The organism is Pseudomonas salicis (genome assembly GCF_057128705.1).
The window spans coordinates 5,071-120,413 of record NZ_JBSKHU010000010.1 but is presented as its reverse complement, the minus strand read 5'-3'; the positions used below and the strand labels follow the sequence as shown (position 1 = coordinate 120,413).

Annotated in this window: 85 protein-coding genes and 1 pseudogene (1 of these 86 running past the window's edge); 38 read left to right on the top strand and 48 right to left on the bottom strand. The window is 58.1% G+C overall.

Annotated elements, in window-relative coordinates; all coding sequences use genetic code 11:
* Positions 1-1,190: the 5' portion of a bifunctional DedA family/phosphatase PAP2 family protein gene (locus ACWKWE_RS28375; protein ID WP_483852418.1), read on the bottom strand. The gene continues 127 nt to the left of window position 1, outside the view; 1,190 of the gene's 1,317 nt are visible here — the first part of the coding sequence; the start codon lies at positions 1,188-1,190; its stop codon lies off the left edge, out of view.
* Positions 1,191-1,193: 3 nt separating this feature from the next.
* Positions 1,194-1,877: a DNA-3-methyladenine glycosylase gene (locus ACWKWE_RS28370; RefSeq protein WP_483852417.1), complete on the bottom strand. Its 684-nt coding sequence runs from the start codon at positions 1,875-1,877 to the stop codon at positions 1,194-1,196.
* 232 nt (positions 1,878-2,109) lie between these two features.
* Here ACWKWE_RS28370 and ACWKWE_RS28365 point away from each other — a divergent pair, with 232 nt between their 5' ends.
* The 12 genes from ACWKWE_RS28365 (at position 2,110) to lipA (ending at position 13,581) form a co-directional block, all read left to right on the top strand.
* Complete coding sequence (locus ACWKWE_RS28365; protein ID WP_166597474.1) at positions 2,110-3,384, top strand: glutamate-5-semialdehyde dehydrogenase; 1,275 nt, start codon at positions 2,110-2,112, stop codon at positions 3,382-3,384.
* A gap of 43 nt (positions 3,385-3,427) precedes the next feature.
* The gene (gene nadD / locus ACWKWE_RS28360) at positions 3,428-4,111 is read left to right on the top strand and encodes a nicotinate-nucleotide adenylyltransferase (protein WP_371928602.1); all 684 of its coding nucleotides are present in this window, start codon (positions 3,428-3,430) and stop codon (positions 4,109-4,111) included.
* Positions 4,112-4,128: 17 nt separating this feature from the next.
* The gene (gene rsfS / locus ACWKWE_RS28355) at positions 4,129-4,557 is read left to right on the top strand and encodes a ribosome silencing factor (protein ID WP_166597475.1); all 429 of its coding nucleotides are present in this window, start codon (positions 4,129-4,131) and stop codon (positions 4,555-4,557) included.
* 9 nt (positions 4,558-4,566) lie between these two features.
* The gene (gene rlmH / locus ACWKWE_RS28350; RefSeq protein WP_166597476.1) at positions 4,567-5,034 is read left to right on the top strand and encodes a 23S rRNA (pseudouridine(1915)-N(3))-methyltransferase RlmH; all 468 of its coding nucleotides are present in this window, start codon (positions 4,567-4,569) and stop codon (positions 5,032-5,034) included.
* Positions 5,035-5,065: 31 nt separating this feature from the next.
* On the top strand, positions 5,066-6,967 hold the full coding sequence (gene mrdA / locus ACWKWE_RS28345) for a penicillin-binding protein 2 (protein ID WP_166597477.1): 1,902 nt from the start codon (positions 5,066-5,068) through the stop codon (positions 6,965-6,967).
* A 31-nt stretch (positions 6,968-6,998) separates the two neighbouring features.
* Positions 6,999-8,102, top strand: coding sequence for a rod shape-determining protein RodA (rodA, locus tag ACWKWE_RS28340; RefSeq protein WP_166597533.1), 1,104 nt, complete (start codon positions 6,999-7,001; stop codon positions 8,100-8,102).
* A 17-nt stretch (positions 8,103-8,119) separates the two neighbouring features.
* On the top strand, positions 8,120-9,130 hold the full coding sequence (mltB, locus tag ACWKWE_RS28335) for a lytic murein transglycosylase B (protein WP_341961742.1): 1,011 nt from the start codon (positions 8,120-8,122) through the stop codon (positions 9,128-9,130).
* Positions 9,130-10,161 (top strand): septal ring lytic transglycosylase RlpA family protein, encoded by a 1,032-nt coding sequence (locus ACWKWE_RS28330; RefSeq protein ID WP_166597479.1) that lies wholly within the window; start codon positions 9,130-9,132, stop codon positions 10,159-10,161. Before mltB ends, ACWKWE_RS28330 begins: the two co-directional genes overlap by 1 nt.
* 197 nt (positions 10,162-10,358) lie before the next feature.
* On the top strand, positions 10,359-11,519 hold the full coding sequence (locus ACWKWE_RS28325) for a D-alanyl-D-alanine carboxypeptidase family protein (RefSeq protein ID WP_166597480.1): 1,161 nt from the start codon (positions 10,359-10,361) through the stop codon (positions 11,517-11,519).
* A 97-nt stretch (positions 11,520-11,616) separates the two neighbouring features.
* The gene (locus tag ACWKWE_RS28320; RefSeq protein ID WP_483852416.1) at positions 11,617-11,892 is read left to right on the top strand and encodes a DUF493 domain-containing protein; all 276 of its coding nucleotides are present in this window, start codon (positions 11,617-11,619) and stop codon (positions 11,890-11,892) included.
* A complete protein-coding gene (lipB, locus tag ACWKWE_RS28315; protein WP_166597482.1) occupies positions 11,892-12,539 on the top strand; it encodes a lipoyl(octanoyl) transferase LipB in 648 nt (215 codons plus the stop codon). The genes ACWKWE_RS28320 and lipB overlap by 1 nt, the downstream gene beginning before the upstream one ends.
* 1 nt (position 12,540) lies before the next feature.
* Positions 12,541-13,581: a lipoyl synthase gene (gene lipA, locus ACWKWE_RS28310; protein ID WP_341961746.1), complete on the top strand. Its 1,041-nt coding sequence runs from the start codon at positions 12,541-12,543 to the stop codon at positions 13,579-13,581.
* A 239-nt stretch (positions 13,582-13,820) separates the two neighbouring features.
* Here lipA and ACWKWE_RS28305 read toward each other — a convergent pair whose 3' ends face one another.
* The 5 genes from ACWKWE_RS28305 to leuS all read right to left on the bottom strand — a co-directional run bounded on the left by ACWKWE_RS28305 (position 13,821) and on the right by leuS (position 20,008).
* On the bottom strand, positions 13,821-15,155 hold the full coding sequence (locus ACWKWE_RS28305; RefSeq protein ID WP_166597483.1) for a lytic murein transglycosylase: 1,335 nt from the start codon (positions 15,153-15,155) through the stop codon (positions 13,821-13,823).
* A gap of 87 nt (positions 15,156-15,242) precedes the next feature.
* Complete coding sequence (gene arfA, locus ACWKWE_RS28300; RefSeq protein WP_483852415.1) at positions 15,243-15,401, bottom strand: alternative ribosome rescue factor ArfA; 159 nt, start codon at positions 15,399-15,401, stop codon at positions 15,243-15,245.
* Positions 15,402-15,627: 226 nt separating this feature from the next.
* The gene (gene holA, locus ACWKWE_RS28295; RefSeq protein ID WP_166597485.1) at positions 15,628-16,665 is read right to left on the bottom strand and encodes a DNA polymerase III subunit delta; all 1,038 of its coding nucleotides are present in this window, start codon (positions 16,663-16,665) and stop codon (positions 15,628-15,630) included.
* A 42-nt stretch (positions 16,666-16,707) separates the two neighbouring features.
* Positions 16,708-17,313, bottom strand: coding sequence for an LPS-assembly lipoprotein LptE (locus ACWKWE_RS28290; RefSeq protein ID WP_166597486.1), 606 nt, complete (start codon positions 17,311-17,313; stop codon positions 16,708-16,710).
* An 88-nt stretch (positions 17,314-17,401) separates the two neighbouring features.
* Complete coding sequence (gene leuS / locus ACWKWE_RS28285; RefSeq protein WP_483852414.1) at positions 17,402-20,008, bottom strand: leucine--tRNA ligase; 2,607 nt, start codon at positions 20,006-20,008, stop codon at positions 17,402-17,404.
* 303 nt (positions 20,009-20,311) lie between these two features.
* Between leuS and ACWKWE_RS28280 the strand changes: the two genes are divergently transcribed.
* Positions 20,312-20,683, top strand: a complete 372-nt coding sequence (locus ACWKWE_RS28280) for a hypothetical protein (RefSeq protein ID WP_341961756.1) — start codon at positions 20,312-20,314, stop codon at positions 20,681-20,683.
* An 86-nt stretch (positions 20,684-20,769) separates the two neighbouring features.
* On the top strand, positions 20,770-21,531 hold the full coding sequence (locus ACWKWE_RS28275) for a YdcF family protein (RefSeq protein WP_483852413.1): 762 nt from the start codon (positions 20,770-20,772) through the stop codon (positions 21,529-21,531).
* 138 nt (positions 21,532-21,669) lie between these two features.
* Here the strand turns inward: ACWKWE_RS28275 and lnt are convergent, their stop codons facing one another.
* From lnt to miaB, 5 genes are all read right to left on the bottom strand, one after another.
* Positions 21,670-23,190, bottom strand: a complete 1,521-nt coding sequence (gene lnt, locus ACWKWE_RS28270) for an apolipoprotein N-acyltransferase (protein WP_401150491.1) — start codon at positions 23,188-23,190, stop codon at positions 21,670-21,672.
* A 30-nt stretch (positions 23,191-23,220) separates the two neighbouring features.
* Complete coding sequence (locus ACWKWE_RS28265; RefSeq protein ID WP_166597491.1) at positions 23,221-24,063, bottom strand: CorC family transporter; 843 nt, start codon at positions 24,061-24,063, stop codon at positions 23,221-23,223.
* A 5-nt stretch (positions 24,064-24,068) separates the two neighbouring features.
* A complete protein-coding gene (gene ybeY, locus ACWKWE_RS28260; protein ID WP_401150603.1) occupies positions 24,069-24,569 on the bottom strand; it encodes an rRNA maturation RNase YbeY in 501 nt (166 codons plus the stop codon).
* Positions 24,562-25,566, bottom strand: coding sequence for a PhoH family protein (locus tag ACWKWE_RS28255; RefSeq protein ID WP_483852412.1), 1,005 nt, complete (start codon positions 25,564-25,566; stop codon positions 24,562-24,564). The genes ybeY and ACWKWE_RS28255 overlap by 8 nt, the downstream gene beginning before the upstream one ends.
* A 325-nt stretch (positions 25,567-25,891) precedes the next feature.
* Positions 25,892-27,220: a tRNA (N6-isopentenyl adenosine(37)-C2)-methylthiotransferase MiaB gene (miaB, locus tag ACWKWE_RS28250; RefSeq protein ID WP_166597494.1), complete on the bottom strand. Its 1,329-nt coding sequence runs from the start codon at positions 27,218-27,220 to the stop codon at positions 25,892-25,894.
* 135 nt (positions 27,221-27,355) lie between these two features.
* Between miaB and ACWKWE_RS28245 the strand changes: the two genes are divergently transcribed.
* The gene (locus ACWKWE_RS28245) at positions 27,356-27,682 is read left to right on the top strand and encodes a DUF1820 family protein (protein WP_166597495.1); all 327 of its coding nucleotides are present in this window, start codon (positions 27,356-27,358) and stop codon (positions 27,680-27,682) included.
* A gap of 15 nt (positions 27,683-27,697) precedes the next feature.
* Here the strand turns inward: ACWKWE_RS28245 and ACWKWE_RS28240 are convergent, their stop codons facing one another.
* The 4 genes from ACWKWE_RS28240 to ACWKWE_RS28225 all read right to left on the bottom strand — a co-directional run bounded on the left by ACWKWE_RS28240 (position 27,698) and on the right by ACWKWE_RS28225 (position 31,290).
* Entirely contained in the window at positions 27,698-28,261 is a 564-nt protein-coding gene (locus ACWKWE_RS28240; RefSeq protein WP_341961764.1) for a tetratricopeptide repeat protein, read from the bottom strand.
* 245 nt (positions 28,262-28,506) lie between these two features.
* On the bottom strand, positions 28,507-29,790 hold the full coding sequence (hemL, locus tag ACWKWE_RS28235; RefSeq protein ID WP_483852411.1) for a glutamate-1-semialdehyde 2,1-aminomutase: 1,284 nt from the start codon (positions 29,788-29,790) through the stop codon (positions 28,507-28,509).
* A gap of 51 nt (positions 29,791-29,841) precedes the next feature.
* Positions 29,842-30,468: a thiamine phosphate synthase gene (gene thiE, locus ACWKWE_RS28230; protein WP_483852410.1), complete on the bottom strand. Its 627-nt coding sequence runs from the start codon at positions 30,466-30,468 to the stop codon at positions 29,842-29,844.
* A gap of 24 nt (positions 30,469-30,492) precedes the next feature.
* On the bottom strand, positions 30,493-31,290 hold the full coding sequence (locus ACWKWE_RS28225; protein ID WP_166597499.1) for a hydroxymethylpyrimidine/phosphomethylpyrimidine kinase: 798 nt from the start codon (positions 31,288-31,290) through the stop codon (positions 30,493-30,495).
* Between the two features lie 329 nt (positions 31,291-31,619).
* Between ACWKWE_RS28225 and ACWKWE_RS28220 the strand changes: the two are divergent.
* The 4 genes and pseudogenes from ACWKWE_RS28220 to ACWKWE_RS28205 form a co-directional block, all read left to right on the top strand.
* A pseudogene (locus ACWKWE_RS28220) lies at positions 31,620-33,551 on the top strand (sensor histidine kinase); the annotation flags it as partial.
* A 138-nt stretch (positions 33,552-33,689) separates the two neighbouring features.
* Positions 33,690-35,339: an acyl-CoA dehydrogenase family protein gene (locus ACWKWE_RS28215; RefSeq protein WP_483852409.1), complete on the top strand. Its 1,650-nt coding sequence runs from the start codon at positions 33,690-33,692 to the stop codon at positions 35,337-35,339.
* Between the two features lie 187 nt (positions 35,340-35,526).
* Entirely contained in the window at positions 35,527-37,023 is a 1,497-nt protein-coding gene (gene amn, locus ACWKWE_RS28210; protein WP_178115759.1) for an AMP nucleosidase, read from the top strand.
* Between the two features lie 63 nt (positions 37,024-37,086).
* A complete protein-coding gene (locus tag ACWKWE_RS28205; RefSeq protein WP_483852408.1) occupies positions 37,087-37,719 on the top strand; it encodes a pseudouridine synthase in 633 nt (210 codons plus the stop codon).
* A gap of 154 nt (positions 37,720-37,873) precedes the next feature.
* Here ACWKWE_RS28205 and ACWKWE_RS28200 read toward each other — a convergent pair whose 3' ends face one another.
* The 3 genes from ACWKWE_RS28200 to ACWKWE_RS28190 all read right to left on the bottom strand — a co-directional run bounded on the left by ACWKWE_RS28200 (position 37,874) and on the right by ACWKWE_RS28190 (position 39,391).
* A complete protein-coding gene (locus ACWKWE_RS28200) occupies positions 37,874-38,080 on the bottom strand; it encodes a DUF2788 domain-containing protein (RefSeq protein WP_166597504.1) in 207 nt (68 codons plus the stop codon).
* Positions 38,081-38,125: 45 nt separating this feature from the next.
* A complete protein-coding gene (locus ACWKWE_RS28195) occupies positions 38,126-38,605 on the bottom strand; it encodes an Lrp/AsnC family transcriptional regulator (RefSeq protein WP_166597505.1) in 480 nt (159 codons plus the stop codon).
* A 216-nt stretch (positions 38,606-38,821) separates the two neighbouring features.
* Positions 38,822-39,391, bottom strand: a complete 570-nt coding sequence (locus ACWKWE_RS28190) for a hypothetical protein (RefSeq protein ID WP_483852407.1) — start codon at positions 39,389-39,391, stop codon at positions 38,822-38,824.
* On the opposite strand from ACWKWE_RS28190, the gene ACWKWE_RS28185 reads away from it, so the two are divergent.
* The gene (locus tag ACWKWE_RS28185) at positions 39,371-40,195 is read left to right on the top strand and encodes a DUF6515 family protein (protein WP_483852406.1); all 825 of its coding nucleotides are present in this window, start codon (positions 39,371-39,373) and stop codon (positions 40,193-40,195) included. The two genes, ACWKWE_RS28190 and ACWKWE_RS28185, sit on opposite strands and share 21 nt — an antisense overlap.
* A 168-nt stretch (positions 40,196-40,363) precedes the next feature.
* On the opposite strand, the gene ACWKWE_RS28180 is transcribed toward ACWKWE_RS28185, so the two are convergent.
* Both ACWKWE_RS28180 and ACWKWE_RS28175 read right to left on the bottom strand, forming a co-directional pair.
* Positions 40,364-41,269 carry a cation diffusion facilitator family transporter gene (locus tag ACWKWE_RS28180; RefSeq protein WP_483852405.1) on the bottom strand — a complete coding sequence of 302 codons (906 nt, stop codon included), beginning with the start codon at positions 41,267-41,269 and terminating at the stop codon, positions 40,364-40,366.
* 30 nt (positions 41,270-41,299) lie between these two features.
* Positions 41,300-41,725, bottom strand: a complete 426-nt coding sequence (locus tag ACWKWE_RS28175; protein ID WP_401150507.1) for a polyribonucleotide nucleotidyltransferase — start codon at positions 41,723-41,725, stop codon at positions 41,300-41,302.
* Between the two features lie 143 nt (positions 41,726-41,868).
* Here ACWKWE_RS28175 and hrpB point away from each other — a divergent pair, with 143 nt between their 5' ends.
* Entirely contained in the window at positions 41,869-44,400 is a 2,532-nt protein-coding gene (hrpB, locus tag ACWKWE_RS28170) for an ATP-dependent helicase HrpB (protein ID WP_483852404.1), read from the top strand.
* A gap of 110 nt (positions 44,401-44,510) precedes the next feature.
* On the opposite strand, the gene ACWKWE_RS28165 is transcribed toward hrpB, so the two are convergent.
* Both ACWKWE_RS28165 and ACWKWE_RS28160 read right to left on the bottom strand, forming a co-directional pair.
* Positions 44,511-45,602: an endonuclease/exonuclease/phosphatase family protein gene (locus tag ACWKWE_RS28165; protein ID WP_166597510.1), complete on the bottom strand. Its 1,092-nt coding sequence runs from the start codon at positions 45,600-45,602 to the stop codon at positions 44,511-44,513.
* A 9-nt stretch (positions 45,603-45,611) separates the two neighbouring features.
* The gene (locus ACWKWE_RS28160) at positions 45,612-46,274 is read right to left on the bottom strand and encodes a DUF7847 domain-containing protein (protein ID WP_341961878.1); all 663 of its coding nucleotides are present in this window, start codon (positions 46,272-46,274) and stop codon (positions 45,612-45,614) included.
* A gap of 192 nt (positions 46,275-46,466) precedes the next feature.
* On the opposite strand from ACWKWE_RS28160, the gene ACWKWE_RS28155 reads away from it, so the two are divergent.
* The 4 genes from ACWKWE_RS28155 to yedA all read left to right on the top strand — a co-directional run bounded on the left by ACWKWE_RS28155 (position 46,467) and on the right by yedA (position 49,741).
* On the top strand, positions 46,467-47,273 hold the full coding sequence (locus ACWKWE_RS28155; protein WP_483852403.1) for a DUF2076 domain-containing protein: 807 nt from the start codon (positions 46,467-46,469) through the stop codon (positions 47,271-47,273).
* A gap of 186 nt (positions 47,274-47,459) precedes the next feature.
* Positions 47,460-47,939, top strand: a complete 480-nt coding sequence (locus ACWKWE_RS28150; protein ID WP_166597513.1) for an NYN domain-containing protein — start codon at positions 47,460-47,462, stop codon at positions 47,937-47,939.
* A 132-nt stretch (positions 47,940-48,071) separates the two neighbouring features.
* Entirely contained in the window at positions 48,072-48,686 is a 615-nt protein-coding gene (locus tag ACWKWE_RS28145) for a 3'-5' exonuclease (protein ID WP_341961880.1), read from the top strand.
* A gap of 155 nt (positions 48,687-48,841) precedes the next feature.
* Entirely contained in the window at positions 48,842-49,741 is a 900-nt protein-coding gene (gene yedA / locus ACWKWE_RS28140) for a drug/metabolite exporter YedA (RefSeq protein WP_483852402.1), read from the top strand.
* A 31-nt stretch (positions 49,742-49,772) separates the two neighbouring features.
* Here the strand turns inward: yedA and ACWKWE_RS28135 are convergent, their stop codons facing one another.
* The 4 genes from ACWKWE_RS28135 to ACWKWE_RS28120 form a co-directional block, all read right to left on the bottom strand.
* Entirely contained in the window at positions 49,773-50,732 is a 960-nt protein-coding gene (locus tag ACWKWE_RS28135) for a glycosyltransferase (RefSeq protein ID WP_483852401.1), read from the bottom strand.
* Between the two features lie 171 nt (positions 50,733-50,903).
* On the bottom strand, positions 50,904-54,239 hold the full coding sequence (locus ACWKWE_RS28130; RefSeq protein ID WP_483852400.1) for a glycosyltransferase: 3,336 nt from the start codon (positions 54,237-54,239) through the stop codon (positions 50,904-50,906).
* A 3-nt stretch (positions 54,240-54,242) separates the two neighbouring features.
* A complete protein-coding gene (locus tag ACWKWE_RS28125; RefSeq protein ID WP_483852399.1) occupies positions 54,243-55,502 on the bottom strand; it encodes an ABC transporter ATP-binding protein in 1,260 nt (419 codons plus the stop codon).
* Positions 55,502-56,290, bottom strand: a complete 789-nt coding sequence (locus tag ACWKWE_RS28120) for an ABC transporter permease (protein ID WP_483852398.1) — start codon at positions 56,288-56,290, stop codon at positions 55,502-55,504. The genes ACWKWE_RS28125 and ACWKWE_RS28120 overlap by 1 nt, the downstream gene beginning before the upstream one ends.
* Before the next feature lie 357 nt (positions 56,291-56,647).
* On the opposite strand from ACWKWE_RS28120, the gene rhlE1 reads away from it, so the two are divergent.
* Entirely contained in the window at positions 56,648-57,979 is a 1,332-nt protein-coding gene (gene rhlE1, locus ACWKWE_RS28115) for an RNA helicase RhlE1 (RefSeq protein WP_483852397.1), read from the top strand.
* A gap of 238 nt (positions 57,980-58,217) precedes the next feature.
* Here rhlE1 and ACWKWE_RS28110 read toward each other — a convergent pair whose 3' ends face one another.
* From ACWKWE_RS28110 to ACWKWE_RS28080, 7 genes are all read right to left on the bottom strand, one after another.
* Positions 58,218-59,339, bottom strand: coding sequence for a glycosyltransferase family 4 protein (locus tag ACWKWE_RS28110; protein ID WP_483852396.1), 1,122 nt, complete (start codon positions 59,337-59,339; stop codon positions 58,218-58,220).
* 179 nt (positions 59,340-59,518) lie between these two features.
* On the bottom strand, positions 59,519-60,958 hold the full coding sequence (locus tag ACWKWE_RS28105; protein ID WP_483852395.1) for a mannose-1-phosphate guanylyltransferase/mannose-6-phosphate isomerase: 1,440 nt from the start codon (positions 60,956-60,958) through the stop codon (positions 59,519-59,521).
* A 194-nt stretch (positions 60,959-61,152) separates the two neighbouring features.
* Positions 61,153-62,265 carry an acyltransferase family protein gene (locus ACWKWE_RS28100; RefSeq protein WP_166597521.1) on the bottom strand — a complete coding sequence of 371 codons (1,113 nt, stop codon included), beginning with the start codon at positions 62,263-62,265 and terminating at the stop codon, positions 61,153-61,155.
* 117 nt (positions 62,266-62,382) lie between these two features.
* A complete protein-coding gene (locus tag ACWKWE_RS28095; protein WP_483852394.1) occupies positions 62,383-63,582 on the bottom strand; it encodes a glycosyltransferase family protein in 1,200 nt (399 codons plus the stop codon).
* Between the two features lie 5 nt (positions 63,583-63,587).
* On the bottom strand, positions 63,588-64,304 hold the full coding sequence (locus ACWKWE_RS28090; protein WP_483852393.1) for an ABC transporter ATP-binding protein: 717 nt from the start codon (positions 64,302-64,304) through the stop codon (positions 63,588-63,590).
* A gap of 2 nt (positions 64,305-64,306) precedes the next feature.
* Positions 64,307-65,095, bottom strand: a complete 789-nt coding sequence (locus ACWKWE_RS28085) for an ABC transporter permease (RefSeq protein WP_483852392.1) — start codon at positions 65,093-65,095, stop codon at positions 64,307-64,309.
* A 424-nt stretch (positions 65,096-65,519) separates the two neighbouring features.
* A complete protein-coding gene (locus ACWKWE_RS28080; RefSeq protein WP_483852391.1) occupies positions 65,520-66,671 on the bottom strand; it encodes a glycosyltransferase family 4 protein in 1,152 nt (383 codons plus the stop codon).
* A 172-nt stretch (positions 66,672-66,843) separates the two neighbouring features.
* Here ACWKWE_RS28080 and lapG point away from each other — a divergent pair, with 172 nt between their 5' ends.
* Both lapG and lapD read left to right on the top strand, forming a co-directional pair.
* A complete protein-coding gene (gene lapG / locus ACWKWE_RS28075; RefSeq protein ID WP_371928601.1) occupies positions 66,844-67,539 on the top strand; it encodes a cysteine protease LapG in 696 nt (231 codons plus the stop codon).
* An 8-nt stretch (positions 67,540-67,547) separates the two neighbouring features.
* Complete coding sequence (lapD, locus tag ACWKWE_RS28070; protein WP_483852390.1) at positions 67,548-69,506, top strand: cyclic di-GMP receptor LapD; 1,959 nt, start codon at positions 67,548-67,550, stop codon at positions 69,504-69,506.
* A gap of 41 nt (positions 69,507-69,547) precedes the next feature.
* Here lapD and ACWKWE_RS28065 read toward each other — a convergent pair whose 3' ends face one another.
* The 5 genes from ACWKWE_RS28065 to ACWKWE_RS28045 form a co-directional block, all read right to left on the bottom strand.
* Positions 69,548-71,677: a DUF6311 domain-containing protein gene (locus ACWKWE_RS28065; RefSeq protein ID WP_483852389.1), complete on the bottom strand. Its 2,130-nt coding sequence runs from the start codon at positions 71,675-71,677 to the stop codon at positions 69,548-69,550.
* Positions 71,674-72,063 carry a GtrA family protein gene (locus tag ACWKWE_RS28060; RefSeq protein WP_483852388.1) on the bottom strand — a complete coding sequence of 130 codons (390 nt, stop codon included), beginning with the start codon at positions 72,061-72,063 and terminating at the stop codon, positions 71,674-71,676. The genes ACWKWE_RS28065 and ACWKWE_RS28060 overlap by 4 nt, the downstream gene beginning before the upstream one ends.
* A gap of 119 nt (positions 72,064-72,182) precedes the next feature.
* Positions 72,183-74,300: a DUF6311 domain-containing protein gene (locus ACWKWE_RS28055; protein WP_483852387.1), complete on the bottom strand. Its 2,118-nt coding sequence runs from the start codon at positions 74,298-74,300 to the stop codon at positions 72,183-72,185.
* A 108-nt stretch (positions 74,301-74,408) separates the two neighbouring features.
* The gene (locus tag ACWKWE_RS28050) at positions 74,409-75,131 is read right to left on the bottom strand and encodes a class I SAM-dependent methyltransferase (protein WP_483852386.1); all 723 of its coding nucleotides are present in this window, start codon (positions 75,129-75,131) and stop codon (positions 74,409-74,411) included.
* Positions 75,132-75,134: 3 nt separating this feature from the next.
* Positions 75,135-76,115 carry a glycosyltransferase family 2 protein gene (locus tag ACWKWE_RS28045; protein ID WP_483852385.1) on the bottom strand — a complete coding sequence of 327 codons (981 nt, stop codon included), beginning with the start codon at positions 76,113-76,115 and terminating at the stop codon, positions 75,135-75,137.
* Positions 76,116-76,765: 650 nt separating this feature from the next.
* Here ACWKWE_RS28045 and ACWKWE_RS28040 point away from each other — a divergent pair.
* From ACWKWE_RS28040 to ACWKWE_RS28000, 9 genes are all read left to right on the top strand, one after another.
* Positions 76,766-78,505 carry a type I secretion system permease/ATPase gene (locus tag ACWKWE_RS28040; RefSeq protein WP_483852384.1) on the top strand — a complete coding sequence of 580 codons (1,740 nt, stop codon included), beginning with the start codon at positions 76,766-76,768 and terminating at the stop codon, positions 78,503-78,505.
* A 15-nt stretch (positions 78,506-78,520) separates the two neighbouring features.
* The gene (locus ACWKWE_RS28035; RefSeq protein WP_483852383.1) at positions 78,521-79,846 is read left to right on the top strand and encodes an HlyD family type I secretion periplasmic adaptor subunit; all 1,326 of its coding nucleotides are present in this window, start codon (positions 78,521-78,523) and stop codon (positions 79,844-79,846) included.
* 23 nt (positions 79,847-79,869) lie between these two features.
* Positions 79,870-81,255 (top strand): TolC family outer membrane protein, encoded by a 1,386-nt coding sequence (locus ACWKWE_RS28030; RefSeq protein WP_483852451.1) that lies wholly within the window; start codon positions 79,870-79,872, stop codon positions 81,253-81,255.
* Entirely contained in the window at positions 81,252-82,298 is a 1,047-nt protein-coding gene (gmd, locus tag ACWKWE_RS28025) for a GDP-mannose 4,6-dehydratase (protein ID WP_483852382.1), read from the top strand. Before ACWKWE_RS28030 ends, gmd begins: the two co-directional genes overlap by 4 nt.
* A 158-nt stretch (positions 82,299-82,456) precedes the next feature.
* Positions 82,457-83,251: an ABC transporter permease gene (locus ACWKWE_RS28020; RefSeq protein ID WP_483852381.1), complete on the top strand. Its 795-nt coding sequence runs from the start codon at positions 82,457-82,459 to the stop codon at positions 83,249-83,251.
* Positions 83,248-84,471, top strand: a complete 1,224-nt coding sequence (locus ACWKWE_RS28015) for an ABC transporter ATP-binding protein (RefSeq protein WP_483852380.1) — start codon at positions 83,248-83,250, stop codon at positions 84,469-84,471. Before ACWKWE_RS28020 ends, ACWKWE_RS28015 begins: the two co-directional genes overlap by 4 nt.
* Positions 84,464-88,285, top strand: a complete 3,822-nt coding sequence (locus tag ACWKWE_RS28010; RefSeq protein WP_483852379.1) for a glycosyltransferase — start codon at positions 84,464-84,466, stop codon at positions 88,283-88,285. The genes ACWKWE_RS28015 and ACWKWE_RS28010 overlap by 8 nt, the downstream gene beginning before the upstream one ends.
* Before the next feature lie 208 nt (positions 88,286-88,493).
* Complete coding sequence (locus ACWKWE_RS28005; RefSeq protein WP_483852378.1) at positions 88,494-90,602, top strand: acyltransferase family protein; 2,109 nt, start codon at positions 88,494-88,496, stop codon at positions 90,600-90,602.
* A 245-nt stretch (positions 90,603-90,847) separates the two neighbouring features.
* On the top strand, positions 90,848-92,596 hold the full coding sequence (locus ACWKWE_RS28000) for a DUF4214 domain-containing protein (RefSeq protein WP_483852377.1): 1,749 nt from the start codon (positions 90,848-90,850) through the stop codon (positions 92,594-92,596).
* Positions 92,597-92,995: 399 nt separating this feature from the next.
* Here the strand turns inward: ACWKWE_RS28000 and ACWKWE_RS27995 are convergent, their stop codons facing one another.
* Positions 92,996-95,893, bottom strand: coding sequence for a DUF4214 domain-containing protein (locus ACWKWE_RS27995; protein WP_483852376.1), 2,898 nt, complete (start codon positions 95,891-95,893; stop codon positions 92,996-92,998).
* A 679-nt stretch (positions 95,894-96,572) separates the two neighbouring features.
* On the opposite strand from ACWKWE_RS27995, the gene ACWKWE_RS27990 reads away from it, so the two are divergent.
* Entirely contained in the window at positions 96,573-99,830 is a 3,258-nt protein-coding gene (locus tag ACWKWE_RS27990; RefSeq protein WP_483852375.1) for a DUF4214 domain-containing protein, read from the top strand.
* Between the two features lie 168 nt (positions 99,831-99,998).
* Here ACWKWE_RS27990 and ACWKWE_RS27985 read toward each other — a convergent pair whose 3' ends face one another.
* The 8 genes from ACWKWE_RS27985 to ACWKWE_RS27950 all read right to left on the bottom strand — a co-directional run.
* Positions 99,999-102,737, bottom strand: a complete 2,739-nt coding sequence (locus ACWKWE_RS27985) for an Ig-like domain-containing protein (protein WP_483852374.1) — start codon at positions 102,735-102,737, stop codon at positions 99,999-100,001.
* A 381-nt stretch (positions 102,738-103,118) separates the two neighbouring features.
* A complete protein-coding gene (locus tag ACWKWE_RS27980) occupies positions 103,119-104,378 on the bottom strand; it encodes a DUF4214 domain-containing protein (protein WP_483852373.1) in 1,260 nt (419 codons plus the stop codon).
* 92 nt (positions 104,379-104,470) lie between these two features.
* Positions 104,471-106,408: an FG-GAP-like repeat-containing protein gene (locus ACWKWE_RS27975; protein ID WP_483852372.1), complete on the bottom strand. Its 1,938-nt coding sequence runs from the start codon at positions 106,406-106,408 to the stop codon at positions 104,471-104,473.
* 282 nt (positions 106,409-106,690) lie between these two features.
* Complete coding sequence (locus ACWKWE_RS27970; protein WP_483852371.1) at positions 106,691-107,650, bottom strand: GDP-mannose 4,6-dehydratase; 960 nt, start codon at positions 107,648-107,650, stop codon at positions 106,691-106,693.
* Positions 107,651-107,774: 124 nt separating this feature from the next.
* Positions 107,775-108,737, bottom strand: coding sequence for a DUF4214 domain-containing protein (locus ACWKWE_RS27965; protein WP_483852370.1), 963 nt, complete (start codon positions 108,735-108,737; stop codon positions 107,775-107,777).
* A gap of 383 nt (positions 108,738-109,120) precedes the next feature.
* On the bottom strand, positions 109,121-110,041 hold the full coding sequence (locus ACWKWE_RS27960; protein ID WP_483852369.1) for a DUF4214 domain-containing protein: 921 nt from the start codon (positions 110,039-110,041) through the stop codon (positions 109,121-109,123).
* Between the two features lie 81 nt (positions 110,042-110,122).
* The gene (locus ACWKWE_RS27955) at positions 110,123-110,461 is read right to left on the bottom strand and encodes a tryptophan synthase subunit beta (protein ID WP_166598602.1); all 339 of its coding nucleotides are present in this window, start codon (positions 110,459-110,461) and stop codon (positions 110,123-110,125) included.
* Positions 110,462-110,519: 58 nt separating this feature from the next.
* Positions 110,520-115,343 (bottom strand): beta strand repeat-containing protein (locus ACWKWE_RS27950; protein WP_483852368.1); only part of this gene is annotated, 4,824 nt, incomplete at its 5' end.

Here is a 115,343-nt window from a genome sequence, read left to right as displayed (position 1 = left end):
TGCACGAACGCCAGGCTCGTCGCGCAGGTGAAAAACGCCAGCAGCATCCCCGCCAGCACATCCGTAGGCCAGTGCACGCCCAGATAAACCCGCGACACGCAAATCGACGCCGCCGGGATCACCCCCAGCGCCAGCCACGTCAATCGCAATCGCGCCGGTTGCCCGCGACCCGCCAGCACTGCCAGCGTCATGAACAGCGCAAACGAAGCCGAGGCATGTCCGCTGGGCATGCTGTACGTCACCAGTGGCTCGGCCAGGACCTCGGGGCGGGCACGAGCGAAGGTGTTTTTCATGGTCTGGTTGAGGATGGCCGCACCCAGCGTCGTCGAGCAGGCGAAGATCGCATGACGCCACTGGCGGGTGGCCACCAGAATGAGCAGCAGCACGGCAGCTGCACAAAACTGGGTTCTGAAATCCCCCAAGCCAGTCACCAGCACCACGAAGTTTTCCGCGGCGGCGCTGCGATGCTCCTGCACCAATGTCATGACGCCTTGGTCGAGGTGCGCCAGATACGGCCAGCCGAGAAACACCGCGATCAGCAGGATCAAGCTGAGCACGGCGATCAGCCGGATGGCGTAGGGCTTGCCTTGCACGCTGGCATGAATGGCGACGCCCAGGGACACCGCCAGCGCGGCAGCGATAACGCCGGCCTCGGGCCAGAAGCCTTCCGGCAGCGGCAAGCGAAAGGCTGCCCCGGTCGCCCAGCCGGGCAGGATGTACGCCACCGACCAGCCCGCCGCCGCGATGACGCTGACGGCCGCGAAGCGCACGAACGGCATGTCGCACATCCCGGCCACCATCGGCAGCATGGGGCGCAATGGACCAATGAAGCGACCGACCAGAAGGCTTGCGATGCCGTAGCGCTGAAAGTAGGTCTCCGCCCCCGCGATCCATTCGGGGTGGTGCCTCAATCCAGGAAGCCGTCGAATGTTCTGGTGGAAACGTCGCCCCAGAAAGTAAGAAATGAAGTCACCCAGCAAACCGCCGAGGAACCCCAGCAGCAGCGCTTCGCTCAGGGGCAGGATGCCACCGCCCGCCAACGCGGCGATCGCGAACAGCGCGACGGTGCCGGGCACGATGATTCCGGCAATGGCCATGCATTCGAGAAACGACACGAGAAAGACCGCTGCGCCCAGCCAGGAGGGGTTGGCGCTCAGCCATGAGGTAATGCCGTCGAGCCATGAGCCCATGGGTCAGTTTCCTTGCTCGATGATCAAGTAGTCGCGGCCTTCGACTTGGCCACGTCGTAACGGGTTCCGCGTGCAGAAACGCGCGTACGCGGCATCCACGAAGCGGTACATCAGGTGTTCGTCTCGACCGGAGGGAATCCCGAGGCGAGTGGCATGGATGATGCGCTCAGGCGGCTGGCCCACGTCTTCCACGAAAATCTGCTCGTGATCGAAGCGCTTGCCGTCCCACATCGGTACTTTCAGACCCAGTGCCTTGCACAGCAGCGTCTGCCCCGCGCACAGCCGCTCAGGTGCTCGCAGATTGCCGCTGGCGTCGGGATTGTTCAGCTGCATCTGCGCGAGGCTGTTTTCATCGGAGAAGGCGTCGACCCACGGATAGGCCGATTTGATCAGCACGGCGTTGCCTGGCCCCCCGGCGCTGAAGTTCAGCGAATCGCCACCCCTGGCGTAATACATATAGATGTGGCCGCCATCCAGAAACAAAGCCTTACGTTTTTCTGTGTAGCCCAAGGACGCATGGCTGCCTTTTTCCTCCAGGTAATAGGCCTCTGTCTCTATGATGCGTGCCGACAGCCATAATTCGCCGACCTTGTGCCGAACAACCTTGCCCAGCAAATCGCGGGCGAGGGTCTGGGCATCGCGGTTGAAGAAACTGTCGGGCAAGGCGCGGTGGGCGTGATCGGGCATGGGCGGGCAACGTGAAGGTGTGGCTGGCGATGATAGCAACCCCGGCCTTAATTGCAGCTGAATGGCTGCACGCCGTTCTCGCACATTGATCGTTCCCACAGAAGCTCCGGAAACCGAGTGCATTCCTTCGACAAAACCGGCCTATTTCGACCATCCGCCTGTCGCCGCTGTCGTTCGTCACGCCCGACAGCTATAATCGGCCGCTTTCTTCTCTGCCAAGACCTCTGAGACCATGACTGAGTCCGTTCTTGACTACATGACCCGTCTGGGTCGCGCCGCCCGCGAAGCTTCGCGCGTGATCGGCCGCGCCAGCACCGCGCAGAAAAACCGCGCCCTGGCCGCCACCGCCGCCGCGCTGGATGCTGCACGCGACGAACTGACCGCTGCCAATGAGCAGGATCTGGCGGCTGGTCGCGCCAACGGTCTGGAACCCGCACTGCTTGAACGTCTCGCCCTGACCCCGGCTCGCATCGACAGCATGATCGCCGGTTTGCGTCAGGTCGCCAGTCTGCCGGACCCGATCGGCACTATTCGTGACATGAACTTTCAGCCTTCGGGCATTCAGGTCGGCAAGATGCGCGTTCCACTGGGCGTGGTCGGCATCATCTATGAGTCGCGTCCGAACGTGACCATCGACGCCGCCAGCCTGTGCCTCAAGTCCGGCAACGCCACCATCCTGCGCGGCGGCTCCGAAGCCATTCACTCCAACCGTGCCATTGCCGCCTGCATCCAGCGCGGTCTCGATGAAGCCGGTCTGCCTGCCGCCGTCGTGCAAGTCGTCGAGACCACCGACCGCGCTGCCGTGGGCGCCTTGATCACCATGCCGGAATACGTGGACGTCATCGTTCCCCGTGGCGGCAAGGGTTTGATCGAGCGCGTCAGTCGCGATGCCAAAGTACCGGTCATCAAACACCTGGATGGCATCTGCCACGTCTACGTCAGTGCCCACGCAGACCTCGCGGCCGCCCAGCGCATTGCATTCAACGCCAAGACCTATCGCTACGGCATCTGCGGTGCGATGGAAACGCTGCTGGTCGATCAGGCCATCGCCGCTGATTTCCTGCCGCAAATGGCTGCCCAGTTCCGCGAGAAAGGCGTCGAACTGCGCGGTTGCGAGCGCACCCGTGAGCTGATTGAAGCCATCCCCGCAACCGAAGAAGACTGGCACACCGAATACCTGGCCCCGATCCTCTCGATCCGCATCGTGACCGGGCTGGATCAGGCCATCGAACACATCAACCACTACGGCTCGCACCACAGCGACGCAATCATCTCCGACTCTCAGGCTCAGACCCGTCGTTTCATGGCCGAAGTCGATTCCAGTTCGGTGATGATCAACGCGCCGACCAGTTTTGCGGACGGCTTCGAATACGGCCTTGGTGCTGAAATCGGGATTTCCACCGACAAGATTCACGCGCGTGGCCCGGTCGGTCTTGAAGGCCTGACGTGCGAGAAGTACATCGTGGTGGGCGACGGTCGTCAGCTGCGCGGGCAGGGGCCTGCCTGACTTGGCCGACGTTCGGCAGCACGCAGGCAATGATGCGAACGCTGTGGCCGAGCCTGCCGGAGAAGGGGTTTCTGTCCCACGCACGCCGAGACGTATCGGGATGCTGGGCGGGACGTTCGATCCTGTGCACATCGGTCATTTGCGCGGCGCACTGGAAGTGGCCGCGTTGCTTGAACTCGATGAGTTACGCCTGACGCCCAGCGCCAGGCCGCCTCATCGCGACACGCCCAGTGTGTCGGCGCAGGACCGTCTCGCGATGGTCCAGAGTGCTGTCCAGGGCGTTTCGCCATTGACGGTGGATGACCGCGAACTGTTGCGGGACAAGCCGTCGTACACCATCGACACGCTGGAATCGATGCGCGCTGAACTGGCCGTCGATGATCAGCTGTTTTTGTTGCTGGGATGGGATGCCTTTTGCGGGCTGCCCACCTGGCATCGTTGGGAAGAGTTGCTGGAGCACTGCCATATCGTGGTGCTGCAACGCCCGGACGCCGACAGCGAGTCGCCGGACGCCATGCGTAACCTGCTGGCGGCGCGCGCAGTCAGTGACCCGAAAGCCCTGAAAGGGCCTGGCGGACACATTACATTCGTCTGGCAGACACCGCTTTCGGTGTCTGCCACCCAGATCCGCCACCTGCTGGCCAGCGGGAAGTCGGTACGTTTTCTGGTGCCAGACGCAGTACTGGCCTACATCGAGGCACACGGGCTGTACCGTGCGCCCAATTGAAACTGAATGAGTTTTTTATGACACAGCAAAAAATCACCCTTTCCGGCGAAACGCTGGTTGAACTGGCCAAGGCTGCGCTCGAAGACGTCAAGGCCCTGGACATCCTGGTCATCGACGTTAAGGACAAGCACAGCCTGACCGACTACATGGTGATCGCCACCGGTACGTCGAACCGTCAGATCAATGCGATGCTCGACAAGGTTCGCGAGAACGTCAAAGCCAAGGGCGCGCAGCCTCTGGGCGAAGAAGGCAAAGGCGAGAGTGACTGGGTGCTGCTCGACCTGGGCGACGTGATCGTACACATGATGACTGCCGCCGCTCGTCAGTTCTACGACCTGGAACGTCTATGGCAGGGTGCCGAGCAGAGCCGTGCCGCCAGCGCTGCACACCACAGCCCGGAGACGCCGCACGAGCACTTCGACAAGCTCAGCAAAGACCAGAATTAAGGGTTCGTTGTGCGCCTGCGTCTGATTGCTGTCGGTTCACGCATGCCCAAGTGGGTGGAAGAGGGTTGGCACGAATATGCCAAGCGTCTGCCATCCGAGCTGGCCCTTGAACTGGTAGAGATTCCGCTCAACACCCGAGGCAAGAACGCCGACGTGGCACGCCTGATCCGACAGGAAGGCGAGGCCATGCTGGCGAAGGTGCAACCGGGCGAGCGGATCGTCACGCTTGAGGTTCACGGCAAGCCGTGGAGCACCGAGCAGCTGGCAACGGAGCTTGATCGCTGGCGACTGGATTCGCGCACGGTCAACCTTATGGTGGGCGGTCCGGAAGGACTGGCGCCAGAGGTGTGCGCCCGCGCCGAGCAGCGTTGGTCGTTGTCGCCGTTGACGTTGCCGCACCCGTTGGTGCGCATCCTCATCGGTGAGCAGATTTATCGTGCCTGGACGGTATTGTCCGGTCACCCTTATCACAAGTAGCGCTGCTGCCTTCACTGTGAACACGCCCTAAATGTCTCAGCCGATTCGCCTGAAAGACCACGAAAAGGACGCACGCCTTGTGCGCAACCGGGTCGTGGTCGGTGCCGTGATCGTGATCGTGCTGATCTGCGTGCTGGTGGCGCGTCTGTATTTTCTGCAGGTCATTCAGTACGAGTACCACTCGACGCTGTCGGAAAACAACCGGGTGCATGTGCAGCCGATCCCGCCAAGCCGCGGGCTGATTTTCGACCGCAACGGCGTGGTCATCGCCGACAACCGGCCCAGCTTCAACCTGAGCATGACCCGCGAACGCTCTGGTGGTGAATGGGCCAAGGTGCTCGACACCATCGTTGAGGTGCTGGAGCTGACGCCGGATGACCGGATCATCTTCGAGAAACGCATGAAGCAGGGGCGTCGGCCGTTCGAGCCGGTGCCGATTCTGTTTGAGTTGACTGAAGAGCAGATCGCCCGCATCGCCGTGAATCAGTTCCGCCTGCCAGGCGTCGAGGTGGTGGCGCAATTGATGCGCCACTACCCACAGGGCGCGCACTTCGCGCATTCGGTCGGCTACATGGGCCGGATCAACGAGAAAGAGCTGAAAAGCCTCGATTCGGTGAATTACAGCGGCACCCACCACATGGGTAAGACCGGCATCGAACGTTTCTACGAGCCGGAGCTGCACGGTCAGGTCGGTTACGAGGAAGTCGAAACCAACGCCCGTGGCCGCGTGCTGCGCGTGCTGAAACGTACCGACCCGGTGCCAGGCAAAGACATCGTCCTGAGCCTCGACATTCAACTGCAGGAAGCCGCCGAAGCCGCATTGGCCGGACGTCGCGGTGCGGTCGTGGCGCTGGACCCGAACACTGGTGAAGTGCTGGCAATGGTCAGTCAGCCGAGTTTCGACCCGAATCTGTTCGTCACAGGCATCAGTTTCAAGGCCTATTCCGAACTGCGGGACTCGGTGGACCGTCCGCTGTTCAACCGTATCTTGCGCGGCCTGTACCCACCGGGTTCGACCATCAAGCCCGCCGTGGCGATTGCTGGCCTGGACTCCGGCGTCGTCACCGCCAGCACCCGGGTGTTCGACCCCGGCTACTACATGCTGCCGAACTACGATCACAAATACCGTAACTGGAACCGCACCGGTGACGGCTGGGTCGATCTGGACACCGCGATCATGCGGTCCAACGACACCTATTTTTATGACCTCGCCCACAAGGTCGGTATCGATCGGCTGTCTACTTACCTGAACAAGTTCGGCATCGGGCAAAAGGTCTCGCTGGACATGTTCGAGGAATCGCCGGGCCTGATGCCGTCCCGCGACTGGAAACGCATCACCCGTCGCCAGGCCTGGTTCCCGGGCGAGACGCTGATTCTCGGGATCGGTCAGGGCTACATGCAGGCCACCCCACTGCAACTGGCGCAGGCGACCGCACTGGTGGCGAACAAGGGCAAGTGGAACCGTCCACATTTGGCCAGGACCATTGAAGGCCAGAAGCCAGTGGATGAAAACCCGATGCCTGACATCGTGCTGCGCGACCCGTCCGACTGGGCGAAGGTCAATCACGGCATGCAACAGGTCATGCACGGTGCGCGCGGCACCGCACGCAAAGCTGCGATTGGTGCGCAATACCGCATTGCGGGCAAGAGCGGTACGGCCCAGGTCGTGGCCATTCGTCAGGGCGAAAAATACGACCGCTCGAAAGTGCAGGAGCGTCACCGCGACCACGCCTTGTTCGTGGGCTTTGCGCCTGCCGACAACCCGAAAATCGTTGTGGCGGTCATGATTGAAAACGGTGAATCCGGCTCCGGCGCCGCGGCTCCCGTGGTGCGACAGGTCATGGATGCCTGGCTGCTGGACCCGCAAGGTCGTCTGAAACCTGAATACGCCGCCAACACACAGCCTCCGGAGACCGCGGCCCGTGAAGAGTAATTTCGACCGCATCCTCTCCAGCGAAGACGTGATGCGCCGACGCGCCACGTTCTTGCAGAAAATCCATGTCGATGGCCCGCTGCTGATCCTGTTGCTCACGCTGGCGGCTGGCAGCCTGTTCGTCCTGTATTCCGCCAGCGGCAAGAGCTGGGACCTGTTGATCAAACAGACCACGTCGTTTGGTATCGGGCTGGTGTCGATGTTTGTCATTGCCCAACTAGAGCCGCGTTTCATGGCGCGCTGGGTGCCGATTGCCTACGTCCTCGGCGTGCTGTTGCTGGTGGCGGTGGACGTGATGGGCCACAACGCGATGGGCGCGACCCGCTGGATCAACATTCCGGGGGTGATTCGCTTCCAGCCGTCGGAATTCATGAAGATCATCATGCCGGCGACCATCGCCTGGTACCTCTCCAAGCGCACGCTGCCGCCGCACTTGAAGCACGTCGCCGTGAGCCTTGCGCTGATCGGCCTGCCGTTCATTCTGATCGTGCGCCAACCGGACCTCGGCACGTCGCTGCTGATTCTGGCGTCCGGGACGTTCGTGTTGTTCATGGCGGGCCTGCGCTGGCGCTGGATCATCGGCGTGATCGCGGCCGCCGTGCCAGTGGCCGTGGCGATGTGGTTCTTCTTCATGCACGACTACCAGAAGCAGCGAATCCTCACGTTCCTCGACCCGGAAAGCGACCCGCTGGGCACCGGCTGGAACATTATTCAGTCCAAAGCCGCCATCGGTTCGGGCGGCGTGTTCGGTAAAGGCTGGCTGCTCGGCACCCAGTCGCACCTGGACTTCCTGCCTGAAAGCCACACCGACTTCATCATCGCGGTACTGGGTGAAGAGTTCGGCCTGGTGGGGATCTGCGCGCTGCTGCTGATCTATCTGTTGCTGATCGGTCGCGGGCTGGTGATCACTGCGCAAGCGCAGACGCTCTACGGCAAGTTGCTCGCGGGCAGCTTGACCATGACGTTTTTTGTTTACGTTTTCGTCAACATCGGTATGGTCAGCGGTCTGCTGCCGGTCGTGGGGGTGCCGTTGCCCTTCATTAGTTACGGCGGAACTTCGCTGGTGACGCTGCTGTCAGCGTTTGGGGTTTTGATGTCGATCCATACCCACCGCAAGTGGATCGCTCAGGTTTGATTAAGGTGAACAACTCAATGCAAGTAGTGCGTGGCTGGGCTGCTCGATATGCGCCGCTGGTCGGTCTGATGGGCATCCTCGGGTCCGTGCAGGAATCGCTTGCCGGTGATTATGAAGGCTCGCCTCAGGTCGCCCAGTTCGTCAGCGACATGACCCGGGATTACGGGTTCGCGGGCGAGCAGTTGATCGAGGTGTTTCGCAACGTCGAACGTAAACAGTCGATTCTCGACGCGATCTCTCGGCCCGCCGAACGGGTGAAGCCGTGGAAGGATTACCGCCCGATGTTCCTCACCGAGGCGCGCATCGCACGGGGTGTGGATTTCTGGCGGCAGCATGAGGCGACCCTTGCACGCGCCGAGCAGGAATACGGCGTGCCAGCGCAGGTGATCGTGGCGATCATCGGTGTTGAAACGTTTTTTGGACGCAATACCGGAAATTATCGGGTGATCGATGCATTATCGACCCTGAGTTTCGATTACCCTCCGCGTGCTGACTTCTTTCGCAAAGAGCTGCGCGAGTACCTGTTGCTGTCGCGTGAGGAGCAGGTTGACCCGCTGACGCTCAAGGGCTCGTATGCCGGGGCAATGGGGTTGCCGCAGTTCATGCCAAGCAGTTTCCGGGCCTATGCGGTGGACTTCGACGGCGACGGCCATATAAACATCTGGAACGATCCGGATGATGCAATCGGCAGCGTCGCGAGTTACTTCAAGCGTCACGGCTGGGTCGCGGGTGAGCCGGTGGTCAGTCTGGCGACCGTGCGTGGTGACCGTGCCGATGAGGGGCTGAGCCCCGGAATCGAGCCGGTAAAGACCGTCGGGGAGTTGCGAGCCTTGGGGTGGGCGAGTCATGATGCGCTGCGCGATGATATGCCGGTCACGGCGTTTCGCCTCGAAGGCGACAAAGGCCCTGAATACTGGATGGGTTTGAAGAATTTTTACGCAATCACGCGTTACAACCGCAGCGTGATGTACGCCATGGCCGTGCATCAGCTGTCTGAACTGCTTGTTCAAGCTCGGGGCGTCAAGTAATGCGGTCATTGCCGATCAAACAACCATTGAAGCTGATGGCCTTCACGGCGCTGACATTGCTCGTCGTCAGTTGCTCCACCAGTCGACCGACGCAGCAAGGCAACATCATCCGCTCGCAGCCGGGACTGGACATCAACCGGGCACACAAAGATGGCGCTCCGTGGTGGGACGTCGACGTTTCGCGCATCCCCGATGCCGTGCCGACCCTGCACACTGGCCCTTATAAAGCCAACCCATACACCGTGCTCGGCAAAACGTATTTCCCGCTGACCGATTCCGCGAGCTACAGCCAGACCGGCACCGCGTCGTGGTATGGCACCAAGTTCCATGGCCAGAACACCGCCAACGGCGAAGTGTATGACCTGTACGGCATGAGCGCGGCGCACAAGACCTTGCCGCTGCCGAGCTACGTTCGCGTGACCAACCTGGACAACAATCGCACGGTGATCCTGCGGGTCAACGACCGTGGGCCGTTCTATTCAGACCGGATCATCGACCTGTCCTACGCCGCCGCCAAGAAACTCGGGTATGCCGAAATCGGCACGGCGCGCGTGAAAGTCGAAGGCATCGACCCCGCTCAATATTGGGCCCAGCGTGGCAAGCCTGCGCCGTTAATGCTGGATCAGCCGCAAGTTGCGATCAGCGGTCCGACCGCGAGGCCACAACCTGCTGCGCCGGTGATCACGGCATCGGCGGGTACCATCGAGCAATGGACGCCACCCCCGCAGCAGCACGCCGCACCCGTATCGCCTGTACCGATCGACGCAAAAAAAAACGCTTCCGGACAAGTGTCTGGGCTGTTTCTCCAAGTGGGAGCCTTCGCCAACCCGGACGCTGCGGAACTCCTGAGGTCGAAACTGAGCGGGATGGTTCGGGCCCCGGTTTTCGTGAGCTCGATAGCGCGCAATCAACAGACGCTCTATCGCGTGCGGATGGGACCGGTCGACACGCCGGGTGAAGCCCAGCAACTGCAGAACAGCGTCAGGTCGGCGAACCTGGGGTCGCCGAGTGTCGTGACGTCCGATCAGTAAAAAAAGATCGATGATTCGAACCTTGGCAATGAGGCCGGATCAGAACTTGCCCGACGGACGACTGGGCGTCGGAGAGAGCGTTGTCAGCAGCATTTCACGGGGGCATCTGTAGAATGTCACCTCGTTCGCCAGGGTAGCCTGGCATTACCGCTTTGCCCGCGAGGGCATGTTTGCCCATTAGCAATTTCGAGAGACGGATGAACATCACCACCTTTGCAAAACGCCTTTGCCTTTTAATCCCGCTTTTCACCGCGCCTGCCGTGTTTGCGGCAGAGCAGATGACGCCATCGGCACCGCAACTGGCGGCCAAGGCGTACGTGCTGATGGACGCCAACAGCGGTAACGTTCTGGTCGAGAACAACGGCGACCAGCGCCTGCCACCGGCCAGCCTGACCAAGCTGATGACCGCCTACATCGCGACTCTGGAAATCCGTCGCGGGCAAATCGGCGAAAACGATCCAGTGACCGTCAGCGAAAACGCCTGGCGCACCGGCGGTTCGCGGATGTTCATCAAGGTGGGTAGCCAGGTGACCGTCAGCGACCTGCTGCACGGCATCATCATCCAATCCGGTAACGACGCCAGCGTGGCCCTGTCCGAGCACATCGCGGGCAGCGAAGACGCGTTCGCCGACATGATGAACAAGACCGCTGGCGACCTGGGCATGGTCAACAGTCACTTCATGAACCCGACCGGCCTGCCGAACCCTGATCACTACGCCACCGCCCACGACATGGCGCTGCTGGCCCGTGCGATCATCCACGAAGACCCGGCTCACTATGCGATCTACTCACAGAAAGAGTTCTTCTGGAACGGCATCAAACAGCCAAACCGTAACTTGCTGCTGTGGCGCGACAAGACCGTTGACGGTCTGAAAACCGGCCACACCGAAGAAGCGGGCTACTGCATGGTGTCCTCGGCCGTTCGTGATGGTATGCGCCTGATCGCCGTGGTCTTCGGCACCAACAGCGAACAAGCCCGTGCCGCCGAAACCCAGAAGCTGCTGACCTACGGTTTCCGTTTCTTCGAAACCCAGACCTTCTACCAGAAGGGCACCGAACTGGCTCAAGCGCCGGTCTGGAAAGGCACCGAGCGTCAGATCAAGGCCGGCCTGGCTGACGATCTGTCCATGACCATGCCTAAAGGCGAGATGAAGAAACTCACCGCCAGCATGAGCATCAACCCGAAACTGGTTGCGCCTATCGCCAAGGGCGACGTGATCGGCCAGGTTGAAGTGAAACTGGAAGACAAGGTCGTGCGCACCGCTAATCTCATCGCCATGGACTCCGTTGAGGAAGGTGGTATCTTCCGCCGCCTGTGGGACAGCATTCGCATGTTCTTCTACAGTCTGTTCAACTGATCACGGGTTACTCACCGACTGACCGTTGACCCTATGCCCCCGCCGCTGATCGCGGTGGGGGACTGTCCGTTTTCCGGCTTACGAGGCCGTTACTGCCATGACAGATTCCGACGTTAAAGCACCAAAAATCGAATTTCCGTGTGCCGATTATCCGATCAAGATCATCTGCGATACCGGCGCGGGCAACAAAGACAAAGCCATCGAGATCGTTGGCAAACACGCCAACATCAACGATGAGCGTGTGGATGAGCGCCAGAGCAGCAACGGCAAGTACACCACCGTGCAGCTGCATATCCTCGCCACCGACCAGGATCAGCTCTACAACATCAACAGCGAGCTGCGGGCCACAGGTTTCGTGCACATGGTGCTGTGATGGGCGAGCGTCTGGGCTTTCGCGATCTCGGATTGATCGACTACGAGCCTACCTGGCAAGCCATGCAACGCTTCACGGACGGCCGCACTCGCGAGACGCCCGATGAAGTGTGGCTGGTCCAGCATCCCCCGGTTTTCACCCAGGGACAGTCTGGCAAGCCCGAGCATCTCCTCCTTCCGGGTGATATTCCGGTGGTACAGGTCGATCGCGGTGGCCAAGTGACTTATCATGGGCCCGGTCAACTGGTGGCGTATCTGCTGCTGGATGTGCGTCGCCTTGGGTTCGGCGTGCGCGAACTGGTCACCCGGATCGAGCACAGCCTGATCGAGCTGCTGGCCAGTTATGGCGTCACGGCAGCCGCCAAACCCGAAGCGCCGGGGGTCTATGTCGACGGGGCGAAGATTGCCTCTCTGGGCCTTCGTATCCGCAACGGTTGTTCCTTCCATGGTCTGGCGCTCAACGTCGACATGGATCTGGACCCGTTTAAACGGATTAATCCCTGCGGGTATGCGGGGCTGGCGATGACCCAGCTGCGTGAACAGGCAGGCCCGATTGAATTTGCCGAGGTTAGTGCCCGGCTGCGTGCGCAGCTCGTCAAACACCTCGACTACGCTGAGCAGACGACCCTAACGGGCGGAATCGATTGATATGACTACTGCGCATGAGACGGCCGATGCCGTGCAAACCCTGATCCCCACTGTGAACGTGGTCACACCTGAGCGTGCGGCGCGTCCGAAAGTTGAAGCGGGTGTAAAGCTGCGTGGCGCGGAAAAAGTGGCGCGCATCCCGGTGAAGATCATTCCTACGGTTGATCTGCCGAAGAAACCGGACTGGATTCGCGTCCGCATCCCGGTTTCTCCCGAGGTTGATCGCATCAAGGCCCTGCTGCGCAAACACAAGCTGCACAGCGTGTGCGAAGAGGCGTCCTGCCCGAACCTGGGCGAGTGCTTCTCCGGTGGCACCGCCACCTTCATGATCATGGGCGACATCTGCACCCGTCGCTGCCCGTTCTGCGACGTCGGCCATGGTCGTCCGAAAGCACTGGACGTGGACGAGCCGAAGAACCTGGCTGTTGCCATCGCTGACCTGAAACTCAAGTACGTCGTGATCACTTCGGTGGACCGTGATGACCTGCGTGACGGCGGCGCCCAGCACTTCGCCGACTGCATCCGTGAAATCCGCGAACTGTCGCCGAACGTGCAGTTGGAAACCCTGGTTCCGGATTACCGTGGTCGTATGGACATCGCGCTGGAAATCACCGCAGCGACGCCGCCAGACGTGTTCAACCACAACCTGGAAACCGTGCCGCGTCTTTACAAGGCCGCGCGTCCGGGTTCGGACTACCAATGGTCGCTGACCCTGCTCAAGCGCTTCAAGGAAATGGTCCCGCACGTTCCGACCAAATCCGGCCTGATGCTGGGCCTGGGCGAAACCGACGAAGAAGTGATCGAAGTGATGCAGCGCATGCGCGAGCACAACATCGACATGCTGACTCTGGGCCAGTACTTGCAACCGTCCCGTAACCACCTGCCGGTTCAGCGCTTCGTCCACCCGGACACCTTCGCCTGGTTCGCCGAGGAAGGTTACAAGATGGGCTTCAAGAATGTCGCTTCGGGGCCGCTGGTGCGTTCCTCGTACCACGCTGACGAACAGGCCAAGCTGACCAAGTCGTTGCTGACCGCGGGCTGATTTTTCTCGGTATTGCACGCAATAGAAAAGGGCCGGATATCGCTATCCGGCCCTTTTTTTGCGCGTGTTGTATGGAACGCCGCTGCCATCTTGTAGGAGCGTGGCTTGTCCCGCGATCTGACGCGAAGCAGCAGTGAATCCGCTTGACGCGCGATATCAGGAAAACCGAGTGATCGATGCTTCGACGACTCCGTCGCCGATCGCGGGACAAGCCGCGCTCCTACAGGCCCATGCTTTCCTTATGGCTTACGCAAACTCTCCAACAACTCCTGCGTCGGGTAACCGTCCGCTGGCCAGCCAAATGACTGCTGGGCGCTACGAATGGCTTTGCGGGTATTGGCGCCAATGATGCCGTCCGGCGCGCCTGCGTCGTATTGGCGGGCCGAGAGCAGGGTTTGCAGTTCAATGCGCTCAGTGCGGCTCAGAGGACGATCTCCGCGCGGCCACTGGCCAATCACATAACCGCCGCCCGTGAATCGCTCAGACAACAGCCCAATGCCCAGCCCGTAGGACGACGAGTTGTTGTACTTGAGGATCGCCCGAAAGTTATCCATCACCAGAAATGCCGGGCCTTTATAGCCCGCAGGCAGCAAGAGTGCCGCCTGCTGTTGCAGCAGGTTGGCGGGGAGGGGGGCGCCGTTGGGCAGCTTCAGACCCAACTGCTGCCACTCGGCGATGGTTTTGCGGGTAGACGCATCGGCCATGGCGTAGTCGAAGCCTTGCCGCAGTTGCACCTCGAAACCCCAAGGCTGGCCTTTCTGCCAACCTGAGCTTTGCAGATAGTGCGCAGTAGAGGCCAAGGCATCGGCGGGCGAATTCCAGATGTCGCGTCGGCCATCGCCGTCGAAGTCCACGGCATGGGTGTTGTACGTCGTGGGAATGAACTGCGTCTGCCCCATCGCCCCGGCCCAGGAGCCGAGCATGTTTGGTGCATCGATGTCGCCGTGCTGAATGATTTGCAGCGCGGCGATCAGTTGATCCTGCGCGAACTGAGGACGGCGTCCTTCATAGGCCAGCGTCGCCAGCGAGCGGATCACCGATTGGGTGCCCTGGAACTGGCCGAAGCTGCTTTCCATGCCCCATACGGCGATCAGTGCCTGACGATCAACGCCATAACGCTGCTCGATGGCGCTCAGCACGTCAGCGTACTGCGCGAGCAAGGCCTGGCCCTTGCGCACACGCACAGCCGATATGGCGCCGTCGAGGTATTCCCAGACCGGGCGCGTGAATTCAGGTTGGCTGCGATCGGCTTTGACCACGCTCATGTCCGGCGTCACGCCCGCGAAGGCACTGTCGAAGACGTCCGGGCGAATGCCCGCGCTCAACGCCTGATTGCGAAACATGGATTGCCATTCGGCGAAGCTCATGGCCGGCTGGATTTCAAAATTGGTGTCGTCGGGAGCGGCCACAGCGCTGGAAGGCGTGGGCGCGGCTTTCGCGACGTTCAGAGGGGCGGCTTGAAGCGGGGTGGCGACGGCAGCGGTGGGTTGCTCCGCACAGGCGACCAGTACGAAGAGGCTGGAGGCGGCGATCAATTGGCGGACATGCCAACGACGGGGAAAACTAAAGGGCATTCTGGGGTCCACAGGGATAAACCGTAAGGTGCAGACCTTACCATGTCGGCCCTGTCGGCGGGGCGCCGGTCAGTCACCTGAAATGTTTCAAGCTGCCATAACGGAAGAAGCCTCCCAATCTCTCGACTGGAAGGCTTCGCGGCGGTAGCTGCCTTTGCCCTTGGTGGGTTGTTCCTGACGGCTGCGGAACAGGGGCTGGGCAATGATGGATTTGGCCTTGTTCGGCCGCTTTTTGGCTTTTCTCATGGCGATACTCTCTTTGAGTGGTGGGTGGAGCGGCGGGGATGATCGGGCAGATTGGCGCACAGGTCTAATTGATCTGTCCTATGAATGCTTAGTCCCGAGCTATGGAAATCCCCGTGGGAGCGAATTCATTCGCGAAAAATCCGACGGCCGACAGAAATGCGTGGGTGGTAACGACGTCTCGCGATTGAGTTCGCTCCCACAGCTCGTCGGTGTTGCCCTGTGAGATCTATTCCGACGGCAACGCCAATCGCTGGCCTGCCATCTGGATCGACAATCGGCTGAGGCTGTTCCACACCGAACCCTGTGCCTGACCCTTGATCTGCGCGTCGATGTGTTGAGCGTCCATCAACAGCTGTGCCCAGCGTCGGGCGGAGTGGCGTTGCAGAGCTTTGCTCATCAGCGGTTTGCGCTTGTCCCAAATAGGCGGGCGGGCCTGGCTGAAGGCTTTGTCCAGCGGCACGCCCTGGCTGAACTGCAACGCCAGATTCGCCAGCACCCGCAGCTCCCGAGACAATGCCCAGAGAATCACCGGCGGCTCCACGCCTTCCCCGCGCAGGCCTTCCAGCATGCGCAGCGCGTGAGACGCTTCGCCATTGAGGATCGCGTCGGTCAGCCCAAACACGTCGAAACGCGCACTGTCCGCCACGGCTGCCTGCACGGTTTCGACGGTAATCTGGCCTTGCTCGGCCATCAGTTTGAGCTTTTCGATTTCTTGAGCGGCCGCCAGAAGGTTGCCTTCCACGCGAGCAGCGATCAGCTCCACCGCGTCGGGGCTGGCGGCCAGCCCGGCCTGCGCCAGACGCTGTCGAATCCATTGTGGCAACTGGCTGGCGTCCACCGGCCAGATTTGCACGAACTGGGTTTGCGGTCCCTCGACCAGCGCTTTGCCCCATTTGGTCTTCTGCGCAGCACCGTCCAGCTTGGGGAGGCTGATCAGCAGCAAGGTATCTTCAGCCGGACGACCGCAGTATTCCAGCAACGCGGCGGCGCCTTTGTCCCCCGGTTTACCGGATGGCAGGCGCAGCTCCAGCAGACGACGTTCGGCGAACAGCGACATGCTGGCCCCGGCTTGCAGCAGGGTGCCCCAATCGAAGCTTGAGTCGGCACTGAAAACCTGACGCTCATCAAAACCCTGCTGACGGGCAGCGGATCGGATGGCGTCGCACGCTTCCTGACATTGCAGCGGGTCATCGCCGCTGACGATGTAGACAGGCGATAACGCACCTTGAAGGTGTTTGGAGAGCTGGGCGGGGGCGAGTTTCATGGGTCAGAAAAGATCAGGGCCGGCGAACCGGCCCTGATGCCATCACTTGGACGGGATTTCGATCGGAGACTGTTGAGGCGTCTCGTCGCGAACACGTTGAGCGGCGGCTTCGGCATCGGCCTGGGCACGAGCGGCGGCGTCAGCCTTGGCTTGCAGTTCGTCCAGACGCTGCGGCGACAGCTGCTGCAGGCGGGCAATCAACTTCTGCACCAGGTCGCTGCGCATTTCCTTGCGGATCTGCTCGGCTTCCTGGTCGGAACCGATCAGGTTGTTGCCGTCATGCACGTAGGTCTTGGTGGACTGTACGTTGTCATCGAGCAGCAGCACGTTCTTGGTGCCGTGGATTTCGTATTTCACCACGGTGGTCAGCTCATACTCGGCCGAGTTGCCGGAACCTGCGTAACTCGCGGTGCGCTGAGTCTCGTCTTCACGGGCCAGGAACAGCTTGTATTGAGCACCGGTGTAAACGTGCACGCCGCTGTTGGTCAGGGTGTTTTTCAACTCAGTGACAACCTGGCCGTAGACGTCGCGGGCGCTAACGTCCAGCTCCTTGATCGACAAGGCGTTGGTGCCAGTGCCGCGCAGCTGGAAACCGCAGGCGCTCAGCAATACCGCGAGGCCCATTACCAGCAGATTGCGTTTGATCATCTTGTTGCTCCCCTTGAATCCGTTTGAGCCCGAAGTGCGGGCTCTGGAAGTGTGTTGGGCGCCTGACCGTGTCAGGCGCCTGATCCAATCAGCTGGCGACGATGTTCACCAGTTTGCCGGGTACGACGATCACTTTGCGAATCGTCAGACCGTCGATGAAGCGCAGCACGTTTTCGTTGGTCCGTGCAGCGGCTTCGACGTCCTCGCGACTGGCACTGGCAGGCATTTCGATCTGACCGCGCAGCTTGCCGTTGACCTGTACCACCAGTTGCAGCGTGTCCTGCACCAGAGCGGACTCATCCACCACTGGCCAGCCCGCGTCGATCACAGGATCAGCGTGACCCAGCGCGTTCCACAGTTCATGGCTGATGTGCGGCGTGATCGGGGCGAGCAACAGGGCGACGGTTTCCAGACCCTCCTGCAACAGCGCACGATCCTGTTCCGACGCCTGCGGTGCTTTTTCCAGCACGTTCATCAGCGTCATTACCTGAGCAATGGCGGTGTTGAATTTGTGGTGCTGACCAACATCCTGACCGGCTTGCTTGATGGCCAGGTGGATGGCACGGCGCACGGCTTTTTGATCGTCGCTCAGTGTTGTTTTGTCCAGCGCGCCCGGCAGGCCAGCGGTGACGTGGGCCTGGCCCAGACGCCATACGCGCTTGAGGAAACGGTGCGAACCTTCGACGCCGGAGTCGGACCATTCCAGGCTCATGTCAGGCGGCGAGGCGAACATCATGAACAGACGGCAGGTGTCGGCGCCGTACTGATCGATCATCGATTGCGGGTCAACGCCGTTGTTCTTCGACTTGGCCATTTTTTCGATGCCGCCGATTTCCACCGGCAGGCCATCGGCGATCAGCTTGGCGCCGATGATCTTGGCCTTGGTGTCGCGTTCGAATTCGACGTCAGCCGGGTTGAACCAGGTTTTGCTGCCGTTGGCTTCGAGACGGTAGAACGTCTCGGCAACGACCATGCCCTGGGTCAGCAGATTCTTGAACGGTTCGTTGGAACTGACCAGACCTTCGTCGCGCATCAGTTTGTGGAAGAAGCGCGCGTACAGCAGGTGCAGGATCGCGTGTTCGATACCGCCGATGTATTGATCGACCGGCAGCCAGTGGTTCGCGGCTTTCGGATCGACCATGCCGCCTTCGTAGTGAGGGGAGGCGTAGCGGGCGAAGTACCACGACGACTCTACGAAGGTGTCCATGGTGTCGGTTTCACGCTTGGCCGGTGCGCCGCATTTCGGGCAGATGCACTCGTAGAATTCAGGCATGCGCGCCAGTGGCGAACCTGCGCCATCCGGTACGACGTCTTCTGGCAACTTGACGGGCAACTGGTCTTCAGGGACCGGCACGTCGCCGCAGGTGTCGCAGTGGATGATCGGGATCGGGCAGCCCCAATAGCGCTGACGGCTGATACCCCAGTCGCGCAAGCGGAACTGAGTGCGCGACTTGCCGAGTTCTTTCTTGGCGAGGGCGGCTTCGATGGCGTCGAAGGCGCCGGCGAAGTCCAGACCGTCGAACTCGCCGGAATTGATCAGCACGCCGTGCTCGTTGTACGCGTCCTGCCAAGGCGCCGGGGTTTGATCACCCGCGCTGGTGCGCACCACCGGTTTGACCGGCAGGTTGTATTTGGTGGCGAATTCGAAATCGCGCTCGTCGTGAGCCGGAACAGCCATGACCGCGCCGTCGCCGTAGTGCATCAGCACGTAGTTGGCGACCCACACTGGCAGCTTCTCGCCGGTCAGTGGGTGCTCGACGAACAGAGAAGTCGGCAGGCCTTTCTTTTCCTGCGTGGCGACGTCAGCTTCCGCGACGCTGCCGCTTTTGCATTCGTGGATGAAGGCTTGCAGCTCAGGATTGTTCTGCGAAGCCAGGGTCGCCAGCGGGTGCTCGGCGGCCACGGCCACGTAGGTCGCGCCCATCAGGGTGTCGGCGCGGGTGGTGAAGACTTTCAGGGCACCGGCTTCGCCGATGGAGGCCTGGTCGTACGGGAACTGCACTTCCATGCCGCGGGATTTGCCGATCCAGTTGCGCTGCATGGTCTTGACCTGTTCAGGCCAGCCCGGCAACTCGTCGAGGCTCTCCAGCAGTTCATCGGCGTAGGCCGTGATCTTGAAGTAGTACATTGGGATTTCGCGCTTTTCGATCACCGCGCCCGAACGCCAGCCGCGGCCGTCGATCACTTGCTCGTTGGCCAGAACGGTCTGATCGACCGGGTCCCAGTTCACGGTGCCGTTCTTGCGGTAGATCACGCCTTTTTCGAACAGGCGCGTGAACAGCCATTGTTCCCAGCGGTAGTAATCAGGCTTGCAGGTGGTGACTTCGCGGGACCAGTCGATCGCCAGACCGAGGCTCTTGAGCTGGGTCTTCATGTAGGCGATGTTTTCGTAGGTCCACTTGGCCGGTGCGACGTTGTTCTTCATCGCGGCGTTTTCTGCCGGCATGCCGAACGCATCCCAACCCATCGGCTGCAGCACGTTCTTGCCCTGCATGCGCTGATAGCGGGCGATCACGTCACCGATGGTGTAGTTGCGCACGTGCCCCATGTGTAGCTTGCCGCTAGGGTAAGGGAACATCGACAGGCAGTAGTACGTGTCCTTGCCTGGCTGTTCACTGACTTCAAAAGACTTTTGCTCTTCCCAGAAGGTCTGGGCGGCGGCTTCGATTTCGCGGGGCTGATAGAGTTCGTGCATGGCTACTTTTGACTAGAGATTGGTGACCCTTGACCGCTTCGCTGCCGTCCCGGACTGGAGGGGCGTCACGTGTCAGGCTGTGCCTTTGCCAACGCGACGGGTTCGAACCCGGAGGAGCGGAAGTGGAATAACAGGAAGCGCCGTAGCATACATGAGGGCAGACTATCGAGGGAAACCTTTGATTGCATGCGCGAGGCCCTCCAACCCCCGTCATTCGCCGTTGGTCGCGGCATCGCGCCGGTTTTTGCAGTGCCGCTAAGCTCATTGTCGAGGGTATGTGTTTATCTTCAGTGAGGTGAACGGATGGCAGAGCTGCGGCACCAAGTAGAGAAACCTGATCTGTATGACCGTTTGATTGATCGTCTGGGGCTGGCCCTGGACATGGCGAAAACAGCAGTCCGGCTTCGCAACGAGTACCCCACCGAACTGGAACTCCGTGGTTTGAGTCAGGCTGAGTTTCAGTTGATCGAGGCCTATCTGGATCGCAAGGACGTCGTTGTAAGAGAGGAATCACCGAACATCAAGAAAGGGAGTCTCAGCAGTTCCCGGGAGCCTTCGGAGTCGGCCCGCGGCCCGCAACTTTCAACCAATGTCATCTGGTTGAAGGACCAGCGTCGCGCCAAGGTGTCGGCAAAGTTGAGTCGCTACAGTTCCAGCAAACATTTCAAGCGGTAACGTTTACGGGTCCCAATCCCGTCTGATTAAGCATTGTTGCTTAGCGTCAATCCTTCTAGGCTTCGGGCATCTTCTGGAGATGCCCGATGCCTTTTCGTTACGCCATCAAGAACCTGCTCCTGCCGCCCGGCATCTTTCTGCTGCTCCTCTTATTCGCCTGGTGGTTGAGAACGGCTCGACCGCGTCTGGCACGAGCGCTGTTTGTGATCGGCTTCGTTGGACTGCTGTTGACCAGTCTCCCGGTGGTAGTGGAGTGGTCGGCCAAAGGCATCGAACGCATTCCGCCCCTGCAACAGGACCAGTGGGCAACCCTCGCCCAGCACGCCGACGCTATCGTGGTGCTCGGTTCCGGCCGTGAGCGCAACGACCCCAGTTGGGGCAGTGACATCCCGACGGGAACGGCCCTTGAACGGATGCGGTATGCGGCGCGTTTGTCCAAGGCCTCTGGCCTGCCGATTTTGACCACGGGCGGGTTGCATTACGGCGAGCCGCCAAGTGAAGCGGCGATCATGGCCGATTCGTTGCGCGACGATTTTGGAGTGACCGTCCGCTGGCAAGAAGGCGAAAGTCGGACCACTTGGGAAAACGCGACGATGACGGCGGCCGTGTTGCAGCCCTTGGGGATCAAACGAGTGGTCGTGGTGACGCAGGCCTGGCACATGCCGCGTTCGGTCTGGAGCTTTGAAAAGGCCGGTTTTGCGGTCGTGCCCGCGCCTGTCGGCTTTTTGAGCACGGACAACGCCAGACCGTTTGCTGGCTGGCTGCCGGAGTCCAAAGCCGTGTGGCAGATGGGGCAGTTGATCAATGAAGCGGCGGGGTTGGTGGGGTATCGGGTGTTTTATCGGTGATTTGGCGGGCTCTGCATTTCCCTGTGGGAGCGAATTCATTCGCGAGAGGCCGGTAAATCCAACATATCTCCATTGGATGTACCACCGCATCGCGAATGAATTCGCTCCCACAGGGGGCGTGTTTCAGCAGATCCTGCATCAAACCGTCTTGGAAATCCGGCTCGCGAGCAGTGCCCAGCCAATCAACAACACCGACAAAATGATCAGTGGCCACGAACGCCAGTGCAGGTACGGCGTCAGGTTGTGCATCGGCGTGACTTCGCCGTACATCACCGCCCGTTCGAACTGCGGCACGGTGGTGGTGATCTTGCCGAACGGGTCGATCAGTGCGCTTTTGCCATTGTTGGTGGCGCGGATCATCCAGCGACCGGCCTCCAGCGCGCGCATCTGCGCCATTTGCAAATGCTGCAGCGGACCGATGGACGTGCCGAACCACGTGTCGTTGCTCACCGTCAGCAGCAGATCGCTCTGGGCGGAAAGGCTGGCTGCGAATTCGGGGTAGACGACCTCGTAACAAATGAACGGCGCGATCTGGTAACCCTTGGCCTGCAACAATGCCTGTTCGGCCGGGCCGCGTGCAAAGTCGGACATCGGCAGGTCGAAGAACGTGATCAGCCCGCGCAGCAGGTCTTGCAATGGCACGTACTCACCGAACGGCACCAGTTTCTGTTTCAGGTAGGTGCCGTCGCCTTCGCCGGTGACGGTGATGGCGTTGTAATAACGGAATTCACCACGCCCGCCTTTCTGCCGCAGCGGCACGCCTGTGATCAGTGCTGAGTCCCGATCTGCAGCAAACTTGCCCATCATCGTCAGGTAGCCCTCGACGGACTCCTTGAGCACCGGCACAGCGGTTTCCGGCCAAACGATCAGGTCGGCTTTTTGGGACGTGAACGTCATGTCGCGGTAAAGGGCCAACTGAGCGTTCAGCGCAGCCGGGTCCCATTTCATGCTTTGTTCGACGTTCCCCTGCATCGCGGCAACTTTCAACGGCGCGCCTGAAGGTTCGGTCCAGGCATGGCTTTTCAGCGCCAGACCCACCACCCAAGGCGCCAGCAGCAGAGCGATGCCAGCAGCGAAGAAGCTTTTGCGTGCACGCAGTCGAGGCAGGTTGCACAGCAGGGCAGCGGTCAGCGCGAGGCTGAACGAAATCAGCCACATGCCCCCCAATGGCGCCAGACCTTTCAGCGGGCCATCGAGCTGGCTGTAACCGGAGTAAAGCCAAGGAAAGCCTGTGAGGAACCAGCCGCGAAACATTTCCTGACCGAACCACAGCGCAGCGAACGCCAGCGCATCGGCCAAAGGCGCTTCGTTGCGGCGAATCCAGCGAGCCCAGAGCCAGGCGGGCAGGGCGAAGAAGAAGGCGACAGAAGCGCAGAACAGCACCATCAGGAACCCGGCAAGCCAGACCGGCGCTTCGCCGTACGTATGAATGCTGACGTAGATCCAGCTGGTGCCGCCGCCAAACAGGCCAAACCCGTACGACCAGCCCCGCCACAACGCTTGGCGAGGTGTCAGGTCGCGCAACCCGAGGTAGAAAACCACCAGCGCGACAATCGCCAGCGGCCAGATATCGAACGGCGCCAGGGCCAGGGTGACAAGTGCGCCAGCAGCCACGGCCAGCAGGTTACCGGGCCAGCCGGGGCGGGTGATCCAGCGCATTTACATTCCTTATGACAAACGGATACGACGTTACGAGCGCGAAATCGGACTCAGGCGCAGCAGGTGAATCCGGCGGCTGTCCGCATTCAGGATGCGGAAACGATACGCGCCGATTTCGGTGATTTCATTACGCTTTGGCAGGTGCCCGAACGCGTTCATCACCAGACCGCCGACCGTGTCGAATTCATCGTCAGAGAACTCGCTGTCGAAAAACTCGTTAAAGCTGTCGATGGGAGTGAGCGCCTTGACCAGGAAGTCGCCGCTGGGCAGCGGTTTGATGTAGCTGTCTTCCTCGACGTCGTGCTCGTCTTCGATGTCGCCGACGATCTGTTCCAGCACGTCTTCGATGGTCACCAGACCCGCCACGCCGCCGTATTCGTCGATGACGATGGCCATGTGGTTGTGGTTGGCGCGGAATTCACGCAGCAGCACGTTGAGGCGCTTGGATTCCGGCACGAAGGTCGCCGGACGCAGCAGGCTCTTGATGTCGCCGACGTCGCCGTTTTCCTTGAGGATCAAGGGCAGCAGGTCTTTCGCCAGCAATACGCCGAGGACGTCGTCGTGGCTTTCGCCAATCACCGGGTAGCGAGAGTGGGCGGAATCGATCACTGCCGGGAGCAGCTCGCGAAGGCTCTGGCTGGCCTTGATGCTGACCATCTGAGAGCGCGGGACCATGATGTCCCGGACCTGGAGGTCAGCCACCTGAATGGCGCCTTCGGCGATGGCCAGCGCTTCGCTGTCCAGCAATTTGTTCTGATGGGCTTCGCGCAGCAGCTCTAACAGCTCCTGGCGGTTCTTCGGCTCATGGGCAAATGCCTGGGTCAGTTTGCCCAACCATGACTTTTGCCCGTTGCTCGATCGGTCTTCGCTCATAGCCCTTACTCGTGGTCCTTGCCTGGTGTTTCTGTAGGTGGTGTGTCGACGATTTCGTCGTCGGCGTAGGGATCGGGATAGCCCAACTCTGCAAGCAACTCCCGTTCCAGTGCTTCCATTTCTTCGGCTTCGTCATCGTCGATGTGATCGTAGCCCAACAAATGCAGACAACCATGAATGGTGAGGTGCGCCCAGTGTGCGTCCAGCGCCTTGCCCTGTTCGGCAGCCTCGCGCGTCACGACCGGCACGCAGATCACCAGGTCACCCAGCAATGGAATGTCGAGGAGTTCGTCAGGCACGTCCGCAGGAAAGGACAGCACGTTGGTGGCGTAGTCTTTGTGACGCCAGGTATGGTTCAGTTCCCGCCCTTCAGCCTCGTCGACCAGGCGAATGGTCATTTCCGAGTCGGCGACGCGCTGGCGCAGGCCCATCTCACACCAAAGGCGGAACTGGGCTTCGCTGGGGGCGCTGGCTTCACTCGCGACTTGCAGATCCAGCTCAAGCATCGCGGCGGTATTCCCGAGGGGCATTTTGCTCGTTGCGCTCTTCGAAGCGCTCGTAGGCTTCGACGATGCGCTGCACCAATGGATGGCGCACGACGTCCTTGGGCTTGAAGTGGGTGAAGCTGATGCCCGGCACGTCCTTGAGCACTTCAATGACGTGATTCAGCCCGGATTTCGTGCCTTTCGGCAGGTCGATCTGGGTGATGTCACCGGTGATCACGGCGGTGGAGCCAAAGCCAATACGGGTCAGGAACATCTTCATCTGCTCGACGGTGGTGTTCTGACTCTCGTCGAGAATGATGAAGCTGTTATTAAGGGTGCGTCCGCGCATGTAGGCCAGCGGTGCAACTTCGATCACTTGCTTTTCGATCAGCTTGGCCACGTACTCAAAGCCCAGCATCTCGTAAAGCGCGTCGTAGAGCGGTCGCAGGTACGGGTCGATCTTCTGCGCCAGATCGCCGGGCAGGAAACCGAGCTTTTCGCCTGCTTCAACCGCCGGACGCACCAGCAGGATGCGGCGAATCTGCTCACGTTCCAACGCGTCGACGGCCGCAGCCACGGCAAGGTAGGTCTTGCCGGTACCGGCCGGGCCGATGCCGAAGTTGATGTCGTTGGCGAGGATTTCCTTCACGTACCGCTGCTGATTCAAGCCGCGTGGGCGAATCATGCCTTTCTTGGTACGCAGGGCTACGCCGACTTCTGCAGCAGGGTGGTTGTCCAGCTCTTCGACGCCGGATTCCTGCAGGAACAGATGAACCATGTCCGGGGACAGCTCGGTACTTTTGGTTTCCCGATACAGTCGGCGTAACAGGTTTTCTGCCGAAGTGGTCTGTTTGCGCTCGCCGATCATCTCGAACTGGCCTCCGCGATTGCGGATTTCGATGTCCAGGCGCTGTTCGATCAGGCGCAAGTGCTCGTCGAATTGCCCGCACAGATTGGCGAAGCGGTGGGCCTCGATAGGTTCGAGGCTGAAACGATGTGGTTCGATAGGTGCGTTCAAAGTGGTTTTTAGCCGCCCGACGGCAATAAAGGTGAAATGAAGGATAACCCCTGTGGGCAGTGTCCGAAAGGGCTCACTTACTAATGGTTGAGTCGGCAGCCGCCATAACCTCGGTAGGAGTGAGCTTGCTCGCGATTGCCGGCTGTCAGACACGGGCATGGTGGCTGAAGAAACGCAATCGCGAGCAAGCTCACTCCTACAGGGTTCGTGCGTCGGTTCTGTAGCAGTCCGGCTTGCCGGCGGTGGCGGATTCAAAATCGTCACCGCCGGCAAGCCGGGCTGCTACGGAAGGGTTCGATGCAGCGTTAGATGAGGGCGTCTGGCCTTACTGCAACAACGACCCCCGCAGCGAGTGCGGTTGCGCGCTGTCGATGTAGACGTCGGCGAATTGCCCGATCAGCTTGGGGTTGTCGCAGCGGAAGTTGACGATGCGGTTGTTCTCGGTGCGCCCTTGCAGTTCGCCGGGGTCTTTCTTCGAATAGTCGGTGACCAGAATGCGCTGGACAGTGCCCGCCATTTTGCGGCTGATCTCGAAGCCCTGACGGTTGATCAGGTCCTGCAACTGCTTGAGGCGCTCTTTCTTGGTTTCTTCCGAGGTGTCATCGGCCAGATCCGCTGCCGGGGTGCCAGGGCGCGAGCTGTAGACGAACGAGTAGGAGAAGTCCATGCCGACGTCTTCTACCAGCTTCATGGTCTGCAAATGATCTTTTTCGGTCTCGCCGGGAAAGCCGACGATGAAGTCCGAGCTGATGCAGATGTCCGGCACCGCTGCACGCAGCTTGCGCAAACGGGATTTGTACTCAAGCACGGTGTGGTTGCGCTTCATCGCCGCCAGAATGCGGTCTGAACCCGACTGGACCGGCAAATGCAGATGTTTGACCAGCTCCGGCACGTCGGCGTGGGCCTGAATCAGGCTGTCGGAAAACTCCAGCGGATGCGACGTGGTGTAGCGAATGCGGTCGATGCCGTCGATGGCCGCTACCACGCGGATCAGTTCGGCGAGGTCAGCCACGCGACCGTCGTGGGTCGTGCCGCGATAGCCGTTGACGTTCTGGCCGAGCAGCGTCACTTCACGCACGCCGTTTTCGGCGAGGTGGAAGACCTCGGTGATCACGTCATCGAAGGGCCGACTGACTTCTTCACCCCGCGTGTAAGGCACCACGCAGAACGTGCAGTATTTGCTGCAGCCTTCCATGACCGAGACATAAGCGCTCGGGCCATCGACGCGAGGCTCGGGCAAATGGTCGAATTTTTCGATTTCCGGAAACGACACATCCACCTGCGGCAAGCGGGTGATGCGTGCGGCGTCGATCATGTCCGGCAGGCGGTGCAGGGTCTGGGGGCCGAACACGACATCGACGTACGGTGCCCGATCACGAATCGCCGCACCTTCCTGACTGGCGACGCAACCACCGACGGCGATCACCATCTCCGGGTTGGCAAGCTTCAGCTCGCGCCAGCGGCCAAGCTGGGAGTAGACGCGGTCCTGCGCCCGCTCGCGGATGGAGCAAGTGTTGAGCAGGATGACGTCGGCGTCTTCCGCGCGGGCGGTGACTTCCAGCGCTTGATGTTCGCCCAGCAGATCGACCATGCGCGAGCTGTCGTACTCGTTCATCTGGCAGCCGTGGGTTTCGATATAAAGCTTCTTGGCCATGCGGGTTCGGATTCATCAGGTGATTCGAAGAACCGCGCATTATAGGGACCCTGGCCTCGGGTTCCTAGCGTTGCCTAACCAGCGGCATGCTATAGTTCGCGCCCTTTTCAAAACACCGATCATTGCCTGCCTGTTATGACCAAACGCGAAGCTCCAATCTATAAGGTGATTTTTCTCAACCAGGGCCAGGTGTACGAGATGTACGCCAAGCAGATCTATCAAAGCGATCTGTGGGGGTTTCTTGAGGTTGAGGAATTCGTCTTCGGTGAGCGCACGACCGTGGTGGTAGACCCCAGCGAAGAGAAGTTGAAGCAGCAGTTCGACGGAGTGGTACGCAGCTTCGTGCCGATGCATTCGATCGTGCGTATCGATGAAGTCGAGCGGATGGGCACGGCGAAGATCAGTGAGGCGCGTCAGACTGGCAATGTCATGCCGTTCCCAATGCCGATGCCGGACAAATAAGGTCCGGCGACTCGATCAGGGTTTGCTGGTATCCGGGAAGGGCGCGAATGGCGTGCGCCCTTCGGCGGTTTGCAGCTCCAGAAGATACTTGCGGAAGATTTGCCCCAGCACTTGAGTCGCGACTTCCAGATCTTCCTTTTTCATTTGCCCCGAAACTTCGTCGGCCTGGTCGAGCGCATCTTCCGAGCCGTTGACCGCCGCCATCTTCAGGACGATATAAGCCTGAATGTTATTGGCTTGCACACCCTCACCACGGAAGAACATCAGGCCCAATTGATACTGCGCCTGCGCATGGCCCTGCAATGAGGCCTGTTCGAAGTAGTTGAGTGCCTGAGTGAGGTCGCGCGGCGTGTTCTTGCCGTCGTAATAGAACTGTCCCAACTCGTATTGCGCCTGCGCATCCCCGCCTTTGGCCGCCTGCTGACACGCCGACAAGGCGGCTGGCAGGTTGTCTGGCTGGGTATTCAGGGTGCAGCGACCCACCGCTGGTATTAACAACGAGTTGCCACCTGCATTCGCCAGCAGGGGATGAAGAAGCAACAGGCAGCCCAATGCAAGGGTGCGGCCGGTGCGATTCATGGAAGTCGACTTACCTCTGAAAAAGGTGCGGGCATGCCCGTCCAGCTAAACGTGCTGGCTGCGCATTATGAAATAAGCGGGGCCTACCTTACAAAGTCTTTACTGATTTTCTGCTGCACGGGCTTGATTCGCCTGTATTCAGGGGGCTCGAAGCGCCGCATACAACTAACGTTTAAACAAAATAGCCGAATAACACCGTCAATCAACCGTGGGAGCGGGCAAGCGCGCTCCCACAGGATGTCGTGTTACTTCAACTGCGCGAAGGCTTTTTCGGCTGCGTCGAGAGTCAGTTGCAGCTCCGCGTCGCCGTGGGCAATGGAGGTGAAGCCGGCTTCGAAGGCGCTCGGCGCCAGATACACGCCGCCTTCCAGCATCAGGTGGAAGAAGCGCTTGAAGCGGTCGGCGTCGCTGCTCATCACGTCCTGGAAGGTAACGATCTCTTTCACGTCGGTGAAATACAGGCCGAACATACCGCCCGCCTGAGTCGTCACGAACGGGATGCCCGCTGCGTCGGCACGCTGTTGCAGGCCTTCGAGGAGGCGCGTGGTGAACGCGCTCAGTTCATCGTGGAAGCCTGGGCGGCTGATCAGGCGCAGCGTGGTCAGACCGGCTGCCATGGCCAGCGGGTTGCCCGACAGCGTGCCCGCTTGATACACCGGACCCAGCGGCGCGATGTGGGACATGATCTCGCGCTTGCCGCCGAAGCAGCCCACCGGCATGCCGCCGCCAATGATCTTGCCGAAAGTGCTCAGATCAGGCTTCACGCCGTAATAAGCCTGAGCGCCGCCGAGGGCAACGCGGAAACCGGTCATCACTTCGTCGAAAATCAGCACCACGCCGTGCTTGTCGCACTCTTCACGCAAACCTTGCAGGAAACCCGGCGCTGGCGGCACGCAGTTCATGTTGCCTGCGACCGGCTCGACGATGATGCACGCCACTTCCTGGCCGACGTCCGCGAGCATTGCCTTGACCGCCTCGATGTCGTTGAACGGCAGGGTCAGTGTGTGTTTGGCGAACGCCGCCGGAACGCCCGGCGAGCTCGGCACGCCCAGGGTCAGCGCGCCGGAACCTGCCTTGACCAGCAAGCTGTCGGAGTGGCCGTGGTAGCAGCCTTCGAACTTGATGATGCTGTCGCGACCGGTGTAACCACGGGCCAGGCGAATCGCGCTCATGGTCGCTTCGGTGCCGGAGCTGACCATGCGCACCATTTCCATCGACGGCACGATCGAGCAGACCAGGTCCGCCATCTCGGTTTCCATCGCGGTCGGCGCGCCGTAAGACAGGCCGTGCTCCAGCTGCTTGCGCACGGCGTCCAGCACGTCCGGGTGGCTGTGGCCCAGAATCATCGGCCCCCACGAACCCACGTAATCCACATAGCGCTTGTCGTCTTCGTCGGTAACATAGGCGCCCGCCGCGTGTTTGAAGAACAGCGGGGTGCCGCCGACGCTCTTGAACGCACGAACCGGCGAATTGACGCCGCCGGGGATGTGTTTCTGGGCGTTGGCGAACAGGGTTTCAGAACGGGACATGATGAAGGTCTCTGCTTGAATCGAATGGGGGGACGTCGGCCCGACGCGTGATCAGGCCGATTTGAACAGGTCGTTGAAGGCGCGGGCGCGACGGGTCACTTCCTGTGTGGTCTCGGCGCCGAACAAACCCTGCACCACGGCCAGCAGGTCGGCGCCATGAGCCACCAGCGGGGCCGCGTTTTCCAGCGTGACGCCGCCGATAACGGCGATCGGCAGCGAGATACGCTTGCGCGCCTCAGCCAGCATTTCGACGCTGCATGCAGGTGCGCCGGGCTTGGTGTTGGAGTTGAAGAAACGCCCGAACGCCACATAGGTCGCGCCGTCGGCCTTGGCTTTTTCTGCCAGTTCGAGCTGGGCGTGGCAGGTGGCGCCGACGATGGCCTTGTGACCGAGCAGGGCGCGGGCGTCGGGCAGCGAGCCGTCAGTCTGGCCAAGGTGCACGCCAACGCCGAGGCGTGCAGCCACCTCGGCGTCGTCATTGATGATCAGGCGGGTCTTGTAGCGCTCGCACAATTTCAGCAGTTCCGAGGCCTCACGCAGACGGCGGGTCTCGTCACCGGATTTGTCACGGTATTGCAGCAGGGTCACGCCGCCATCAAGGGCAGCCTCGACGTAGGACAGGAATTTGCCGGCCAACAGTTGGCTGTCGGTAACGGCATACAGGCCACGCAGTTTCATCGGGGGTGCCTCTTGTTCGTGGCGTTACGAGCAGAAATCCAGCGGCAAACGACGAGGAACGAACTGGCCTTTGCCCAGTTGCTCAGCGTCGCGCAACGTGCGCCAAGTGTAGTCCAGGGCGGTTTGCACAGCGCTGATCACGTCTTGCCCGAGGGCCAGTCGACCGGCCAAGGCGCTCGCCAGCGTGCAGCCCGAACCGTGATAGCTGCCGGGTAGGCGCTGACAGGTAAAGGTGCGCGATTCGCCGTTGCGAATGTACAGCCGGTTATGGACTTCGTGCTCGTCGCCATGGCCGCCGGTGATCAACAAATGTTCGCAGAACGGCAACAGCTTCTCGGCGCACTCGTCGGCGGTGCCTTCCGGCAGCTCCGCCAGAATGCGCGCTTCGGGCAGGTTTGGCGTGGCAATGGTGGCCAGCGGCAGCAACCGCTCGCGCATCGCATAGCCGACTTCATCCTTGCCCAGTCGCCCGCCGCCACCGGCGCGCAGCACCGGGTCGCAGACCAGAGGCAGGTGCGGATTCGCTTGCAGCAGTTCGACGACGGTGTCGACCATCTCCAACGAGCCGAGCATGCCCAGCTTCACCGCCGCGACCTGCGAATCGTTGAGCACGGCATTGGCCTGAGCCAGCACCCACTCGCGATCCAGCACGCGGAAATCGGTAACGTTGACGGTGTCCTGCACGGTCAGCGCGGTGACCGCAGGGGCGGCATGACAACCCTGAGCGAGCAGGGCTTCAATATCTGCCTGCAAACCGGCGCCGCCACTGGGGTCGTGGCCGGAGAGACAGAGGACAACGGGGCGGGAGCTATAGATATTCATGGTGCGCGAGCTTACCACTAAAGCTTTTGCCGGGCCGCTGGTCGGCGGCAGATTTTTCTCCGGCAGCCCTGTACGGCCACAGGGGCAGCCCTTTCCTGCTGAATGACGATAATAATCCTAAAGAAAGTCACGAAAGTCTGACGTGTGACGATACAGATGGTATCACCCAGCTATCAGTGGCTATGCTGTCGGCTGTAAGTCTCATTTTTGTCTGAAGAGTAAATGCAAGTGCGTTGCCCGTTGCCTCCCTTTATTGCCTCAAACCTAGCGTCGTTTCCTACAGTCTGGGCGAACAGCATGGCCGCCCCCATGAATGTCGGCGGTGTTGTATGCGCGTTCTGCTGACGTTGTTGTTGATCCTGTTGCCTACGTTGGCCAGCGCGTTGGAGTTCGACGAAACCACGCGCACCTTGTCGCTGGGCCGCGCGACTCAGGTGTTCGAGGACCCGAGCGGTTCGGCGACGATTGAACAGGTAGCCTCGCCCGAAGGCCAGGCGCAGTTTCACGCGCTGGATGCCGGTGCGCTGAACGCCGGTTACTCCGAGTCCGCCTTCTGGTTAAAGGTGCAATTGACCTACAGGCCCGCGAACCCGGTGGCCTCGGCCGACTGGTTGCTCGAACTCGCCTACCCACCCATGGACCACGTCGATCTGTACATGGCCAGCGAGACCGCCGAGCCGAGCCTGACGTGGCGAACCGGCGACATGCTGCCATTCCAGAGCCGTCAGATAAAACAGAACAACTACCTGTTCGACCTGAACCTGAAGGCCAACGAGACCAAGACCGTCTACGTTCGCGTCGCCAGCCATGGCTCCGTTCAGGCGCCGCTCAATCTGTGGGCCAGTCACGCCTACATCGAAGATCAGCCGTCGCGGCTGTATATCCTCGGCATGATCTACGGCGTGTTGTTGGTGATGCTGGTCTACAACCTGTTCATTTACGTGAGCGTGCGCGACACCAGCTACCTCTATTACATCCTCTACATCAGCTGTTTCGGGCTGTATCAGGTGTCGGTCAACGGTGCCGGTATCGAATACCTGTGGCCGGACAACCCGTGGTGGGCCAACGTCTCCACGACGTTTCTGATTGCGGCGGCGATCCTGTTCGCCAGCCAATTTGCGCGTAAGTTCCTGCAAACGCCGGGGCTGGGGCGTTGGCTCGATTCCCCGCTCGTGCTGATGATGCTGTGCGCCGCCGTCATCATGATTCTGTCGTTGACCATGGATTACGGCATCGCACTGAGGCTGGTGACCGGGCTGGTTCTGTTGTTTACCCCGGTCATTCTGCTGATCGGCATCGTCGCCTGGCTGAAGGGGCGTCGGGTTGCCCGTTATTTCATCTTCGCCTGGTCGGCATTTCTGTTGGGCGGGGTGATCAACGCGACCATGTTGTTGGGGCACTTGCCGAACAATTTCTGGACCATGTACGCCAGCCAGATCGGCTCTGTCGTGGAAGTCGCACTGCTGTCGCTGGCGCTGGCGGACCGCATCAACACCATGCGCGACCGGCAGACCCAGATCATGGCGCAGTCGAGCAAGGAGCTGGAAACACTCAACCAGCAACTGGCGGTCAGCAACCGGCTCAAGGACGAGTTTCTTGCCACCCTGACCCACGAACTGCGCACCCCAATGAATGGCGTGATCGGTTCCCTGGAGCTGATGCAGATGGAGGTCTGCGATGAGGAAATCGCGCTGTACCGCCAGACTGCTGCGGATTCCGCGCAGAACATGATGGGCATCGTCAACGGCATCCTCACCCTGACCGAGCTGCAAGCGGGGCGTATCGGCGTTCAGCGCGAAGCATTCAGCCTGCGGCATTTACTGTTTCAAGTGCGCAGTACGTTCGAACCTTTGGCTCGGAACAAGGCGCTGTCCCTGAGTGTCGAGTTGGACGAAACCTTGCCGGACAGCTTGCTAGGGGACTCGCTGAAACTGCGTCAATGCCTGGATTGCCTGCTGGACAACGCCATCAAGTTCACCAAAAGCGGTGCGATCAGACTGTGCGTGAGTGGACATGCTCACGACCAGCAGGTGCGTTTGCTGCTGGACGTGATCGACACCGGTATAGGCTTCGTGAGGCTGGACGAAGACACGCTGTACGCCAACTTCTATCAGGTCGACGGCTCCATGACCCGCGAGTACGGCGGCCTCGGGATCGGTCTGGCGATCTGCCGCAAGCTGATCGAGCTGCAGGGCGGGCGCTTGAGTCACCAGTCCGAACCGGGCGTTGGCAGCCAGTTCCGGTTGAGCGTGGACGTTGAGCGAGCGACGTTGTCGGTCACGTAGGTGACAACCCCGCCGTGATTTAGTCGGCTATGGCACTTTTTTCGGCTTCTCGTGCGTGATTCACTGGCTCACATCTGCGCCATTACCGTGCACCGATCAGAACCGGAGGCCGCCATGAACCTGCATCAGTTCGCCGAAACACACGACGTCACCAACCAGCCGCCCTCGCTGGACGGGGCGAACCTTTACCGCATTGACCTGCCGTTGCAGGAGTGGTCCAGACGCTACGGCGCGGGCTGGGCGGAATCGAAGATTGACGCTTACGGTGCGCTGGCAGGCGGTCCGCTGATGGAGGCGGGTTTTCTCGCCAATCAGAACAAGCCCGAGTTCGCCAGCCATGACCGCTACGGCCATCGCATCGACCTGGTGGAATTTCACCCCGCCTATCACCAACTGATGCAAACGGCGGTCGAGCAGGGCATTCCCTCGTTGCCCTGGACCGATCCCCGGGAAGGCGCCCACGTCGCCCGCGCGTCCATGAGCTACCTGCACAGCCAGGCGGAAGCGGGGAGTGGTTGCCCGCTGACCATGACCTTCGCCAGCGTTCCCGCCTTGCGCTTGCAACCGGATCTGGCCGACATCTGGCTGCCAAAAATCCTCGCCACCCAGTACGACCCGCGCAACGTCGGCATCGCTCACAAAGCGGGAGTGACCATTGGCATGGCGATGACCGAGAAACAGGGCGGGACCGACGTGCGCGCCAACACCACTCGCGCCTATCCCGTCGGCCAGCCCGGCCCCGGTCAGGCGTATGAGCTGGTCGGCCACAAGTGGTTCTGCTCGGCACCGATGTGCGATGCCTTTCTCACGCTGGCGCAGACCGACAAAGGCCTGACCTGTTTCCTGCTGCCGCGCCATCGTCCGGACGACACCCGCAACGAGTTCTACATACAGCGCCTGAAGAACAAACTCGGCAACTGGTCGAATGCGTCCAGCGAAGTCGAATTCCGGGGCGCGCTGGCGTGGATGGTGGGCGAGGAGGGGCGCGGTGTGCCGACCATCATCGAAATGGTCGCCATGACCCGCTTCGATTGCATGACCGGTTCCAGCGCGTTGATGCGTCAGGCACTCACTCAGGCAGCCCATCATTGCGCGCACCGGGCCGTCAGCGGGCGAGTGTTGAGCGAGCAGCCGCTGATGCAGAACGTGCTGGCCGATCTGGCGCTGGAAAGCGAAGCGGCGCTGGCGCTGACCCTGCGCATGGGCCGCTCGCTGGAGCGGCTGGACGACTCCCACGAAGCACGTTTCGCAAGGCTGGTCACGGCGGTGGGCAAGTATTGGATCTGCAAACGCGCTCCGGCCATGATCAACGAAGCCGCCGAATGCATGGGTGGCGCGGGCTACGTCGAGGACACCATCCTGCCTCGTCTTTACAGAGAAGCGCCGGTCAATTCGACGTGGGAAGGCTCGGGAAACGTGCAGTGCCTGGACGTGCTGCGTGCCTTGTCGAAGGAGCCGGGTGTGCTCGACGCGTTGTTCGATGAACTGGGGGATGGCCATGGCGACGCTCGACTGGCCGCGCACATCGACCGATTGAAAACCGCATTCAAGGACACCGCCGACATCCAATACCGTGCCCGTCAACTGACCGAAGACATCGCCGTCGGTTTACAGGCCAAGCTGCTGCTGGAGGCGGGGAACTCGGTGGTCAGCGACGGGTTTATCGCCGGGCGTTTGCAGCATCCGGGACGCGTCTATGGCGCGCTGTCCCGTGGGGTGGATGTGGAAGCGCTGGTGGCGCGTTCAACCCCGCCGATTGGCTGACCAACATCTCATACGTGCCGCTGATCTACTGTAGGAGCGAATTCATTCGCGATGCGGTGGCACAGCCGATACAACTGCATCGCCAGCACCGACGTATCGCGAATGAATTCGCTCCCACAGGGGAATACCGCCTCCCGTTGGTGTTTCATCAACGCCGTTCGTGCCTTCCCCCGCCGTTGCAGGCAAGATGGAGCCTTGCAAGATCAGAAGGATGCGCATCGTGACTGAAGCTTTCATTGTCGTAAAAACTGCCGAGCAAGCTGTGGACCGGCTTGCCGAGCTGCACGGACGTGCGACCACTGCGTTGAGCCAGGCGCTCAAGCGTTACCTCAAAGACCGCGTTGAACCGGACGCCGACGAGCGTCTGCAGTTCCGCTACCCCGAATTGCGTCTGACCTACCACTGCCACGGCGAAGTGCCGCTGACCACCCGCGCATACGCCAAGGTCCAGCTGCCGGGCACCTACAGCGTCACCGTCACTCACCCGGCGGCGTTTCGCAAATACCTGATCGAACAGCTCACCCCGCTGATGAACGACTTCACCGTCACCGTCGAAGTGGGCGTCAGCGTGCAGAACATTCCGTATCCCTACGTCGTTGAGCAAGGCGATGAGCTGGCAGGCACCGGGGTGACCGCCGCGACCCTGGCTCGCGTGTTCCCGAGCACCGACCTGTCGGCCGCCACTGATGGCATCGCCGACGGTCTCTATGACTGGGCGAACACCGACCCACTGCCGCTGGCGCTGTTCGACGCCGCTCGCGTGGATTTCTCCCTGCGCCGTCTGGTGCATTACACCGGCAGCGACTGGCGCCATGTGCAGCCCTGGATTCTGCTGACCAACTACCACCGCTACGTTGACCAGTTCATCGTCCATGGCCTGGAAAAACTGCGCGACGATCCGCGCTTCGTGAAGATGGTGCTGCCGGGCAACGTCGTCGTCGACAAGAGCATGGACCACGGCGAGGCGCAGGCCATCGTGTCCAGCGTCGTCTGGCACCGCTATCAGATGCCGGCCTATCACCTCATCGCCGAAGACGGCCATGGCGTGACACTGGTCAACATCGGCGTCGGCCCGTCCAACGCGAAAAACATCACTGACCACCTGGCCGTGCTGCGTCCGCATTGCTGGCTGATGATCGGCCACTGCGGCGGCCTGCGTCAGTCGCAGACCATCGGTGACTACGTGTTGGCTCACGCTTACATGCGTCGCGACGGCATTCTCGACCGTGTGCTGCCTCCGAACATCCCGATTCCGGCGCTGGCCGAGGTTCAACTGGCGTTGCAGGAGTCGGCGGCACAAATCACTGGCGAACGTGGCGACGACCTGAAAAAGCGTCTGCGCACCGGCACCGTGCTGACCTACGACGACCGCAACTGGGAACTGCGCTGGGCGCAAGAACGCCCGCTGATCAACCTGTCCCGCGCTGTCGCCGTGGACATGGAAAGCGGCACCATCGCGGCTCAGGGCTATCGTCTTCGGGTCCCGTACGGAACGCTGCTGTGCGTGTCGGATAAACCGCTGCACAGCGAAATCAAACTGCCGGGTTCGGCCAACGCCTTCTATGAGCGCGCTGTGACCCAGCATCTGAAGATCGGCATCGCCGCGCTGGACCTGATGCGCACGCAGCTCAACTCGCTGCACTCGCGCAAACTGCGCAGTTTCGACGAACCGCCGTTCCGTTGAGGCTAGGCGTTTAGCGAAAGGGCCACTAAAGTGGCCCTTTCTGTTTCCGCGCCTTGAGTTGTCATGTCCCGTCATCAACGCCCCGTTTCCCGCCGTCCTGCGCCTGGCCCTTCCAGTGCGCCTCGTCGTGTCGCCAAGGCCCCGCCTGCCGAACCCCGTTTGATTCTGTTCAACAAGCCGTTCGACGTGCTGACTCAGTTCAGCGACGGAGAAGGGCGTGCGACCCTCAAGGACTTCATCGACATCCCCGGTATCTATCCGGCCGGGCGGCTGGACCGCGACAGCGAGGGGCTGTTGCTGCTGACCAACGACGGGCAATTGCAGGCGCGCATCGCCGACCCGAGACACAAACTGGCCAAGACCTATTGGGTGCAAGTCGAGGGCGAACCGAGCGACGAGCAATTGCAAAGGCTGCGTGACGGCGTCGAACTGAACGACGGCCCGACCTTGCCTGCGCAGGCTCGGCAGCTGGACGAGCCTGAACTGTGGCCACGCAACCCGCCCGTGCGGTTTCGCAAAAGCGTGCCGACGAGTTGGCTGGAACTGGTCATCAGAGAGGGGCGTAACCGGCAGGTGCGCCGGATGACGACGGCGGTAGGGTTGCCGACCTTGCGACTGGTGCGGGTGCGGATTGGCGACTGGAGCATTGAAGGGCTGGATCAGGGACAGTGGCGGGAAGTGCCCGCGAAGCTGTAATGCCGATTTTGGCCGTCACGCTGCTGCGATTGACATAACGCCGTCCATTGTAGGATTGAGCTTGCTCGCGATACGGTCTATCAGACACTTTTTGTGTGTCTGGTGAACAGCATCGCGAGCAAGCTCACTCCTACAGGACCTGTGTTCAGCCGACCTATTTATGCTGCTCGATGTACGCAATCACCACGCTCTTGATCACAAACGCCAGCACGCCCAACCCCAGTACACCGAACAAAATGATCGTCCCGAAGCGTCCAGCTTTCGATTTCTTGGCCAGGTCCCAGACGATGAACCCCATGAAACCGATCAGCACGGTCACCAGAATGGTCATCATCCATTCTTCGAACACCTCGGGTTCCATGGTCGTCTCCTTCGAATCGGCAGTGCGGGGTGAATGGAACGGGAATCAGCTTCTCAGGTGCACCAGCGGCAATTCAGTGCTCGCCAGCACCTGATTGAGCACGAAGCTCGAACGCACGCTGGTCACGCCGTCGATACGGGTCAGGTGGCCCAGCAGAAATTTCTGATAGTGGTCCATGTCCGGCACCACGACCTTCAATTGATAGTCGGCGTCGACGCCCGTCACGAGGCTGCACTCCAGCACTTGCGGCAGGCTGCGGATCTGCTGCTCGAAGTGTTCGAAGCGATCCGGGGTGTGACGGTCCATGCCGATCAACACATACGCCGTCAGGCTCAGCCCCAGCTTCTTGCGATCCAGCAGAGCCACCTGACGAACGATGTAGCCGTCGTCTTCCAGCTGTTTGACCCGCCGCGAGCAAGGCGATGGTGACAGACCGATGCGCTCGGCCAGCTCCTGGTTGGAAATGCGCGCGTCACGTTGCAGTTCGGCCAAAATACTCAGGTCATATCTATCGAGCTTGCTCACGACGGGTACCTTTATGAGATCAATTGCGCTGAATTATTCATCCGAAGGGAAAAATTGCGCAAGTGGTGTTTTCGTCAGCAACATTCGCAATCCTGTGTCGCATGCTCAGGCCTATTCTTTTAACCAGAATCACTGCCCGGACACAGCGTCCAGCGCGGCCCGCCGAATCAGGCCAGCCGCGGCCTCCAATCCGACAGGGTTGACCAGGCCACCGGGCTACGCACTGTCCAGAAGATGATGCGAGGTGAGCCGGCGCCAAAAGCGTCGAGCCAGGACGAAGTATTCGAAAGAGGGCTCCCCAAAGGGCCCTCTTTTTTTGTGCACGCTTATAGAGTGCTGCGAACGGCGCACCCATAATGCAGTCCTACCATCAAGTATCCGCGCCGCAGTGAGGAAAGCATGAACATGCGCATCTGGCGTTTGGCAGGTGTCAGTCTTTTGGCCTTGAGCATCAGCGCTCAGGTGTTGGCCGACGATAACAATCAACAACAGCAGCGCAATGAGCAACGCCAGCAACAGCAGCGGGGCTTCGAGCAGCGGCAGCAACAACAGCAGCAACAACAACAGAACCAACAGCGCAGCTTCAATATGGATCAGCAGCGCGAGCAGCAGCAACAACGCCAACAGCAACAGCAGCAATACCAGCAGCAGCGCCAGCAGGAACAACAGAACCAGCAGCGGCAGATTCAACAGAACCAGCAACAGCGGGCGGATCAGCAACGCCAGCAGCAGGACCGTGAGCGCAACCAGCAGCGTCAGGATCAGGTGCAGGAACAGCAGCGCCAACAACAGCGCCAGCAGGAGCTTCAGCAACAGCAACAGCAACAGCAACGTCAGCAGCAGCAACAGTTGCAGCAGCGTCAGTTGCAAGACCGCCAGGGCAATCTACCGATTCAGAGTCGCCCGGACACCGTGGTGCAGACTCAGCAGCCGCGTCAGGGTTTCTACCGTGATCAACCTCGGGACAACAATCCGTGGCGCGGCGGCGATAACCGTCCCGGCAACAACGGTCGTCCCGGTGGGCACGGCGATGGATGGGGCGGCGGGCCGCATTATCGTCCTGGCTATGAGATAGACCGGATGCCGGGCGGTTACTCCCGCGTGCCGTATCACGGCAGCGACTATTTCTACTCAGGCGGCTATTGGTATCGCCCGCAAGGTCCGCGTTATGTGGTTGTTGCGCCACCGCGAGGCGTGCGCGTGCGGTATCTGCCGGATTACGCCCAGCAAGTCTGGCTTGGCAGCGCGCTGTTTTTCGTCGCGGCGGGCACCTATTACACCTACGAGCAGAGCTCTCAGGAATACGTCGTCGCCGAACCGCCGCAGGGCGTGGAGCCGGTCTATTCGCCTGAACAGCAGGTGCAGCAACAGCAACCTGCCGATCCGTACGATGTGGTGGCCTACCCTGCGAATGGTCAGTCGCAACAGCAGGTCGAGCAGGACCGTTACGACTGTTACCGCTATGCCGTGCAGCAGAGCAACTTCGACCCGGCCGCCGCGACCTACCAGCCAGCGCCAGAGGTGGTCGGGATTTATCGTCAGGCCATGGCAGCGTGTTATGCAGGGCGGGGGTATAGCGTTCAGCAGTGAGGGCTGAAGATCGGTGATGCCCTCAGGATGCCTGCTCGGTTGCCCCTGTGGGAGCGAATTCATTCGCGAAGCGGTGGTACATCCGACACCCATGTGTCGCCCATGCCGACGTATCGCGAATGAATTCGCTCCTACAGAGAACACCCTCGGTTCGAGGGGGGTACTGCTTCAATTCATCACCGGGCTGTTCGCCCGATTCACCACTTCCTGCGGGTCGGCGTGCACCAGCACTTCGGCCTTGGGGAATTCGGCGATGATCGCCCGTTCGACCTGCTCGCACAGTTCATGCGCCACCAGCAGCGTCAACGCGCCCGGCAATTCCAAGTGCAGCTGCACAAACCAGTGATTCCCTGAAATCCGGGTGCGCAAATCATGAGCGCCCAATACACCTGGCACGCCTTGCGCCAATTCCAGCATCCGAGCGCTCACGCCCGGTTCAAGCTCGGCGTCCATCAGCACCGACACCGTTTCTCGCGCAATCGAAATCGCGCTCCACAGAATGTAGAACGCGATCGCCAGACCGAAATACGCATCCAGTTGGTCATAGCCGAAATACGCCAGCCCCAACGCGACCATGATGCTGATGTTAAGCAGCAGGTCGGAACGGTAATGCAGCGAGTCGGCACGAATCGCCGCCGACCCGGTTTCCTTCACCACCTTGTGCTGCAACATCAATAGCGCCACGGTGAGCGCGATGGACAGCAGCATGACCAGCATCCCCAGCCCCGGGGCTCCCAGCGCTTGAGGGTGCTGAATGCGCTCGATGGCCTGAAAGCCGATCAGAAACGCACTGACCGCGATGAACAACGATTGCGCCATGCCCGACAAGGCTTCGGCCTTGCCGTGCCCGTAGCGGTGGTCTTCATCTGCCGGCCGCAGCGCGTAATGCACGGCCAGCAGATTGAGGAACGACGCCGCGCCATCGAGCAACGAATCGGTCAAACCAGCGAGCAGACTGACCGACCCGCTCAGCCACCAGGCAATGGCCTTGGCGATGATCAGAATGCTTGCGACGGCCAGCGACGCGCGGGTTGCCAGGCGCAATAACCGGGCGTGTTCAGGGCTGCTGCTCATGGCGCTTCCTTCAATCTAACCTCGAAAACATCAGGCGGACGGCACCAGGCCCAAAGAGGCCAGTTGTTCAACGCTGCCCTTGTGCTGGATCAGACGCGGGTCATCCAGCGGCAGGTTGCGGCCCAGTTCGGTCTTCAGAATGGCTTGCAGTCGCAGGTTGTCCACGGTGCCATCGGTGCGCACGGCCGGTTGCAACTTCTCCGGGTCGATTTGCGCTTGCTTGCCGTCTGGCAGGTAAATCGCGCCAGTGGCGAAGTCGACGCCAAACGCGATCACGCCGGGCAGGATGTAAAACAGCAGGCCAATGGCGTCGAGGACCACGATGGCCGGGTCCATGCGACCGCTGCCTTGAATCTGGCCGCGACGTTCAGGATAGAAAATACTGCCGCACGCGGTCAGTTGGGCCAGCAGGCTGACGACCAGGGCACCGCCAATCAAACGGGAAGGAATGCGCATGAAAATCTCCTCAGAGGAAGTCGCAACTATACAAGGCAAATGCCTAAGCAATAAGACTATCCAACGACGAAGACGGTTCTGTGTTGAGAGAAACAAAGCGGCGGCGCGCGCCCGTATAATCAGCGGTCTGTTTTGGAGCCCTCATGATTTCACTGCCCATTGATGCCGTCCTGCCTGCCCTGCGCCAGGCCCTTGTCGAACGTGACGAAGCCGTCCTCGAAGCGCCACCGGGAGCGGGCAAGACCACGCGCGTGCCCCTGGCGCTGCTGCAGGAGCCGTGGCTGGCGGGGCAGACGATTCTGATGCTCGAACCCCGCCGCCTCGCGGCCCGTGCGGCGGCGGAGCGGTTGGCGTCGGAGCTGGGCGAGAAGGTCGGGGAAACAGTCGGCTACCGAATTCGTCTGGAGAGCAAAGTCGGGCCGAACACGCGCATTGAAGTGGTCACCGAAGGGATTCTCACCCGTCGTTTGCAGGAAGACCCGTCGCTGGACGGCGTCGGCCTGCTGATCTTCGACGAATACCACGAGCGCAGTCTCGACGCCGATCTCGCCCTGGCCTTGAGCCTTAATGGTCGGGCCCTGTTTCGCGATGAACAGCCGCTGAAGATTCTGCTGATGTCGGCGACGCTGGAAGGCGAGCGGCTGTCGAGCCTGCTCGACGATGCGCCGGTGATCAGCAGCGAAGGCCGCATGTTCCCGGTGACGATGCAGTGGGGGCGGCCGTTTCAACCGGGCGAGTTCATCGAGCCGCGAGTGGTGCAGACCGTACTCGACGCGCTGGGCAACGAGACTGGCAGCCTGTTGGTGTTTCTGCCGGGACAGGCGGAGATTCGTCGCGTCAATCAACAGCTCGCCGACGTTTTAGGTGAGCGCAGCGACGTGATGCTTTGTCCGCTGCATGGCGAGCTGGACCTGAGCGCCCAACGCGCGGCCATCGAACCGGCCCCGAGCGGCAAGCGCAAAGTGGTGCTGGCCACCAACATCGCCGAGACCAGCCTGACCATCGATGGTGTGCGTGTGGTGGTCGATGCCGGGTTGGCGCGGGTGCCGCGTTTCGATCCGGGCAGCGGCATGACCCGGCTCGACACCCAGCGCATCTCCCGCGCCAGCGCCACGCAACGGGCCGGTCGGGCAGGGCGTCTGGAACCGGGCGTGTGCTATCGGCTGTGGTCCGAGGCCCAGCACGATCAACTCGCCGCGTATGGCACGGCGGAGATTCTTCAGGCGGACCTCGCGGGTCTGGCGTTGCAGCTCGCTCGATGGGGCGTTGAGCCTGCGCAACTGGTCTGGCTCGACACACCGCCCGCCGCCGCATACGCACAGGCGCAGGATTTGCTCGGTCGCCTCGGCGCGCTGGCCCGTAAGCCGGGTGAAGAGTGGAAGCTTGCAACCCATGGTCAAGCGATGGCCGACGTGCCTGCTCATCCGCGCATCGCACATTTGCTGCTGCGCGGCCAGGCTTTGGGGCTTGGCGCGCTGGCCTGTGACGTCGCCGCGTTGCTGGGCGAACGCGACATTCTGCGTGGCGCAGGTGCCGATTTGCACAGTCGTCTGACATTGCTCGCAGGCACTGAAAAAGCCGGGCGCGGTGCCCAGGGTGGTGTGCAGCGGGCCAAGCAGCTGTCGCGGCAATATCGCGGCTATCTGAAAGGGGCGTCGACGCAGCCTGTTTCTAATCCCGATCACCCCCGCTGGCTGGGCGCCTTGCTCGCCTTGGCATACCCCGATCGCGTCGCGCAACAACGTAAGGCGGGTGGCGGTGAATACCGATTGGCCAACGGCCGCGCTGCGCTGTTCGCTGAGCCCGATGCGTTGATGAAAGAGCCGTGGCTGGTGATTGCCGACCTCGGCAGTCGGCAGGGGCAGCGTGAAGAACGGATTTACCTGGCAGCGGAGTTCGATCCGGCGCTGTTCGAGTCGGTCCTGTCGGAGCAAGTGACCACGTTCGATCAACTGGACTGGGACGAGCGCGAAGGCGTGTTCCGTGCTGAGCGTCAGCGCAAGGCGGGTGAGTTGATCATCAGTCGCGAGCCGCTGACAGGGCTGGATGAATCAGCACGCAGCCAGGCCTTGCTGGCGCTGGTGCGACGCAAGGGGCTGGAGTTGTTGCCTTGGACGCCGGAACTGCGCCAATGGCAGGCGCGGGTCAGCCTGTTGCGCCAACTGGACCTGCAAAAACAGAACAGCAGCGAATGGCCAGATATCAGCAACGAAGCGCTGCTTGAGCGTCTGGAGCATTGGCTGATGCCGTACCTGGGCAAGGTCACGCGGCTCAGTCATTTCGGCAATCTGGACCTCTCGTCGATCCTGCACAACCTGCTGCCATGGCCGCTGCCGCAGCGACTGGACGAACAGGCGCCGCATCATTTGAGCGTGCCGTCGGGCTCCTCTGTGCGACTGGACTACAGCGAAACACCGCCAATCCTCGCCGTGCGTCTGCAAGAGCTGTTCGGCCTGTCCGACACGCCACGCATCGCGGGCGGCCGACAGATCGTCAAACTGCACCTGCTTTCGCCTGCGCGCAGACCGGTGCAAGTCACGCAAGACCTCGCCAACTTCTGGCGCAGCACCTACGCCGAGGTGAAGAAGGATCTGAAGGGACGCTACCCCAAACATTACTGGCCAGACGATCCGTTGATTGCCGAGCCGACCGCGCGGATCAAGCCGAGGAAGTAGCGTTACCCCTGTAGGAGTGAGCTTGCTCGCGATAGCTATCTTTCTGACTGATCAATGCTAGAGGGTGTAACGCTTCGCGAGCAAGCTCACTCCTACAGGTGAAGGTTGTGTTATGGCGCACCCGGCAACAAAAACCGCCCAATCACCGGCAAATGATCCGAAATCAGCAACGTATCTTCCTGCCGAACCTGCGCGTCGATTCGCTTCAGCGCCGGGCTGTAAAACAGATAATCCAGCGTGCGATCCGGTCCATTCACCCGTGGGTCGTTGGGGAAGCGGGTGTACCACTTTCGCGGACTCTCACCGTTGACGTCGTCGTTGCTGGGGATCATTGGGTACTTTTCCCACAGCGCATGCAGCTGACTCTCTGGCGCGTATTGTTCGCGTTGTTCGGCGGGCAGTCGCTGATACTGTCCTTGTGGCAGCAGGTTGAAGTCGCCACCGCTGACCCATAGCGTCCCGTTGGCTTCGAGCGTGTCCAGCCGTTGCGTCGTTGCAGCCACCTGTCTTTGAACGGTGTCATCGCCGGGTTTGAAATCCCCCAAATGCGTGTTCACCACCGCCAGCTGCCCACCATCGCGAAGCGGCAGATAACTCACCAGTAAAGCGCGCTTGGGTTCAAATAGACGACCCAGCCAGTTGGCACTGGGTGAGGGCAATTGCAGGCGCTCGGCTGTGTCCAGTCGATAGCGACTCAATGTCGCCAGCTTGGTGCCGACGCTGCCGTAGATATGCGGGTTAGGCACGAAATCCGATTTCCAGTAAAACGCCTCGGTGCTGCACGGGTACAGATCCGTCACCCGCTCCTGCAACAGTGCCAGTTGATTGGTGTAGTCGGTGTTTTTGGCGCCGTCATCGACCTCCTGCAACAGCACGATGTCCGGCTGCTCGTCGCGAATGACCCGCGCCACTTCATCCAGGTTGTAAGCAATGTCTTCGGGAGTCGGGCGTTCATCAGGGCCGCTGCCGTCGGAGAGGTCGTACCAGAACACATAGCGTTTGCCCGCGAGGTACTGAATATTCCACGTCATGACTTTCAGCGTCTGACCGGGGACGAGGATGGGTGGCGTGGCGTCCTTGGCGTTGCAGGTGACCGGCATCTGCTCTTGTCGGGCGGGGTGCCAGGTCACGTCGTAGATCAGGCCCGCCGCCAGAACGACCAACAGCGCAAACGCGATGAGGTAGCGCAATGAACGTTGCATCGGCGCTCCTCAGGCCGGTCGGACGGGCTCGTCGATCAGCATGAACAGACGGAACATCACCACGCTAATGAACAGCTGCAAGAAGCTGGAAATGCTGTCCACTGCCAACGACAGCAGCGGGCTTTGCTGATCGGGCAGCACGTACAGGCTCAGGCCTTCAAGCACCGACAGCGGAATGTAAACGAACAGCACGCACGCCAGAATCCGTACCAGATGCCCACGTGTCATCTTGAAGCTTTCACGCATGGCGTCCAGTGGGCCCAAGCCTCGCAGCACCAGCAGGTACTCCGAGAACACCAGCTTGATCATCACCCACACGCCGGGAACGATAAACAGCGACAGACCGGCCATGATCAGCAGCGTACTCAAAGCGGTCAGGACAGCGAAGGTCGGCCAAAGGCGCAACGTGGCGGCCAGCAGGTCACGCTTGGCGGGCGTTTCGCCACGGGTCTTGGCGGCGAGGAACAGAATCAGCGCGCCGGTGTAGAGCGGGTAAAAGAGCAGGCCAATCAACAATTGCCAGCTCGCGGAACCGTCCGGCCCCACAGCGCTGGCGAGCAGTTGCTTGGTCAAGGCTTCGAGAATTACCAGCGGCAGGCACAGCGTCACGATGGTCGCGAAATGGCGGCGGAAAAAGTAAAGCGAGTCTTGAATGATCGTCAGCGGATTCATGAATGGGTCACAGGAAAAACCAGGCGGACACTTTAACGTATGAGCGGTCTTACGGGCCAATAAGGCAGGTCTGTCCCGCTTCTTAACTTTTTCTACACTCTATTGAAACGCCCTTGAAACGCCCCATTACTGTTTGTGTCTGACCATTGTGGTCACGTCACAGAATTCTTACGGCAATCTAACGAGGTCGCCATGAACAGCGAAGAGCAAACCCTGATCGACGGCTTGTTTACCAAACTCAAACAAGCGGAAACCGAGTCGGCCCCCCGAGACGCCCAGGCCGAGGCGCTGATCAAGGATCATCTGACACGGCAACCCGGTGCCCCGTATTACATGGCGCAGGCGATTCTGGTTCAGGAAGTCGCTATCAAACAGCTGGAAGCCCAAAGCCGTCAGCGCGATGAGCAGATTCAACAGCTCCAGGCTGAGCTTCAACGCGCCAAAGCCCAGACACAAGCCGCGCCGGCCCAGAGCAGCGGCGGTTTCTTGTCGAGCATCTTTGGCGGCGGCTCCCGCGATCCGCAGCCACAGCAGCCGGCGTCGTCCTTCTCGCGCCCATCGAGCCCTCCACCGGCATCGGGCAGCGGCTGGCGCGACGGCCCTGCCAGCCCACCTCCGTACAACCCGCCCCCGCAAGGCAACTACGCGCAGCCTCCACAACAGGCGCCCGCAGCCCCCATTGGCACTGGCTTTCTCGGCGGTGCGTTGAAAACTGCAGCCGGTGTGGCCGGTGGCGTGATGCTCGCTGAAGGCATCAGCAGCCTGTTCCACCACAACAGCCAGCCCCAGGAAATCGTCGAAATCATCGAGCAACAACCGGCGCAACCGGCTGCCGATCATGATCTCGGCAATGGAAACAGCGGCTGGGGCGACGACCAGCAGCGCGTGACCAGTAACGATGGCTGGGGTAATGACTCCGGTGGTTTCGCGGACACCGATTACAGCAATGATGACAGTGGTGGTTTCTTTGGGGGCGATGACGACGATTCTTACGTCTGATGACTCACCCGTAACCGCATGTAGCCTTTCCGGCTGCATGCGGTTCCTTGTTTGATTGTTCGCAGAACGTTCACGCCTCGCCCCTCAACCGGCACACAGACCTTCAATCCCCTTCTCAAACTGGCATACTGAGCGCCGATCCGGCGTTCGGGTCGAAGTCGCTTGTCAGCGCATCGAGGAGTTCCGGTGAGAAGAATCGCGGTGTTTGCCGACGTACAGAACCTGTATTACACCGTGCGTCAGGCTCATGGTTGTCACTTCAACTATGCCGCCTTGTGGGCGGACATCAGTCAGCGTGGGCAGATCGTCGAGGCGTACGCTTACGCCATTGATCGCGGCGACGCCAAACAACAGCAATTCCAGCAGATCCTCCGCAACCTCGGGTTCACCGTCAAACTCAAGCCCTACATTCAGCGCAGCGACGGCTCGGCCAAAGGCGATTGGGACGTGGGCATCACCATCGACATCATGGACGTTGCTCCCAACGTCGACGAAGTCGTGCTGGCGTCGGGCGATGGCGACTTTGATCTGCTGCTCGAACGCATCATCAGCAAGCATGGGGTCGAGGCGGTGGCCTACGGCGTACCGGGCCTGACCGCGAACTCACTGATCCGTGCCGCCAGCAGATATGTGCCGATTGAAGGCGGGTTGCTGCTTAAAAGCTGAGGACTGTAGGAGTGAGCTTGCTCGCGATTTGGGTCTGCCTGACACCACAGTGTTGAATAATCTGCCGTCATCGCGAGCAAGCTCACTCCTACAGGTGAACTGCGTCAAAACGTAATATTTAAAGGTTTTTCCATGCAAGAACGCATCGCCGTCATCGACTTCGAAACCACCGGCATTTCTCCCAACAGCAATTGTCGGGCGACCGAGATTGCCGTGGTCATCATGGAAGAGGGCGTCATCGTCGAGCGTTATCAGAGCCTGATGAACGCTGGCGTGCGGATACCGTCGTTCATCGAATCGCTCACCGGCATCAGCAACAGCATGCTTCGTACCGCGCCCCCGGCAGAGCGAGTCATGAACGAAGTGGCAGAGTTCGTCGGGTTGACGCCACTGGTCGCACACAACGCCGCGTTTGACCAGAAGTTCTGGGACTACGAACTGTCCCGTATTAAACGTAACCGCGAGCAAAGCTTTGCTTGCTCCATGCTGTTGGCGCGACGTCTACTGCCTGCCGCGCCGAATCACAAACTCGGCACGTTGACGTCCTGGGCGGGGCTGCCAGATACCGGCAAGGCTCACCGGGCCATGGCCGATGCCGAGATGGCGGCCAACCTCACGGCGCACCTGAGTCAGGAACTGCGCACCACCCACGGTCTGGCCGGGGTTTCCCACAAGTTAATGTGCACGTTGCAGAAGGTCCCCGCGAAAAAAATCGCAGAGGCCATCAGCAAGCATCGTGGGTTCTGAGGGTTGATTAGATCTGGCTGAAAAAGTGTATGGGTCGAAAAATCTTCAGTTGTTACTGATTCTGTCAGATCAATCTTCCTACAATAGTGCTCCAAAAAATCCGAGTGACTGTCTTCCCCGCAGGACCAACACTCAGAATAAAAGTCGAGCCTTTCATGCCTGCTTCCCGCCGCTTTCCCTTGCTGCTCATCGGGGCCTTCTTCGCGCTGTACGTGATCTGGGGCTCGACCTACCTCGCTATCCGGATCGGCATTGAAACCTGGCCACCCTTGATGATGGCAGGGGTTCGCTTCACCATTGCTGGCTCGATACTGTTCGCGTTCATGCGCTGGCGCGGCGCGCCGATGCCCACGTGGAAGCAATGGAAAGCCGCAGGCATGATTGGTTTTCTGCTGCTTGCCTGTGGCAACGGCGCCGTGACCCTGGCCGAACATGCGGGGGTTGCGTCGGGGGTGGCGGCGTTGGCGGTCGCCGTTGTACCGCTGTTCACCCTGTTGTTCGGGCTGATCTGGGGGCATCGCAACACCCGGCTGGAGTGGGCAGGCATCGTGCTCGGGCTGATCGGCATCGCACTGCTCAACCTCGGCTCCAACCTGCAAGCCAGCCCCATGGGCGCGGCATTGGTCATTTTCGCTGCAGCCACATGGTCATTCGGCTCCGTGTGGAGCCGCTACCTGCCACTGCCCGCTGGCCCCATGGCCAGCGCCTGCGAAATGCTCGTCGCCGGTGCGATGATGCTGATCGGCAGCTACGTCAGCGGCGAACGAATGACCCAATCCCCCGGCCTGTCCGGCTGGCTGGTCATGGCCTACCTGGTGGTGTTCGGCTCCATCGTCGCGTTCAGCTCGTACATGTACCTCCTGAAAAACGTCCGCCCCGCTGCCGCGACGAGCTACGCCTACGTCAACCCGGCCGTCGCCGTCATGCTCGGCGTCCTGTTCGCCGACGAACACATCGGCCCGGCAGAATCCGCAGCCATGGCCGTGATCATCAGCGCCGTGGTGCTGATCGGGTTGCCGCAGTGGCGCAAGCAGAGTCCGGTGCAGAGTTCGTAAACGACGAGCGATGGGCGGGCAAGCAAACATTTCAGCGCTTTCGGCTTCGTCTCGTGAGAATTTCGAGCCAGCAAATGATGGCGAATCCGATTTTGTCTCGTAGCCTGCGCCTGCACTGACCTGCATTAAGCGACAAAAGCATAAGCTGCCATCTGGAGAACAAGTCACTGGTGTTGATCAGGGGATTCGAAGGCACGCCCAAGAGCTGGGAGATAAGACGAATCTGACCAAACCACCAACCGTTCTGGATTCGTCTGTAACGTTCGACTAGCCGCCTCAACCCTGTGTTAGCTCCGAGCAGGTTGTGATCATGTTGGCGATAGTCCATTGAGGGCCTTGAGTCGATATGCCACTTGTGTCCATTTCTTCGAGCGAATGCGTAGCAATACCAATCATGAAGGGTAACCTGCTGCACAACCTCCCATTGTTTCAATACTGACTTTTTTAATTCGCACGCGAGATATTTTGTGAGCACATAGGTGCATCCGGGGCCGGCAGCTTCGAAGAAAAAATCCCACTGCACTTGTGCCTGGGCTTTATCGATCACGCATTTACGACCCGTTGGCCAAAATGCGCGAACGTTGCTGGAATACCCCGCCGCTCGCTCTTTTTTTAGTGCGCGAATTGCTCGTTTCAATTTGTCCGGGTACCAAATGTCGTCTTGGTCCGAAAAAGCTATGTAATCATAGTTTCCCAGATTGACATCCCGGATGAGACGAAAAAAGTTTTGAGACGCCCCGCCAGACGCCGAGGCTTGAGGCAGGACGATTACATTAGTGCGCGGGGCAGCGAACTGCTCGCACCACTGTTCGGTCCCATCTCCGGAAGGGTCGATGCTGATATATAAAGTAACGTCAATATCAGCTTGTCTCAGAATTGAATTGACCTGCTCTTCAATCCATTTCATGCCATTAAAGGCAGCCAAGAGAACAGCCACGCCATCATTGTGGGGGGATATGCCCAGGCTTTGTACAGTGATAGTTGAGTCCATACCTATCCCATCTCCTTATTGCAAGCGAACGGCTACCGCCTGCAGATCCAGAATGCGCATAAAAATGTTAGGGCACTACGTGTGTTGGTAGTGCACATCCTAGAACGTCTGTAATAACGCTCTAGGTGGTGGTGAGATTTTTAGCTTCCGTCGATGCCAGGTCTTATCGTATTACTCTTTCGCCATTTGGTTTTGGTGCTGTGAGTAGTTTTTGCATGACTCTATAGCCCTGTTCTTTGCAGTGAAGTAAGCATTGTGCAATTGCATCTGTCGATCTTGTCTCGTTGAAAAGTTTGCAGGCGTTCTGAAAAGTGACGTGGTTTTTGCGACGTAGGAGAAGGTATTATTGAAGCCGTACCTCAGCCACAAGTTCCAGTCTTCAAGATGGTCCATGTCGGTTTCAAATCCACCTCTGTTCAAGAACAAGCTCCTTCTGAACAGAAGTGATTGAATAGGAATAAAATTGTGATCCAGCAATATGTCGTAGTCGTACGCGTGCTTGAAGGCTTCTGGCTCGACATGGCTGACTTCCGTATATCGACCATGGTCGCCTATGTCCGTAGCCACTTCCATGGCATGAGAGTATGCGCCTACAGCTTTCGGGTTGTCTCGCAATGACGTAACCAGAACCTCTACGTGATCAGAAAACAGTAAATCGTCATCGTCGAGAAACATGCAGTATTCTCCCGTTGCCATCTCCAGTCCATAATTGCCAGTCACCGAACGGCCCACCTTTTCGAGGCCGAAATACCGAATGTCCTTTTTTCCACCCCGAGCAAATTCAGAAACGAGCGATTGCATTGTCTTCCCTCCGTCCTCGACCACCACCAATTCAACGTTCGGATAGGTCTGGTTCAATACGGAAATGATTGACTGTCTGAGGAACTCTTCTCGTTTCTTATAGGTGCGCGTTACAACGGTCACTTTCGGAAATGTGGTCAACAGCTGTCCCGTCTGCCAGAAAGCTCCGCTTCGTGTCATCTCGTAGTCAAACGCTCGAAACGGGTAGCCTTCGCTTGTCTGGGGGCCCTTACCTGCAGAAAAATGCCAAATGTTTTTTACGAACGTGAAAGCGTTTGAGATCAAGTGCCGACGAGAGTTTTTGTAGGCGCTCGGGCGAAGCCACAACAAGCCCTGCAAAATCACGCCCGCCATTCTGTCCGTCGTATCCCCATATCGCCAACGAATATAAAGGTTGGCCAACGTGCTGCCTTTGAATTGAAGGGGTTTTACCTGTTCTGCATGGTCATAGGTGTAGTGATAGACAACAGCGGACGGACAATATTTTAATCTGTATCCATGGGAGCGGAATCGATAAGACAACTCTACGTCCTCCCCGTACATGAATATCTTGGGCTCGTATCCGCCGCAGTTCACATAGGCTGATCTTCTAATCAGAATACAGGCATGTGATGACCAGTTGACCTCCAGCGTGACCGGGTCATAATATTTTGGGTGTTCATACGGGGCTTGGCGCGCCTCCCAAGATGCAACTTCATCACGTGTGTCTGCACGGGCAGAGGTGATTAATGCGTGCAGAGTTTGATCAGAAAACTCGATGTCAATATTGGTAACCAATACCCATTCAGCATCTGAGTTTTTTATCGCGCGGTCGTGCCCTCCACCAAAACCTACATTAGGGCCGTGAAGAATTGTATAGCTTGCCACAACGCCGGAGAGCTGTTCGCTCCATTGTTCTAATTGCCGCACCGTGTCATCGCTCGAGCCGTTATCAACAAAACATAATCTCAGCTTGCTCAGTGGATAAGCTTGACGCATCAGTGACGTTAAAAAACCATTGACCCATTGTGCGCTATTATACGTAACGATAGATATGTCGATTACAGGTTCGTCGTAGGGTGAAGTTCGGATAGGCATGGAGTAAGAAAAACGCCGATCCGTTAGGGCGCGCAACGCCTTGGCATTGTTTTTTGACTGAAAATTCGCAGAAATTCCAGTTTTGGTTTGCGTGATTATGCGTTCAAGTCTGATCTTCAAGATCAGCAGAAATGGCACTCGTTGGTAAAACTCACGGAGGGACATTTGAAGCGAACCGAACTTCTCGGATGTGGCGCGTAAAGGTCGAGTTACGCTCCAAGAGTTCGAGCGCTCTATTGCGGCAAGACAATGCGTCAGCCAGTTGATCTGTGCCTGAAGCTCAGCCTTATCGGCAAGCGCCGAGGCACTGAAGCGTGCAAATTCAGCGTGGTGTGCGTCATTCATTTTTTTCAAACGATTGACCAGCGTGTATTGCCTGAAATTGTCTATTTTTTCGATCTTTTTATTGTTTGATTGCCCGGGAGCTTGGCATCTCAGTTTTTCTAAATGGGCAAGGGGGTCAGCGAATTGGGTCACCGAGAGAAAATACATGCGCTCCGCGAAGTAGAGCACTCGCGCTCTCAACTCCTGATCGCCGGTAAAGCAATTCTGATACTTTTTCCAGGCTTCGGGTAACTCAGAGGGGGTAGGAACGTCTATCGTCAGCCCTAGATTCGAATAGGCCGCATCTCCCAAAACGTACACCGTTTTTCCTGCGAGCGCTGCTTCAAAGCCCGCCGACGAATTGAGAGTAAAAACGACTTCCACCGAACCAATCAGCTTCTCGATGGAGGCGGCTTTGTCGGCGACTTTCACATCGGCAGGTAGATATGGAATGTCGTCCAGCGGATGAGGTTTGACAGTGACGGGTATGCCCGATGGGGCCACGGCTTCGATCACGCAATTAACAAAGTCAGCCATCGACGCGAATGGCGACCCGGTGATTGCGTTGGAGTCGTCCCTGACCTGGAGCAAAATCAAGCATCCGGAGGGCGATATGTCATCAGGAGCGCTATATAGCTCCTCAAGCGCTTTCAATCTGGCAATGGCGCTTTCGAGATTAAGCGCTTGGCTACAGGCTGTGGAGTATGAGAATTGCGATTGAAAGCTACTGCGGGCATTGACGCCACGCGGGTCCGAAAAGTATGTCAGAGGGTTCGGCGCTCGTAGCATGCCCAGTTCGTTGAAAATCAAGCTGATATCGTACGCCGAGCACGTCGTTTCGAGAGCACTATCAAAATTCCAACAAAAGACCAGGTCCGGCTGGCAGTGTTGAATCAGTGTATCGACAAACTCTTCGTGAAATTCAGGCGATCGACCGCTCAGAATGCCGGACCAGTCGTGCAACCAATCCGAACGCATCCAGTCTGGGTACTGGCAAGACAAGGTGCTGGGGCTTATCCATTCATGAGTAAATTTCGGGTATTCGCGCTGCAATTGATCTGTGCCAACAAAGACACAGTCCCATCCGTCGACTGCGAACTGGTCAGCCAATGGCTGATAAACGTCCACAATACTACTGAACAGTGTTGGGCGTTCGCGCAGGACGAGTGGCAATGTGTAGAACATTACCTTTTTGTTTTGTGTTGCGGATTTCACTCTGGCGCGCAGAAATGTGCGATCTCGCGTCGCCGGTACCATAGTCATCGAATGGGGAAGGGCCAGTCCCTTTTTTTCCGTCAACGGCATAGCTTAGGTAACCTTGATCATGTGAACAGTGGAGGGGCAGTAAGCGGTACCGACGACCGCACGAACGCTTGAAACAGTGATTTTTCTCAAAGGCCATCGCTGGTCAAGTTCAACTCTTTCAAGTCCGAGCTGTGCCATACCGATAAATAGAAAGTAGTCGCCAGGTGCGATGTTTAGCGGAAAAACGAAGGTTAGTTTATAGCCACCTCGTTCTAGATTTAATGTATGTCCGGCCAGCAGTGTATTGTCGCCAGCCACATCCAATCCTTTAGTATTTCTAAGTGACCAGCCCACCACGACATTGTCCAACACAAATTCGGATTGTATGTAACAGTGCATCGTAATCGTGTTTGATGGTGAAAACTGATTGCAGGACGTTCCGTCTACGGCGATAAAGTCAACCGCGTTTATTTTTGCCTGCCCCGAGCCGAATCTGACTTCGGAGATATCTCCCAGCTCCGTTTCATAGCACGCATCCTTTTGCATATCTGATATGGGGGTGGGCACAGCGGTGCCATTATTTCTCGCGTGTTTTTCGTAGTTTTTCGCTGCAGTTAATACATCGTGGCTGTATTCGATGATCTTGCCGCGATCCATGACGATGACCGCTTGGCAGAACCGGATGATTGACTGGGTGTCATGTGAGACAAATAGAATGGTCGTTCCGCGAAGCTGCATATCTTGCATTTTCAACATGCACTTCAACTGAAATCCTGCGTCGCCCACACTCAAAGCTTCATCGATGATCAGTACATCTGGATCGACATTGATCGCAACAGAAAAGGCCAGTCGAGCGAACATGCCGCTGCTGTAGACCCTGACAGGTTGTTCGATAAACTCTCCGACATCAGCAAATTCCAGGATGTCAGGGAGACGTTTCGCCATTTCGGAAGCGCTATACCCCATCAACGCACCCTGGAAATAGATGTTTTCAAGCCCGGTGTAATCAGGGTTGAAGCCTGCTCCGAGTTCCAGCAGCGAAGCGATCCGTCCCGCGATCTCTACGCTTCCCTCACTGGGCGTCAACACGCCGGTCAGGATTTTCAGCAGCGTACTTTTACCCGCGCCATTTTTGCCCAATATCCCAACAGTTTGGCCCTTCAATACATTGAAACTGATATTGGACAGGGCGTGGAATGCACGGTGTCGCCGTTTGCCTGAAAACGACAATGCTTCCACAAAACGGTCAACGGGCTTTTTATATAATTTATATTGTTTGCTCACGGCATTAACGGTTATCGCCTGAGTAGGTGGGTTGTCCATCACATGACATCCGAAAAATGTGGGCTAAGTTTTTTGAATGCATAGCGGCTGATCAGGGTTAGAAGAATCAGTGCGCTCCAGAATAAAGCGGTTTGGGTCGGGTGTTCCCAAAACCACACACCTCTCACCATTGCGTCTCTAAAACCTTCGACGATATAGGTAAATGGATTCAAATAAAGGTATTGGGTGATCGAGTCTGGGAGCGCTGTAATGTCCCAAAATACAGGTGTTATCCAAAAGCCAAGCTGAGTACTCATTGCGATGATTTGGGCGAGGTCCGGGAAAAATATGACCACTGCGCTCGTCAACCAAGCCAATGTGAGCAACAATGCAGTAAGGCAAAACACATAGTAGCCAAGCTGGAGCCAGTGGATCGAAGCGGAATAACCGTAAAGGAAAAACAAGCTGAGCAGGATGCAGATAAACAGCAAGTGTACTGCTAATGCTGAAGCTATTTTGACGATAGGTAAAAGCGATACATTGAATACAATTTTTTTGACCAGAAAACTGTTGTCCTTAACTGCGTGGCATCCTGTGGTAAGTGCCTCGGCTATGAAAAACCAAGGGATCAGTCCGCAGGCAAGCCACAGTAGAAATGGATATTCATGGTGCGGAGGTACTTTGAATCCGTATTCAAAAACAAACCACAGAATGAGAGCAGTCGCACAGGGTTGAATAAGTACCCAGAGAAATCCGAGGTAGTTCGTGAGGTATCGAGCCTTCAGATCATTAAGGATAAGGCTGGACAGTATTCTTATGTATTTAGATGTCTCGGTAGATACAGGCAATTGGTGATCTCCATTGACGGAAACTAAAGTCGCGGGCGATACCATGACTTCGTTTGCGGTCGAATGATTGCGGTTTGCATTCTCAATGAGTGCGAAGTCTACAGGGTTTAAATCAGAGATGTTTCTTGAAGTTTCGTGGGATAATTCCTGCTATTTCATTCTTAGCTGAAAGTTCCTACGATGGTTGTAGATAGATACTTACCGAGCTCTTATGGAGTGAGTCACCTGACTGATGCAACTCGCGCAGAAGCGCCGTCGACGCAGCGGCGCAAGCAGAGTCCGGTGCAAGCAGGTTAAACTGCGCGCCATTGGCTCTTCACAGCCCTAACGCGCTGACCTTTTTCCAACGGTAATCCCATGACATTCGCTTCTCTCGGCCTGATCGAACCCCTGCTGCGCGCGCTTGATGCGCTTGGCTACCAGACGCCTACCCCTGTTCAGGCCAAGGCCATTCCTCCCGTGTTGGAGGGCCGTGATCTGATGGCCGCGGCGCAGACCGGCACTGGCAAGACCGCAGGTTTCGCTCTGCCGTTGTTGCAACGTCTGACAATGGAAGGCCCGAAAGTGGCGGCCAACTCGGTGCGGGCATTGGTGCTGGTGCCGACTCGCGAGCTGGCAGAGCAGGTGCATGAAGCGATTCGCCAATACGCGGAACACCTGCCGCTGGCCACCTATGCGGTTTATGGCGGCGTGAGCATTAATCCGCAAATGATGAAGTTGCGTCGCGGTGTCGATGTGCTGGTGGCCACGCCGGGTCGTTTGCTCGATTTGTACCGTCAAAATGCAGTGAAGTTTTCTCAGGTTCAGACGCTGATCCTCGACGAAGCCGATCGCATGCTCGACCTGGGTTTTTCGGAAGAGCTGCGCGATATCTACGCCGCGCTGCCGAAACGTCGCCAGACGTTGCTGTTTTCCGCGACATTCTCCGATTCGATCCGCGCGCTGGCTGGGCAGATGCTCGATAACCCGCTGAGCATTGAGGTCAGTCCGCGCAACGTTGCGGCGTCGTCGGTCAAACAGTGGGTGGTGACGGTCGACAAGAAGCGCAAGAGCGAGCTGTTCATTCATCTGTTGAAAAAGCAGCGCTGGAGTCAGGTGCTGGTATTCGCCAAGACCCGCGTCGGTGTGGACCAGTTGGTGGATCGCCTGCAGGGCCTGAGCATCAACGCCGACGGCATTCATGGCGACAAGCCGCAGGCGACCCGTCAGCGGGCGCTGGATCGTTTCAAAGCGGGGGAAGTGCAGATTCTGGTGGCCACTGATGTGGCGGCTCGCGGTCTCGACATCGATGATCTACCGACTGTGGTTAACCTCGACCTGCCGATCGTCGCGGAGGATTACGTGCACCGCATCGGTCGCACGGGGCGTGCCGGGCAGACGGGGGAAGCGATTTCGCTGGTCTGTGCGGACGAAGTCGAGCTGCTCAGCGCCATTGAAGTGCTGACGCGCCAGACCCTGCAACGCCGCGAAGAACCGGATTTTATTCCTGAACACCGCGTTCCCCCGACGGATGCCACCGGGCAGATCCTGAAAAAGCCAAAGAAGCCGAAGAAACCAAAAGTCAGTGGCAGCAAGCGCAATCTGGGCAAATGGGTCGATAGCGGCGAAGTGGCTGCCGACGTGCCCGCTGCAAAGCCCGTGCGAAAGGTGCCCGTGTTCAACACTGGGCCGAGAAAGCGTAAGCCCTGACTCATTGATAACTCTTTAGCAGCATGGCTTGCCAGCGGTCGCGGTGGAACTGACGCCGCCGGAAAGCCATGGAGCTCAAAGGTCGGACGGAGGGTTTGCGACCAAGACCTTTGTCGCCTGTTGCATCTTTCGCGAATGAATTCGCTCCCACAGTTTCAGACCGTGTGCGATCTGGAGTTGAGCCGGGTAAGTTCTATCGCCAGCATCAGCAAGGCGTGCCGCTCCGGCATTACGCGTCTCAGTGCTTGTTCAGGACTTCCTGATACAGCGCCGCATAAGACCGCACCATCTTCTCCGCCGTGAACACTTCCTCATAACGTTGAGCCGCCTTGGCGCCCATGCGGCTGGCCAGTTCCCGGTCATGCCACAGGGTGTTCATGGCCGCTGCCAACGCATTCGAGTCACGGGGCGGGACCACCAGCCCGGTTTCATTGGCGATGTTGATGAACGTCGTACCGCTGCCCATTTCGCAGGAAATCATCGGCTTGCCGTACATCGCGCCTTCCAGCAGCGAAATGCCAAACGACTCCGAACGCAGGTGAGACGGGAAGACGAACGCTTCGCACAGCGCGAGCAGTGCGTTTTTGTCCTCGTCACCCAGTCCGCCCAGGAAGGTCACGTTGCTCAGCCCAAGCGCAGTGGCCTTTGCCTTCAATTGCTGCTCTTCGTACCCGCCGCCCATGATCACGACGGGCAGCTTCGTCTGATGCGCCGCTTCGAGCAGGAAGTCGAGCCCCTTGTAGTAGCGCAGTGCGCCTACGAACAGGAAGAAACGCTCGCCCAATTGCCGTTTCCAATGCGCCAGTCTGGAGGGCGAGGGCGCCGGGTAGGTCGCGCGGTCCAGGCCATACGGAATGATCTCGACCTTGTCTTTGAAGCGGGTCAACACCTCACTGCTGGCGGCGTAATTCGGGGACGACGCCACAATCCGGTCAACGCTCCCGAGAAAGCGATTCATCAGCGGCGAATACAGCTTGAGCAGGGTTTTCTGTTTGACGATGTCCGAGTGATAGCTCACCAACGAGGGCTTCTTCATCCGTGTCGCGAAGTGCGCCACGTCCATATAGGGCCATGGAAAGTGGTAATGAACGACGTCTGCCTGGGCCGCCAGCGCTTTGAAATCCCGAATCCCGGACAGCGAAAAGCCTGTCGAAGCAACATGGAAATCCTGTTTCGAGCGATGGGTAATGTGATTGCCCACGGTCTGATTGCGAGCCGAGCCGTTCGCGCTGAGGTACAGCACTTGCGGCTCGATGCCGTAGACCGCACTGCCTTGCGCCAGCTGAAAAATGACTTGCTCGATCCCGCCGCCCGGTGTTTCCGGGTAGTAGGTTTTGAAGAAGTGTAGAACTTTGATCATTGTTGTTCCGAACGTACAAATGCAGGTGCGTGGCCGGTGTCGTGCGCGAGAGCCGGCATCGTTGAACGCTTTTCACTGACAGGCAGAAAGAAGGCTTCGATTGAAGATGGGAGAGCCGGTTGCGCTCGTGACACAAAGGCAACCGGCTGCGCGGTCAGAGAAAGGCAGACCGCATCCGATCAGTTGGCGCGACCGTAGACGTCTTCGAAACGCACGATGTCGTCTTCGCCCAAGTAATCGCCGCTCTGCACTTCGATCAGCACCAGATCGATGACACCAGGGTTGCTCAGGCGGTGTTTGTGACCGGCGCGGATGAACGTCGATTCGTTGGTGTTGAGCATCAGTTCCTGATCATCGTTAACGATCACGGCCATGCCGCTCACAACAATCCAGTGTTCGCTGCGGTGATGGTGCATTTGCAAGGACAGCGATGCCTTGGGCTTGACCACGATGCGCTTGATCTTGAAACGCTCGCCGTTTTCCAGCGTGGTGTACGTGCCCCACGGGCGGTGCACGGTGCGGTGCAGGAGGTGCAGGGTGTGGCCGGCTTTCTTGAGTTGGCCGACGATGTTCTTGACGTCCTGCGCGTGGTCTTTATGCGCGATCATCAGCGCATCGGGGGTGTCGACGACCAGCAAATCTTGAACCCCGACCAGCGCGGTGAGGCGGTCTTCGCTGTTGACGTAGTTGTTCTTCGCGCCGTGAGACAGCACTTCACCTTCGAAGCGGTTGCCGTTTTCGTCTTCCGGGGTCAGCTCACTGACCGCGTTCCACGAACCGATATCGCTCCAGCCGATATCGCACGCAACGGTCACGACCTTGTCGGAACGCTCCATCAGCGCGTAGTCGATGGAAATGTCCGGCACGTCGCCGAACGAGGCCGGGTCCAGCGCCAGGCAGCGATAGCGATCGGCCTGGGTCAGACGCGAACGCTCCATGGCAACCGCAACGGCACTGAGCACGTCAGGCGCATGTTTGGCGAACTCTTCCAGCACAGTCCCGACCTTGAAGCAGAACATGCCGGAATTCCAGAAGTAGTTGCCCGCTGCCAGATAGGACTCGGCCGTGGCCAGGTCCGGCTTCTCGACGAACCGGGCGACCTGCAGGCCGCCGTTCGAGTCGATCGGCGCGCCCGCTTCGATGTAACCAAAGCCGGTTTCAGGGTACTGAGGCTTGATGCCGAAGGTGACGAGAAAGCCCTTTTCCGACAGCTGAACCGCTTTGGCAACGGCTTGGGCGAACGCTGTTTCGTTTTGAATGAGGTGGTCGGCCGCCAGCACCAGCATGTGGGCGTCTGAGCCATGGGCGTCTTTCAGTTGCAGGGCCGCGAGAGCGACGGCGGCGGCGGTATTGCGGCCGAAAGGCTCAAGAATGTAGCTCTGAGCGACGCCGCTGGTATTCACGGTTCGGTACTCGTCTTCTGTCTTGAAGAGCAGTTCGCGGTTAGTGACTGTCAGTACTTCCGACACGCTTTCCAGCGCCGCAGCACGCAGAAAGGTTTTTTGAATCAGGTTCTGCCCGTCCGGCAGGGTCATGAAAGGTTTGGGGTGGGCCTCGCGAGAAACGGGCCACAACCGGCTACCAACGCCGCCAGACAAAATTACGGGTATCAATCCCATGGTTTCCAATCCTTAAAGTGCCAAATGGTTGCAATCTGCGGTAACAACGCCATGCGGGCTCGCGGCACTGTCCGATGTGCTCGACTCTGCGAATTCACAGGGGAAAAGCCGTCCGATACAACCGGATTTACGGGGCTTCGCCGCATTCTGGAGGGCTGCAAGAATACCAGAGAACGGCAGTCGAAGCTGCCTTCTCAGGGGCTCATCATCCGCTTGGTGTTGGCAAAAACGGCAAGGATCATGGTCCGGAAAACGTTTTTTCTGCGCTCCACCAGATACCCAAGGATGAAAACCGGAATGAGCGTGCCCAGATAAACGAGCCCCCTCAGGTCTGGACTATAGAAATCGCGGGTTTGTCCCAATTCCGCGTGCCAGAAAGTCAGCAGCGGGTGGTGGATGATATACAGGCTGAAGGTGTAGGCAGCGAGTTGTCGAATGATCGTTGCTGCACGCCCGCGGGCATTGAACGACATGAGCAGACACAGCTTACGAACCGCGAACAAGTGCGCCGCCACCAGTGCGGCAAGCAGATAGCCCCAGCCGCAATTGGCAGCGCCGTCCAGTCCATGCCCCAAGAAACGTTCGATGTGCATACCGACCAGAGGGTACGACCAGTCCCGAGGATTGCTCAGTTGCAGGGTGAGAAATACCACAGGTGGCAGAACACACAGCGCCCACAGCATGGGACGACCCGGATTGATTCGATCTCGGCAGTGATAGGCAGCGACCCCAGCGAGCCATATCGGCATCACCAGCCACTGTTTGGGCCCCGTCAGCAGCAGCGCAAGCAGCACCAGCCCCACTCGCCAATGACCGCGTGTGAACATGGCCAGTCCGTAGATCACGTAACACCACACTTCGAATGCCAGGCTCCAGTACGGACCGTTGCCGAACGGGCGAATGTCATCCCACCAGAACTCGCTGGTGAAGGAGAGCGTGCGGATGACGTAGTAGGCCGGCGTATCGAGTTGAAAAGCGTCAGGGTGAAGTGTGGGATTCGTTGCGTTGCCCATGCTCATGAGCAGCCACGACAACAGCACGGCGACGGCGGCCACGGGGAAGATTCTCGCGATGCGGTTCACGCTGTATGTCAGACCATCCCGCTCTTTCGTGTCGACAGCATGGCTGATGACGTAGCCGGACAGCACGAAAAACACCACCACCGCGTCATAACCGAAATTGTAGCGGTCCGTTATCGCCCCCAAGGCCGCCGTGAGTGGGTAATGCGAAACCAGCACCGTGACGGCGGCCACGACACGAAGCAGGTCCAGATAAACCGAAAATGAATCAGGCATTTTGGCGGGCATCAAAGTGCTCCCGGCATCGGATGGGCAAGGACAGGTGTCTGAAAGCGCCGGCGTTCGCGGTGTACACATTCAGTCGATGTGCCTCCGGCTCGGCAATGTTGGAGCGAAGGGTGTGATCTACACCGCTGGCCGACTCAATTGGTCGAGGTAAAAACGGGTCTGCAACGCGGCGTGATCCTTCGCGGACAGCGACATCATCGGCGGGTGGTAGGTGTCGTAGTGAATCGTTTTGAGTCGCAGCTCTTCCACGTTGCCAATCTCGAAAAACTCGTAGTCGTCGCGCAGCTTGAATTTCATGTAGTCCACGAACGCGAAATTCCGCGAGATGATCATGCGCTTTGACAGCTCAGCCACTTCGCTGCAGATCGCCGAGGCTTCCTGGCCGACTTCGCGATAGGGGAGCCAGGAAAAATCCACACCGGCGATCGCCTTGTACATGGCTGCATCGTCGACACTGCCCATGAAAAACGTGCGCCCAAGGACTTTGTGTTTCCTCGCGAGGTTGACCAGTTGGTCGATCTGCGAGGTGTCGGATTGTTTGATGGCGGTCGGGTGCAGCCCTGAAAAAATCAGCAATTTATGATTGTCGGGGAGTCTGGCGATGCACTGGATCGCGTAATCGAAGCCCTTATAGCCGCCAAAGAAACCGAAAACACCGATCAGGCGGTCATCGTCCTTCAGGCCGAGGCGACTGACGAGCTCATCGCGACAGGTCGGATGGTCGTACTCGGTTTTTTCTTTTTTCGTTGTGTAGCACAGCGGATGACATTCAACGTTGACCAATTTGAAGCGCTGTTGAAGAACGCGCTTTGTGGTTTCGGTGTGCACGATGACTTTGATCTTGTGCTCGCGGATGAACTGAAAAAGACCCAACTCATAACGCGCGGTTTTGCTGGACCGCCAACTTCTAGCGAAGTCCATGACGGTAGATCGCGGGCGAAACACCAGCCTGGCCAAGGACGGGAACGCGACATCTGCCGAACTGGATCGACTGAATACGGTGTGGAATGTGATCGTCGAGTTGGGATTGGCTGACAACAGACGTTTGATGCGTTGAATCGAGATATCGACCGAGTCTGAAAACAGTCCGTACTCGCATTGGATCGAAACCGCGTCAAATGATTTGAGCTGTTCACAGATCGCCCCAATGAATTGATCAGCTTCTGCGTCAGAGGCGCCGAAACTTTTTTTAAGTTCTTGCGGAGGCAGTTCAAAAACCGACACTTCGTTGTCCGGCATCAAGTTGCGGTACAGGACTTCGGAAAACCGCGCGATCCCGCATTCGAGTTTGTAGGATGAAACGATTGCTATCTTCATGGCGGTTATCCGATGAGAAAGTCTTCGGTTATTTTTCCGTGTTCGAGTCTGATGCCGCGATTGCAGATGCTGTTAATCAGTTCTGGAGAGTGAGAGGCCAATACCAGAATCGATGCGTTGGACGTCATCTCATTCAGGCGCGTGTTGGCCTGCTCCTGGAACTGCGCATCGCCCACGCCCAGCCATTCGTCCATCAAAATGATGTCCGCAGGAAACGCCGTCGAAATGGAAAACCCCAGGCGCACCAGCATGCCGGACGAATAGGTTCGCAGCGGCAGGTTCAGGTAGTCGCCCAGCCCTGAAAATTCGGCGATGTCGTTGATCGTCTGTTTGATCTCGCTCGGCTTCACGCCGAGGATCGCGCCGCGCAGGAAGATGTTTTCATAGCCTGTTGCTTCCACTTCCATGCCCAGCGTGAGGTCGAGGAGAGAGGTGATTCTTCCGGAAGATCGAAGCGCGCCAAGGGTGGGCCAGTAAACGTTAGCCATCACTTTGAGCAGCGTACTTTTGCCTGAGCCGTTGTGCCCCAGCAGCCCGATTTTCTCGCCGGGCTGAACCTCAAGATTGACGCCGTCCAGCGCCCGAATGCTCAGGTGGTGGCTGGCGTTTTCACCGATGCGCCCCCCGGTGACCCACGACAGCGCGTCCTTTTTGAAGGAGCGGCGGCCGACATCGAGAATCGGGTAATCGACGGTGACACCTTCTGCGATCAGATACGCCATGGTCAGACCCAGTAAGGAATGTGTTTGCGATTAAGAAAGAGCATCGAAAGTGCGATGCCCCACAACGCTGTGCCCATTGCCATAACCAGCCCGGCCGATGCAGCGGGAAACAGACCGTTGAGCATGGGCTCGCGGACCAGGTCGATGAGGTAGACGAAGGGGTTGTAGCGAATCACTTCGCTCAGACCGGCCAGTTGGGCGGGGTGCCACATGACGGGCGTGATGAAGAACAGCAGTTGCATCGCGCTGGTGACCATCGGCAGGACATCGCGGTAGCGTGCACAGATCACCGCCAATAATGCGGCAAAGGGAGTGAGGGCGAAGACCACCAGCACGATCCCCAAAATCGAACACAGCAGACCGAACCAGGTCAGGTAGCCGTACCACATCAATAGCGGAATCAGGATGATCCAGCTGTGCAGAAAGATCAGCGTGTCGCGAAAGGCGACCCGGAGGATATGGGTCAATATCGGCATGCTGATTTGTTTGATGATGTGCGCGGAGTTGATGATCGCGCTCGCACCTTCATTGATGAAGGTCAGAATGAATGTCCAGACAACGATGCCGCAGGCGAGGAAGGGTAGATATTCCTTGAGGTCCAGATTCAGCAGGCGCGAATACACCAACCCCAGCCCGCCAATGAATAACAACGATGTCAGCGTGATCCAGAATGGTCCAATGATCGAACGGCGATAGCGCCCTTTGATGTCGTGCAATGCCAGCAGATACCACGCGTGCCAGCCGTCGCTCAGTGCAGAAAACTCCCTTTTTAAAAAACCTTTTATGGTCACTGGACATCCTCGGGTTTTATATCTTTGCTGAGCTGTTTATTGATCGTATGAAACGGGCGAAAACACTCCCCCCGCGCGCGTCTGACGGCAAAGTTAGAATCAGAAAGTGGAAGGCTGTCACTGTATCAGTCAGTACGGGCAATAAGTGCAACAGGCCCGCATGATCGTAGTCATTCACCAGGGCACGACGAATGTCGCGGATGAATACAACTCGTACTGAATCAGACATCTCAGGCGTTGCAAGTATAGGGGGAATGCCCCAAGTGCTGGCAACTTCGAAATCATCTTCGTTGAGATTGTTTCGCTATAGCGCTCGGGCTTTATTGATCTAATGTTTTTGAGGGACGTCGAACGAGTGATTTCATCCAGGCGATGTTAATTCGTTCGAGCCCTCATCGTTGTTTTTTTCAGTTGATGGTGCAGTTCATTTAGCAGCCAATACCTTTCGATACACATCCAGCGTCTGTCTGGCGCATTCATTCCATGTGTAGTGCTGCGCACGAGCCAAGCCTTGGTCAATCTTGCTTGTCCGAAGTTCATCGTTGCGCAAAACGTCCAGCATCGCGGTTGCAATGCTATCGACGTCCAACGGATCAACCGACCAGGCTGCGCCTCCCGTCACTTCTGGAAGGGACGTGGTGTTTGAGGCGATGACAGGGCATTGCGCCGCGAATGCTTCGATCACGGGCAATCCGAAGCCTTCATATAAAGAGGCGAAAACAAGCGCGCCCGCACTTTGTAGCAATGCGAAAACTTCAGCTTGCGGAAGATAGCTCAGCCAGCGCCCTTCACCGCGTTTTTCAAGGCGTTTCAGTTCGGGGATCAATTCTTCGTTAGCCCAGCCGTCGCGGCCAACAATGATCAGCGGATGTTGTTTGCGCACTTCAGCCGGCAGGGTTTGAAACGCTTTCAGTACACGTTGCAGATTCTTGCGCGGCTGCAGTGTGCCTACGCACAGAAAGAACCCTGGTTTGAGCGCGTGCTTATTCAGTACCGACTGACGAACCTCATTCGGCACGCGCTCGAAATAGACAGGTTCGACACCCAACGGCGTGACGCTGATCTTCTCGGGAGCGATCCGCAGATGCGTTACTAAATCCTGTTTGCTGTGTTCGGAGATGGTAATGATGTGATCGGCCTTCTGAACACTTTTCGAGAAGAGCCAACCTTTCAAGCTTTTGAGGTTCTGCCTGATCCACTCAGGGTGTATGAGTGGGATCGCGTCCATGACTGTGGCGACGACGGGAACGCCTTTGATCAACGGGATCTGGTGATCAGTGGCATGCAGCAGATCAATGTCCTGGCGGATGGTTGCCGAGTTGGGCAGCGGCAAGTTCAGCACACCGCTGCGCAACACTTGAACTCTGAACTGTTCCGCCAAGGGGGTCGGGACGCCGCACGGCAGTTGAGGAAGGTCGCGACCGAATGCATACGGTTTGATCTTGATAGGGTCTGGCTCATTGGGGCTTATCTGTCCCAACGCTTGCCATAGCGACTGGGTATAAATGCCAATTCCGTCCAAATGACCGGTGCGTTCGCATCCTGCCCAAACGGTGCAGCTCAAACCAATATCCATACGTTTTCTCAATCTAGAACGAACATCATGAAATTCAGGTGCGCGAGCCTAACATGAGTCAACTTATCGAGGCATTGACTTGGTCGTGTGATTCCATCGCGCCATTGTCTTTTCCTCGTCCACCCCTCACCATCGCTTTCCGGTTATCCGTTTGCCTGATGGACTCAACGAATTGGCAGTACGTTCAGCTCACAAGCGCCCAGGGTTGTGGTGGCTTTTGGCGCTTGCACTGGCGTGCACGGCGTGTACGAGCTATCTGACGGCTGATTGGGATTTCGCGCTGATCAGCAGAAGAGCCGAAGCGCTGTACGGTCCGTTAGGGGCTGGCAAGCAACGGATCGACGCCTGGCAGAATCTGCTGGCGACCGAGAAGCAGGTCAGCGAGATGGACAAGCTGACGGTGGTGAATCAGTTCTTCAATAAACAGATGCGTTACGAAGAAGACATCGACCTGTGGCATGAGGTCGATTACTGGTCCACGCCCATCGAGTCGCTGTGGAAGGGCGCGGGCGACTGTGAAGACTACGCCATCGCCAAATATTTCAGTCTGCGTCGGCTGGGCGTTCCAAGCGAGAAATTGCTGATCACCTACGTCAAGGCGTTGCGCCTGAACCGTGCGCACATGGTGCTGACCTATTATTCGAGCCCCAACGCGATGCCGCTGGTGCTCGACAGCCTCATTAATGAAATCAAACCCGCCAGCGAACGGCCGGACCTGTTGCCGGTTTACGCCTTCAATGCCGAAGGGCTGTGGCTGCCGGGTGCGCAGGGCAACAAGAAAGTGGGCGATACCAAGCGCCTGTCGCGTTGGCAGGACGTGTTGAAGAAAATGGCCGCCGAAGGCTTCCCGACCGAGCCTGAGAATTAGGAGCACTGATGTCTCTGTTCAAACAGCTGTTGATCGCTATCTGTCTGTTTTTGGTTGTCGCGTTTGCGGGCAGTTTTGTCGTCAGCCTGGAAAGCTCGCGGGCGCAGTACGTCAATCAGTTGCAGTCTCACGCGCAAGACGCCGCGACGTCGTTGGCGCTGTCACTGACTGCCAACATCGACGACCCGGCCATGGTTGAGTTGATGGTGACGTCGATTTTCGACAGCGGCTATTACGCCAGTATTCGCGTGGTGGACCTGGCGACCAATGCGGTGATCGTCGAGCGCAGCGCGGAGCCTGACAATCAAGGCGTGCCGCAATGGTTCATCAACGCCATCGGCCTGGCACCGGGAGGCGGTGAAGGGATCGTGAGTCGCGGCTGGCAACAGACCGCGCGAGTCGAGGTGGTGAGCCATCCAATGTTCGCATTGGCCAAGCTGTGGCAGAGCGCGTTGGGCAGTCTCGGCTGGCTGGTGTTGTGCGGCATCGTTAGCGCATTGCTTGGGGCGCTGCTGCTGCGTCGTCAACTCAAACCGCTGGATTACATGGTTGCGCAATCCCAGGCGATTGCCCGTCGCGAGTTCCTGACGCTTCCGGAGTTGCCGCGCACGCCTGAGCTGCGTCGGGTGGTGCAGGCGATGAACCAGATGGTCGATAAACTCAAGGCACTGTTCAAGGAAAGCTCGGAGCGCAGCGAGAAACTGCGCATTGAGTCTTATCAGGACAGCCTGACCGGTTTGTCGAACCGGCGGTACTTCGACATGCAGCTCAAGGCCCATGTTAGCAATCAGGAAGAACACCGGGCGGGTCATCTGCTGCTGTTGCGCGTGCAAGATCTAGCGGGTCTGAACCTGCGGCTTGGCGGCAAGCGCACCGACGCCCTGCTGATCGCGGTCGCACAGTTGTTGCTTTCGCACTGTGAGAAATATCCGAAAATCCGGAACCTCATCAGCCGTTCGCGGGGCGGTGAGTTCGCGGTGCTGGCGCCGGGCATGGCCCGTGAAGAGGCGCTGGCGCTGGTTCACGATCTGGAGTTGGCGCTCAAGACACTCGAAGCCACGGGGGCGTCCGACGTGTCGCCTGTTGCGCACATGGGGTTGGCGCCCTATGTGCCCGGCGAGGCACCGCTGACGTTGCTGGGGTTGGCGGATCAGGCGCTGGCACAGGCCGAAACCCAAGGCGAGCAAACCTGGAGTTACGTCGAGAATGGCGAAGTCGCGCCTAGCGGTGATGATCAGCACACGTGGCATCGCGTGCTGGATCATGCGTTGACTCATGGTGGCTTCGAGCTGTTCTTCCAGCCGGTGGTCGGCACGCGTGATATCACGAAGGTGCTGCATTACAAGGCGTTGTCGCGGTTGGTGAATGAGCAGGGCGAAGCTGTTCCGGCGGGGCGTTTCCTGCCGTGGATCGAGCGGTTCGGCTGGTCGAGCCGGTTGGACTTGCTGATGCTGCACCAAGTGCTCAAGCACCTTCAGACCCACGACCAGTCATTGGCGCTGAACCTGTCTGCCGCGACGTTGAGTGACCCTGCGGCGCTGAACCAAGTGTTCGACGCGCTGCGTCAGCATCCAAAACTGGCAGGGCGGCTGACCATCGAGATTGGTGAGGAGCAATTGCCTGAACAGGCGGTGCTTGAAAAACTCACCCGTCGCTTGCAGGCCGCTGGCTTCACGTTGGCGCTGCAGCGGTTTGGTGGCCGCTTCAGCATGATCGGTAACCTGGCGCACCTTGGGTTGGCGTATTTGAAGATTGATGGCAGCTACATCCGCGCCATCGACGAAGAAAGCCACAAACGCCTCTTTATAGAAGCCGTGCAGCGGGCGGCACACAGCATCGACCTGCCCTTGATCGCCGAGCGGGTCGAGACTGAGGGCGAGCATTTGGTGATTGCCGAGATGGGGATCGAAGGGGTGCAGGGGCAGTTGTTTGGTGATCCGGCGCCTTGGAGCGTCAAAAGGCCGTGACGGCCGCTCGCGTTAGGGCTGAGCGGCGCACGTTATGGGCGCTACTCCACCGATATAACTTCCAGAGAGTGCAGGTTGATACCCAGTTCGCGAGCGTCATTGAATACACCCAGCCGAAGCGGTGATTCGGGGTTCAGAATTTTCAAATCAATCACGAGCCTTCCGTTCGCCGACTCTACCAAGCCCTTGGGCAGGTTGATGATTCTCGGCCCTGGGGTGGCCATGTCATAACGCAGAGCAGGCAATCGAATCCCATTGATGGTGGGTATGATGTCCTGCACGTAATGGCCTTCAGCCAAAAATGCGCCTCCTGTCAGCTTCAGCCCTAACTTGCGATTCGGTAACGCCGGAACGTCTATCACGATCCTGGCGTCATGCCCCAGCGACCATGTGCCGTGTGCGTCCGGTACGGACCAGCCGTCCGTAGGTGCGAGTTTGCCTGTGCCATTCACGTCGTAAGACACGATCCCGGAACTGTAGGGCGCAAGCCGGCTTTGTTCGACGGTCACAAGGTCCGCGGCGCACTGGGTACAGTGATCAAGGCCGGGGGCAACAATGCGCAAGCCATCCAGCACGCCTATCGTGTTGTTGGGGTTTTTATTGGCTGCTGCGATATCCCATAGTGCGTCATCGTTGAATACGTATAAGAAGTCGGAGTTATAGCTTTGATTTTTTACTGTCTCCGATAACGAGTTTCTTGACGACTGCTCCGCGCTGGCATCGACCCTGGCAAAGTAGCCAGCGTTGGTCGACATGCCGTGAGTCGCAGCAAATTGGGCAATCGGCATCCAATGCAGTGGGCCGTTGCTAGGGCGCACGAGCACAATCGCTTTATAACGGCTGGCTAACTCTTCCCACGCGGGCGAAGACAGGGGGCTGACCCATGTTGCGGCCTGGGTGAACTTGTACTTGAAGAAACGCCACGCGTTCTGGGTGTCTGCCACTTGAACGCACAGCATCACCAAGCACAGCACGGCCGCAAAGCGTGGGCGGATGTGTTTGAACAGCGTCATTAATATGAGGGCGTACATGACGTAATACACAGGCCAGAAAAAGCGACCTGATGCCCTGAACGTTTCGGCGAGCTGTTGAATGATCGATGGCAATGGGTAGGCGACTATTTCCTGGTCACCCCAGACGACTCGATTACTGATCGCGTACATGAACAGTCCCGCTGACAAAAGCGCCAGCAGCCATCCTCTGGCGCTTACTTTGAACCTGTCATTTTTATAGCGTGTATAGAGCGCAACTAACGACAGTCCGATGATTCCAATGCCCAGGTAATTGTAGCCTTCATAATCACCTCCCATCCCCGGCTGGTCAGGCAATAGCTGCGACCATGTTCCAGCGGGTTCGACGCCTGTGGCGTTCGGGTCGATCAGCGACAGCAGGTTCATCTGGTAGCTGCCGAAGCCATTGCTGGAGACGCCGCTACCCACCATGAAGTAACCCAACGACCACATGACCACGCCGCACAGGCCAAATACCATCGCGATGAATCCCAGCGCTTGCAAGAGGGTTTTCTCTCTTGAATACAGCCGGCGACCCAAGTCCGTCAGCAAGATCGCTATTACCATCGCAGCAAGGTAGGCATGGATGAGAATTGAAAGCAGAACAAGTGCAACCCATCGTTGGGATGCGAAGCGCTCACTGTGATAGGCGTACAACCCTGCGACCAAAAGCCAATGACTGAACAGTGCGTAGTGACCGTGCAGCCGCCACAGGAAAACGGGCGCTAGCAAAAAGAACAACGTGCCTATCGTGCGGTTGACGAAACTGCTGGAGACGAGTGAGAGCAGCTTCCAGGAGAAGACAGCCTGCAAAATGAAGCAGATCAGTATCCACAGCCCAAAGTATTGAAAATCTTTGGGTAGCCAAGTGTTCAAGTATTTGAAGGTGAGGGCCATCACGGGGATGGAGTCTGTAAAAACAATGGAACTCGCCAGTTCCTGACCGTATGCGGGGTTGGCGCCCAGCGGCCATTGCACCAGAGGCGATGTCCGGAAAAATTGCCAGCCTAGCCAGTGTTGTGCAGGGTCACCCTCCATCAACCAGTCAATGTATTGAGGGTTTAAAATCTTACCGCCTGTGACCAGGAAAAAAACGACACAACCCAACAGGGCAGGAAGTAACAACCATCGACGGTCTGGCGCTGGGCTGTAAGCGCTCATCGGTAGGTCCAGGCGTTGTGCAGGATGAAGTTAGTGATAGGCAGGGCGATGACGACTGCGACGGTTCCAACCATGTAATCGAAACCGAGCAATTTCGTAATGAATGGGATGATCAGTGAAAGCATCAGACCAATAGCGGACACGGCAATGAATCTCAGCAGGTTTCTGCCTTCCAGTTCGGAAGAGAAACTCCATTTGGTGTGCATCAGGTAAGAAACGACAGTCGCGACGCAGAAGGCAAAACCGTTAGCGGTGGACGGTTCGGCCAGGATGAAGTGGATAAATGTCGTGGCAATGACCACGTGCAGGGCGGTGACAAACAAACCCGTGGCGCCGAACCGCAGGGTTCGCTTGAGCAGGGAGTGTTTGGGGTTGGCCGTATTCATGGTGTTTAAGCGTGTTCCTGGTTGAGGGCTATGCGAAGAGGCGCATATTTTTACACGTCGTCCCGCTGCGGCGTGTGCTTCTTGAGCACGTCCCAAAGCGCGGCAGGACGACATCTGATTCAAGGACCGGCGATTATTTCCATCGACTCGACGCCCAAAGCCAAGACCCTGGGGTCGGGTGAGAGGTTCAGTGAGGCGGGAGAAGCGGCATCATCGAATTTGAGCTTGATGGCTAATTTGCCTTGGGTCTTGCGAGCCAGTGCTGCGGGGATTTTCAGTGAGTGCGCGGCGGCTGCCTGGCCATTGAGGTATTTGATTTCACCTACTGCTTCTCCGTTGACGATGACCCGTACGGTCTGAGAGGGCACTTTGTCATTGACGAAAGCATGGCCTTTGATTACGAGCTGCAAGTCTCCTTTGGGGATCGTCAGAAGGTGTAGGCGCACCATTGCGCTCTTGCCGCTGGACCACGTTCCCCACGGTTCCGCTCCGCCCCAGCCAAACACTTCGTGAGCTGTGGCGTTGCCGTTTGCAGCGAAAGAGAGGACCCCGCCTGCGTAGTTGAATGTTGGATCGTCAGTGCCCGTCAGGCCATCGATCAACGCTGGGTCACAGGTATCGCAATCCCCCAGCCCGGGCGCGAGTATCCGATACCCGTCCAGCACCATCATGAGGTCAGACCCATTCCTGCGTTTCCCGATCAGGTCCCAGAGATAGTCATTCTCGAAGACGTAAACGGCCTCGGGGTCCATCCTGTTTTCTGCGATTGCGGCGATCAACGAGTCTCGCGCTGACTTTTCAACATCGGGGTTGGTGCGCGCGAAGTAGCCAATGTTGATCTCCATCTGATGTGAGGCTGCAAAGTCTGAAAGCGTTAGCCAGGGCTTCAGTTGATTCGCTGGCAACACATAGAGGAGTTTTTTGTAGTGCGTCCCCAGCATTTGCCAGGCGGGTGCTTTCAGCGGGGATTCCCACTTTGGCGGCTCGTTCAGTGCCGTTCGCAGGTTATGCACTGCTTTCGTAGAGTCGAAGGCCTGTACCGCCAATGCAGCGCAGCAAAGCAACATCGCACTTCGCGCTTTGGTATGGGTGAAAATAAGGTAGAGAACGCCGAGGTAAATGGCGTAATAAACAGGCCAGATAAATCGTCCCGACACGCGGAAGGTGTCAGTGATGCGTTTGGTCAATTCGGGGAGGCTGTATTGGAAGCTCTCATTCGCGCCGATCGCGATATGGTCAGAAAGGGCATAAACCATTAGCAGCGCGCAGAGCGTCGCGAGCGGGATGAACCGCGCTTTTTCACAAGGGGTTTTCTTGAAGACCAAAGTCACCAAGGCAATGGCTAACAGCAGGATCAATCCGGCGCCAAGAAAACTGAAGCCTTCATAATCACCGGGCATGTTGGGCAGGTCCGGGATTATCACTGACCAGGCGCCGTTCGGGTCTATCAGCGAAAGCAGGTTCATTCGATAGAAGCCAAAGCCTCCGCTCTGAACGCCGGATTTGAGCATGAAGTAGCCAGTGCCCCACATCACCACGGCTACCAACACCAGACCGCCGAGCAGAATCGTTGACGCTCTCAGGAATGTAATCTGTTTGGACCAGCGGCGCTGGACAAGGTCGGTGATCCAAATCGCGAGCACCATTGCCAGCAGGTACGCGTGAATCAACGCCGCGACGGTCAGGAGTGATAACCACCGTAAAATCGAGAACTGTCTTGAACAATACAGGTAGAGCGAAGCAACGATTACCCATTGGCCAAAGAGCGCGTAATGCATACCCAAACGCGCCATGTAAACGGGGGCAATCGTAAAAAATGCGCTGCCAGCGAGCGCAAGCCAGCGATTAGCTGTGAACAGGCTAAGTAGCTTCCAGGCAAAGTAGGTCTGCAACATGAAACACAACAGCACCCAAATGCCGATGTATTGGAACGTTACAGGAAGCCACGCACTGAATGGCTTGAAGATAAACGCCATGATGGGAATCGAGTCCGAGAAGACTATCGAACTGCCGATCTCCATTCCGTAAGCATAGTTGGCACCCATCGGCCATTGGAACAACGGAGTCTGGCGGAAAAATTGCCAGCCCAGCCAGTGTGTTGCCGGGTCACCGTCCATCAGCCAGTCAGTGTTTTGAGGCCAGAGTATCGAGCCGCCTGTGATCACGATGAAGACAATCAGGCCTAGCAGAAATGGCAGAAAAGACCACGGCGAGAAGTTGGGTTTAACTGAGTTCACAAGTCTGTCCGGTTATAACGCTGCGATGGCGCGGCTCTATGCGAAGCCAACGAATGAGGCCAATAAGGCCTCAATACGGTTGGGTTGCCTGTTCATGCTGGGGGATGGTCAGGACAGCGCTCTTTTTTGCGCAAGGCAAAAAACGCTAAGACCTGCGAACCGGTTTATCCCCACGAAGGGGAGCTCGACATTGCATAGCGCCTTGAGAAACGAGTTCACGACCGGGCTGTGCTTGGCGAGCTGGGATTGTGCTGGTTGGGATTTTTGCGTGACGTTCTGCAGGCAGCGCACGGTGGTTGCAATTGGAAAGACGCCCCCGAAGAAATAAAAGCCCTTATCAATAGTCAGGCCCGTTCGCCGAACGACGGCTTCAAGCTGCTTCAGCGTGTAGCGTCGCTTGTGTTCAAGAAAGTCATCGTGCCCGCTCCACAGGAACTGAAAGGCCGGCACAGTGATGAGGAACCGGCTGCCGACCGGGACTTTGTCGACGTAAGCCTGGAGGAGCCCTTCGTCGTCATCTACGTGCTCCAGTACGTCCATCAGCATCACCAGGTCCGCGTTCACCTCGCTGATGTCGCGACGATAATGGACGTGCTTGCCCGACTCCAGCGCGTCGCTGTCCGCCTCGTAGCTGATATCGACGCACCACGCTTTCTGAGCGTCGGTGGTATTCAGCAGATATCTCGAAAAAAAACCGGAGCCGGCCCCTACATCCAGAATGGTCGCATACGACTCACCCCCCAAGGTGCGACTGACGGCCTTCGCTTTAGAGCTGTAATACCAGTGAGTGTCGATGTCGCTGCCAAGAATTTCGGTTTCTTTGAGGTCCATTGATCAGTCCTTTGGATCATAGATACGGCGCACCAGATAGACCGGGCGGCGTTTGGATTCCAGATAAGTTCGGCCCAGGTATTCGCCGATCACACCAATGCCCATCAGTTGAAGACCGCCCAGGAACGTAACTGCGACGATGAGCGACGCGTAACCCGGCACATCAGTCCCGTGTATCACGACCCGCAAGCCGATATAAGCGGCAAAGAGAAATGACAGGAAAGAAACCGCCACCCCGAGGTAGGTCCAGATTCGCAGGGGATCGGTGCTGAAGCTGGTCACCCCCTCCAGTGCAAAGTTCCACAATCGCCAACCGTTGAATTTTGATTCCCCCGCCACTCTCTCCAGGCGAGTGTATTCAACGACAGTGGTGCGGAAACCCACCCATGCGAAGAGTCCTTTCATGAATCTGCGAGATTCGGGTAAAGCCTTGAGGGCATCGATCACACACCGGTCCATCAGGCGGAAATCGCCCACATTTTCGGGCAACTGAGGATCGGCCATTTTGTTGTGCAGGCGGTAAAACCAACTCGCCGAGGCACGTTTGGCCCACGTGTCCGAGTCTCGGTTGGCGCGCTTCGCAAGTACAACCTCATAGCCCTCTCGCCATTTGGCGATCATGTCCAGAATCAACTCGGGCGGATCTTGAAGATCAACGTCAATAGGGACGATCACTTGGCCCGTTGCAGCTTCAAGTCCCGCGGTCAGAGCGGCTTCTTTGCCAAAGTTGCGGCTCAAGTCAACAATGCGAACGCGCGAATCCCCCGCCTGCGCTTCAAGCAATTGTTCGAGCGTGGCGTCGGTACTGCCATCGTTGATGAAGACCATTTCAAGCCCGACATCCGGAGCGCGGGCGAATACCGCATCGACAGCCTCGACGAAGAGCTGGATGGTCTCAGCTTCGTTGAATACGGGGATGACCAGTGAAAGCTTGAGCAGAGGGGTGAGGGGGGCGGTGGCTTCCGCACTGTCGAGTAAGGTCAATTTTTGTTCCACGTGTAAGGGACGTCGTCAAAAGATGCAGGCGCTCAGCCAGCCATTTAGCCGATGACGATGAGTTCACCCACCGATCACAATGAGAGATGGGCGTCAGACGCCAGTAAATGCGCAACCGTAACATGGTTTTGCTTCTCCTTCATGGCCAAACCACTCGGAACGCGTCGGGTTATTGGCGCCCCAGGTATCGAACCTGCCACTTCACCTTGCTTCCGCTATAAGCCCGTTTAATGGGCATCGTTCAGAATCCGTATGTGAATAAAGGATGGGGACAGTCGTGTCTGCACTTCGTCGGTTTCCGGCTTTTTTCTCACGCCATGGCAAAGAGCTTGCTGGAACGTGGCAGGCAGTAACAATGCCGCTTCCTTGACGATTTGCAGAGGCATTTAGTGCGCACGATGAGTTTCAGATTTGTCCAGGGGCGTCTGATCCGACGTATCCCGACTTCACCGACCGTTACGGCAGCAGCGACTCTATCCAAGCTTGGCGCTCACGTCCAAGCGTCAGCTGAAATTCAGAATTGTCTTACGCGCAGCCGCTTCGGTGGCGCGTATCGATTAAACGCTTTTTCATTTGTCACTCGGTACGTGGTGCTATACTCCCGCGCTTTTCCGACACCATATTGGCAGTAATGGCTTATGCGCAGCACACATGAAAATAGCTTGCAGGCTGCGTTGAAAGCCTGTAAGGGCAGTTTCATATCTGTAGGCTTTTTCAGCCTCTTCATTAACGCCCTGATGCTGGTACCTACCTTCTATATGCTTCAGGTATATGGGCGGGTGGTGACTAGCGGAAGCATTTCAACGCTGGTTCTGCTGACCATAATCATGGTTGGTCTGATGATAACGATGGGGGCCCTTGAGCTCGTTCGTTCACGCATCATGGTGCGTGTAAGCAGCAAGCTGGATATTGCCCTGAGTCGTGACCTCTACCGTGCCAGCTTCAAGCGGGCATTGGAGAGTGGGGGCATGGATTCGTCTGCTCAAGCCTTGAACGATTTGACCGGCTTGCGCCAGTTCATGACCGGCAATGGTCTTTTCGCCTTTTTCGATGCTCCTTGGCTGCCGATTTACATTGCGGTGATGTTCTTGTTCCACCCTTGGTACGGCTGGATGGCAATCGGCTGTGCAATCGTCCTTCTTATATTCGCCGTTCTCAACGAACGCCTGACCGGCACCACGCTTGCTGCCGCGAACAAGGAAAACATCGCTGCGAGTCTGTACACCAACAAGAACTTGCGAAATGCGGAAGTGATTGAGTCCATGGGGATGCTCAACACGTTGATCGATCGCTGGGCGTTGCGTCAGAGAAAGGTGCTGGTCCTGCAGTCGATCGCCAGCGACAAGGGCGGCCTGATGGCCAACATTTCCAAGACCTTCCGCATGCTCGCCCAGTCGCTGATTCTGGGTCTCGGTGCGTACCTCGCCGTTAACCACGAAATCAACGCAGGTTTGGTGATCGCGGGCTCCGTGTTGTTGGGTCGAGCATTGGCTCCCCTGGACTTGATCATCGGCAGTTGGAAGGGGTTCATCAGTGCGCGCTCACAGTACGCGCGGCTCAACGAAATCCTGGATAAGCAAAATGCCGAGGCAGAGCGGATGAAACTTCCGGCTCCTCAAGGCAACATTCTGGTCGAAAATCTGGTGATCGCTGCCCCAGGCTCCAAGTCTCCCATCATTAAAGGCATCGGTTTTTCCGTGCCCGCTGGCAGCGTGGTCGGCATTATCGGGCCGAGCGCGTCGGGCAAGTCGACACTCGCTCGGGCGCTGATGGGCATCTGGCAGCCTCAGCATGGTGTGGTGCGCCTCGACGGCGCCGACATCGCCAACTGGGATAAAAACCTGCTGGGTCCTTACGTCGGGTATTTGCCTCAGGATATCGAGCTGTTCGAGGGCAGCATCAGCGAAAACATTGCGCGCTTCGCTGACGTGAATGCTGACGAGGTCATCAGGGCCGCTCGCGTTGCGGGCGTTCACGAAATGATCCTGCTCCTGCCTGAAGGTTACGACACGGTCATCGGAAGCGAAGGCGTGAACCTTTCCGGTGGGCAGCGTCAGCGAATCGGCCTGGCCCGTGCGATCTATGGCGCGCCACGGTTGATCATTCTGGACGAGCCGAACTCCAACCTCGACGACAACGGCGAACAGGCTTTGGCGCAGGCGATCATGCACATGAAAATGAGTGGCTCGACTATCTTCGTGATCACTCATCGCACGACCATCCTTTCGCAGCTTGATCGCCTGATGGTCATGACCGGCGGTACGATCAGCATGTACGGCCCTCGCGAACAAGTCATGGCTGAGCTCAATGCTCAACATCTCGCCGCACAACAGAAAACAGCCCAGGTTGCGTCAGACGCAGCGCCCAGCCGCGTCTGACAGGAAAAAACGTAGATGACTCAGCATTCCATCGCAACGACCGCCGATATCTTCGACGGTGTTCCTGTTTCCGACACTAAAAGCCGCCGCGTTGGTTTTTGGATCGTGTTCATCACTTTCGGGGTGTTCGGCTCATGGGCTGCTTTCGCTCCGTTGGACAGTGCTGCCTATTCGCCGGGCGTAGTGACCGTACAAACCTATCGCAAGACCGTTCAGCATCTTGAGGGCGGCATCGTTAAAGATGTCCTCGCTCATGATGGTGACATCGTGAAAAAGGGCGACCCGATCATCGTGCTCGATGACTCTCAGCTCAAGGCCGAGTACGAAACCACGCGCAGCCAGTTGATCGCCGCCAAAGCCATGGAAGCGCGTTTGCGTGCCGAGCGGGATGATAAGAGCAGCATCGATTTTGGCGAGCTGTTGCCCGCCAGCACCCCACGTGGACAGGAAGCCCGGGACAGTGAAACCCGAGTTTTCAACGCGCGACGTGGGGCTCGCCTGGGTGAGGTGTCGGTGCTTCAGGAGCGTATCGGTCAGCTCAACCAGCAGATCAAAGGCACCGATTCGATGATCGGGACCAAGGTCAACCTCGAGAAGTCCTACACCGGCGAAATCGGTGAGCTCAAGGAGCTTCTGGAGCAGGGCTTCGTCGACAAGCAGCGCATGCTCGAACAGCAACGCAAGCTCGACATGTTGAAGTCGGAAGTGGCGGATCACTCCTCAACCATCACCAAGACCAAGCTGCAGATCAACGAAACCCAACTGCAAATTTTGCAGATCAACAAAGACTTCAATTCTGACGTCGTCAAGCAATTGGCCGAAGTGCAGACGAAGGCCTATGACCTGCAGGAGCGTACGGCTGCACTTGAAGATCGTTTGAGCCGCGTCATCATTCGCTCGCCGGATGACGGTATGGTCATCGGCATGACAGTCCACACGATCGGGGGTGTCGTTCGCCCTGGCACTCCGCTGCTGGATATCGTGCCTTCGGTCTCTGAGCTTGTGGTCGAAGCCCATGTCCAGCCTGTGGACATTGACCGAATCGCCATCGGTAAATCAGCCAATATTCGGTTCAGCGCCTTCAATAGTGCGACCACGCCTCCAATCGACGGCGTCGTAACGCAGGTCTCGGCTGACCGTTTGACGGATGAGAAAACCGGCCTTCCTTATTACCTGGCGCGTGTGGAAGTGACCAAGGAGGGGGAGCACAAATTGGGAGATCGCAAACTGCTGCCAGGTATGCCAGCGGATGTATTGATCAACACGGGCAAGCGCACCATGCTGCAATACATCATGCAACCAGCGCGTAACGCCATCGCTCAATCGATGATTGAGGAGTGACCGTGCGCCTGTCTCCATGCCTGATGATGTTGGGAGTGTTGGCCGTGCAAGCGCACGCGGCAGAGCCCAAAACCGCAGAACCCACGAAACCGGAAAGCCCTGCGGGCGTCAGTGCCAAGGGTTACTCCGCCGACTTGACTCAGCTGTATCGTGAGTCCCGTCTGGAAGATCCTCGCGTGCTAGCCGCCTATGCCCGCGCCGAGGCTGGAAAAGAGCATGAACGTGAAGCGTTCGGCTCACTCTTGCCACAGATCAGCGCAAACGCCGGGCGCAACCGGATTCACCAGACCAACGAGCTCATTCGCCAGTCGTACAACAGCGAGAACTACAGCGTCGGTCTGAGCCAGGTGATCTATAACAAGGCGACCTGGGAGAACTATCAGAAGTACAAGAGCCTGACCAAGCAGTCTATCTATGAAGGTGACGAGGCTCAGGCCGAAGCGACCGTGGACCTGGCTCAACGGTACTTCGCGGCGTTGGCCGCTGACGACGAGCTGGAACTCGTTCAGGCCGAGCTGCGTGCCACTCAGAAAAACCTTGATCGCGTCAATGCGCTCTATGCGAAACGTCTTGCAATGATTACGGATAAGCTCGATATCCAGGCGCGGGTGGACTCTCTCGTTGCCCAGGAAGTCGATGCCAAAAACCAGGTCAGTCTTAGCCGGGCAGCGCTTTCGGAGATCGTTGGTCGCCCTGTCAAAGAAAAACTCAGCCGGGTTCGTGACGACGTGAGCCTGAAGGTGTCAGATCAGAGTCTTGAGAAATGGGTAGAGCTGGCTCAGGTCGACAACCCGTCCATCAAGGCGAACCAAAACGCGGTCGAAGCGGCCGAGGCCGGTGTTCGCGGTGGTAAAGGCGGACACTATCCGACGTTGACGGCCAACCTCAGCGTCCAGCAAACGAACGAAGGCTATAACAACGCACTGGCGCCTCAGACGGACAGTTATGTAGCCGGGTTGGCGTTGTCGGTGCCGATTTACAGTGGTGGATCGACCTCGGCCCGAACGCGTGGTCTTTACCAGGAGCAGGTCTCGGCAGAACTGCAATTGGAGGCGACGCGGCGTCAAGTCGTCAAAGAAACCACAAATGCTTACTTGACCGCGGACTCCAGCGTCGAAAAAATACGCGCCAATCGCAACGCATTGGCTTCCGCTGAGCAATCAACCGTTGCGGCAGAAAAGGCCTTTGCCTATGGTGTAGTGAATGCCGTGGACGTGCTGACGGCGACACAGAACGAGTTCAAGGCTCGTCGTGATCTCTTGAAGACGCAATACGACTTCATTACTAACCTGTTCATCCTCAATCGTTGGGCCGGAAAGCTTTCCGAAGAAAGCGTAGAGAGCGTCAACGTGTGGTTGAGTAACAACAGTAAAACGGACACTGTCCCCGACCGGAACATCAAGCAATGAATGCACCTATCAAATCCGTCATTATCACCGGCATCACTGGGCAGGACGGTGCTTATCTCACCGAACTGTTACTCGGCAAGGGCTACAAGGTCTACGGCACCTACCGTCGCACCAGCTCTGTCAACTTTTGGCGCCTTGAAGAAGTAGGCGCGTTGAACCACCCGAACCTGGAGCTGGTCGAGCACGATCTGACTGACCTGGGTGCAAGCATCCGTCTGCTGCAAAAAGCAGAACCCTCCGAGATCTATAACCTGGCGGCCCAGAGCTTCGTGGGCGTGTCCTTCGAACAACCGGTCACCACCGCAGAAATCACCGGCATCGGCGCGGTGAACCTGCTGGAAGCGATCCGCATCGTTAACCCGAAGATCCGCTTCTATCAGGCCTCGACTTCCGAGATGTTCGGCAAGGTGCAACAGGTCCCTCAGACCGAAGCCACCGATTTCTACCCGCGCAGCCCGTACGGCGTGGCCAAGCTCTACGCTCACTGGATGACCATCAACTACCGTGAGTCCTACGGGATCTTCGGTTCCAGCGGCATCCTGTTCAACCACGAATCGCCACTGCGCGGTAAAGAGTTCGTGACCCGCAAGATCACCGACGCCGTTGCCCGTATATCGCTGGGCCAGCAGGACGTGCTTGAGTTGGGCAACATGGACGCCAAGCGCGACTGGGGTTTCGCCAAGGAATACGTCGAAGGTATGTGGCGCATGCTGCAAGCCGACGAGCCGGACACCTTCGTTCTGGCCACCAACCGCACCGAGACTGTCCGTGACTTCGTGTCCATGGCGTTCAAGGCCGTGGACATCGAGCTGGAATGGAAAGGCAGCGCTGACAACGAACACGGCATCGACACCAAGACCGGCAAGACCGTCATTCAGGTCAACCCCAAGTTCTACCGTCCAGCCGAAGTCGAACTGCTGATCGGCGACCCGGAAAAAGCCAAGCGCGTACTGGGCTGGGAAGCCAAGACCACGCTCGAACAACTGTGTCAGCTGATGGTCGATGCCGACCTCAAGCGTAACAAGAGCGGTTATTCCTTCTAAGTGACGTTGCCGCTTTTCTTTTGCGACCCGAGCTTCACCAGCTCGGGTCGTGTCGTTTTATCCGTTAACCCCGTGCCGTCCTTTTCGTACCGCCGACCAGGGGGCTGGGTTTTCTCTTTATGCCGTCCCCTGGATGGTCTCTGACAGGAACCCTCTGATTGAGTAACTCTCTTCACGAGCTCTGGCAAGCCCGACACTTCATCAGAAACTCCATTCGCAATGAATTCGTCACTCGCGTAGTGCGCAGCCGTCTGGGGTTGATGTGGATCGTCCTCTTTCCCTTGGCTCAGGTCGTCATCTACGCCTTTGTGCTTTCGCTGGTCATGGCCGCCAAATTGCCAGGCCTCAACAGTGCGTACGCCTATCCCATTTATCTCACTGCCGGCATTCTGGCCTGGACGTTATTTCAGGAAGTGGTGACCCGCTGCCTCAACGTGTTCATCGAGCACGGCAATCTGTTGAAGAAAATGGTGTTTCCGCGAATGGCGCTTCCCGCCATCGTGTGCGGCAGTGCCTTGCTGAACAATTTTGTTTTGTTGCTCTCCGTGCTCGTCATTTTCGCTTTCCTGGGCCACATCCCCAACATCCAGCTGCTTTGGTTGCCTGTGCTCACCGGGCTGCTCATGGCGCTGGCGCTGGGCGTCGGTTTAGCCCTCGGCTTGTTGAATGTGTTTTTTCGGGACATTGGCCAGATCGTCACCATCGTTCTGCAGTTCGGCTTCTGGCTGACGCCGGTCGTCTACAACGTGGACGTGGTTCCCGAGCAATACCGTCAGTGGCTGCATTTCAACCCGATGACGGGCGTAGTGCAGGGCTATCAAAGCGTTCTGGTCTACGGCAATGCGCCTGATTTCTCGGTGTTGGTGTACCCGGCGATCTTCGCTGTCGTGGCCTTGGTGTTCGCGGCTTTCCTCTATCACCGCGCAATCGATGAAGTGGTGGACGTCTTATGACAGCGGCATTGAGCGTCGAAGGCATCGGTAAAGCCTTCAATAAATACGCCCGTGAAAGCCAACGTTTGTTGGCGTGGTTCGGGATTGCGTCGGCGTCGGTCGAACGTAAATGGGTCCTCAAGGACATCAATTTCGCCCTGCGTCCTGGCGAAGCAGTCGGCCTGATCGGTCTGAACGGCGCAGGTAAAAGCACGCTGCTCAAGATCATCACGGGCACCCTGCACCCGACCACGGGCAAAGTGCACATCAATGGTCGAGTATCCGCGATTCTCGAACTGGGCATGGGTTTTCACCCGGACCTGACTGGGCGGCAAAACGTGTATCACGTTGCGGGCTTGATGGGCTTCACCCAGAAGCAGATCGACGGGTTCATTGATGACGTCCACAGCTTTTCTGAGATCGGCGACTATTTCGAGCACCCTGTCAGGGTTTACTCCAGTGGCATGCAGGCGCGCCTGGCCTTCGCAGTTGCGACAGCGCAGCGGCCCGAAATATTGATTGTCGACGAAGCACTTTCCGTCGGCGATGCTTACTTTCAGCACAAAAGCTTTGATCGAATCCGGCAATTTACTCGGGAAGGCACGACCCTGCTTCTGGTCAGTCATGACAAGCAGGCGATCCAGAGTATCTGTAACCGCGCCATTCTCCTGTCCCACGGCACTGTGGCGATGGAAGGGGAGCCGGACGCTGTCATGGACTACTACAACGCTTTGCTGGCGGCGCATCAGGATCAGCAGATCATCAACAATCCCGAGCGCAGCGGAGCGTTGCTTTCGGGAACCGGGTCTGCTTCGTTTACACGTTTTCAATTGCTGGATGAGCACAATCAATCCATCGAAGTGGTGGACGTTGGCCAGAAACTGACACTGCGCGTCGACGCTCGCATTCGCGCGCAACTGCCCGATCTCGTGTTGGGCTTTTTGATCAAGGATCGCTACGGTCAGGACGTCTTCGGGACCAATACCCGCCATCTTGATCAGGTTTGCTATGACATCGAGGCAGAGAGTGATCTGTCGTGGTCGTTCTCGTTTCCCGTCAATCTGGGGCCTGGCACCTATTCGATCACCATCGCTCTGCACGGACATGCCGGTCATGTCGAAAGCAACTATGCCTGGCAAGAGCGGGCCGTTCTGTTTGAAGTCGTCAATCGCAGCCACAGTGAATTCATCGGGGTGTCTTGGCTAGGCGCCCAACTGGAGAGTCGTCGTAACCATGAGTGATGATTTTTATCGCCAACTCGAAGAGAGATTTCGCTCTTCGCAAACCGTCATTCGCCAAAGGCTTGAGGTGTACCGGCCGTTCTTGAAAGCGCTGCTTCAAGACGTCTCGCAACCCAAGGCGCTGGATGTCGGTTGTGGCCGTGGGGAATGGTTGCTGCTACTGGAGGAAGAAGGTTTTCAGGCACGCGGTGTGGACCTTGATGACTCAATGCTCGAAGCCTGCCATGAGCGTGGGCTCAACGCTGAAAACCTCGATGCGCTTGCTGCACTCCAGGTGTTGCCCGATGACAGTCTCGATCTGATCTCCTCGTTTCATGTGGTCGAGCACGTGACGTTCGACTATTTGCGCGCGATGCTGCGCGAAGCCCAGCGCGTTCTGTCGCCAAAGGGCCTGCTGATTCTGGAAACGCCGAACAGCGAAAACGTGTCGGTGGGCACCAGTGACTTCTACCTGGACCCGACCCATGAGCGGCCATTGCCTCCGCCGTTCCTGGAGTTCCTGTGCGAGTTCAGCGGCTTCCCGCGCACCAAGATTCTTCGCCTGCAAGAACATGCGGATTTGCATGACCCGCACGCCCCTATCGGGCTGGTGAATGTGCTGTTTCACGTCAGCCCCGATTACGCGGTCATTGCCCGTAATACAGTGCCTGTCGATGGTGAGCCGGATGCCTTTGCGGATCTGTTTTCGCGAGAGTACGGACTCAAGCTTGAGACGCTGGCCAGCCGCTTCGATCAGGGCGTCAATACGGGCATCGCGCGCGTCCGTGAACGGTCGGAGCAAATCGGGCATGAGCTCTCCGATCAGATTCAGCGTTTCAATGATCGTCTTGAATCGATGAGCCACGAACATCATCGGCAGTTGAGTGAGATAGACGCCCATTACGCCGAAAGCTTGCACCGTAGCTGGAATTACGAGCAGCAGTTGTTGGCGATTTACAGCAGCTCATCGTGGCGCATCACGCGTCCTTTGCGCGGGGTGGTCCGGCTGATCAAGGACCCTGGCTTTCGCAAGCGTATGGCGCTCAAGCCGCTTGAAGGAACTTTACGTTACCTGAAAACCAAACCTCGATTCATGGGCGCCCTCAAAGCAGTCGTCAACCGTGTACCGTGGCTGGAACGCCGGCTGCGGGAATACCAGCAGAGCATTGAGCGCGCCGTCGCAGCGCTGAAGCCGACCCCTGATCCACTGTCCAACTATTCGCCGCGTGTCGAGTATCTCCAGCGTAGGTTGTGGAATTTGTTGCGCTCCGACGCCATTCCAAAACCTGATCGCAGTGGATTACTACCACGGCTCGCCTTCGTGTCGCCCTTGCCTCCGGAGCGTTCGGGGATCGCCGACTACAGTGCCGAGCTGCTGCCCGCGTTGGCGGCTTACTACCGTATCGACCTGATTGTCGAACAGCCCATCGTCGATAACCCGTGGATCAACGAACATCGCCAATTGCACGACGCCGAATGGTTGAGGGCGCATGCGGACGAGTTCGACGCTGTGCTTTACCACATCGGCAACTCCACTTATCACAGCTTCATGATCGAGCTGATGGAAGACGTGCCGGGCATCATCGTGTTGCATGACTTCTTCGTCAGCGATCTGAATCGCACGATGAGCGCGCGAGCGAATAGCCATCGTCTGACCCTGCAAACCTTGTATTACGGCCATGGCTATCCTGCGATGGTCGACCCGCTCTCCGAAGCCACCGCATTCGATTACCCGGTCAACCGCTTGCTGCTCGAACGTGCTCGCGGCGTCATTGTGCACTCTGAGGTTTCCCAGCGCCTGGCCCAGGAATGGTACGGCAAAGACGCCGCCAAAGACTGGTCACTCGTACCGCTGCTGCGTGAGTTCGCCACGGATCAGCCGCGCGCTGCTGTACGCGAAGCGCTCGGCATTCCAGAAGATGCATTTCTGATCTGCAGCTTTGGTTTGCTCGGCACCACGAAACTGAATGATCGTCTGTTGCAGGCGTGGCTTGCGTCAGAATTGGCCCGCGAGCCGAATTGTCTGCTGGTCTTCGTCGGCGTCGCTGGCGACACCCCGTACTGCCGCGACCTGCTCAAAGCCATCGCGGACAGCGGTTTGGGCGCTCGGGTACGGGTGACCGGCTGGGCGGACACCCTCATGTTCAAGCAGTACCTGGCGGCCGCCGATCTGGCCGTTCAGTTGAGAGCGTTTTCACGCGGTGAAACCTCCGCCACTGTGCTCGACTGCATGAATTACAGCTTGCCTTGCATCGTCAACGCCAATGGCAGCATGGCGGACTTGCCGGAAGAAGCGGTGTATCGCATCGACGATGAGTTCGAGACTTCAGCGTTGACCGCCGCCATCGAAACCCTGTGGCGCGACCCCGACGCACGTGCCTCGTTGGGCAAGCGCGGGCGCGACGTCATCGAGCGCCAGCACGGTCCGGAATATTGCGCTGGCTTGTACCACGCGGCCATTACCCGGACACGTGAGCGTGACCAGCATGAAGATGCCCGCCTGCGTGAGCACCTGGCGCAGCTTCCGGATTCCACCCGCGCACTTGCCGACGATGCGGATGAGGCGCAGGTCAAGCTGTTCAAACAAGCATTGCTCGCCCTGTCCGATGAGCTGCTTCAAGGGCAACCTGATCCGTACAAGCCGCGGCAGTTGCTGCTGGATATCACCGCCACTTGCCAGGTGGACCGTCACACCGGTATCGAGCGAGTGGCGCGAGCGTTGACGCTTGCCCTGCTGGAGCAGCCTCCCGCCGGTTATCGCGTCGAGCCGGTTTACCTGACTCACGCCGATGGCCAATGGCACTACCGCTATGCGACCGCCTACACGGCCGGTTTGCTGGGCCTAAGTAAAGAACTGGCCGATCAGGGCATCGATTACGCCGCTGGTGATCGATTGCTGACACTGGATGTTTCGGGGCAAGCCTTGGTGCTCGCCAGTCAGGCCGGTGTTTTCACGCGCATGCAAGCCCATGGCGTGGACTGTCGAGCGGTCGTGTTCGATCTGCTGCCTGTGACGCACCCCCAGTTCTTCCCGCCGAAAGCCAACACCTACTTCGCCGATTGGTTGAGCAGCGTTGCGCAGTTCGAGGGGGTGGTGTGCATTTCGGCCACTGTCGCCAATGAAATGAAAGTGTGGCTGCGCGCTAATCAGCCAGATCGTGCAGACGTCTTGTCGATCAAGCACTTTCACCTGGGTGCAGATCTGTCTCACACAGCGCCGACCACCGGGTTGCCAGACGACGCTGCAAGTATTCTGAAAAGCCTTCAAAGTCGCCCAAGCGTATTGATGGTCGGCACGCTGGAACCTCGCAAAGGTTACCTCCAGGCCATCGATGCGTTTACGGAGCTTTGGAATACCGGCGTTGACGTCAATCTCGTCATCGTGGGGCGGGCAGGGTGGCAGGACTTGCCGCTCGATCAGCAGCGTTCGATTCCCCAGTTGCTGTCGCGCCTCGCCGAGCACCCTGAAAAAGACCGCCGTCTGTTTTGGCTCAGCGGTATCAGCGACGAATTCTTGGAGCAGGTGTACCTGAACGTCAATGGTCTGCTCGCGGCGTCGGACGACGAGGGCTTCGGGCTTCCGTTGATCGAGTCGGCGCAGAAGGGGCTTCCTGTCCTTGCGCGTGACATCCCGGTATTCCGTGAGGTCGCTGGCGATCACGCTGCATTCTTTTCGGCGCGAGAGCCCAATGAGTTGGCATCGGCGATCAGTGAATGGGTTTCGGCAGGATTCACCCCCTCTTCGTCCGGAATGCCATGGCTGACGTGGCGTCAGAGCGCAAATGATCTGCAAGCCCTGTTGATCGACGAACCGGTCACTACGCCAAAGGCTTGATAAAACCCAGGGCGGGGGACGCTTTGAGCGATCCACCGCCCCGGTGTCACTGCGCTTCTCCTTCTAAAAATCCCGCTCTGCATGGCCGTGCGCCATGGTCTGAATTGTTCCCTGCCGTCGGTAGGAAAAATCCTCACTACTTGTCGTCTGTATCTTGTTTGCCTGCAGGAAGGTGAGTAGGGTGCTCCACTTTATTGAGGGCCCCTGAATGAGTGCAGAGATGTTGTCGTCTGTAAGACGCTCGCCGTATTTCCCTTACATCGACGGCCTACGTGCGCTGGCAGTTCTGGCGGTACTGGTATTCCACCTCCATGGCGCTTGGTTGCCGGGCGGTTTTGTTGGGGTCGACGTCTTCTTCGTCATTTCAGGATTCGTGGTCAGCGCCTCGGTTGCCAGCTATCAAGGCCGCAATCCGTTCCACTTCTTCGCCTATTTCTATGCGCGCCGGATCAAGCGCATCTTCCCGGCGCTGATCGTCTGCCTGCTGGTTACGGCGTACTTCACGGCGCTATTCGTTCCCGGTTCCTGGTTGAGCGACGTCAACCAGAGAGTGGGGCTCTACGCGTTTTTTGGATTCAGCAACCTCATCCTGGCGCAGACGGGCCGCGACTATTTCGCCCCTACGACCGAGTTCAACCCCTACACCCACACATGGTCGCTGGCAGTCGAAGAGCAGTTCTATCTGGTGTTCCCGCTGCTATTCATGGCCTGGTTTTTCGGGCGCAAGGGCCGTGCTCTGTCGATTCTGTTGTTCGTGGCGGGGGGCATCGCTTCGTTGGTCTTCGCTCATTGGCAGAGTCAGGCCAGCCCGATTGATGCCTATTTCCTGAGCCCCAGCCGCTTTTGGGAGCTTGCCGCCGGCGTTTTATTGTTCCAATTGACCCAGCAGGGTGAGCCCGTTCAGAGCACTGGCCGGAGGCGGGGCGTGTTTGGCCTGCTATCGCTTCTACTATTACTGGGCGCGTTAGGCTTTACCTCTCCCGCACATTTCCCGTTCCCGGGCGCACTGCCTGCAGTTCTGGGCACGGTCGGCGTCATTTATTGCCTGCACCGGCACGACAACCTCGTTCGGCTGCATGCACTGCTCGGGCATCCATTACTGGTAGCCGTGGGGCGGATTTCATATTCGCTGTACCTCTGGCACTGGGTTGTCTTTGTGCTGTTCCGTTGGACGGTGGGCCTTGATACGGCGGTGCTGCGGATAGTCGCTGTCCTGCTGACGTTTGCCTTGGCGTGGCTGTCCTACCGTTTCATCGAAAACCCCATGCGCCACGCCCGATTCCTGCGGCGGATGCCGCAGATCGTCGTCGTGGTATTGGGTGTTGGCGTTATCGGAGGTGGCTGGTGGCTGGCCGGAAAGATCGTCGATGACCAGCCGCGTATCTCGCTCAGTACCGTCACTCAGCATCATTACGACTGGTATCCAGACGGGCCATCTACCGATCCTGATCATCCCGGCTGCATCGCTGACCCTGAATACCACAACGTAGAAGGCACGCTACAACTGGTGTTCAAGCCTCACGGTTGCCAGCCGGAAAGAGCCGTTAATCCCCAGACTATTTATGTCATCGGCGATTCCCACGCCATGGCCTATGAGCGGATGTTCAAGCAATACGCCCTGCGAAAATCGACGTTGATCGTTGTTTATAACAATGGCGGTTGCCCCTACGTGAGCCTGCAACCGTGGCGCGAGTTCGAGAACCCGGTGTGCCCTCACTTCCAGGAAATCACCCTGCGTGACCTGCGCTCGCGCATCAAGCCTGGCGACATCCTGTTTTTGCCATCGCTACGGCTGACGCGGTTTTCCGACCAGTGGACTGGATCGGGCGAAGCCGTTGCCGATAAGGAAATGCTGGGTGCAAAAGGCTACGCGCGTCGTAGACGAGCAGTGACGACAGCGGTTCATGAGCTGAAGGAATTTTCCGACATGGGGGTGTCGATTATTTTTGAAGGACCCAAGCCGATTTTTAAATCGCCGCCATTTAGATGTGCGGATTGGTTCAATCAAAATAACCCGATTTGTAAACCCGGGTTTAGTGTTTCCCAAGTGACTTTGAACCGTTTCCGTCAACCTGTTTTGCGTTCTTTGAAAGATATAGTTCGGCAACTTCCGCATTCATCTTTGTGGGACCCGTTCCCGGTTTTGTGTCAAGAAGATGACTGCCAGGCCTTTCGCGACGGCAAGCCACTTTTTCTTGACGGGGACCACCTGAGCGGTGATGGCAACCTGCTGCTTTTGAAAGATTTCACGGAATTCCTTGAAAGTCGCATGGTCAGCACTGAAGGGAGTCAGGGTCAAAATCTCGGCGTAAGATGAGTGATACATTTACGTCAGATTTATCTTGTTCCCTTGTAGGAAAGATGTGTAGGATTGCCGAGCTTTATGCCAATTGGCCAGTCCAAATGGAATACGTACGGATTGGTCAAGAGCACTTGGCTTAACGTTACCCACGAAGGGGCCGCTCCCTGACTAGGGGTGCGGCAATCAGACTGGGACCGACGGGTCCGCACTACCCAAGTCTGTTTGTCGATTCGACTAAAAAAATTGGAGAAATACCGAAAATGGCAACTCAAGCTCAAATCACCGCGGTACAACAGCTGTACGTTTCCTACCTGGGCCGCGCAGCTGATAAAGCGGGTCTGGACTTCTGGTCGAATGCAATCGCTACCGGCACCGCGACCATCGCGTCCGTAGCTACTGGCCTGACTCTGGCTACCGAATACACCTCGAAATACGCTGGCCTGACCACCGACGCTCTGGTCGATGCTGTCTACACCAACGTACTGGGCCGTACTGCAGACGCAGCCGGTAAAGCTTTCTGGGTTGCCTCGTTCGCTAACGGTAGCGTCAAGGCTGACACTTTCGTTTCCTCGTTGATCCAGAGCCTGGGTACTCAAGACCAAGCCACCATCAACAACAAAACTTTCGTAGCTCAGACTTACACTGACACTGCTGGCGCCGCTTATAACGTTCAAGCCGGTACTCAGGTTATTGCTAAGGTCGACGGCACTTCCGCTTCGGTTAACGATGCGCTGGCTGCGATCTCTGGTGGTACTCTGCCAGGTCAAGTTCCAGCACTCGGCCTGATCAACGCTTTCGCTGCTGCTCAAGATGCTCTGGTTGCTTACGGCAAAACTGCTGCTACTGCCAATGCTGCTCTGGACACTAACAAAGATGGCTCCGTTTCGTCTGCCGAAGCTAGCGCTGCTCTGACTGCTGCACAAAACGACCGTGCTTTGGCTGCTAACGGTGGCACTAAAACCATCGCTACTCTGAACGCTGACGTCACCAACGCCACTGCTGACCTGAAGACAGCAAAAGACGCAGCAACCGCTGACGTCGGCGCTACTGTTGTCAGTGCATACGATAACGCTGTAGCAGTTGACACTGCTGCTGACGCCGCTGTCGCTGCAAATGCCGCTGCTACCGCTTCGGCCCAAGCCGGCCTGAACACTTCGGTTTCTGCCTCCGGTTCCACTGTTACCTATGCCACTTTGTCCACAGCTGCTGGCGTGTCTGGTGCCAACGCTTTCGACACCGCTGCCAAAGTCTCTGCTTTCTTGGCTGATCCGGCTTCCAGTGCTACCGCTCGTGCCGCTCTGGTTACTGAGCTGAACAAAGTAGACACTTACGGTGCAGCTGTTGTTAAAGCTGGCGACTTGGGCTTGGCAGCTGCCAAATCCCAAGTTGCTCTGGATACCGCTACTGACAACCTGACTGCTGGTACTACTGGTCAAGACTACATCGACGCAGAAGCTGCCCTGGTTCTGGCTAACAAAACTTTGGCTAACGCACAAACTGCTGATGCCAAAGTTGTTGCTGTCAAGGCTGTCGTTGATCAGTACACCGCTCTGACTAAAGTTTCGACTGATGCTCAGGCTGCGATCACCAAGTTCAACACTGACAACGCCGACAAGATCACTCTGCACACAGTTGGCACCACTGCTGACGCTGGCACTGCTGACCATAAAGATGTGTTCTTCTTCAGCTCGAAGATCGCTACCACCAACGACATCGCAGTTGCTACCTTCGGTTCGGGCGATTCGATCGTTATCGGCAGCGGCCTGACCTACAACAGCGGCGCTCTGTCGACTGGCGACAACAACAAGGCAGAGTTCTTCCTGGTTCAGAAAGGCGCTGACACTCTGGTAGTCCTGGAAACTCAGGCTTACGGCAGCAGCACTACTACGCACACCGCTACTGGTGATGCAACCGCAGTAGCCTCGCCAGACGCAGCTGTTATCACCCTGACCGGTGTTAACGTTGCTGACCTGACCGTTTCGAACGGTGTTATCTCCCACGTAGCTTAATTGCCTCGTGATGGATAACTGCGGTGGGCTTCGGCCCGTCGTCGGTTGACTCAAAAAACCCGCCCCTCAAAAGGCGGGTTTTTTAATGCCTAAAGCTTTCCTCTTCCAAACCAGTCACCATTAGGCATCCGTTCGGGCGCACTCATTTAAAGTACATCGCCCCCCGAAACGATGTTGCTCGCCGCCGTCTACGTTTTCATACCCCTGCCTCAGCGCTAGTCCGACTTGGACGCAGCGTCTGACATCGCAGCCTGCCGCACCGCCCACCATCGCTTCAAGATCGACTTAAGCTCATATGCAATGGCAGACACGGCGCGGGATAGCCAATAAAAAACCCGCCTTCAAGGGGCGGGTTTCTGAATCATGTTGCCAAGAACAACGTCTGCAACACTGAACGCGTTATGCCACCGCTTCACCAAGATGAATGAAATCAGTGTTCACCAACGTCTTGGTGCCGGAAAGCTGAATGATCGAATCGCTCAAACCCAACCCTGCAGAGCCGTCGAGCACCACCGCGTAATGCCCTTTCAAAGAACCGGCAGCCACGGTGACGTCATAGATGAGTGCCAACGAGAACGTGGACGCCGCTGTCAAGTTCGCGGCGTCCAGTGCCGAAAACAGTTCGCCAAAGTTATTCGCCGATGCCACAGAATGAGCGCTGACATTGATATCGGTATCCCGACCAACGAGGGCGCCATTGAAGAAAGGCATGTTGCTCTGCCCCAATTGGATGTGATCGCCAGCGTTGAAGTCGGTGATTGAGGCGATGTTCGCGGTCGTGCTGTCCGTAAGCTGCAGGTTTGACCGTGTAGCTGACACATCAGCGAAAACGAAGGTGTCATTACCGCCGCCGCCCGTCAGGATGTCTGCGCCACCGCCTCCGTTGATCACATCGTCACCCGTACCTCCGACGATTGTGTCCTTGGCGCTTCCGCCCGTTAGCGTGTTGGCAACAGTTGCAGAGCCTTTAATGGTCAGCGCATTGGTTTGCTCCGACGCGTCGATCACAATGCCCGCCTTGTTGGCCGAAGCGTCAATGGAGGTCAGGGCCGTCTGGGTACTCTGTGTTTTAAGGCTGAATGCCTGGTCGCCGGTCACCACGATCGTTTTCACAGCATCGTCATTTAGGGTCAAGACGTTCTGTGCGACATCGTTTTTGGTGGGGTCAGGGTTAACGAACTCTGGCACATATACCGTGCTCTTGATCGTAACGTGCTCAATGTTTTGCGCCGTGACGGCGTTCGCCAGACCAAATACGGTTTGTTCATCATCACGGTTGTCGTGCAGCGTGTTGTTGAGCACGATGGTGAGAGAGTCGTTACCGGTATCCACCGCTTGGCTCACCTGCAACGTGCCTGGCGTTCCGAGATTGGCGACGGCAGGGACTCTGATCATCCCGGCGCTCATTGTTAAGTCATCGCCAGTGCCGTCAACATTGCCGTTAACTTGTACATCAAACGGGGCGTTTGGTGCGTTCGCAGTCAGGTTGAAGCCGGCAAGGTCGAACTGCAACGGGGTAGCCGTAACGATCTGGCTCAATGCGCTGTCACTATTAATCTTATCGATCAGCGCAGTGACCAGACTCTGATTCGAGCTTCCGCTCGCTTCAATGGTATGCCCCTCTACCGTGATTGATACATGGAAGTTGCCTGAGACATTCGAAAAGGAATTGCCGAGCTCGACCAAATTACGCTGCGCCTGGGACGGGATGCCACCGGCGGTGTTGAGACCTGCAATAGTTACCGTGGCATCAGCGGCCAAACCTGTCACTTGCGCCGTCCCGCCGCTCGCAATGCCTGCACCTGCAATGAAGCTATTGCTACTGCCGGCTTTGGACGCATCTAGAGTGGCGCCGTCTTGCAGGGTGTCAGTGAATGAAACCACCTCAAAGCCTGAAATCGTTTGCAGGGCCGCGTAATTCGCAGCAGAGGTTTGAAGCGTGTCCGTTCCTTCGCCACCGGAAACCGTCAGTTGGTTTCCCGGAACGATGGCTGTGAACAATTCCAGCGTGTCGTTACCCGCTCCGAGCGCGATATTCGCTGTGGAAGTGAGGGAGGCATGCACAAGCAGATCGACCGCCCCGGCGCCTGTCACCTGAACAATGGACAACGTGCCATCGGTCGACAGATCGACTGCGTTGTTGCCTGTTGCCGCAATCGACACGCTTGAAAGGTTTTCCGACTGTTGGATCACCAAGCCAGAACCTGTCGTCGTGATGTTCAACGTTTCGGTTGTTGAGTCGGTGAACGCGACTTTCGACCAAGCGGGCGAATATGGCAGATACCCTGCGTTGATCGCCGTTAGATTGAAAGAAGAAGCGGTGGCGTCATGGAGCGTCGTCAGCGCTGAGTTTTGGTCTTTCACACTCAGGTTATTGATCGAGCCGACGCCGTAGAAATCGACACCGGAGAAACCTTTGCTCACTTCAAGACGAGTGATGCCCGAAGAGTCAGAAAGGTCTAGAGCCGCATACCCATTGGCGTGAACAATCACGTTTTCAACGTTGGTCAACGTCGGCTTAACGGTTTCCACGTCGAGAATCGTAAAGATCCCAATCGGGGCGCCCGTTGTGATCTCAAGGGTGTCGTTGCCTGCACCGCCGTCGATAGTGTCATTAGAGCCAAGCGTGGCCGGTAAGGCGACGAACTGCTCGTCGGCAGCCGAGGTGCGGTGCGACGGGGTCTCTGCTGTCGGAGAAAAAGTGTCGGCGCCCGTTGTCAGATTGAACACTTTTTGAGGCGCAACGGGAGTCGTGTTGTCCCATGCCGTGATGATGGCCTTTACAGCATTGACGGACGCCGGGTCCGACGTTACATAGCTCAAAACGCTTTTGGCGCGCTCAGGATCATTGGCCTGGGCGGACGTGGAAAACGCCAGACCCACCTCAATTTTGTTCAGCAGCAACTGGTGGTCATCGCTGCCCGCGTTGAAAATCGATTGCAGCATTTCCTGAATCAGACCCTGGCGGCTGCCAAGATCGGAGAGCCGGGTCTCCCAGAAGCCCTGACCGGTAGGGTCGGGCAAGCGATTCAGCACCGTGGCATAGAAGTGCTGGAAGAAATCGGAGTCGCTGACTGCGGCGCCATAAATGACTGTCCCTTCATGGCTTTGCAGAAAACCCGAAATCACATTGGTGAACGGCAGGCCGCCGTCGATTTGGTTAGCCCAGAATGTTAGTCCTGCTGTGTCCGGTGCCCTGCCAAAGACTGCGACGTAAAGCGACGTAACCAACTGCTGCGAATCGAGATCAGACATGACGACTTCCCTGAAGGCTGGTATGAGCCGGCATAGTGCCACCTGCCTGATGGGGTAGATAGCAACATCGGCATGTCAGAGCGCTATCACTTCATTTTGTGATGGGTATCCACTAAATACACGGACTGACAAGACACCGTTCAACCCCAGCCGCCTCCAACTATTCAGCCATGTGACCGCCGTCTCTCAAGCTAAATGCGGCTCCAGTTCAGAGGATGGTCCATAGGATATTTTCTGAAATTTGGCTGTTGATGATTTGGGCAGAAAGTTTTGTGCGGAAGGCTTAATAATTTAATCCGACAAGTTATATCAACTACTTTTCATACGCTAATCTCGGAAGCTAATGAAAAAAATCAAAACGGATAAAGCGCTATTTATTTGGCGTCAATTTAATATCTATCTGCCTTTCATCTGAAACCTCCTACGACATTACCGAGTCTCTGCAACACGTTTTGGCGGAGACGCCCGTCCCGTCTGCTTAAGCCGCCCGTCGGCCTTAGCTTCTTTAAACTAAAGCTGTCTTCTTTCTGCCGATATTGATTGTGGCAGGCGCTGAAGTCGGATCATTAATTTTCTTGATAGCCCATTGCCAGCAAGCCAAAGCCCCGTCTATATTCCGAGCACTTGCTCTGACCGAAGGAAAGGGAAAGGAAGAAGTCCAGCCGCGGATAATCCGAGAGGCTGAGTTCTAGGGACGTTTCATTAAAGTTTGGAGTATTACATGGCTAGTCAGGCAACTCTTTCGCAAGTACAAGCTCTTTATGTCGCCTATTACGGACGCCCGGCAGAGCCGGCCGGTTTGAATTTTTGGGCAAATGTCGTGGAAACGAACCACGGCGACATCAATGCCATCATCAAAGACTTCTCCAATGCTCCGGAGTACCAGCAACGCTTCGGTTCGCTTGACGACAATACGCTGGTCAACAACCTCTATTTGCAGATGTTTGGCCGCAGCGCCGAACCCGGTGGCCTTGAGTTTTGGGTGGGCCTGCTGAAAGCCGGTACCCAAACGTTGGGCGACATCGCCAAAACCATCTCCAGCCTCGCGAGCGGCATCGACCTGCAAGTGCTGAATGGTCGTGTTGAGCTGGCCAACGCCTTTACCAACAAATTGGCGCTCTCTCCAGAAGCACTGGAAAACTACGGCAACACCCGCGGTATCGAGATCGGCCGCGCTTACCTGGACCAGGTGAAAGACACCACGGTAGGCAACCTCCCGACGTTGCTCGACAAGGCAGCTGATACTGTTGCAACTCTGCCACCCGCGAACGGTGGCGGCGGCGGTGGCGGCGTGACCCCACCTGCTGCGCCTACATTCGTCGCGCAAATTGACAGCGGCGTGCTGCACTTCACTGGTACAGCGACCGGCGACATCGATGTTACCCGCGACCTGATCAACAACACGGTGGTATTCACCCGCGATGGCATCAAGTCGACGCTCACGGTTCCTGCCTTCAACACCTCGACGACAGTCGAAATCGGTTCTGCAACCGTAAAACTTGACGCGAGCTATATCGGCGCTCGTGAAATTCACGGTACTGGTGCGCTCAACATCACCAACGTCACTGCCTCCAGCGATCTCACCAAGCTCGCGACTGGCCTGACAGTCACCGCGACTTTGACGACCGATCTGGATCTGACCGCCACGAATACCCTGACTACCGTTGACCATTTCATCGTGGCTACCGGCAGCACACTGACCTTGGACGTTGCACAGCTGCCTCTTCTGGTTTCTGGCAGTTATGCGTTGCACGACAGCGCGACAGCTTTGTTGTCGGTAGCTCCGCCCCAGCTCACTGGCGCATCGGAGTTGATCGTCACTGGCTCTCCAACTATTAGCGAGCTGGATACGCTAACGGGCGCCAATTCGACAGTGGAATACACGTCTGTTACTGGCGACGACGCCGCACTGATCGCCGACGCTAATAGCGGCACTGGATACGTAACCCCTGGCAAAAACGTTGTTGTCAGCAATTCGATCAGCGTATCGGGACTGGATACGGTCAAGGCCGCCATCGGCACTGGTACCGTCACAGCGGGCACCCTTGAAGACGCCATTGGCAATTTGATCCAGAGCGGCGTGGTTTCGCACTATGTCGGTACGGGTTCTAATGTGATCGTTACCGACCCGGCCACTGTCGCCCAGATTCAACTGCTGGACACGGCTAACGGTGCTGGCGCTGCAAGCGGCACGCTGACCTACGATCTTCATGACACAGTGCTCGCCGTTCTCGCCAACAATGCTGTTGCACTCGGCGCAAGTGTTGTGACTTTGACGGGTGGCACCAGCTTGGGCGACGTCACCGTTGCCCAGCTTGAAGCCTTGCTCGCGTTGTCAAATCTGCAGGATGGCTCAGGTCATGCGGTGGTTGATTTCAACGACTTGACCTACAACCTTGTCGACACTCCTGCAGCATTGATCGCAGCCTCTGCCCATAATTACGTGGCGCATGCCGTGGGTGTTACTGCCAATATCGATGCGAGCGTGAGTCAGGCCGTCGAGTTGCACACGCTCAAGGCCACTGCGGTTTACGCCATCAGCGACAGCGCTACCAGCCTGGCGACAAATGTTCCAGCGTCTGTTACTGCAATCGGCGCAGCCACCGAGCTGACCGCTACAAGCGTCGCATCGGCGGTTCAGGCACAGAGCATTCATGTGAACGCCAATGGCATTCCTGCCCATTACGATGTGTCGGACACCTACAGCAACATCACTAACGGCAGCAATGCCGCTGGCATCAACGGTGCGCACGACCTGACAGTCAACACTTCCAACTTGAGCGTTTCTCAAGCCAACGACATCGTGGCGTTCACGAATGACGGTCTGACCAGCATTGCTAGCATTCGTGACAATGCTGCGAACACGAACACGTTCGTGGGCGCACACGCTTGGGATGCAACGTTGCACTACAGCTTCTACGTCGAAGACAGTGCATCGAACATCCTCAACCAGATCAGTGGCAACAATCTGGACTTCATCACCGGCAACAGCCTGGATACAAGCGCCGATCACAGCGTCAGTAATATTCATGTAACCGATACATTCGCTTTGGCTGGTGCGAAGACGTTTTGGAATGCAGTAAACCCAACCTTTGATGCTTTGGGCAAAACCACTGCAGATAAGACGACCTATAGCATCACCGACACCATCGCCAACTACATCACTGACGAAAACCCGTCTGGCAACAGCGCGTCGCTGACCACTTGGGTCAAAGATGCCGACTCCAAGACTGTCACCGGCAACGCCGAAGACATGTACCAAGCCCAACAGGCACACCGCCTGATTTTCGACGATCTGGACAGCAACGACCACATCGTAACCACGGGCAGTGCGGGCGAGCAGACGCTGCAAGGTTCGGCCGGTAGCGACACGCTGTATGGCGGAGACGACAACGACACCATCTATGGCAACGCCGGTAACGACACCATCAACGGCGGCACGGGTTATAACTTCCTGTCCGGTGGAGACGGTGCGGATACTATCTATGCAGGCGATACCAGCGCTGCGACTGCTGATGCCAGCCTGAGCAGCATCTTCTCTACGACGGTCATTGGTGGGGCCGGTGGTGACAACATGTTTGGCAGCGTCAACAAGGATGTCTTCGTGTATCAGGGCTCGACCGCTGCTGCGCTGATCGCGGAGTCTGGCACCAACGCCAGCACTCGTGACTACATCACTAACTTCTCTCAAGGTGACACGATCCAGTTCGCGGCTTCGGCCAAGGTTCAGTTCCTGGGGAATGGTTCTGGCAACGCGTCGTCGGTCAACGCCGGAGATTTTGGCCTGTCTATCCGTTACGACAAGAACCTCACTATTGGGGGCTGGAACGGCTCATCCGCTGTAACAGGCACCAAAGTCTCAATCGATGTGGCTGATGCTTCGGGGCATTTCGATAACGTTCCCGACGTCACCATCATTCTGGTTGGCACCAACCTGGACATCAACGTTGTAGGTAATTCAATCACCTTCGGCGCTTGATTGCGTCCTGAGTGATCTTGTGCAGATAGGGCCGCAGTGATGCGGCCCTTTTTGTTTGCCCCGGCACGTTCACCCTCCCCACTTGAGTCCTGACCCAACAAAAAACCGCCCCGATAGGCGGTTTTGGTCAGTGGGCTCCTCACTTCAGAGCTTGACCAGCTGGCACCCTCACACCAATAACGGCACGCCCTGATCAACGACACCCGCCAGCTTGATCGCCATTTCAGGCGAGTCAATGAAACTGGCCAGCACCGCAGCTTGCCCGGTCGGACCGGGATGGGAGGTCAGGCCGTTCATGTAGAACGCGAAGCCCTCTGCATCCGGTGAGCGGTTGAAGGCCGTTTGGTACAGCTGCGTAAGGAACGTCGCGTTGTCCACGGAACCTTGGTGCGACATGAATTCCTGACTGGAGACGATTCCCAACGCGAGCTGAGCAGTGTTCAGGTTGTGTTGGCCGGCATCGAGGAAGAAGTTCAGGCCGCCCTCTTCGGGGTTGCGCCCCAACGCCAAGTGGTAGAGCTCTGCGACCCTGGCGGTTGCACCGGTACTGTCGATGGCGATCGTTTGCTGATCGAACTGCAGCCGCTCGACGCTTTTCAGGGTCACCACTGTGTTGCTGTCCGCCAGCGAGCGCACGACAAAACTGCCATCGGCCTGATGACTGATCCCGTAGTCGTTTCTGGCACCAGCCAGCACGACGGTGTCGATACCGCCGCCGCCATTCACAGCGTCTACCCCACCTCCTGTGTAAAAGATGTCGTTGTGAGTAGAGCCGGTAAATGTATCGGCGAAGGCCGTGCCGTGTAGCGTACCTCCGCCTTCCGGCGCCGTCAGGGTAACGCCCGCGCCCGACGGAGGAGCGACAGGCGGCGTAACCGGCGGGATCGCGGTAGGGTCGACCAAAACGCCGGGAAGCGCCGGATTATTGTTGAGCGCCAGTGCCGCGTCGTTGCCAGCCGCGTCTTTGAGGGTTCCGCCGTTGAGGTCCAGCGTCGTGGCAACGGCGATGCCATTGTTGTCAGCATGACCCGTGGCGACGACGTATTGAAAGGTGAGGGTGTCGGTTCCTGAGCCGCTGACGTAGCTTGCGTAGACCGGGCCGCCTTGATCGAGTGTCAGACCGAGGCGCGGTGTGCCGGTGACAACCGTGGCTTCGTTGTACTTAACGCTGAAGGCCAGCGTGTCGCCAACGGCATAACTTCCATCGTTGGGCGCTAATACCGTTGTCACAGACGGTCCGCTTTGATCAATGGTGTAGACATCGCCGGATGTGTAGCCCCCAGCTATCGCCTGACTTGCACCGTCGACGATGCCGGTGCCTGTTGCCTTGAGATCAAGCCTCAACGTGCCGTCGCCACTCACGCCGTTAACCGTGACCGTGTAGGTGGAACCGCTGCCCGTCACATTGCTGATGTTTCCGGTCACGCCTTGTCCGACCAAGACGAAATCGCCTGAATCAACACCTGTGACGCTCGAATCAAAAACCACCGAATACTGCACCGAGGTCGCATGGGTGAGAGCGGCGTCCACGAGCGAGATCGCCGTGACGGCGGGTCCGACGGCGGCAACCTGCACGCCCGCGAGGCTCGCGACATTATTCAGTGTCAGCGCGGCATTGTTGCCGACCGCATCTTTGATGCTGCCTCCATTGAGCTGCACCGCAGCGCCCAATGCCACGCCATCGCGGTCCTCGTTACCTGGTGCGACTGTGTATCGAAAAACCAGCGCGCTACTGCCACTCCCGCTTACGTAAGTAGCATTGACCGTGCCAGTACTCAGCGTCAACGCCAGGCTAGGCGCGTTCGTGACGGTGACGGCCTCATTGAAATTGACCGTAAAATCCAGCCTCTGACCCGCTGTATAAATGCCGTCAAATGGCGCTGACACACTGCCGATGGCAGGGCCTGTGTGATCGAGGACATACACTTGCCCACTCGAGTAACCTCCACCCACTGAATTACCGGCGATGTCAGTGATGAGCGTTCCAGCGTTTATCAAGTCGAGGCGCAGGGTTCCATCGCCCGTGACAGAGCTGACGGACACGGTGTAATTGCTGCCGCTTCCCGAGATCGAATTCAGCGTCCCATTCGCTGTGCCGGTCTTGCTCAGCACGAAATCCCCGATGTCTACACCCGTTACGCCCTCGCTGAACGTGACGGCGTAGTCAACTGAGGAGCCACCCTGCATTGCGGGTCCCACCCGGTTGATGGAAGAGATGCTGGGTGCTGTCGTGTCTATCTGGACCGTTAACGCTGCCGAAGCGCTGCTGACATTTCCCGCGGCGTCGGTGGCTTTCGCGGCGAGGCTGTGCGCGCCGTTGGCCAATGCCGCAGTCGTCACCGACCATGCCCCGCCGGTGGCTAGCGCCTGCCCCAGCACGGTGACACCGTCCGTGTCGTAGAGCGTGACAGTCGAGCCAGTCTCAGCGGTGCCGGTGAAGGTAGGCGTGGTCAGGGAGGTAACGTTGTCACTGTTGGAAACGCCCGAATCGCTGCTTGAAGCCATCGCAGGTAAAGAAGGAGCAAAAGGGGCGACGGTATCGATCACGGCATGGCTATTGGCACCAAGTGAATGTGCAGCGCCTGGGGTGGGCAACGTGAGGTTGGCGTTTAACCCCGATCCCACGATGGTCCCACCATTGAGTGTCAAAGCCGTGGTGCTGGAAACATCCAGGTTGGCAGTGTTGTCCCCCGCTTGAACCGTGTAGCTGAATATCATTGTTTTGCTATCGCCGTTGGCCAAGCCGGTGTAGGTGGCTATGCCCTGACCAGGCCCGGTGGCCAGCTGTAATTGCGGGGTTCCGGTGACGACGAGGTCAGAGTCGAAGGTCACCTGGATCTGGATGACGTCGCCGGCTTTATATGCTCTGGTGCTTGCGAACAATGATGTAACGGAAGGAGCTGCCATAGAGATCTGCCTTGAAAAATGGCGCCGGACACTGGGAGATATTCCCGAATGCTGACTGGGCCAAATGGGGCTCGTCTGGATAGCCTTGAATGGCCGTAACCGACAATGCCATGTCAGATATTACATCGCCAGCATAGAAAATCTATTTAAGGGCCGCATCATTTGGAGGGGGATGACTGATAGCCGATAAGCGGTTGAGCATCCAACACGGGCAACTAAGCTACGTGAGAGATAACTCCTTTCGAAACGGTCAGGTCAGCGTTAACACCGGTCAGGGTAATAATTGCTGCACGGTCAGTACCGAAACCGGCATCCGACGCCCTGGGCGATACGTTCTGGCCAGGGCGAGCGGAGAATCCGCTTTTGAAAACGGGACGTTCGTCAGGCCCCGGCGATGTACTCGATGCCTTGCGAAACGAGACCTGACAGGGCGATTTTGTTTTCCGTGGATTCTGCGAAGTTGATCAGCAGGTGGCTTTTATCGAGCGTCTGGTGGTCGAGTTGCGTGGTCCAGAAATCCAGCCCGGACTGATCCGGTGCGCGGCCCAGAATGTGTTGATACAGGCTGGTCACCAACTGCGGGTTGCTAGGCGATGCGCCGTTGATGGTCTGGAATTCCTGGCTGGCGACGAAGCTGGCGGCCACTGAATCAATACTCGCGCCTTTGTCGAGCTGGCCGATCCAGAAGCTCAGGCCGCCTTTGTCCGGGGTGCGGTCGAATGCGGCTTTATAAAGGCGGTAGGCCTGACCGGCGTTGCCGTCGATATCCAGGGCAATGGATTTGTCGGTGAATTGGATGCGCTCGACGCTGTCCAGATACACCCCGGCGACGCTGCCGTCGGGCTTCGCGTAGCTGAACTGTGCGAGGCCGGACTGAAACGTCGCTTGGCTCGATGCGACGTTCAGGTTCAGTTGGTCGATACCGCTGCCTCCAGCGACGCGGACGCTTGAGCCAAAGGTGTTTACGTCGAGGACGAAGGTGTCGTCGAAGTAGCTGCCGGTCGCGTTGGCGGAATTGACCGAGACCACGTTTGATTCATTCGAGGGGCTGCCGGGGCGGCCCCACAGATACTGGAGCGCGAGGACATCGTAGTCGCCCAAGTGCTCCGTGTTGCCGCCGTTGTACGCCATGATGGTGTGGTTGGCCGTCGCTTCGCTCACCGGGAGAAACGGACCGCTGTCGTAGCTGCTGTAAGACCCTGGGTGTTTCAGGCCGAGGGAATGAGCCGTCTCATGCAGCACGAGTTGTCGGCCGTATCCGGTGGCGAGGTTTTGTATATCGGGCACTTGCCAGTTCAACCAGACCGTCGAGCCGGAACCGTCGGTGATCGATTCGGCTTTTCCGACGACGTTTGACGGCAGGCCCGCCCGTCCGCTGTAGGCGCCGTACTCAAGCAGGCCGCCCGTGGCGACCTCTTGAAAGGTGATACCGGTTTGCGTGGAGACCTCGCTTAGCATGGCGCTGATGGCCTGGCGCTGAGTGTCGGTCAAGCTACGGAAGTCGTAGACCTGCGAGCTGGCGGGGGCCGCGTTCAGAAAGCTGTAGCTGATGACAGCGCCTGTTCCGTAGGGATGGTTTGTCGCCAACGAGGCGCGCGATGCTTCTACCAGCGAATCAATGCGAATATCACCCGTCGCCACTGCGTTGCTCCTTGCGTGAGTGGCGTGGTTTATCAACGCCGAATGCAGGCGTTATATCACTTTGATGTCATCTCCGACGACCCCTCACGCCTTCACGCAATGTACTCAATGCCGTTTTCAATTTGCCCGATCAGCGCGATGCGGTTCTCGTTCGACTCCGAAAAGCTGGTGAGCAGGTGGCTCTTGTCGAGGGCGTTGTTGTTCATTTGCGTGGTCCAGAAATCAAGGCCCGACTGATCGGGCGCACGCCCCAGGATGTGTTGATACAAACTGGTGACCAATTGCAGGTTGGTCGGGGAAGCGCCGTTGATGGCTTGAAACTCTTGGCTGTTCACGAAGCCGGTGGCGACCTGGTTCAGTGTCGCGCCGTTGTCGAGCTGGGTGATCCAGAATCCCAGGCCTGTCTTGTCGGGCGTGCGGTCGAACGCGGCTTTGTAGAGTCGATAGGCCTGGCCGCCGTTACCGTCGAGGTCCAGGGCAACGGTCAAGTCGGTGAAGACCAGGCGCTCGATGTTGACCAGTTGGTCGGTCCCGTCCTTGGCGGTGCGATCCAGCACCTGAAAGCCGCTCCCGTTTTTGGTCACGAAATAATCAGTGGAGGGGCCGTGATAAGTCACTCGGTCCAGCCCGGCGCCGCCGTCGAAATGGTCATCGGCAGACGTCGTTTCGAACACGTCGTTGGGGTTGATGATCAACGGCCCTTGGGTCGCGGGCGGCGTCGATGTGTAGGGCGACGTGGCCAACAGGCCGGTGAGTACCAGGCCTCCGCTGCCGTTATAGGATTGCGTGGTGAGGAAGCTGTAGCCGTTGTCGGTTTGCGTCAGGTGACCCGTGCCGAGCCGCCATTCATCGCCGGGATTGACGAAGTCGCTCACGTGCAAGGTGGTGAAGTGTCCGGTGCCGTCATTGAGCCAGACCAGCGGGGTCGATTGCTTGAGCTGTCCGGTGTATTCCACCGCGAAGTCGGATATCCCGTCATGGTTGAAGTCCAGCACGGTAATCCAAGTGGGCCATGCGGTTCCGCTGACAGCCCCGAAGGCACCTTTGGCGATGTCGGCAGCCGGCATGACTTGGGAGGTGACCTCTTGAAACTGGTGGTTGCCCTTGTTGAGAAACACCTGAATGAACGAACCGTCGTAGAACGGATTGCCCTGCGTACCGATGAGCACCAGATCTTTCAGGCCATCGCGATTGATGTCGATGGCTTCGGCGTCAAGGTCGATGTGGCCCTTGAGACTTTGGGTGGCGGGCAATCGAGTGGCGTTGTTCTGACTGAACGTGCCCTGATTATTCCAGAGCACGGTGGTTTGCAGGTTGGTGTTGAACGACGCGGTGGCGTCGGCCGTGATGATCAGCTCGGGACGGTTGTCGCCGTCGAGGTCCACCAGAGTCGCGCCGGGAAACATGTGGCCGGTGTTGAAGTCCAGGATATCTCCCTGGCCCACGGGTAAGCCCAGCGAACTTTGGCTGAAGTGGCCGCTGCCGTCGTTGATCAGATTGTAGGCGAGTATGCCGTTCTGGCCGTGGTAGCCGTTCCCTACGAAGATATCGAGCGCACCGTCGCCGTTGATGTCTCCGACGGCGGACGTGTGTGAATAGTCATGCAATTGCGGGAGCGTCGACGTTGCATCCAGCCAGGTGCCGTCGGGCTGGGACAGGTAAAGCCTGTTCTGCTCGCCGGGAAAGGGATCGGTGTCCCAGCCATGGCTTGAAATGAAGACATCGAGGCGACCGTCGCCGTTGAAGTCTTGAGTCAGCACTTTTCGCGGGTGGACCGTCTGCAAAGTGCTGACAGGAAAGATCGCATTCGTGGCCGGCGTGAAGCCGCCCTTGCCGTCGCCAAAATACACGCCCCCTTGCTGAGGGGTGTTTGAGCCCCCGGGATAACTGGCACCGAGCACGATCAGGTCCTGTTTTCCGTCGGCATTGAGGTCTGCCGTGATGGCAAAGCTGGAGACGTATTCCGGACGCAGGCTGGGGTCAATGACGTGGGTTTCGATGAGTCGATAGTAGTTCGACAGAGTGGCCATATCGATTACCTGATTGGGCGCGGCGGGCGAGGGGCTATTGGCGCTCGAATAGTCAGCGGAGGGCGCTGTTTCGAGTCGGGTTGAGTACAGACTGTAGATGATGGCGTTCAGGTATCAAGTTTGATACCTGCTGAGAGTCGCGACGTTCGTCGCCTGTTCATCGCGGTACGGGTTTCAGGATCGAGGGATGCAAAAACACCCCGTGCGACAGGGGTCGTCTTGTCAGGCGGGGTGTCGGGTGGTGCGTGATGATGGCGGTTCTTCAGGCAGGTGGCGCCGGGTTCAATCCGAAGATGTGGCGACCTTGCGCCAATGATCGAGCAGGTCTTCCAGCGTGTCCTTCAGATCATATTTTGGCTTCCACCCGGTCAGCGTCCGAATTGCCTCGCTGTCGCCGCTGGCGGTGGGAATGTCCGAGGGGCGCATGCGCTCGGGGTCTTCAACGACGTTGATTTTCTGGTCGGAGAGACTGAGCAGTGTGTCGAGGATGGTCTGGATCTTGCGCGGCTGACCGCTGGAGATGTTCAGCAGTCGTGGATAGGGCGCTTGGCTCGACGCCAGTTCGAGGAGCTTCACGTAGGTGTCGCACACGTCGCGGACGTCCAGAAAATCCCGTTCCGCCTGGAGGTTGCCGACCTTGAGCTGGGGCGGCTGTTGACCCGCTTCGATCATCGCGATCTGTCGTGCGAAGGAGGCTGTCACGAAATCGGGTGATTGGCCTACGCCGATGTGATTGAACGGTCGAACAATGACGCCTGCGGTGCCTTGGCGAAACGCCTGATTGAAGGCGGCTTCAGCGGCCAGTTTGCTGGCGGCATAGGGGTTCATCGGCGCACAGGGCGCGGCTTCGTTCAATGGAACACCTGCCTTGAACGACTCGCCGTAGACTTCGGAAGAGCTGGCGAACAATACGAAGGCGTTGGGTGCCTCGGCGCGCAGCGCTTCAATCAGATTGACGCTGCCCATGACGTTGGTTTGCCAGGTTTGCAGCGGGTCTTTGAAGCTGATGGCCACGTTGGAAATGGCAGCCAAATGGATAATGTGGTCAGGCTGCGCGTCGCGAATGGCGCTGCGCAGTTGCTCATAGTCGCGAATGTCCCCGATCAGTTGTTCATCGGCAGCGGAGGGCGAGCCGTTGTCGCCGGTACTGAGTGCAATGACATGGTGTCCTGCCTGTTGCAGCGTCGAACACAGTATTTTCCCGACAAAACCATTGGCGCCGGTGAGCAGGGTACGGGGCATGTACAGGCTTCCAAATTGAGTGACAAGCGCAGAGTCTATCAGGGCGGCCCACCTATTTTCAGCTGCGCTGTCCTGACGTGCTCTTCATTGCCGTCTCATCTTGATTGCCGGAGTGGTCAGTGTTTCAGATCAGCCAGACACCATTGGCCAGTTCAGCCGATGCGTTGTGAATGTTCTCTTGGCTCTCGGAAAACGCCACCAGCAATTCCCCTGGCTTCATGCCCTGGCTGACGGCGTCGTTCCAGAATTTCAATCCGGGAGCATCGGCCGCGCGGTGCAATACGTTCTGATAGTAACTGTTGATGATTGAGTTCTGGTCGTTGCCAGGGTTTAACTTCTGGAACTCTTTACTGGCGACAAAGCCTTCTGCGATCTGGCTAAGTGTCATTCCTGCGTCGAGGCTCTTGGTCCAGAAGTTAAGGCCACTGGTATCGGCTTTTCGTCCGAACGCCGCTTCGTATAAACGATAAGCAGAGCCCGCGTGTTCGCCGGCATTGACATCCAGTGCGAGTTGGCTGCCGTCGCCAAAGTTAAGGCGCTCGACGTTCGATAATGTGTCTGTTGGGCCTTGTTTGTCGGCGACAATAAACAACTCGCCCGATTTGGAGACAGTGTAATTACTCTTGCTGAAACTGAAGTTCACTGTGTCGACGCCGTCGCCACCGTCTATTCGGTCATTGCCGGTGCCCGCTATAAATGTATCGTTGCCGCCGTTGCCATTCAGCGTGTCGTTTCCGGTGTAGCCTTTGATCACGTCAGCCCCGGACGAGCCGTTGATCGTATCATCGCCCGCCAGCATTGTGCCGAGTGCCTGGTCGATAAAGCCACTTTTGATGTAGTACATCATTTGCGGGGCGCTGTAAGAAAAGCCTTCAACCGAAAAGTAAAGTCCGTTTTGATACGCAACTGTTGAGGTCATGGTTCCCGCGAAGACACCCGAATCATCGTATTGAAAGGTGCCGTAATAATCTTGAACCCGGTAGCCATCGGTGACCTGGAAATGGTTAGGCTCTCCGATGGGGGTGTCGCCGTTCCAGTTTTTTATTGTGTTCATATTAATGGGTTGGTAAAGCGTCATCGTAGACATAACGACTTCCTCGACTGCATGGGGTGCGATTGCACTGATGGCGTAAGGTTTAGGGGTTTTGTCAGATTAAAATAGGAGGTTTTATAGGCCGGAACAAGCAATTGGGTATTGAACTTATTATGCGCTCGATGAACGAGTGCAGGCTTATTGACGTCAAGGGACGACGACTTTTATTTGGCTCTGAGGGCGTCAGCCAATAGTGCTGATGAATACCGCGTCGAACGCCTGACAAGGGAAGTCTCCATGGCGTTATTCAGGCGTCATTATTAATACGTGGTTGAATGTACGCAAAGATGGCGCCTGAAAACGGCGTCGCTGACTATCAAAGTGAAGTGGCTAGACATCCGCAACGCAGGGCTGGGATGCCGTAGCCGCATCCTGCATCAGCTCAACCAAAGCCCGCCGTCCAGCGCTGCTTTGGTGTTGGCCTGGTTTTCCTGGCTTTCGGAAAACGCGACGAGTATCTCGTTGGCTTTTACGCCACTCGCCATCTGCGCATTCCAGAACTGTAGCCCTGGTTCATCCGCTCCGCGATGCAGCACGTGCAGGTAGTAGTTGTTGATGATCGAATTCGCGTCCTGGCTTGGATTCAAGGTCTTGAACTCCGCGCTGTCGACGAAAGCCTGAGCGATCTGATTGATAGTTGCGCCGTTATCCATCGCGCCAATCCAAGACTTGAGACCGGCCAAGTCAGGCTTACGATCAAACGCCGCCTGATAAAGCCGATAAGCTGAACCAGCGTTCTGACCTGCCTGAACATCGAGGGCCAGCGAGCTGCCGTCGCCGAATTCAAGGCGTTCGATGTTGGTCAGGGTGTCGATCTTGCCGGGGGTGATCACGGTGTGGCCGGTGGACGTGGCCTTGATCACGGCCGTGGATTTGCCGGTGTCGTACCAGACGGTGTCGATCCCGCCATTGCCATTGAAGGTGTCGTTGCCGGTGTAACCGTAGAAGTCATCGTTTCCGTTCGAGCCGATGAAGGTGTCGTTGCCCTTCAGTACCAGCGCACCGATGGCCACGTCGTCACCCGTCAGAGCGTAGTTGAGCAGCGTGTTGTAGTTGGTGCTGAGGCCCGTGACGCTGAACACCGGTTGTGTGCCTTGCATCCAGTTCAGGCCCGTGAGGGTGCCGCCGGTGACGCCGGACGCGCCATAGGTGAAGCCGAAGCCCGAATAGGTGAGGGTGTGGTAGCCGTCGGTCAGTTGGAACACTGACGAAGTGGCGTAGGAAAAGTGGGTGTTGGCGTTGTACCAGTCGTTCAGGTCGTAAACGTTGATCGGCAGGTTGTATGTCACTGTGGTCATGGAGGAGTCCTTCTCCGTCAAATCAAAGCGCCATTATGCAATGGCGGACAGATTTGACGTCAAAGAGCCGACAAAGTGCAATCAGACCAGCCCGGTTTCCTCATCATCAATCAAATTGCTCAACCCACCCAACGCCACACGCGCCCGGTTACGGTCCATCAACTTGGCTTGTGCGGCAGGGGGAAGGTCGGTGATGCGCAGCACGCCTTTGTTGGTCAGGACCTGAATCAAGTCGTCGAGTACCCGAATCATTTCGGCGTCGCTGAGCTTCAAGGCGTTGAGGCTGTTCGCCACTGATTCGTTGGCGAACCAGGCCTGTATCTCATGGTCGTCAGCGGGCAGTGTCGCTGTGGCTTCGGCAAAGCCTGAGGCTTCGACGCGCACCAACTCTCCCTGGGAATTGCGTTGAACGTAAAACATGGTTCGTCCTCGGTAATCCGAAAGCTGACGACCGCCGAAGCGGTCGCCAGGGGTGCTATCAGTGGTGGTCGACCTTGATGGTTGCTGCGTCGCCGCCTGCGATCAACGAGTTGATTGTAGTCGACGGTGTGAAGTGAACGCCCTCCAGCTTGATGGTCACGTCCGCATTGGCCAGGCCGCCCGCTGCGTTCAGCTGACCTGTCGAGCTGACAGCCAATTGAGCGGAACCGTCTGCGGCGGTCGTCAACTTCAGGAAGTTGTCGATGGTCGCGTCGGATTCGTTCTGCAGCAGGTCGCGGAGGTCGATGGTGTCTTTCTCCGTCATGCTGAAGTCCTTGATGACGTCGATACCGCCGTTGGTGTTCAGGTCTCCCTGTTTCCAGACGAAGGTGTCAGCACCCGCACCGCCTACCAGAATGTCGTTGCCCTTACCGCCGGTCAGGGTGTCGTTGCCACCTTGGCCGAACAGGATGTCATCGCCATCGCCACCCAAGAGCTTGTCGTTACCATCTGGCAGGCCGGTGGTGTTCGACGTCTTGGTCATCGTGGCGACGTCATCGACATGGCTGGTCACGAACTGATGCAGCGCCTTGTCAGTGATCGTCGACACATCGACGTTCAAGGTGTCCGCTGCGAATGCCTTCAGTGCCGAGACACCTTGCAGCGCGGTGCCTGCCTTCGAGGTGTAGTCGATCAGGTCGCCGAACAGGATGTCGTTGCCAGCACCGCCGTTCACCGTGTCATCGCCTGGGCCGAGCAGCGTTTCCTTGCTGAGGATGGCGTTGCTCAAGTCGGCGACGTTAATGCTGGACTGCGAATGCTGGTTGCTGTCGTAGTCATTGAGCACCGTGCTGGTGACCGGCGTGTCCTTGGTGTTATTCAGGCCGATGGCTTCCACCGCCGTGTGGGCGTCGGTTTGCAGTGAGGCGAAGGCGGCTTTCGACTCCGCGCTGACGTCGCTGGTGGTGTTCGCGCCGTCACCGCCGGTCGCGGTATAGACGTTTTTGCCCGCGCTGCCGTCGACCGCACCGATGATGCTGGAGCTCCAATTACCATTCTTGTCCTGGACGTACTGATAGACCTCACCGTTAGCCGAAATGATGGTCACGCCGTTGGATTTCAGGGCCGTTCCTTGTTGCCAGCTGCTCAACTTCTGATCGAGCGTCACGTCGTCGTTCGTGTTGTTGTAGAAGTCGATCAACGTCGGGTGCAGCGTGGCTTTGTTGTCGACGGTGAAAGTCGGCGAGCCGTCGGTGATGAAGTACGTCAGGTTCTGGGCATTGGTGTTGCTGGTGGCCGCCGAGCTGGTGAACCAGTTCTGCGTGGCCTGGAAAACAGCCTCGTAGTTGGTTCCGCCACCGCTGGTCATGCTGTCGAGGAAGGCGGCTTTCAGGCTATCGAGGTTGTAGTTCTTCAGGTCCAGGGTGAAAGTCTTGTGTACGGTGCTGTCGAAGTCGACCAGGAACACCTGCACGGTGCCTGATCCAACTTTGGTCGCGGCGTCTTTGAGCTGAGTGAGCGCCGCGGTCAGCTGGGTTTTCATCTGATCCAGGATGGCGCTCATACTGCCGGAGCTGTCCAGCATGAACGCGACGTTGTAGTTCTGACCCGCGACCAGTTTGATCGCGTGCACGTCAGCCACGACGATGTCGTTGGCGGCGGTGCCGTTGAGAGTGTCCGCGCCAGCAAGGCCTTCGGTGGCCTTGAACGTGCCCGGGTTGACGGTAACCGTGGTGCTCGCGATGTTGCTGTCCGCCTGACCGTCATTCGCCACGACGTTGATGGTGCGGGTGGCCACCGTCGTATCCGTGGTGCTGAAGGTGACCGCCTTGATCGCATCCTGGAACGCGGTCAGGGTCGCTGGTGCCGACGTCGAGGCGCTGGTCAGCGTGACGACTCCGTTGCTGACCGTTGCCGTCACACCATTGTTAAGCGCCCAGACCTTGGAGATGTCGAGGGTATCGCCCGCTTGTGCGGTGGCAATGCTGATCGTCACCTTGCTCAGGGTGGTGTTGTCGGTGTCGATCAGCTTCACACCAGGTGATGCGGTTGTGTTGCCGATTGGCGCACCGTTGCCACCCAGCACGTAGGTGCTGGTGTAACCGGTCTTGCTCGTACCATCGGACGTGTCCAGGTCGATTACCGGGGCAACGTTCGCTTTCACGGTGATGGTGCTGACGGCGGTATTCGAATTGCCTGCGCCATCGTTGACCACGACGTTGATCGTACGGGTGCCGCCGGTGTTGGTGGTGCTGAAGGTGACTGCTTTGAGCGCGTCCTGGAAGTCGGTAAGCGCGCTGCCACCTGCATTCTTGCTGGTCAGCGTGAGCACCCCATTGACGTAACTGGTGACCGCGATCGAGCTCGGCAGTGCACCGTACGCCAGTGCGTCGCCAGCCAGATAGCTGTTGACGGTGACAGTGGCTGACTGGAGCGTGGTGTTGTCGACGTCAGTAATGCCTACTGCACTGGCGATGGCCACCGCTTCATGACCCAGCGTGAAGCTGTTGGCATAGCCGGTGGCAACCGCGCCATCCGCAGTGTTCAGGTCCAGCACAGGCGGATCGTTGACCGCCACCACATTGACCGTCACGTACGCCGTATTCGACGTATTGGCACCGTCAGTAATGGTGTAGCTGAACTTCACCAGACCGGAGATATCTTTGGCTGGCGTGAAGATGACGTTGTTCGACGCGTCCATGACCACGGAGCCGACGACTTTTCCGGAGGCGTCAACGACCGACGATGGGGTCGTCAGGTTTTTGCTTCCCTGAAGCGAGTTGATGCTCAAGTTGGTGCTGTCAGGGTCCGTGTCGTTGGCCAGCAGCGTGCTTGCCTTGATGACCAGCGACTGATCTTCAAGCGTGGTCAGCGTGTCGTGAGACGTAGCTGCCGTGCTGCTGCCCAGAACGGTATAAGTACCGACGGTGTTACCGGTCACTGGTGCCACAGACACCTGGAGTTTTGCGTGACCGCCCTGATCCCAATAGACGATCTGGACATCATGGGTCATGCCGCCCGTCACGGTGAACCGGACCTCCTTGGTCACGACGGATGTGTTGGCATCGTAGGCAGCCACCTGTTTGCCGTCGATGAGAACGATGTAGCCATCGTCCGCAGTCACCTGCATCGAGTAGTCACCAGGCTTCAGGGTGACTTGGCCAGACAGCTCGATGATCGCGTCACTGGTGGTGGTCTGGGTGCTTCCCTTGGTGTAGACGAGCGAGCTTTGATCGGTGCCGAGGAACGCGTTCAGGTTGCCGCTGCGCCCCAAATCATCCCCGAAGCTGTTGCTCAGGTAGCTGACCGACGTCGACGTGAAGGACGCATCGGCGTTGTGAGTAGCAATGAAATCCAGCGCCTGCTTGATGGTGCCCAGGTTCGGGCCATCGAAGCCAGCGCCACTGCCTTCCTTGTACCCGTAGTAATTGCCCTGCAGGCCCGGGAACGAAGTGCCTTTGTCGTCAACGGCGACCGGCGGCTGGTTGACCACTGTGATGGAAGTGGTCGAACTCGACGTAGCGTTGGACGTACCGGTGCCATCGTTGGCAACCACTGTCACGGTCCGCACCGTGCTGGTGTCCGGGTGGGTGCTGGTGTTGCTGTAAGTGATGCCTTTGAGGGCGTCCTGATAGTTGGCGTAGGTGGTCGACCCGTTACCGGTGAGGGTGATCACGTTGCCTGTTTGACTGACGGTGATGCCGCCCGCCAGAGGACCTGCGGCGATGTTCAGCTTGTCGCCATCAGCGCTGACAGGGTTGTTCAGGGTCACAGTGACGCTGGCAATCTTGTCGCCGTTGGCATCGCTGACCTGCACGCCTGTGTCGGCAATGGAAATGGCGCCGCCTTTCTGCGTGAAGGTGGTGCTGTAGTCGTTGCCTTTATGCGCGTCATCGGTGCCCGGGCCATTGAGATCGACGACAGGCGCGATGTTAGGCGCGATGGTGATCGTGCTGACGGCAGTGTTAGACGCGTGGTTAAACGGCTGGCCGTCGTCGGCGATGACGTTGATGCTGCGCGATGGGCTGCTGGTGTCGGTGGTGCTGAAGGTGATCGCCTGAATCGCTTTCTGGAAGTCGGCCAGAGTAGGCGTCGCTCCAGTGGCGGCGGTCAGGGTGATCGTGCCATTGCTGTACGCGCTGGCCACAACCGTGGACGGCATGTTGGCCGCAACGGCGGTCAGCAGGTCGCCGGTTTGTGGGCCAACGACGCTGACTGTCACCTTGCTCAGTGTTGCGGTGTCAGCGTCAGACAGGCTGACGCTCGACAGTGCCGTGGTGTTGGCGATCGCCACACCCGCGTGGCCTGCCACGTAGTTGCCTGCGTAGCCAGATCCGTCTTTCGCGGTGTCCAGGTCCAGAACCGGCGCATCGTTAACCAGCACCATTTTCACGGTGGTGGTAGCGCTGCCGACAGCGTTCGAGCCGCTGCCATCGTCAACTTTCACCGTCACGGTGCGATCCGCAGGGCTTGGGTTGTTGCTGGTGTTGCTGAACGTGATGTTCTTGATCGCGTTCTGGACGTCAGCGAGGGTGGTCGCCGTGGTGCCTTTCAGCACGATGACGTTGGCGACGGAAGTGTCCGCCGTGATGCCACCGGTCAATGCGCCCAACGTCAGCTTGTCGCCATCTGCCGTCACAGGGTTGGTCAGGGTCACGGTCACGGTGTAGACCGTGCCGCTGTCCTTGTCGCTGTCAACAAGGGTCAGGGTGCTGTCGGCGATGGAAGTGCCGACGGTGCTCTTCTCGGTGAAGCTGGTGACGTAGTTCACACCATCGTGAGCTGCGTCGGTGCCTGGACCGCTGAGGTCGATGACCGGCGCGGCGTTGGCCTTGACCGAAATCACCGAGTTTGCAGTACCGGTGTGCGTGCCCGTGCCGCC

Excerpts from the sequence above, each read along its gene's own strand:
- ACWKWE_RS28370 (WP_483852417.1), bottom strand. The coding sequence starts at position 1,877 with ATGCCCGATCACGCCCACCGCGCCTTGCCCGACAGTTTCTTCAACCGC.
- ACWKWE_RS28365 (WP_166597474.1), top strand. The coding sequence starts at position 2,110 with ATGACTGAGTCCGTTCTTGACTACATGACCCGTCTGGGTCGCGCCGCC.
- rsfS (WP_166597475.1), top strand. The coding sequence starts at position 4,129 with ATGACACAGCAAAAAATCACCCTTTCCGGCGAAACGCTGGTTGAACTG.
- mrdA (WP_166597477.1), top strand. The coding sequence starts at position 5,066 with ATGTCTCAGCCGATTCGCCTGAAAGACCACGAAAAGGACGCACGCCTT.
- rodA (WP_166597533.1), top strand. The coding sequence starts at position 6,999 with ATGCGCCGACGCGCCACGTTCTTGCAGAAAATCCATGTCGATGGCCCG.
- mltB (WP_341961742.1), top strand. The coding sequence starts at position 8,120 with ATGCAAGTAGTGCGTGGCTGGGCTGCTCGATATGCGCCGCTGGTCGGT.
- ACWKWE_RS28330 (WP_166597479.1), top strand. The coding sequence starts at position 9,130 with ATGCGGTCATTGCCGATCAAACAACCATTGAAGCTGATGGCCTTCACG.
- ACWKWE_RS28325 (WP_166597480.1), top strand. The coding sequence starts at position 10,359 with ATGAACATCACCACCTTTGCAAAACGCCTTTGCCTTTTAATCCCGCTT.
- ACWKWE_RS28320 (WP_483852416.1), top strand. The coding sequence starts at position 11,617 with ATGACAGATTCCGACGTTAAAGCACCAAAAATCGAATTTCCGTGTGCC.
- lipB (WP_166597482.1), top strand. The coding sequence starts at position 11,892 with ATGGGCGAGCGTCTGGGCTTTCGCGATCTCGGATTGATCGACTACGAG.
- lipA (WP_341961746.1), top strand. The coding sequence starts at position 12,541 with ATGACTACTGCGCATGAGACGGCCGATGCCGTGCAAACCCTGATCCCC.
- ACWKWE_RS28305 (WP_166597483.1), bottom strand. The coding sequence starts at position 15,155 with ATGCCCTTTAGTTTTCCCCGTCGTTGGCATGTCCGCCAATTGATCGCC.
- arfA (WP_483852415.1), bottom strand. The coding sequence starts at position 15,401 with ATGAGAAAAGCCAAAAAGCGGCCGAACAAGGCCAAATCCATCATTGCC.
- holA (WP_166597485.1), bottom strand. The coding sequence starts at position 16,665 with ATGAAACTCGCCCCCGCCCAGCTCTCCAAACACCTTCAAGGTGCGTTA.
- ACWKWE_RS28290 (WP_166597486.1), bottom strand. The coding sequence starts at position 17,313 with ATGATCAAACGCAATCTGCTGGTAATGGGCCTCGCGGTATTGCTGAGC.
- leuS (WP_483852414.1), bottom strand. The coding sequence starts at position 20,008 with ATGCACGAACTCTATCAGCCCCGCGAAATCGAAGCCGCCGCCCAGACC.
- ACWKWE_RS28280 (WP_341961756.1), top strand. The coding sequence starts at position 20,312 with ATGGCAGAGCTGCGGCACCAAGTAGAGAAACCTGATCTGTATGACCGT.
- ACWKWE_RS28275 (WP_483852413.1), top strand. The coding sequence starts at position 20,770 with ATGCCTTTTCGTTACGCCATCAAGAACCTGCTCCTGCCGCCCGGCATC.
- lnt (WP_401150491.1), bottom strand. The coding sequence starts at position 23,190 with ATGCGCTGGATCACCCGCCCCGGCTGGCCCGGTAACCTGCTGGCCGTG.
- ACWKWE_RS28265 (WP_166597491.1), bottom strand. The coding sequence starts at position 24,063 with ATGAGCGAAGACCGATCGAGCAACGGGCAAAAGTCATGGTTGGGCAAA.
- ybeY (WP_401150603.1), bottom strand. The coding sequence starts at position 24,569 with ATGCTTGAGCTGGATCTGCAAGTCGCGAGTGAAGCCAGCGCCCCCAGC.
- miaB (WP_166597494.1), bottom strand. The coding sequence starts at position 27,220 with ATGGCCAAGAAGCTTTATATCGAAACCCACGGCTGCCAGATGAACGAG.
- ACWKWE_RS28245 (WP_166597495.1), top strand. The coding sequence starts at position 27,356 with ATGACCAAACGCGAAGCTCCAATCTATAAGGTGATTTTTCTCAACCAG.
- ACWKWE_RS28240 (WP_341961764.1), bottom strand. The coding sequence starts at position 28,261 with ATGAATCGCACCGGCCGCACCCTTGCATTGGGCTGCCTGTTGCTTCTT.
- hemL (WP_483852411.1), bottom strand. The coding sequence starts at position 29,790 with ATGTCCCGTTCTGAAACCCTGTTCGCCAACGCCCAGAAACACATCCCC.
- thiE (WP_483852410.1), bottom strand. The coding sequence starts at position 30,468 with ATGAAACTGCGTGGCCTGTATGCCGTTACCGACAGCCAACTGTTGGCC.
- ACWKWE_RS28225 (WP_166597499.1), bottom strand. The coding sequence starts at position 31,290 with ATGAATATCTATAGCTCCCGCCCCGTTGTCCTCTGTCTCTCCGGCCAC.
- ACWKWE_RS28215 (WP_483852409.1), top strand. The coding sequence starts at position 33,690 with ATGAACCTGCATCAGTTCGCCGAAACACACGACGTCACCAACCAGCCG.
- amn (WP_178115759.1), top strand. The coding sequence starts at position 35,527 with ATGGAGCCTTGCAAGATCAGAAGGATGCGCATCGTGACTGAAGCTTTC.
- ACWKWE_RS28205 (WP_483852408.1), top strand. The coding sequence starts at position 37,087 with ATGTCCCGTCATCAACGCCCCGTTTCCCGCCGTCCTGCGCCTGGCCCT.
- ACWKWE_RS28200 (WP_166597504.1), bottom strand. The coding sequence starts at position 38,080 with ATGGAACCCGAGGTGTTCGAAGAATGGATGATGACCATTCTGGTGACC.
- ACWKWE_RS28180 (WP_483852405.1), bottom strand. The coding sequence starts at position 41,269 with ATGAGCAGCAGCCCTGAACACGCCCGGTTATTGCGCCTGGCAACCCGC.
- ACWKWE_RS28175 (WP_401150507.1), bottom strand. The coding sequence starts at position 41,725 with ATGCGCATTCCTTCCCGTTTGATTGGCGGTGCCCTGGTCGTCAGCCTG.
- hrpB (WP_483852404.1), top strand. The coding sequence starts at position 41,869 with ATGATTTCACTGCCCATTGATGCCGTCCTGCCTGCCCTGCGCCAGGCC.
- ACWKWE_RS28165 (WP_166597510.1), bottom strand. The coding sequence starts at position 45,602 with ATGCAACGTTCATTGCGCTACCTCATCGCGTTTGCGCTGTTGGTCGTT.
- ACWKWE_RS28160 (WP_341961878.1), bottom strand. The coding sequence starts at position 46,274 with ATGAATCCGCTGACGATCATTCAAGACTCGCTTTACTTTTTCCGCCGC.
- ACWKWE_RS28155 (WP_483852403.1), top strand. The coding sequence starts at position 46,467 with ATGAACAGCGAAGAGCAAACCCTGATCGACGGCTTGTTTACCAAACTC.
- ACWKWE_RS28145 (WP_341961880.1), top strand. The coding sequence starts at position 48,072 with ATGCAAGAACGCATCGCCGTCATCGACTTCGAAACCACCGGCATTTCT.
- yedA (WP_483852402.1), top strand. The coding sequence starts at position 48,842 with ATGCCTGCTTCCCGCCGCTTTCCCTTGCTGCTCATCGGGGCCTTCTTC.
- ACWKWE_RS28135 (WP_483852401.1), bottom strand. The coding sequence starts at position 50,732 with ATGGACTCAACTATCACTGTACAAAGCCTGGGCATATCCCCCCACAAT.
- ACWKWE_RS28130 (WP_483852400.1), bottom strand. The coding sequence starts at position 54,239 with ATGCCGTTGACGGAAAAAAAGGGACTGGCCCTTCCCCATTCGATGACT.
- ACWKWE_RS28125 (WP_483852399.1), bottom strand. The coding sequence starts at position 55,502 with ATGGACAACCCACCTACTCAGGCGATAACCGTTAATGCCGTGAGCAAA.
- rhlE1 (WP_483852397.1), top strand. The coding sequence starts at position 56,648 with ATGACATTCGCTTCTCTCGGCCTGATCGAACCCCTGCTGCGCGCGCTT.
- ACWKWE_RS28110 (WP_483852396.1), bottom strand. The coding sequence starts at position 59,339 with ATGATCAAAGTTCTACACTTCTTCAAAACCTACTACCCGGAAACACCG.
- ACWKWE_RS28105 (WP_483852395.1), bottom strand. The coding sequence starts at position 60,958 with ATGGGATTGATACCCGTAATTTTGTCTGGCGGCGTTGGTAGCCGGTTG.
- ACWKWE_RS28100 (WP_166597521.1), bottom strand. The coding sequence starts at position 62,265 with ATGCCCGCCAAAATGCCTGATTCATTTTCGGTTTATCTGGACCTGCTT.
- ACWKWE_RS28095 (WP_483852394.1), bottom strand. The coding sequence starts at position 63,582 with ATGAAGATAGCAATCGTTTCATCCTACAAACTCGAATGCGGGATCGCG.
- ACWKWE_RS28090 (WP_483852393.1), bottom strand. The coding sequence starts at position 64,304 with ATGGCGTATCTGATCGCAGAAGGTGTCACCGTCGATTACCCGATTCTC.
- ACWKWE_RS28080 (WP_483852391.1), bottom strand. The coding sequence starts at position 66,671 with ATGGATATTGGTTTGAGCTGCACCGTTTGGGCAGGATGCGAACGCACC.
- lapD (WP_483852390.1), top strand. The coding sequence starts at position 67,548 with ATGTCTCTGTTCAAACAGCTGTTGATCGCTATCTGTCTGTTTTTGGTT.
- ACWKWE_RS28065 (WP_483852389.1), bottom strand. The coding sequence starts at position 71,677 with ATGAGCGCTTACAGCCCAGCGCCAGACCGTCGATGGTTGTTACTTCCT.
- ACWKWE_RS28060 (WP_483852388.1), bottom strand. The coding sequence starts at position 72,063 with ATGAATACGGCCAACCCCAAACACTCCCTGCTCAAGCGAACCCTGCGG.
- ACWKWE_RS28050 (WP_483852386.1), bottom strand. The coding sequence starts at position 75,131 with ATGGACCTCAAAGAAACCGAAATTCTTGGCAGCGACATCGACACTCAC.
- ACWKWE_RS28040 (WP_483852384.1), top strand. The coding sequence starts at position 76,766 with ATGCGCAGCACACATGAAAATAGCTTGCAGGCTGCGTTGAAAGCCTGT.
- ACWKWE_RS28035 (WP_483852383.1), top strand. The coding sequence starts at position 78,521 with ATGACTCAGCATTCCATCGCAACGACCGCCGATATCTTCGACGGTGTT.
- ACWKWE_RS28030 (WP_483852451.1), top strand. The coding sequence starts at position 79,870 with ATGATGTTGGGAGTGTTGGCCGTGCAAGCGCACGCGGCAGAGCCCAAA.
- gmd (WP_483852382.1), top strand. The coding sequence starts at position 81,252 with ATGAATGCACCTATCAAATCCGTCATTATCACCGGCATCACTGGGCAG.
- ACWKWE_RS28015 (WP_483852380.1), top strand. The coding sequence starts at position 83,248 with ATGACAGCGGCATTGAGCGTCGAAGGCATCGGTAAAGCCTTCAATAAA.
- ACWKWE_RS28010 (WP_483852379.1), top strand. The coding sequence starts at position 84,464 with ATGAGTGATGATTTTTATCGCCAACTCGAAGAGAGATTTCGCTCTTCG.
- ACWKWE_RS28005 (WP_483852378.1), top strand. The coding sequence starts at position 88,494 with ATGAGTGCAGAGATGTTGTCGTCTGTAAGACGCTCGCCGTATTTCCCT.
- ACWKWE_RS28000 (WP_483852377.1), top strand. The coding sequence starts at position 90,848 with ATGGCAACTCAAGCTCAAATCACCGCGGTACAACAGCTGTACGTTTCC.
- ACWKWE_RS27990 (WP_483852375.1), top strand. The coding sequence starts at position 96,573 with ATGGCTAGTCAGGCAACTCTTTCGCAAGTACAAGCTCTTTATGTCGCC.
- ACWKWE_RS27985 (WP_483852374.1), bottom strand. The coding sequence starts at position 102,737 with ATGGCAGCTCCTTCCGTTACATCATTGTTCGCAAGCACCAGAGCATAT.
- ACWKWE_RS27975 (WP_483852372.1), bottom strand. The coding sequence starts at position 106,408 with ATGGCCACTCTGTCGAACTACTATCGACTCATCGAAACCCACGTCATT.
- ACWKWE_RS27970 (WP_483852371.1), bottom strand. The coding sequence starts at position 107,650 with ATGCCCCGTACCCTGCTCACCGGCGCCAATGGTTTTGTCGGGAAAATA.
- ACWKWE_RS27965 (WP_483852370.1), bottom strand. The coding sequence starts at position 108,737 with ATGTCTACGATGACGCTTTACCAACCCATTAATATGAACACAATAAAA.
- ACWKWE_RS27960 (WP_483852369.1), bottom strand. The coding sequence starts at position 110,041 with ATGACCACAGTGACATACAACCTGCCGATCAACGTTTACGACCTGAAC.
- ACWKWE_RS27955 (WP_166598602.1), bottom strand. The coding sequence starts at position 110,461 with ATGTTTTACGTTCAACGCAATTCCCAGGGAGAGTTGGTGCGCGTCGAA.